Here is a 111535-nt window from a genome sequence, read left to right on the forward strand (position 1 = left end):
GCCCGCTTTTCCAGTTATCTGCCCCTGTATCTGATGCAGTCGCTGCCGGAGGCCGAGGTGTTGCGTTGGATGTCGGCGCTGATCAGCTGCAACGCGGTTGGCGTGGTTTTGCTGCAATATCCGCTGGGCCGGCGGATCGGGGGCTCCGGTTTGATGAAAGCCATCGGCGCCGGCTTCCTCCTGCTGGGGCTGGGGACTTTGGGCTTGGGCTGGGCGCCCGGCGGGCTGCTGGGCATGTGCGCTGCGATGCTGGTGTTCACCGTGGGGGAGATCGTGCTGGTGCCGGCCGAATACCTGTACATAGACGCGATCGCGCCGGAGGACTGCAAAGGCGTCTACTACGGCGCGCAGAATCTGGCCAGCCTGGGCGGGGCGTTGGGGCCGATGTTGGCCGGCTGGATGTTGGCCCGCGCGTCCGGCGGGGTGTTGTTCGCTGTGATGGCGAGCTTGTGCATGCTGGCCTGGTGGCTGGCGTTGCGCGGCGAGGCCTTGCGACAGGCCCGGAGCATCGGGTGCTGGCAGGCTGCGGCTTTGAAGATCTGAGAACCTGTTTACGATCTGCTGCGCGTCGGCGATACGGCGCTGAAAGCCCTTTCGAAATGCTCATGTTCCGTGTGTACGCTCCGCTTTCTCCGCCGTTTTCACCTTGGCTTGCGAGATGGAGTACCGGTTGTGACGCGTGGCGAGCTTTCTCTTTGACGACATTTTTGTCATGATCAAGCGCTTGTTTGAATCGTCGCGCAGACGACGAAGCAGACGCCGATACGAGGAGAACGCATGGAAAAGCGCCAGCAAGACCACTTTGTCGCGGTGGGCGACGAGCAACTGTATCTGAAACGCATTTATTGCCGGGAGGACGGCCCGCCGGTGTTGCTGCTGCACGGGGTGATGGCCAGCGGCCGCACTTTTTACAGCGAGTCCGGTCGAGGGCTGGCCCATTACTTGGCCGAGGCTGGCTGCGATGTATTTGTGGCCGACCTGCGCGGCCGCGGCCGCAGCCTGCCCAAGATCAGCCGGGCTTCGCGCCACGGGCAGACCGAGACCATTTGCGAGGATCTGCCGGCGCTGCATCGCCACATTCGCGAACTCAAGAACGGCGCGCCGTTGCATTGGATGGCGCATTCCTGGGGCGGGGTGCACATGTCCAGCTCACTGATCCGTTTTCCCGAGCTGGCGGAGCAAGTGGCCAGCCTGGTCTACTTCGGCAGCAAGCGCAGCGTGAGGGTGCGCAATCTGAACAAGCTGGTGGAGGTGGACTTCATGTGGAATATCGCCTCGCGTGTGTTGATACGCCTGTTCGGCTACCTGCCGGCGCGGCGCATCCGGCTGGGGGCGGACGATGAGAGCGACAAGAGTCATCTGCAAAGCAAGCTGTGGGCGCAGCCCAAGCCCTGGGTGGATAGCGACGACGGCTTCGACTACGGCGCCGCCGCCCAAAGCGCGCGCTTGCCGCCGGCCTTGTATTTCGCCGCCGGCAACGATCCCTGTCGCGGCCATCCTGAAGACGTGCGCCGTTTTCGCGATGAATCCGGTCCGCATCTGTCGCGGCTGCGTCTGCTGTCGCGGCGCGCCGGCCACCTGCACGACTACAACCATGTGTCATTATTGACTCATCCTGATGCCATCCGGGACCATTTCCCGCTGGTATTGGCATGGCTGCATGGGCGGTATGAGGAGGTCGTCGAAAATTACTGATAAATCACATTTTCCTGGACGCGCGGCTGTGGTAGAAATCGCGCCTGGGAGAATGAACCATGACACAAGACTTTGAAGTTTCGCCCTATTTGCTAGGGCCCGTTATCGACAACCTTGCCGAACAGGGCTGGGTCGTGGACCGCAGCCTGTTCACCGTTGAAGAAATCCGCCTGCTGCGCGAGGAGTGCCTGATCAACTGGCAGCAGGGAAAATTCCATGAGGCCGCCGTTGGGCGCGCCGCGCAGCAGAACCGCCGCAGTGAAATCCGTTCGGATTCGGTGCTGTGGCTGGAGCCGGAGCAAGCGGACTCCGCCGCCTCCTTGTATTTCTCCAAGCTGGATGCCGTCCGACAGGCGGTCAACCAGGCGTTTTACATGGGCCTGGAAGACTTGGAGTCCCACTTCGCCGTGTATCCGCAGGGCGCTTTCTATAAAAAACACCTGGACCGCTTTCGCGACGACGACGCGCGCGCGCTGACGGCGGTGCTTTATCTGAACGATGACTGGCCGGCCGAGGCCGGCGGCGAGATGCGCCTGTACCTGGACGAGGAGGGCGAGCGTCATGTCGATGTCCGGCCGGAAGCCGGCACCCTGGCGCTGTTTTTGTCCGACCGCTTCTGGCATGAAGTGTTGCCGGCCGGCCGGCAGCGTTTGTCCATCACCGGTTGGTTTCGCCGCCGCATGGCGACGGCGGCCGGCTGGTAGCCTGGCGGGTCGTGCTAGAATCTTCGCCAAGGATTCCGCATATAAAGGACAGTGAAGATGTCAGGCAATACCATGGGGTTGTTGTTCACGGTGACTTCCTTCGGCGAAAGCCACGGCCCGGCCATTGGCTGCGTGGTGGACGGCTGCCCGCCGGGGCTGGAGATCAACGAAGCCGACATCCAGGCGGAACTGGACCGGCGCAAGCCCGGCACCAGCCGTCACGTCACCCAGCGCCGCGAGCCGGACTCGGTGGAAATCCTGTCCGGCGTGTACGAGGGCAAGACCACCGGCACGCCGATCGCGCTGCTGATCCGCAATACTGATCAGCGCAGCAAGGACTACGGAAATATCGCCGACACCTTCCGTCCCGGTCATGCGGATTATTGCTATTGGCATAAGTACGGCATCCGCGACCCGCGCGGCGGCGGCCGTTCTTCCGCCCGCGAAACGGCGGTGCGGGTGGCCGCCGGCGCCATCGCCAAGAAATGGCTGCATGAACGCTACGGCATCGTTATCCGCGGCCATATGACTCAGATCGGGGAAGTGGCCATTCCCTTCAAAGCCTGGGAGCATGTGTCCGGCAATCCCTTCTTTGCAGCAGACCCCGAGGTGGTGCCGCAGCTGGAGAGCTATATGGACAGCGTGCGCAAGAGTCTGGACTCCATCGGCGCGCGGCTGCGGGTGGTGGCCGAGAACGTGCCGGTGGGCTGGGGCGAGCCGGTGTTCGACCGTCTTGACGCCGACATCGCCCACGCAATGATGAGCATTAACGCGGTCAAGGGCGTGGAAATCGGCGCCGGCTTTGGCTGCGTGACCCAGCGCGGCAGCGAGCACGGCGACGAACTGACGCCACAGGGCTTCGCCAGCAATCACGCCGGCGGCGTGCTTGGCGGGATCTCCACCGGCCAGGACATCGAGGTTTCCATCGCCATTAAGCCGACGTCTTCCATCGCCCAGCCGCGCCGCTCGATAGACAAGCAAGGCCAGCCGCTGACCATGGAAACCCACGGCCGCCACGATCCTTGCGTCGGCATCCGAGCCACCCCCATCGCAGAGGCGATGCTGGCGCTGGTGTTGATCGACCACGCTTTGCGTCATCGCGCGCAATGCGGCGATGTTTCGGTAGATACTCCCAGAATTGCCGGCCGAATCGGCTAGACTGTAAACCGTAAGCCGGGACGACGCCGGCATATCCGGTAGGATGGAACATGCTGAAAAATCTGATCAGCGGCCTGACCGGCCGTATGAAGAAATCTTCGGACTCCACGAGCGACGAACAGCCTGTGCCCGCGCCGTTCACCGAGCTGGCTCACGACTCGCCGGCCAGCCGGCAGTTGGAGAACGCGCCGCCGCTGGATTTGCCGCCCACTTTGGGCTTCGTTTCGCATCAGCCGGTGATGGACAGGCTGCAGCGGGTGGTGGCTTACGATTTCTTTGTGCGTCAGGGCAAGCGCAATATCGCAGCCGGCAAGCAGCAGGAGTTTGACAGGCTGATGCTCAGCACCCTGCAGAATATGGACATTTTCCGCTTGCTGGCCTTCCGCCGCGCCTTTGTCCATATCTCCATCGACACCCTGGACGAGCCGATGCTGTCGAATATGCCGGCCAGCAGCGTGATCTTCGTGCTGGAGCCGTCGCAGACCGGTTCGGTGTCCGAGGATATGATCAAGCGGCTGGACGCGCTTAAGCAAAAAGCGATGCGTTTCGCGCTGGAGCCGGCCGCCTATGATCCGGGCTGCTTGCCGGCCCATCTGCAGAACGATCTTTTCAGCCGCATGGACTTCATGATTCTGGATTTCGACGCGCCATCGGCCAAGGTGTTGGAGCCGATTCTGGATCAATTGCCCAAGCGTTACCCCACTGTGCGCTGGATGGCGCGCAATGTCGGCACCGCGGAGGATCTGGATGTCTGTCTGCGCGGGCCGGGACATAATCGCTTCGCCCTGTTCCACGGGCCTTTCATCGCCACCGTCCGCGCGCTGGAAGGCGGCAAGGTGGATGCCAGCCAGACCCGGGTGCTGCAAATCATGCGCATGTTGCGCGCCAATGCCGCGGCCGCCGAGATCGAAACCCAGTTCAAGCTGGACTCCGTGTTGCTGTTCAAATTGCTGCGTTTCATGAATTCGCCGGTGCACGGCCTGTCGCGCAAGGTGCAGACCATAGAGGAAACCTTGCTGCTGCTGGGCCGGGAAACCTTGTTCAAGTGGCTGTCCATGCTGCTGTTCACCTCGCGCAAGGACGACGGCACCGCGGTGTCGCTGCTGGAAAAATCACTGATCCGCGCCCGCTTGCTGGAGCGCATGGGCAGCTACCGCGGCAACCGTGTGGAGGCCGAGCATCTATTCCTCACCGGCATGTTTTCCATGCTGGACGTTTTGCTGGGCGCGCCTTTCCCCGATGTACTGGACCCGCTGGAGCTGGCCTCGCCTGTGCGCGAGGCGGTGGTGGAACAACGCGGCATGTTCGCGCCTTTCCTGTCGATGGCGCTGGCTTGCGAGCAGGGTGACACTGAACAGATCGAGGCGCTGGCCAAGGTGTTGGATTTCGACGTCGATTTGGTCAACCAGTACTATATGGATGCCGCGGTATGGGCGCAGGTAGTGTTGCGCGATAGCGAGGTTCATAACAATGTGGAGGCGGTCTGAGAGGGTGTTAGCTATCGCCTCCGGACCATAAACAAGGCCGCGCCCTTAGGCGCGGCCTTGTGCTATCCGCCGGCTTATTGCTGGCCCTTGTTCTGAGCGGCCGCGTCGTCGGCGCCTGGCGCCGCGCGACGATCTCCCGGAGGTTCGCCATGAGGCGCTCCGCCGGGAGGGGCTCCATGTTGCGGACCGCCGTCGGCATTGCCGGGAGCATGGCCGCCTTGCGGGCCTCCCTCGTGATTGCCGCCGGAGCCTGGGCCGCCACCTTCATGTCCACCTCCGCCGGAACCGCCGCCTCCGCCGTCATGTCCGCCTCCGCCGGAACCTCCGCCTCCGCCGTCATGCCCGCCGCCGCCGGAACCGCCCCCGCCACCGTCATGTCCTCCTCCGCCGGAACCGCCGCCTCCGCCGGAACCGCCGCCTCCGCCGTCATGTCCGCCTCCGCCGGAACCGCCCCCTCCGCCTTCATGTCCGCCGCCGCCGGAACCTCCTCCTCCGTCATGTCCACTGCCACCTGCCTGGCTGAACAGCGGGCCGTGTGGAGGAGAGAAGGGCAAGGCAGGCGTGGACAGCGAACCTAAGGCGCAAACCAGCGCGGTTAGCAAGGGCAGGCGTTTCATTGGGCAGTCTCCTTGAACGGTGGCCGGCAGCCGTGAAAGCGGTGCCGGCGCGGATGAAGTCCGAACGCTTCAGCATAGCCGCTAAACCGCGATGACGCCGTGGCGAGCAAGGAGAAATGCGTGTGGCGTCAGCCGCCCCTCAACCCTAGCGCGTAGCGTATCGCTTCGCGCTTCAGCGGGCCGGCGTGATTGGCCAGGCGCATCCCCAGCTTGCGCGCCAGCCGCAGCGGGGCAATGTCGTTGCCAAAACCATAGCAGAAGGCGTCCATCGCGGTTTGCATGGCCAGATTGGCCGGTTTGCGCGCGCGCTGGTAGCGCTGCATCGCGTCGACGGCGGCAAAATCCCGGCCTTGGGCCGCGGCTTCAAGGATCACCTCGGCCAGTTTGGCCGCGTCCTGGAAGCCCAGGTTCACGCCTTGGCCGGCCAGCGGGTGGATGGTGTGGGCGGCGTCGCCCACCAGAGCCACGCCGTCCTTGACATAGCGCTGCGCGTGGCGGCGGGTCAGCGCAAAGCTGCCCTTGGCCACGATGCGGCGGATATTGCCCAGCTTGCGCGGAAAGGCCGCGTGAAAGGCCGCGGCCAGTTCCGCCTCGTCCAGCGCCAGCAAACGCTGGACTTCCGGAGGGCGGTGATACCAGACCAAGGATCCGTATTGGCCGGTCAGCGGTAAAAAGGCTTGCGGACCAGTGGGGGTGAAGCGTTGCCAGGTGATGTCCTGCTGTGTTTGTTCCTGCTCGCAGCAGGCCACCAGCGCGTGCATTGGATAATCCCAGCTGGTGACGCCGATCCCGGCGGCATCGCGCACCGATGAGCGCGCGCCGTCGGCGGCGACCAGCAAGCGGGCGCTCAACTGACGGCCGTCCTCCAGTTCCACGCGCGAGGCGAAGGGCTGGTAGACGATGCGGCGGATGGCGGCCGGCGCCAGATAGTCGATGTCCGCTTTTCCCAGCAGGGCTTGGGTGGCGGCCAATTGCGCCACTCGGTTCTCCACGATGTGCCCGAGGGCCGCTTCGCCGGCCTCCTCGGCGGTGAACAGCGTGCCGTCGATTTCCTCGTCTTCCCACACCTGCATGCGCAGATAGGGGGCCGCGCGCATTTCCAGGACCGCGTCCCAGGCGCCGATGCCCGCCAGAAAACGCGCCGATGCGGGGCTGATCGCCGAAACCCGCAGATCCGGCGGCTGAGTCGCGTCGAACGGGGCGGGCGGCGTCTGCTCCAGCACCGCAATGCTCAGGCCGTGGCCGGACAGCGCGGCGGCAAGCGCCGAGCCCACCATGCCGCCGCCGACGATGAGAATATCGCTGTGTTGCATAAATCCCTTTCCAATCGTTTGCCCGCGCTTTCCCCGAGCGCCAGGTCGCGCGCCAGCATAGCCCAGAGGAGGCGCCGCGCGTCTTGGTCTGGATCAAGCCGTTTGCGGTTCCGCCGCCAGCAGCGCGCGCAGCCGCGGCACCACGTGTTGGATGAACACCTCGTTCTTGCGCGGCAACGGGTGCCGGTAAGGGTAGACCAGAAAAGCCGGCCAGCAGTCGTGGCTCCAGCCCGGCAGCACCGGCACCAACTGGCCGGTGGCGAGAAAGCTGTTGGCCACGTAGTGGGGCAGCAGCGCCAGGCCACAGCCGGCCACCGCGCCGGAAACCAGCGGAGAATACTGATTGCAACTGAGCACCGGCCGTACCGGCATGCGCACATAGACACCGTCTTTTTCCAGCGCCCATTCCACTGTTTCGCTGGGGGCCTTGCTGGAGTCGTACAGCACGCGGTGCAGGCACAAGTCCTCCGGGTGTTCCAGCCTGGGGGCTTGCGCAAGGTAGCCGGGCGAGGCGTAGACGGTTTCGCGCATGAAGCCCAGCGGTTTGGCCACCAGTCCGTCGTCGTAGACATTACGGGTGCGCACGCAAAAATCCAGTCCTTCGGCCACAGGGTCTTGCAGCCGGTTTTCCACTTGCAACTGCATCTCCAGCCCCGGGTACTGATTGGAGAGCTCCGACAAGATGGGCACCAGCAGGAACTGGGCGAAGGCCGAGGCGGAGCTGATCACCAGCGGCCCTTCCACGCAATCCTGAACATTGCCCACGTCGCCGCGCACCCGGTCCAGCATCTCGCGCAATTGGCGCGCGTGTATGGCCAGCCGTTGGCCGGCCTCGGTCAGCGCCACGCGCCGGGTATTGCGCAGCACCAGCACCGTGCCCAGCTCCAGCTCCAGTTGTTTGACCAATTGGCTGACGCGGCTTTTGGCGCATCCTAGCGCGTCGGCCGCCGCGGTGAAGCTGCCGTGGCGGGCCAGCGCGTCGAAAGCCAGCAGAGCATCTGGAGAGGGAGGGTGGTTTGTTTTCATTTCAGAACAGTGTGTGGGTATTTCACGGATTTTATTGTATGGGCATGTAGATTAGCATGCTTGCGTGATCAATAGCAGAACAATTGGAGCGCATCATGACATGGGGAGCCAAGGAGGGATGGAGCCGGTTTTGGAGGTGGCTGGGCCGCTTGTGGTGGCAGGGCATGCAGGCCCACGCACGGCGTGCGCTTCGCGACGAAACCGAGGAGCTGGAGCGCGTGAGGTATGCGGCGTCGAGCGGGGGGCGGCAGTGCGCCAATCCGGTCGATTGTGCCCGGAACCGACGGGTATTTCATTAACCGTGATGTTGAATCGAGGAGAAACGAAAATGCAGGATACCAGAGCGATAGTGACGGGGTTTTTGAACGAGGTGCGTTCCGGACGCAATCCGGATGCGGCGAGCGATTATCTGGCGGCTAAGGTATTGGCGCATCAACTGGTGGCGGAGTCGCCGTACACGCTGGAGCGCAGCCCGGCGGATTACGCGGCTCACGTGCGCGAGTTCCTGCGCGACTACGGCGCTTTCGAACTTCGGGTGGACGAACTGCTGGTGGACGGAGACAAGGCGTACGCGCGCTGGACTCAGATTGGGCGGAACCTGGCCGGGAGCGGCGAGCCGGTTCGGCAAATCGGCAGCGCCTGCTATCGGGTGGAGAAGGGGCGTATTGTTGAGTATTGGATACAAAGCAGCTGAGCTGTCGTCGCCGCTTGCATGCCGCGCATCTATTGATTAACTTTTTGTCATAATTATGTGTTAATTGCAGGTCAATTAATATCGTCTTTCAGTTTTATCAAACATGGCCGATATTGCATAAATATAATGACCGCCAAGATGACAATAAGGAGTTGTACATGGGGATGCTTGGACGCAAGCGCCAACTGGCGCTTTGTCTGCTGTTGTTGACGGCTCAGGCTTGGGCGGAAGAGGCCGCGCCGGCCGAAGGGTCTCAGCCCAAGACGGTGATCAAGTTGCCGCTGAAGTTGAAGGCGGCGGCGCCCGATGCCCACAAGGCGGAACCGGCCAAGCCGGCAGCGCCGGCGGCGGAACATAAGACCGAAGCCAAACCGGCCGCCAAGGCGGAGGTCAAGCCCGAAGCGAAACACGCGGAAGCCAAGCCGGCTGAAGCCAAACAGGCCGAATCCAAGCCGCCGGAAAAAATGGAGCCGGCGGTGAAGATGGCGCCGCCGCCGACGGCCAAGAATTTGAGCGAGCCCAGCCCGGAAGTGCATGCGCCGGTGAAAAAGCGCCGCGCGGCCAAGCCCAAGCGCAAGGCGGTGCCGGTCGAGCACGGCGACGCGCATCTGGCTTCCGAGGCCCAGCAGGTGCGCAGCGTGGTGAACGCCATCGTCGAAGCCAACGCCCGCTATATGAAGTCGCATGACAAGGCCTATTTCGAGCGCTTCGCCGAGCATCAGAGCCCGCGCGCCACTGTGGTGACCTGCTCGGACTCACGGGTGCAAACCAACTCCTTCCACGGCGATGCGGTCAACGACCTGTTCATGGTGCGCGACATCGGCAATCAATTGGCCACCGCCGAGGGCTCGGTCGAATACGGGGTGCGGCATTTGCATACCCCCTTGCTGATCATCATCGGCCATGCCGCTTGCGGCGCGATCAAAGCCGCCTCCGGCGACTACGGCGGGCTGGAACCGGCGATACGCAAAGAGTTGGCCACCATCGATATTCCCAAGGGCATTGACCCCACCAACGGCGCGTTATTGAACGTCAACAACCAGGTGGAAACCGCGATCATGACCTTCGCCGGGGAGGTGGAGGGGGGCAAGCTGGCGGTGCTGGGCGCGTTCTACGATTTCCGCAACGATCTGAAGCAAGGCTACGGCAAGCTGGTGATCACTAATCTGAACGGCGAGACAGATCCGGCCAAGATCCGCGAAATGACTCGCGCCGGCCAGTTCTTTAAGTACAGCTTTATGAAATAGCGGCGCGCCGCTTTTTCGCTTCGCCGTCATGGCCGCCGTCAGGCGGCCATTTTATTTGCACGGCGCGGGCGCGGTAGCGCCGTCATTACAGCCGGCGTGCGCTGATTTCCCTCCATGATTCCGACTGAGACATTTTTTCTCCGCTTAATCCGTATTTGTTTGGCAATGCGCAAAAACGAATATCGTTTTTTCGCTTAGCATGAGCTTATTGATGCCGCCGCTACGGTTTCGCGTTTGCGAGCGACAGGGTTTTTCCGCGCTGAAAGCGTATTGATGTAATGCGCTTGCTACAAAAAAGTTTTTAAGCGATGAGAATGAGCGGTGAATGGACAATAATATTGTCTAGATTGTATTTTCATAAATGAAAATAAATTGTCACCAATTAGTCATTCTCTCGCCGCAACAGGTTTAACTGTTTGGGAGACTTGAAATGACCGTTAGCAATGAACTGGAACTGGACGCGCTGGTGGCGCGGGTGAAAAAAGCACAAGCCGTGTTTGCGGGCTTCAGCCAGGAGCAGGTGGATCACATCTTCCGCTCGGCGGCGCTGGCCGCCGCGGACGCGCGGATACCGCTGGCCAAGATGGCGGTGGCGGAAACCGGCATGGGCGTGTTGGAGGACAAGGTGATCAAAAACCACTTCGCCTCCGAATACATCTACAACAAGTACAAGGACGATAAAACCTGCGGCGTGCTGGCCGAGGACGACACCTTCGGCACCATCACCATCGCCGAGCCGATCGGCCTGATCTGTGGCATCGTGCCCACCACCAACCCCACCTCCACCGCCATTTTCAAGGCCTTGATTTCCTTGAAGACGCGCAACGGCATCATTTTCTCGCCGCACCCGCGCGCCAAGCGCTCCACTTGCGAAGCGGCGCGCTTGGTGTTGCAGGCGGCGGTGGCGGCCGGCGCTCCGCCGGATATCATCGGCTGGATAGACGAGCCTTCGGTGGCCTTGTCCAATCAGCTGATGCACCACCCTGACCTCAACTTGATTCTGGCCACCGGCGGGCCGGGCATGGTGCGCGCCGCTTACTCCTCAGGCAAGCCGGCTATCGGCGTGGGCGCCGGCAATACTCCGGCGGTGATAGACGAAACCGCCGACATCAAGCGCGCCGTCGCCTCCATCCTGATGTCCAAGACCTTCGACAACGGCGTGGTGTGCGCGTCGGAGCAGTCCGTCATCATTGTCGACGAAATCTACGAGGCGGTGCGCGAGCGCTTTGCCAAGCACGGCGGCTACATTCTGTCCAAACGCGAAGCGGAGGCGGTGCGCAAAGTGATTCTGCAAGACGGCGGCCTCAACGCCGCCATCGTTGGCCAGAGCGCGGCCAAGATCGCCGCGATGGCCGGCATCGAAACGCCGCCGGCCACCAAGGTGCTGATCGGCGAAGTCAGCGATGTATCCGCCGCCGAAGCCTTTGCCCATGAAAAACTGTCGCCGACGTTGGCGATGTACCGCGCCAGCGACTTCATCGACGCTTGCGACAAGGCCGCGGCGCTGGTGGCGATGGGCGGCATCGGCCACACCTCGGCGCTGTATACCGATCAGGACTTGCAAGGGGAGCGCATCCGCTACTTTGGCGACAAGATGAAAACCGCGCGCATCCTGATCAACACGCCGTCGTCGCAAGGCGGCATCGGCGACCTTTACAACTTCAGCCTGGCGCCTTCGCTGACCCTGGGCTGCGGCTCCTGGGGCGGCAATTCGATCTCGGAAAACGTAGGCCCCAAACACTTGATCAACAAGAAGACCGTGGCCAAGAGGGCCGAAAACATGCTGTGGCATAAGCTGCCCAAGTCCATTTATTTCCGCCGCGGCTGCCTGCCGGTGGCGCTGGAAGACCTGTCCGGCAAACGCCGCTGCCTGATCGTCACCGGCCAGTATCTGTTCGACAATGGTTTCGTGGACGAGCCTATCCGCCTGCTGAAGAAAATGGGTTTGGAGGTGGAGGTGTTCTTCGAGGTGCCGGCCGATCCGACGCTGGCGGTGGTGCGCAAGGGCGCGGACCTGGCGCATGCTTTCAAGCCTGACGTGATCATGGCCTTGGGCGGCGGGTCGCCGATGGACGCGGCCAAGATCATGTGGGTGATGTATGAGCATCCGGAAGTGCATTTCGAAGACTTGGCGCTGCGCTTCATGGACATCCGCAAACGGATTTACCAGTTCCCTAAACTGGGGCGCAAAGCGGAGTTGGTGGCGGTGCCCACCACCTCCGGCACCGGTTCGGAAGTGACGCCGTTCGCCGTGGTCACCGATGAGAACACCGGGGTCAAATACCCGATCGCCGACTACGAACTGACGCCGAACATGGCCATCGTGGACGCCAACCTGGTGATGAACATGCCCAAGTCGCTGACCGCCTTCGGCGGCATCGACGCGGTGACTCATGCGCTGGAAGCCTACGTTTCGGTGATGGCCAACGAGTATTCGGACCCACAGGCTTTGCAGGCGCTGAAGCTGTTGAAGGATTACCTGCCGTCCGCCTATCGCAACGGCGCGGGCGATCCCAAGGCGCGCGAGCAGGTGCACAACGCCGCCACCATCGCCGGCATCGCCTTCGCCAACGCTTTCCTCGGCGTTTGCCATTCGATGGCGCACAAGATCGGCGCCGAATTTGGCCTGGCCCACGGCCTGGCCAACGCGCTCTTGATCAGCAATGTGATTCGCTACAACGCCGCCGATGTGCCCACCAAGCAGACCGCCTTCAGCCAGTACGACCGGCCCAAGAGTGTGGCGCGCTATGCTGAAATCGCCCGCCACCTGGGCCTGGAGGCCAGCCGCGACCACGAGCGGGTGGAGAAGCTGATCGAATGGGTGGACGCGCTCAAGCGCACGCTGGACATTCCGGCGTCCATTCAGGCCGCCGGTGTGGCCGAGGCGGACTTCCTGGCCAAGGTGGACTTGCTGGCGGAGGCCGCTTTCGATGACCAGTGCACTGGCGCCAACCCGCGCTACCCGCTGATCAGCGAACTGAAACAGCTGCTGTTGGATAGCTATTACGGCCGTGCCTACAAGGAGAGTTGGGAGCGAGAGGCGGGCGCGGAAGCCAAGCCCGAGGCGCGCCCGGCCAAGGGCAAGCTTAAGGCGGTGTGAGCCCCGCAGCCGTCCGTCAAGCCGCCGCGCGTCAGCCCGGCGGTTTTTTCTTTGCGCAACGGCCGGCTCAGTATTTGAAATAGCCTATGGTCTGCGCCAACTCCACCGCCTGCTCGCTCATGCCGCGCGCGGTGGCGGTCAGTTGTTCCGACGCCGCGGCGTTGGCTTGCATCGACCGGCTGATTTCGCTGACCCCCTGATTGATCTGTTCCACCTGCAGCGCTTGCTGGTTGGAGGATTGATTGATCTCCTGCACGAAGCTGGCGGTGCTTTGTATCGCCGGCAACATCTGGTTGAACAGTTCGCCCGCGTGTTCGGCGCGGCGCACGCTGCTTTGCGTCAGCTGGCTGATTTCCTTGGCCGCCTGCTGGCTGCGCGCCGCCAGTTTGCGCACTTCCCCAGCCACCACCGCGAAGCCGCGGCCATGCTCGCCGGCGCGGGCGGCCTCTATCGCCGCGTTCAGCGCCAGCAGATTGGTTTGATAGGCGATATCGTCGATGATCAGCACTTTGTTGGCGATGTCCCACATCGCGGCAATGGTTTCGTCCACCGCTTGGCCGCCGGCCAACGCGTGTCTGCTGCTGTCGCTGGCCATCTGGTCCGTGGTGCGGGCATCGTCCCGGTTCTTCCACACGAAGGCGGAGATCTGTTCGAGACTGGCGCTGTTCTTGTCGATGTTGTTGGCCTGCTCTGCCGCTTGCTGGCTCAGCGTGTCCACCGCCTGGCTGATCTGACGCGCGGCGTTGGCCAGGTCCGAGGAGAAGGCGTCGATATGCCCCAGAATGCCGGCCAGCTTAGCCACCAGCCTGCGCGTGGATTCTGCCAGGTCGCCCAGCTCGTCCTGGCTGGTGTAGCGCGGCGGCGCGGTCAGATCGCCATCGGCGATGGCGTGCAGGGCTTGGCTTACTTCGCGGATGGGCTGATGCAGCAGGCGGCGTACCAGCAGGGACAGCACCATGACGGTGACCAGATCCAGCAGCAGGATTTCCGCCGATACCCGCCACAGCACAGCGTGCAGTTTCTCGCGGATTTCTTCTGTAGACACTTGCAGGCTTAGTTTGCCGACAGTGCGCGCGGTCGCGCCGTCGTGAAAGACCACGATGCGTTCGCGGGTCATATCCGCATCAGAGGCCGGCTTTCCTACGCGAAGCAGCGAGCCGTCGGCCTCGCGGCGGTAGCCGGCGAACGGCGCGCCGTTGGCGTCGCGGACGAAAACGCCGCGGAGGGCGCGTTTTCCCATCTCCGCTTCCAGTACCCGCAAGCCTTGGGCACTGTCGAAATTCCACATTGGCCCGGCCAGGTTTGCCGCCAGCCGTGCGCCGATCGCGGCGATTTCGCTGTCCAGCGTCTGGTGCAACTCCTGTTGGGTGCGCCAGTAGTCCAGCGCGCCGAACGCCGCCAGCAGGGCGGACATGATGAGCATGAAGGCCAGGTTGAGCTTCAGGCTGATGCTGTGGTGCCGCATAGGTGCATGCTCCCGGCTCGATAAACCGATTCAACGCTTTATTGATAGCACCTGTTGGCCTTGGCCGGACTGTGGGATGCCGCCGATCTAGATCGGCGGAGGGAAGGGCGCTGGGGGCTGCTGGCACGGATGCGGGAGAGCCGGCATTAAGCGCCGTGTTTATGCCTTTTGCGCGTAGCTATATTCTGAAACATGACATGACAAAGGTCTTGAGGTAATCTCCTGCCCCATGTGTTATGGGCCACAACGACAATCCCAAGCCATAACATCGGCGGCGGCGCTGCCCTTGAACCTGTTTACGACCTGCTGGCTGTTGCGGAGCGTTACACCGTGAGTGCCTCTTCGAAATGCTCTCGCGAGATCGTGAACTGGCTCTAAAGAACGTGTTTACGATCTCGCGAGCAAGAGCAAGACAAGGCGAAAACGTCCAAAAAAGCGGAATGTACTCGTGGTACATGAGCATTTTGAGGGTGTTTTCAACGCGGTCTCGCCGAAGCGCCGCAGATCGTAACCGGGTTATAAGCGCCAAGGCCACAACCCTTACGCAATACAAAGACAGTTAAAGGAGCAACTATGCAACCTGCTCAGGACTCCCTGCACAGGGGACTGGAAGAGCGGCATATCAACCTCATGGCTCTTGGCGCCACCATTGGCGTCGGCCTGTTTCTGGGATCGGCCACCGCTATCAAAATGGCCGGCCCCGCCATCATGCTGGCTTACGCCCTAGGCGGCTTTGCCATCTTCCTGATCATGCGAGCGCTGGGTGAAATGGCCATCCATAATCCGGTGGCCGGGTCGTTCAGCCGTTACGCGCTGGATTACCTCGGCCCCTTGGCCGGCTACCTGACCGGCTGGAACTACTGGTTCCTGTGGCTGGTGACTTGCATGGCGGAAATCACTGCCGTCGGGGTCTACATGGGCATCTGGTTCCCGGACATTCCAGCCTGGTATTGGGCTCTGGCCGCGCTGGTGGCCATGGGCGGCGTTAACTTCATCGCGGTCAAGGCCTATGGCGAATTCGAGTTCTGGTTCGCGCTGATCAAGATCGTCACCATTGTGCTGATGATCATCGGCGGCCTGGGCATGATCGTGTTCGGTCTGGGCCATGGCGGAGTGGCCACCGGCATCTCCAATCTGTGGAGCCACGGCGGTTTCATGCCCAATGGCTTCAGTGGCGTGCTGATGTCGCTGCAAATGGTGATGTTCGCTTATTTGGGCGTGGAAATGCTGGGACTGACCGCCGGCGAAGCCAAGAACCCCAAGAAAGCGCTGGCACGCGCAGTGGATTCGGTGTTCTGGCGCATTCTGATCTTCTACATCGGCGCGCTGTTTGTCATTTTGGCCATTTACCCGTGGAATGAACTGGGTACCCGCGGCAGCCCCTTCGTGCTGACTTTCGAGCAGTTGGGCATCCCGGCTGCCGCCGGCATCATCAACTTCGTGGTGCTCACCGCCGCGCTGTCTTCGTGCAATAGCGGGATTTTCAGCACCGGCCGCATGTTGTACAACCTGGCTCAGCAACAGCAGGCGCTGCCTGTGTTCGCCAAGGTGTCGCGCCAAGGCGTGCCGGTATTCGCGTTGCTGATGTCGGTATTCGCGCTGCTGATGGGCGTGCTGCTCAACTACCTGGCGCCCAAGGAGGTTTTCACCTGGCTGACCGCGATTTCCACCTTTGGGGCGATCTGGACCTGGGTGATCATTCTGCTGGCCCAGCTGCGTTTCCGCCGCACTCTGAGCCGCGAGCAGTTGGCGGCGCTGGCCTACAAGATGCCGTTCTGGCCGTATGGTTCTTACATCGCCATGGGGTTCTTGATCCTGGTGGTGGGCTTGATGGCTTACTTCCCGGACACTCGCATCGCCTTGATTATTGGCCCGGGTTGGCTGGCCTTCCTTGTGGTGGCCTACTATCTGCTGGGCTACCACAAGCGCAGCGCCGAGGAAGTGGCGCGGCTGGCGCAAAACGCCCGTTGACGTTTGCCCGTTTCCAGCCGCAATGAAAAACCCGCTCGCAAGGAGCGGGTTTTTTGCGTCTCAACGCGGCAGCCAGCTGCCGCGCAGCGAGTAATCGCCCGGCTGCTGCCGGGTGGGGCCGCTGAGCGGATAAGCCGGCGGGGGCGCGTGTTGTTCGCAGTTGCTCTGGCCGAAGCAACGCGGCAGCGGGTTGAAGCCGACGCTGGGGCAGCCCGGAGGCGGGTTGATGCCGATGCAATGCTGCATCTGTTCTCTTTGCATCCGTTCCCGCAAGCTGGGTGTGTTCAGATCCGCTTTGACCGAAAAATCCGGGCCGGCGTCCAGGTCTTTCAACTGCACCGCGCTTTTGAACTTGAGTGGCTTGTTCTTTTTATCCGTCGGCTTCATTGACGGCTTGACGCGAGCGTCCCACGGATCTTTCAAGGCGAAGTCGTAAGAAGGCAGGGGAGCCGCCGTCAGGCTCGCGCTCAAGGCGGCCAGCGACAGGAATAGGGCGTGTCTACACTGCATGATGAATCTTTGTCCTGCGGTGGCAATGCCGCTGACGCTTGGCTGCTGCCAGGCAGACAAGGCGCGCGGAATGCTCTTGTTGGGGATATGGCTGACGCGGCGGTAGCCGCGGTGGCTGTGAGCCGCTCACCGAAAATTTAATGGGAGCGGTCGGATGCTTTTTATAACATCAAAGTTTTTCAGCTGGCAATAAGACGCAATGACATGCGAAGCTGAGCGGGGCTTAATCGCAGAACGCGGCTTCGGTTGTTCATACTCATGGAGATCCTCAATGGCGCACTATCTGGTAGAACTGTACAGTCCAAAGCCGGCTTGGCTGGCTTTGAGTTTTTTGCATCGCACCGACTTTCTGGACCAGATCAAAACCAATATGGAGGCGCTGCCCGGCCTGGGCATTCAATTGCTGACTTTAAGCCAGATCGCCGCCGACGCCGATCAGGCTGCGCCCTATCGTTTTCTGGGGGTGTGGAGCCTGCCGAATCAAGAGGCCTGTGAGGCGATGCTGGCTGGCATTCGCGCCAGCGGTTGGTACGACTATTTCGACCACGTCAACGCGGTGGGCGCGGCCGGCGGCGTGGACGTCCATCTGGCGGACCTGCTGCAAGTCAAGTAAGCGCTTTGGAAACCGTTGCGGACGACAGCTTAAGCTGCCGTCCGCAAAGAGACGTCAAAGGCGGCCGGCGGACAGCCGGCCGTTCCGCTTACAGTTCCCGCAGCACGCGCCATTCCACGAACTCGGCGGGATCGCCGGTTTCCTTGGTCTCGAAGACCGCTGGAATGTGGAAGGGCTTGCCGGTGGCGACATTGGTGCCGGCGATGGTGACGGTCATGCCTTCTTGCAGGTGGTTTGGCCGCTCCCCGCCTGCCACGGTCACCGACCACGTGCCGCCGGGCAGCAGGCCGGCAAAGGTGGCGATGCCCTTGCCGTTTTCAATCAGCGGAATCGATAGTGGCTCGTTGGGCGGGATGTAAGCGCTGACCGACACGTCGTTCAGGTGGATCTGGTAAGCGATATCCTCATGGAGATCGGCGTCGTCGCGCACCTGCGGCCGCGGGCGGCCATGGGTGATGGTGCGGCCGAATCTGGGCGTTTCTCCGCCCTGGAGGCAAGTCAGCCACATGGTGGTGAACTCGCTGCCTTCCGGATTGGTGCAGATGGCGTAGTAGCGGTTGCCCGAATGGACGCCGCTGTGCTGAGGCTCGCCCGAAGTCAGATCGAGGTTGTAAAACACATTCCTTCCCAGGGTGCCCACCGAGTAGGTGCCCGCGCCGCCGGTGAACACCGCGGGCACGACGATGAGCGAATTCGGGATATAGGGGTAAATGCGGACCTGACTGACTTTGGTAGGAAACGGCGCCATGATTTTCTCCTGGCTAATGAAACCGGTGATAGAGGATGCGAGGGCGCTTATTCGTATTGAATAGGTGGCGCCCGGCGCCCACTAAACCTAGACCAGGAAAATGTTTTGGCTCCTGTGCTAAAGAGCAGACGGCGGCCATGCGCGGCCGCGGGCTTATTCCTGTCGCCCCGGCAAGGAGCTATGTTCATGAAATACCTTCCACTGGCCCTGCTCGCGACGCAAGCCCATGCTGATGCGGTTGCTCAGCGACCTGAGCGTTTCCCCCGTCGGCGACAGGGCGGTATAGGTCAGCAGCGCGTGGCCTATGGCCAGTTCCGCGTTTTCACAGGACTCGATTGCCTGCGCGCTGACTTGAACCCTGTCCTCCCCCAGTGACTGAAACCACTGCTCGGCCATGCTGCGCCAGGCGGCGATGCCGCGCAGAGAATCCCGCTCCCATATATCGAACACATGCACATCGTCGCTGTATAGGGCGGCGAACGCCGCGGCATCCTTGGCGAACACCGCGGCGCCATAAGCCGCCAGCAGTTGTTCAAAAGCGCTGTGCGCTTGTTGCATGTCCGGGCTCCTTGATGGGGATGGGGTCCTTGCTCCGGCTAATCATAGAAACGCAGACGTCATTGCCGCAAGCGTCCGGTGGCAAGGGGGAGACAATGCAAGTGGCGTTGCCGTATGTGGCGGCTTGCCTTAGGGTGAGGTTCATCGCTCATTCGCTCCCGGTATCGCCATGTCCTTGCTTCACTCCGAATCACCGTCGCTGTTTCAAATCCGTTCCGCGCTGGCGGAGGATGCCGAAGGTTTGATCCGGCTACATTTCCGCGCGGTGCAGGCGATAGCGCCATCGTTCTACTCGTCGTCAGTGCGCGCAGCCTGGTCGCCGCCGCCCAGTCCCGCGCGCGCCGCGTGGATGCGGCAGACGATTGCCACTCCGGAACGTCGGGTGCTGCTGGCTGCGGCCGAGGGGCGCTTGGGCGGTTTTGCCATCTGCGCGCCGGAACAGGGTTTGTTGCAGGCGTTGTACGTGGACCCGGCCTGCACCGGCCTGGGCTTGGGCCAATGCTTGCTGGGCGCGGCGGAAGAGACGGTGAGGGAAACCGGCTGTGCCCGCGTCACGCTCAAGGCATCGCTGAACGCATTGGGCTTTTACCTGGCCATGGGGTATAGGCTGGGCGCGGCGGCGCGCCAGCCGCTGGCCGATGGTGTGGAAATGGACTGCCGGGAGATGGACAAGGCGCTCTAGCGAAGTTTCTGGCTAGCCAACATTTGGCCCCTGGGCGTGTCGGACCCGAGATGTTCTGCGCAGCGCTTCAAGGCACTGATAAACGATTGTGAACCGGTTCATGGGTGTTTCGCCGCGATATAGCTGCGGCAAAAGCGCGCGGTCATGCCGGCGATCAGCGTGCTGGCTTCGGTGATGTCGGTCATCACGCGCTTGGGCGGCGGGTTTTCCGAGGCGCCGTGCCGGGCGTAGATGCCGAGGATGCTGGTGTTGTTGCAGGCGGCGGTGAACAAGCTGAGCTGCTCCGGGTCGGCGAAGGTGTCAATGGCGGCGCCTATGGACTTGGCATGGTGTTTGACGCTGTCCAGTATCTTGTACAAGGTGCCCCAGGTCAGCACTTTTTCCAGCGTGGTGCAGGTGGATATCAGGCCCAGCAGGAATAGCAGGTCGCGTAGATCGGGATCGCGCTTGCATAGGTAGAGAAGGTAGGACGGGTAGCGTTGGCGCGGGTTTTCGTAACGGGTGTGGACCTGGTCGATTCTGGGGTTGCGGCTGAACGGGTCTTCTTCTATCTGCTGAGCGCTGATGGAGTGAAAGCCGCCGTCCTCGTAGGCGCTGAAACCCAGAAACTGGATCGGCATGCTGTTGATATCGCCAGTGGAGGCGCGCAGGGCGCCGTTGAGCAGCAGCTGCAGGCTGTAGAGACGTTGGGATACGTGCTCGGGATCGTCCAGGTCGTCGATATGGCGGGAATAGGCGTAGAACTGCATGCCGATGTGATCGTTTTCATAGCCCAGATCGATGTCGTTGCCGAAGAAGTTGTGGGCGAGATCGGGGTAATAGCCGCCGGCGGCGACGGTGATTTCCCATTTGTGTACTGGCGACATGAAGCTTCCCTGACGGCGGTAAGAGCCTGTTCAAAGTCAGCCGCGCTTCGGCGGGATGGATAAAAAGGGGCGTTGGTTTTCGCCTCGTCTTGCCCTAGCTCGCGAGACTTTAGAACAGGCTCAAGATGGATGGGCGGGACGCGTATGGGCGTTTTGCCGCGCCGGATGCTAGCACAGTTCAAGCTTGTTGGCGTAAATATGGCGGATATGAAAACCCAAAGTCATTATTCGTGGGTTTTTAGATGGGGAGGTGGGCGGTGGCGTTTGACTGGCTATGCCCGGCGCCGGCCTTGCCGGCACAGAGCCGCGACGGTTTGACCTTGCGGTCGGCCGCCATATCGGAGATGGAGGCGGTTTACCTGATGGGGAAGGATGCCTGGGGCGAGGGATGCTCCGAGGCCGACTACCTGCGTTTGTGTCGCGATTCGCGCAAATACCAGCGCGGCCGCTGGCATGTGTTGGCGGACGCGGGCGGCGGCTTGCTCTGTTCGGCGATTGCTTATCAGCTGCCGCGACTGGCGGGACGGGTGACATTGGGTTTGGGGTCGGTGGCCACGGGGCCTGAATGGCGTGGCCAGGGTTGTGCCAGCCTGGCCTTGAACGGCCTGCTCGCAGGATATCGGCGGCATTGCCGGGCAGAGGTGTTCTTGTTGTTCGCGGATATTGAATGGCGGTTTTATCAGCGTTTGGGTTTCATGCCCCTGCCACAGTCTTTGCAAGCGCATGGCAAGGCGGTGGGGATGGCGCGATGCGCGCCGGAACTGTGGGAAGACGTGCTGCTCGCCTTGGCTGAGCGGCCGCTGGGATATTTTTAAGCGGCACCGGCGCGGTCACGAATGGGGTCATTGCCCCATTCGCTTTTGGCCGCGTTGACGGCGCTAGGGCTTAGGGCCTGTGCAAAGTCTCGCTAGCAAGAGCGAGTCTTAGAACCTGTTCACGATCTGCTGCGCGTCGTGAAGCGTTGCACGGTGAGTACAAGCTCAAAATGCTCATGTACCACTCGTACATTCCGCTTTTTCGCTTGTTTTCGCCTTGTCTCGCTCTTGCTCGCCAGGCTCTTAGAGCCTGTTCAAAGTCTTTTGAGTAAGAGCCCCAAGAAGGCCAGATGGATGAACTGTAAGCTGGTATTGAGTTTCCGCTCGCAGTTCTTCCACAGCCTTCTGCTCTTTTCCAACCAAGCGAAGCTGCGCTCAACAACCCAGCGTTTGGGCATCACCTTGAAGGTATGCAGCTCGCTCCGTTTGGCAATCTGCACCGTCACGTCCGCCCCCAGAATCTCACTCACGCCTTGAGCAAAGGGGTTGCCAACATAGCCACTATCCGCCAGCAGGCTCTGAGCCCCAATCAATCTGGATTTACATTGCCGTAGCGCCTGTAGCGCCCCTTTGCGATCCGTTACCTCCGCTGTAGTCACGGCCACCGCATGTGGCAGGCCCTGCGTGTCCACAACAATATGGCGCTTGATACCTGAGACCTTCTTACCTGCGTCGTAGCCTTTTAACCCTGCTGTATCAGTGTTCTTCACGCTCTGCGCGTCCACGATCAAGAACCTGCTGCAAGCGTTCCGCCCCAGTTTCTCTCGGGCCGCGCCAACCTGATTTTTTAAGCGCCTGCTCCAGCAGGCTGCCCCCTTCTCGCGGCTCACTCCACATGGTGAAATACGAATGGACGGTACGCCATTTGGGAAACGCTTCAGGAAGCATTCGCCATTGGCAGCCGCTTCGGAGCAGGTACAGCACGGCACAAAACACTTCATACAAGTCCACTCGACGGGGGCTTGTTCTCTTACGCGCACTTTCCAGAAGTGGTCTGATCACTTCAAATTGTTCGCGACTGATATCACTTGGGTAGCTTTTTCTCACCTCTGGATTTTCTCACACTACGCTACACTCAGAGACTTTGAACAGGTTCTTAGAACAGGTTCTTAGAACAAGCTGGGCTGCGCGCCTTGCGGATGATCGATCAGCGCTTCGGTGCTGCCTTCGGCCAGGCGCAGGGAAACCCGCTCGCGGTTGCGCAGCTCTTCCGGGGATTTGACCGCGGTGCCGTCCTGTTTTTGCACGATGGCGTAGCCGCGGGCCAGCACCGCTTCAGGGTTGAGCGCCAGCAGGGTGGCGGCCAGGGTGTCCAGCTTCTGAGTTTGCCGGTTGAGCAGGTCCTGGCGCGCGCGTTGCAACCGGGTTTGCAAACGGTCCATGGCTTGGACTGCATGCGCCAGGTCGGGCCGACGGCGCTGCAACTTGCTGTCCGCCAGTTGCAGCGCCCAGCGCCGTTGTTCAAACAGACCGCTCAGCCGGCGTTGCAGCCGCTCTTGCTGACGCTGGAGCGCCTCGCGCTGGCGTTGCAGCTTTTCGCCCGGGTGAGCTAGCCGGCGCGCAAGGTAGTCCAGTTGCTGAGACTTGTCGGTGAGCAAGCGGCCGAGCGCGCGCTCCAGCCCGCGCTTGGCGGTTTCGAGCTGAGCACTCAGGTGCTCGCGGCTGGGGGAGACCAGCTCCGCTGCGGCGGTGGGCGTGGGCGCTCGCTTGTCGGCCACGAAGTCGCAGATGGTGAAGTCGGTTTCGTGGCCGACGCCGCTGACGGTGGGAATGGGGCTGGCGGCCACGGCGCGGGCGACGATTTCTTCGTTGAACGACCACAGGTCTTCGATGCTGCCGCCGCCGCGGCAAACGATGAGCACGTCCACTTCGCGCCGCTCGCCGGCGCGCCGGATAGCGTCGGCTACTTGCTGGGCGGAGCCTTCCCCCTGCACTTGGGCCGGGTAGAGAATGACCGGGATGCCGGGCATGCGGCGGCGCAGGGTGCTGACCACGTCGCGCAAGGCGGCAGCGGCCGGCGAGGTGACGATGCCGATGGCGGCGGGGTGCGGCGGCAGCGGGCGCTTGTGCGCGGGGTTGAACAAGCCTTCCGCCTGCAGCTTGGCCTTGAGCTTTTCAAAAGCCTCGTACAAACGGCCCAGGCCGGCGGAACGCATCTGATCGACGTTGATCTGGAAATCGCCGCGTGCCTCGTACAGGGTGACGGTGCCCTTGAGCTCCACCTGCATGCCTTCCGCCGGGCGGAAGGGCAGTTGCGACACTTTGCCGCGAAACATCACGCAACGCACTTGGGCGCGGCCGTCTTTCAAGGAGAAATAGGCGTGTCCGGACGCGGCCAGGGTGAGGTTGGAAATCTCTCCGCCTATCCACATCGGCGGCAGTCCGCTTTCCAGCAGATCGCGCGCCATGCGGTTGAGGGAGGAGACGCTGATGACGTCGTTCTGGGTGGTGGTAAAAAACATGGTTGTCAAGTGATCCACAGCGGGGGGTGGAAAATATTTTCAGCTAAAGCGAGTTGAGTCTTGGCTTGCGTAGCGTTTGATATCTCTAAAAAATTCAATAAAATCAATAACTTGATTGTTTTCTTATCCAGGGCGGACTAAGCCTAAAAACGGCCTGGCGCTTGGCTTGAGAGCATATTTGCACAGTTTTATCAACAAAGTTATCCACAGGGTTTTCCGTTTCAATCCTGTGACAATAGTTTTTCCTGTAAAAACAAGGGACAAGGCCTTTTCCCTCAGAGTCGCTGTCCTCGTTTGTCTTGATATTGCTCAAGTAAGCGCTTTCTTCTTTCATCCGAACCGGATGCCGGCGGGTTGGCTTTGTTGGCCGGTTATGCTTTTGGATTTCCCTGTCCGCGTTTAGGCAGAGCCCGGAATTTTCCTTTTTGGGGCTTGGTTCACGATCCGCCGCAACGCCGTATCGCCGACGCGTAGCAGATCGTAAACAGATGTTCAGGAGCTCAGCTCCTTCAGCAGTTCCTTGACCCTGACCACGCGCAGCGCCACGTCCTGGATATCGGCCTCCACGCGCAGCTTGTCCTGGCCCGCCAGCCGGTAATTGCGCTTGGTTTGCAGCAATTGGATGATCTTCATCGGGTCTATCGGCGGGTTCTTGACGAAATGAACCTGGATGGCCACCTCGCTGGCGTCCAGCTTTTGCACGCCCAGCGGCTTGGCCAGCAGGCGCAGGCGGTGGCTGTCTATCAGCGTCTTGACGGTTTGCGGCGGCAAGCCGAAGCGGTCGATCAGTTCTTCGTGGATGTCGTCGATTTCCTGCTCGCTCTCGCAGGTGGCCAGCCGCTTGTACAGGACCAGCCGCTCGTGCACGTCGGGGCAATAACCGTCCGGCAGCAGCGCCGGGCTGTGCATATTGATTTCAGTGGTGACGCCCAGTGGCGCGTCCAGGTCCGGAGTGCGTCCTTTTTTGAGGTCGCGCACCGCCTGTTTGAGCATTTCGGTGAACAGAGAGAAACCCACTTCCTGCATTTCGCCGGATTGGCCTTCGCCCAGCACCTCGCCGGCGCCGCGGATTTCCAGGTCGTGCATCGCCAGGTAGAAGCCTGCGCCCAGCTCCTCGGACATCTGGATGGCTTCCAACCGTTTCATCGCGTCCTTGGTGATGCCTTCCGGGGTCAGCAGATAGGCATAGGCCTGGTGATGGCTGCGGCCGACGCGGCCGCGCAGCTGGTGCAGTTGGGCCAGGCCGAACTTGTCGGCCCGATTGATCAGAATGGTGTTGGCGTTGGGGATGTCGATGCCGGTTTCAATGATGGTAGAGCACAGCAGCACATTGAAGCGCTGCTGCAGGAAGTCGCGCATCACTTGTTCCAGCTCGCGCTCGCGCAATTGGCCGTGGGCCACGCCAATGCGAGCTTCCGGCACCAGTTCCGCCAGCTTTTCCCGCATGTTTTCTATGGTGTCCACCTCATTGTGCAGGAAGAACACCTGGCCGCCGCGCTTGAGTTCGCGCAGTACCGCTTCGCGTATCACGCCGTTGGCCATCGGGCTGACGAAGGTTTTAACCGCCAGCCGGCGACTGGGGGCGGTGGCGATGACGGAGAAGTCGCGCATCCCTTCCAGCGCCATCGACAGAGTGCGCGGAATCGGCGTCGCGGTCAGCGTCAGTACGTCCACATTGGCGCGCAGCCGTTTGAGCTGTTCTTTCTGGCGCACGCCGAAACGGTGCTCCTCGTCGATGATGACCAGGCCCAGATTCTTGAACTGGATGTCCGGCTGCACCAGCTTGTGGGTGCCGATGACGATGTCGACGCTGCCATCGGCCAGGCCGGCCAGCGAAGCCTTGCTTTCCTTGGCGCTGCGGAAGCGAGAGAGTTCTGCGATTTTCACCGGCCAGTCGGCAAAGCGGTCGGAGAAATTCTGGAAATGCTGTTCCGCCAGCAGAGTGGTGGGCACCAGCACTGCCACCTGTTTGCCGCCAAGGACAGCGACGAAGGCGGCGCGCAGCGCTACTTCGGTCTTGCCGAAGCCGACGTCGCCGCAGACCAGCCGGTCCATCGGCTTGCCGGAGCACATGTCTTGAACCACGGCTTCGATGGCGCTGGCCTGGTCCGGGGTTTCTTCGAAGCCGAAACCGGCGGCGAAGGCGTCGTAGTCTTGATGGGACAGGCTGAAGCTGTGGCCTTCCCGCGCGGCGCGTTGCGCGTAGAGGTTGAGCAGTTCCGCGGCCGTGTCGCGGGCTTTTTCCGCGGCGCGTTTCTTGGCTTTTTCCCAGGCGGGATTGCCCAGCTTGTGCAGGTGGATCTGGTCCGCCACGCCGCCCGCGTAGCGGGAGATCAGGTGCAGTTGGCTGACGGGCACATAGAGGGTGGCGCTATCCGCGTACTCCAGTTGCATCAGTTCGGTTTCGCCTTCGCCCAGGTCCATGGACACCAGGCCCACGTAGCGGCCGATGCCGTGCTGCTCATGCACCACCGGATCCCCCGCCTTGACTTCGGCCAGGTCGCGCAGCATGGAGTCGGAACCGGCGCGCGCGCTTTTGCGGCGGGCGTGGCTGCGCGCCACATGCTGGTACAACTCGGATTCGGTGACTACGGCGATGCCGGCGCCGGGCAGGGCGAAACCGGTGTAGAGCGGTGCCACGCAGAGCGCCAGCGGCATGTCGCCGGCGATGAATTCGGCCCAGCCGTCCACCGGGCGCGGCTTAATGCCGTGCTCTTGCAGGAACTGGTGGACGGTTTCGCGGCGGCCCAGGCTTTCCACGGTAATCAGGATGCGCTGACGGCCGCTGCGGATGAAAGCGTCCAGCTTATGCAGAGGCTGCTCGGCACGGCGTTCCACCGCCAGCTCCGGCAGAGGAGCGCAGCCTTCCGCGAGTTCGCCGTCGCCGGCCAGTTCGATGCGGGCGTAGGGTTTGAGCCGCGCCATCAGTTCGTCCGGACGCAGGAAAATGTCGGCCGGCGGCAGTACCGGGCGTTCCAGATCGCCGCGCGCCATGTCGTAGCGGCTTTCCACGTCTTGCCAGAAGACGTTGGCGGCGTGTTGCACATCATGGTGCAACACAATCAGCGCGTCGTCGCCCAAGTAGTCGAACAGAGTGGCGGTGTCGTCGAAGAACAGCGGCAGGAAGTATTCGATGCCGGCCGGCCACAGGCCTTGAGAGACGTCTTTATAGATGCGGCTTTTGCTGGGGTCGCCTTCGATGCGTTCGCGGTAACGCTGGCGGAAGGCGGTGACGCCGCTTTCATCCGCCGGGTACTCGCGCGCCGGCAGCATCCGGATTTCCGGTACCGGGTACAGGGTACGCTGGTTGTCCGGATCGAAGGTGCGCAGGCTGTCGATTTCGTCGTCGAACAGATCGATGCGGTAAGGCAGCGCCGAACCCATTGGGAACAGATCGATCAAGCCGCCGCGGATGGAGAATTCTCCCGGGGCCATCACCTGAGTGACGTGGTGGTAGCCGGCGGTGACCATATTGGCGCGCAGCTGTTCCACATCCAGCCGCTGCTTGGCCTGCAGGAAAAAGGTGCGTCCCAGCAAATAGCTTATCGGCGCCAGCCGTGTCATCGCAGTGCCGACCGGGGCGATGATCACATCGCATTCACGCTGATGGATCTGCCACAAGGTAGCCAGCCGTTCGCTGACCAGTTCGCCGTGGGGGGAGAAGTGGTCGTAGGGCAGGGTTTCCCAGTCAGGCAGCAGCGCCACGCGCAGCGAGGGCGCAAAGAATGGGGCCTCGGCTTGCAGGCGTTGGGCGGATTGCGCGTCGGCGGCGAGGATGAGCAGCGGACGCCGCTGGGCAGCGAGGCGGGCGACGATGTTGGCGTCCAGCCCGGCGGGCAGGCGTCCGTGACGAGTTTTCTGACTGGCGGGAGGTATCCGCGGGAGATTATCCAACATGCTGCTTCACTAGTTTTGGCGGTTTCGGGCTTGGCGGTTTCGGGATTATAGCAGCCGTCCGCCGCGCGCCGTTCGCTGGGCTTGCGCAAGGTCGGCGCGGCTTGTGTTCGGCGGGGTGAATATTTTCATCGGCATTGTCTGGCTGCATCCGGCAATTGCATATATTGTATGTCAGTCGGGTGGTTTTGTTTTTCATTTGGCATATATGCATTTGATTTTTTAATGCAAAGTTAATTGCGGCGCGCGGCAGAGCGCCGGCGCGAACGGGGGCGGGGTGGTGTGACAGTCGGATCGGCTTGCCGGGACGCGGCGGTGTTTCTCGGGTTTTTGGCGTGCACGGCATTCTGGCCGCGCGAGCCGGTATTGGGGTTTTCGCTGGCGGCCTTTCTGGCTCACGGCGTATGGAGTTATCGTCTTTTGCGTCGCGGCTGGCGGCAGTCCTGGTGGTGGCCGGTGGCCGCCGCCGTCCTGGCCGCTCAATGGTCGTCACCGCAATGGGCCGCACTGCTGCTGATCAGCCTGTACGCGTTGGCGCCCGGTCTGTACGCGGCCGGCTTGCGCGGAGGGCTGGCGGTGCGTCAGCCGGCGGACTTGTTGCGGCTGCTGCTGCGCTTGGCCTGCTATCCGTCGGTGCTGCTGGCCGGTTTGGCCGCCGGCGCCGGATGGCGCTGGTTCGGCATGGAGGGTTTGTGGTCGTGGGCGGCGCAGGCTTGGGGCGTGTCCGGGCTGGCCCTGTCCTTGTGCGTGCCGCCGGCCTTGTATGCGTCCGGCGCAACGCCGACGCGGCGTCAGGTGTTGGAAACCGGCCTGATCCTGGCTTTGGCCAGCGTGGCGTGGCTTAGCCTGCTGGGCAGTAGCCTCGCTTATTCGCTGCCCTGCCAACTGGTGTTCTTTCCTCTTATGTTGTGGGCGGCATTCCGCGTGGGTTTCCGCGGCGCGGCGCTGGTTGGCGCCTGGGTGCTCGGCCTGCTGTCGCTGTACGTGCTGGCGCCGGAGTTGACCATGCACGCCAGCGTGCTCAACGGTGCCAGCGAGGTGGCGCTGACCTTGGCCTTGAGTTGCGCGACTCTGCTGGTATCGGTGTTGGCCGATGGCCATCGCCAGAACGAGAGCGCGCTGCGTGAATTTCGCGCCAGGGTGGAATCCCTGGTCAACAACAGCCCCAATATGATGTCGCTGAAGGGGCTGGACGGCAGCTTTCTGTTGGCCAACGCCGCTTATGCGCGTCGGGTGGGCCGCTCGCCGCAGGGCATGCAGGGCTTGACGGTGGAAGAGCTGTTCGACGCGGCGGACGCCGCGCAAATCCGCGCGCAGGACGCGGTGGTGCTGTCCTGCCTGGAGCCGCGCCAGTTTGAAGAGAGCTTCCTGTTCAATGGGGTGCTTAGCCATTTGCTGGTCACCAAGTTTCCCCTGTTCGACGCTCATGGCCGCCCGGCCGGGGTGGGCAGCGTGGACACCGACATCACTCAGACCCGCCAGGAACAAAAGGCCAAGCGGGAGGCGGAGGAGCGTTACCGCGCGCTGGTGGAGCAATCGCTGGTGGGCATTTACATCTTGCAGGACGAGAAGCTGATCTACGCCAACCCCAAGCTGGCGGCCATTGTCGGTTATCAGCCCAAGGAGCTGGAAGGCATGGCGATGGATCTGTTGCTGGTGCCGGGCGAGGCGGCGCGCATCCGCCAGCAAATCGTCAAGCGCTACCGCGAGAACATCGCGGTGCTGCAATACGGCACCCGCGCGGTGCGCAAGGACGGCGTGGTGGTGGATGTGGAGATTCACAGCCGCTTGTTCGATTACGAGGGCAAGAAAGCCATCATCGGCGTGGTGATGGATATTTCCGAACGGCTGGCGGCGGACGCCAATCTGCGGCTGGCTGCCAAGGTGTTTGAAAACTCGGCGGAAGGCATTCTGCTGATGGACGCCGAGGCGCGCATCATCGCGGTCAACCACGCTTTCAGTCGGATCACCGGTTACGCGGAGGCCGAGGCGCTGGGGAAGGTGTCGCGCATCTTTGGGGATCAGAAGCAGCTGGGCCGGCAGGCGATGCTGGAAGCGCTGGCGGGCGGCGGCCATTGGCAGGGCGAGATGCTGGACCGCCGCAAGAGCGGCGAGTGGTATCCGGCGGAGCTGGCGATTTCGGCGGTGCGCGACGCCGGCGGCGCGCTCAGCAATTATGTGGCGGTGTTTTCCGACATCACCTTGCGCAAGCAATCCGAGGAACGCTTGCAGTTCCTGGCCAATCACGATCCGCTGACGCAACTGCCCAACCGCAGCAGTCTGACCGCGCGGCTGGATGAAGCCATCATCAGCCTGGATTGCGTCAGCGGCTCGCTTGCGGTGATGTTCATTGATCTGGACCGTTTCAAGCTGATCAACGACTCCTTCGGCCATCAGGCCGGCGACGAATTGTTGCGCGAGACGGCATTGCGCTTGCAGCGGGCAGTGGGCGCGCGCGGCCTGCTGGCGCGGCTGGGCGGCGACGAGTTTACTCTGGTGATGACAGGGTTCAAGGACGCCGCCGCCTTGGTGGCCGCCGCGGAGGACACGCTGGCGGCGCTGGGCCAGCCGCTGCGGCTGGAAAATCACGAGGTCTACGTTACCGGCAGCATAGGCATCAGCGTCTACCCCAACGACGGCACCGACGCCCAGACCCTGCTCAAGAACGCGGACGTGGCGATGTACCGCGCCAAGGAGGCGGGCAAGAACACCTATCAGTTCTTTGCCGCTGAAATGAACACCCAGACCTTCGAACGCCTGCTGTTGGAGAACGGTTTGCGCCTGGCCTTGGAGCGGGGCGAACTGGAGCTGCACTACCAGCCGCAGGTGGATGCTGTCAGCCGCCAGGTGCTGGGCGCGGAGGCGCTGATCCGCTGGCGCCATCCCCAACTGGGTTTGGTGTCTCCGGGCCGCTTCATTCCGCTGGCCGAGGAAACCGGCCTGATCAAGCCCATCGGAGACTGGGTGCTGCAAGAGGCCTGCCGCCAATTGGCGGCTTGGGACCGCCAGGGCTTGTCGGTGCCCCGGCTGGCGGTAAACCTGTCCGCGCGCCAGTTTGAACAGCAGATGCTGCCGTTCAAGGTGGCGGACGCGCTGAGGGCCGCGGGCCTGTCCGCCGCGCGGCTGGAGCTGGAAATCACCGAAAGCATGATCATGCTCAACCCGGTGGAGGCGGTGCGCCAACTGGGCGAGTTGAAGGCCTTGGGCGTGGGCCTGTCCATCGATGATTTCGGCACGGGTTATTCCTCATTGTCCAATCTGAAGCGTTTCCCGCTGGACACCTTGAAGATTGACCAATCCTTCGTCGAAGGCCTGCCGGACGACGGCGACAACGCCGCCATCGCCGAGGCCATCCTGGCGATGGCGCGCAAGCTGCAATTCCAGGTGGTGGCGGAGGGGGTGGAGAGCGAGCGCCAGGCGCAATTCCTTACCAGCAAAGGGTGCGCCTTGCTGCAGGGCTATCATTTCGGCCGCCCGGTGCCGGCGGCGGAATTGCCTGCCTTGCTGGCCGGCATCGTCGCCGTGGGCGAGCAGCGGCAACTGGAGCTGATGTCCGGCGTGGACGTGCTGGGCAGCTGAAAGCAAGCCGGTTTTGCCCTGAACCGCCGCGCGCTCTAAAATGGCGGGATTGTCATTAGAGAATCGCCATGAGCAACAAACGCCTGATCCACGGCTTTCACGCCATCAATGCCCGTTTGTGGCAGAACCCCAAGAGCCTGCTGGAAATCTGGCTGGCCGGCGGCCGCCACGACGCCCGCGCCAAGGCGGTGATAGACAAGGCCGCCGAGGAAGGCATCAAGCTGCACATCGTCGATAAGGAGCGTTTGGACAGCATGACCGGCAACGCCCGCCACCAGGGCGTGGCGGCCACCATAGACGCCAGCCGCAATTTCGTGCATCTGGACGACGTGCTGGACAATCTGAGCGAGCCGGCCTTGCTGCTGATTCTGGACGGCGTGACTGATCCGCACAATCTGGGCGCCTGCCTGCGGGTGGCGGACGCGATGGGCGCGCACGCGGTGATCGCGCCCAAGGACCGTTCCGCCGGTCTCAACGCCACTGTGTCCAAAGTAGCGTGCGGCGCGGCGGAAGTGATTCCCTATATCACGGTCACCAATCTGGCGCGCACTTTGCGAGACCTGAAAGACGCCGGCATCTGGATTGCCGGCACCACCATGGAGGCGGACACCGACCTCTATCACTGCGACGCCGCCGGCCCGCTGGCCTGGGTGATGGGCTCGGAGGGCGAGGGCATGCGCAGGCTGACCCGCGAGCACTGCGACGTGCTGGTGTCCATTCCGATGTTCGGCACCGTGGAGAGCCTGAACGTGTCGGTATCCGCCGGCATGGTGCTGTCGGAAAGCCGTCGCCAGCGCACGCTGGCCCAGGCCAAGGCCGACTGATTCCGGTTGTCCCGAAAAACCAGGCCCCCGCAACGCGGGGGCTTTTCTTTGGGCGCTCGGTTTGACTGTGATCAGATGCCGTCCTAAAAAAGTAGACAGAATTTGGAACCGATCTGGCGCCGCCGCAGTCTTGTTGATACCTTACCTGGGTATCCTATTGAGAAAGGAATGCAGTGATGGATAGACGTGGATTCATCGGCGCCGGCGCGGCGTTGGCCTTGGTTCCGCTGCTGCGGCAGGCCTGGGCGGCGCAGCCGTCCGCCATCGATCATGCGGCGATGGGGCATGGCGCGATGGGAGCGGAGACGGCGCCGGCCGCGGCCGGCCTTGGCCTGCCGGCGGGCCTTGCCTTGCCGGTCCTGCCGCTGCTGCGCAATCAGAGCGGGGACCCCGGCGTGTTTCAAGCTGCTTTGAGCGCCGGCGCGCAAGCGCTGCCGCTACTGCCGGGCAAGCCCGCCACCGTGTTCTGGAGCTATAACGGCCAGGTGCCGGGACCAACGATAGAAGTGTTTGAAGGCGACGAGGTGCGGCTGCATTTCGAAAACCGCCTGTCCCAGCCCACCACCATTCATTGGCATGGCCTGCCGATTCCCGCGGATCAGGACGGCAACCCACAAGATCCGGTCCCGGCTGGGCAAAGCCGCGAATACCGTTTCATCTTGCCGCAAGGCTGCGCCGGCAGCTATTGGTATCACCCGCATCCGCACGGACATACCGCCGAGCAGGTGTATATGGGCCTGGCCGGCGTGTTTGTGGTCAAGAGCCGCAGCGATCCGCTGGCGCATCTGCCGGAGCAAAGGCTGGTGTTGTCGGACCTGAAGTTGGACGCCGAAGGCAAGATAGCGGCCAGTAGCGAAGCGGACCGCATGGATGGCCGCGAAGGACAGTTCGTGCTGGTCAACGGCGCTTGGAGGCCGCATTTGACGCTGGGCGCGGGCGAGCGCCAACGCTGGCGGATCTGGAATGCGACCAGCGCGCGCGTGCTCAAGCTGGCCCTGCCCGGCCACGAATTGGAACTGGTCGGCAGCGACGGCGGCCTGCTGCAGCGACCGCGCCGCATAGACAGCCTGTTGCTGCCGCCCGGTGGCCGCGCCGAATTAGTGGTGACCGGACGCTTCGCGTCTGGCCAGGGCGCCGGCCTGTTGGCCCTGCCGTATCGGCGCGGCAAGATGATGTCGGCCGAGCAGGAAGACACCTTGACGCTGCTGGAGCTGCGTCGCGGAGCCGCGACCGAAACCACTGCGCCGCTGCCGGCGAGACTGCGAGAGATCAAGCTCTTGGGCGAGCCCGCGGTGCGGCGTAAAGTGGTACTGTCCGAGGACATGGCCAATCCCGCCGCGATGTTCCTGATCAACGGCAAGACCTTCGATATGGGACGGGCTGACTTTGTGGGCAAGGTGGGGTTGGTGGAAGAGTGGGAGATCGTGAACCAAGCGGATATGGACCACCCCTTCCACATTCACGGCACCCAGTTCCAGGCGCTGGCGCGCCGCAAGGACGGCGTCTGGCGCGATGAACCGTTCCTGGCCTGGCGCGACGTGGCCAATGTCTCCGCCGGGGAGACGCTGCGACTGCGTTTCCGTCAGGACATGCCAGGCCTGCGCATGTTCCACTGCCACATCCTCGAACACGAGGACGCCGGGATGATGGGCATGCTGAAAGTAGAGGCCTAGGCGGCCGTGCGCAACTGCGTCACAATGATTGTTGCCCGGCCTGTTTTAAGCATGGCCGGGCTCGCTTTGAACCCGCTTGGATTAGGATGGACATGACGCAAGAAAAACCGCAGGACGGCTGTTGCGACGCAGCGGCCCCGCTTTCCGATAAAACCGTGGTGCAGCCGGGGAAGAGCGCGCTGATCAAGAGGCTGGCGCGCATCGAGGGCCAGGTGCGCGGCATCAGCGGCATGGTGGAGGCGGATCGCTACTGTGTGGATATCCTGACCCAAGTGGCGGCGGTGAAGTCGGCGTTGGACGCGGTGTCCATGCAACTGCTGGAAAATCACATGAAAGGCTGCGTGGCGCGCGCGCTGCATCAGGGCGACGCTACCGGCATGGTGACCGAACTGATAGATGTGGTCAAAAAAGTGCGCTGAACCGCGCCGTCGCAAAGGAGTACGTATGAAAACCCCGCTCGCTGTTTTGCTTTCTCTCGTTTCCGCGCTGGCCACGGCGGGGCCGATCCCGTTCGAGGTCTACATCAAGCTGCATAAGGGCATGTCCGAGGCCGAGCTGGTATCTCAGACCGGCGCCCCCGACTACAGCAGCAACGGTCCGACGGTCAAAACCAAGGACGTCAACGCGGTGGTGGAAACCAGCACCCGCACGCTGTCCTGGCTTGCCAACGACGAGGTTCCCTACACCACCACCGTGACCTTGAGCAATGGGGTGGTGATGGACATCTCGCGTGACAAAAAGCTCTGAGAGCTTGTTCAAAGTCTGCTGCGCTTCGTGGAGCATTGCACGGTGAGTACAAGCTCAAAATGCTCATGTACCCCTCGTACACTCGGCTTTTTCGCTCGTTTTCGCCTTGTCTCGCCCAGGCTCGCGAGCCTTTATAACAGGCTCTGAGAATCCGTTTGTCCACGCCCTCGGGACTCTTGCAGACACCAAGCCGCCGTTTTTGCCACATACGCATACCACGCGGCGCGGAAGGCACTGATTTTATTTGCTTGTCACCGCCTAAGCGCGTAGAATGCTGCGGTTTCAACCCCTTGCCTTTTGCAACTGCATGGCAAAAGGCTTCAATAGCCACAAGGAGTTAACATGCGTCATTACGAAATCGTGTTCATCGTCCACCCGGACCAGAGCGAACAGGTTCCGGCCATGATCGAGCGCTACAAGGGCATGGTTCTGGCCGCTGAGGGCAAGATCCATCGTCTGGAAGACTGGGGCCGCCGTCAACTGGCTTACCCGATCCAGAAGCTGCACAAAGCTCACTACGTTCTGATGAACGTAGAGTGCCAGTCCGAAACCCTGGCCGAGATCGAACACGCCTTCAAGTTCAACGACGCTGTTCTGCGTCACCTGACCATCAAGCTGGATCGCGCGGTTACCGAAGCGTCCCCGATGATGAAGGACGAAAAGGCCAAGAACCTGCTGGACGCCCAGCAGCCGGCAGCCGAGGCTGAAGCTTCCGCCTAATCGGCGAGGAGCGAGGTCTTGCAGAACCGTCTGGCTCTGACCGCCACGGTCGACCGCGAGGATGCGCTGAGATACACCCCCGCCGGCTTGCCGGTATTGGAAATGTGGCTCAAGCATCAGTCCAGACAGACAGCTCACGGTTTTGATCGGGATGTGGCCTGCGAAATACAGGCCGTGCTGATAGGCGAAGAAGCCCGGAAGTTTTCCGGGAAACTGGCGGGAAACACGGTGAACCTCACCGGCTTTCTGTCCCAGCGCAGCCTCAGGAATCCGCGGTTAGTGCTCAATATCGAATATGTTGAATTTGTAAAAGGTTAGTCAAAATGGCTCGTCAACTCTTCAAGCGCAAGAAGTTCTGCCGCTTCACGGCAGAAGGCATCAAGGAAATCGACTACAAATCCGTTGATCTCCTGAAAGACTTCATCGCCGAAAACGGCAAAATCATCCCGGCTCGCATCACCGGCACCAAGGCCCGCTACCAGCGTCAGCTGACCACTGCTATCAAGCGTGCTCGCCTCCTGGCCTTCCTGCCGTACACCGACCAGCACTAAGCCGGGAAAGGAACTTAAAAGATGCAAATCATTCTGCTCGAAAAAGTTGCCAACCTGGGTCAACTGGGTGATGTGGTTAAAGTCAAGGATGGTTACGGTCGTAACTTCCTGATTCCGCAAGGCAAAGCCAAGCGCGCTACCGAAGCCAACCTGAAAGAGTTCGACGCTCGCCGCGCCGAACTGGAAGCCAAGCAAGCCGAGATCCTGGCTGACGCCAAGGTCCGCGCCGAGAAGCTGAACGAAGCGGTTGTCACCATCGCTCAGAAAGCCGGCGTTGACGGTCGTCTGTTCGGTTCCGTGACCAACGTCGACGTTGCTGAAGCCGTGACCGCCTTCGGCGTGCCGGTTAAGCGTTTCGAAGTTCGCCTGCCGAACGGCCCGTTCAAGGCCATCGGCGAGTACGATATCGAGATCGCTCTGCATCACGACGTTGTTACCCCGATCAAGATCGTGGTTGTTGCCGAAGCTTAATTTCCGCTTTCGGGAATCGCTTTACGAAAAAGCCCGCTCATCCGAGCGGGCTTTTTGTTTGGGCGCGCGGGGCGTTTCAGTCGTCCTGATTCAGTACCAGGCGCGCGCGCAGGCCGGGGGCGTCGGCCTCGGCGATGGACAGCAGGCGGTCGATATTGGGGTGCTTGCCCGGATTGGCGCGGGCGTCCGGCGTATGTTCAGCGTAAAGCGCCAGCCCTTCGCGCGCGGCCTTGCGGTCAATGTGGCCGTGGTTCTTGATCAGGGCATGGTAGACGCGTACCGAACCGGCGGTGCCGGGCTGATTCTCCAAACGGCCGACCGGCTCGCCGCTGGCGTCCAGCAGCACGATGGCGCGGATATCGTCGACGGCGGGCAGGGTGTTGAGAATGTCCTTGAAAACGCTTGCTTGCATGATGTGCTTTCCTATTGTCGTTATCGTGGCGGGCTGCGGCGGCTGCCCGTTGAGTGGCGGGGTGTTGCAGGTGGCCTGTGGAGCAGATCTGGGCCGGATGCAAAACCGCCGAGTGTAGTCGGATATTAGGCGTAGGAGAGGTTGAGAAAGTTCAGACCGTCGCCGCGCATTGCACTTTTTTGGTGCGCCCTATTGGGGTTTTTGCCTTTATTTGGTGCAACTTGTGCCCGCAGGCATTCATTACACCATGCTTTGAGCGGTCTTGTGTTGCAAAGGTATTAATTAATCAATGGCTTGGCCAGTTACTGTTAACTTGGCACGGCAATTGCTAAATATAAAGCGATCTGGTGACGCCAGGGCATGGCCCGGCGTCTCGCGCCAGTCTCCAAAGGGGATAAGAGAGCGGCAAAGCCGCCTTGGATCGGGGTCGATCGGCGAAGCCGACGGCCCCGTTTCATTTTTGCGTTATGGCTGCTCGCCCACCAGGTAACGCTGGCTCATTCGCTTGAAGTGCTCTCCGCCGGCTTGGCGCAGGCATTCGAACAACACCATTTCCTTGCTGACGATGACGGCGCCGGCGTCTCGCATCCGCTGCAAACCCAGCTCAATGTCGGACACCTTGCGGCTGGATATCGCGTCCGCCACCACGAAGACCTGTTTATCCAGCTCCAGCAGCTCCAGCACGGTTTGCAGCACGCAAACGTGGGCCTCCATGCCGCAAACGATGGTTTGAGGCCGGACCAGGACTGTTTCCGGCAGACAGTTCGCCGCAACGCAGGAGAAGTGGGTTTTCTCTACCACTTGCGAGTCGGGCGCTTGGGCGAGCAGTTCCGGCAGGGTATGCCCCAGGCCGCGCGGGTATTGCTCGGAAAACACTACCGGCAGGCCGTGATCGGCGGCCACGCCTATCAGCCAGCGACAGCGCGCTGCCATGCCGGCCGCGTCCACTACCGCCGGCGCCAGCTTTTCCTGGATGTCCACCACTAGCAGGCTGGCCTGTTCCTTGTGCATCAGCATCCTATTCTCCTTTTGCTTATTGGTCTTGGTCGCGGTGTTCAGGATACCGCTTTTGGCCCGGACATGCGCCATCACGGCATCTGATTGTCATTGTTCTTGCCGTTGCAAGCTTCTCCCGGTCATGATGGTGATTTCTGAATTGCAATCTTCGGGGGAATGTTATGCACGATTTACTGATCAGGAAGGTTGAGCCGGAGGATGCGCCGGCCTTGGCGGCGATGATGGTGTCCGAGGAGGTGGTGGCCAATACCTTGCAGCTGCCTTACCAATCGGTTGAAGACTGGCGGCGCAAGCTGGCGCAAGCGCAACCACATGTGCATTCCCTGGTGGCCTGTAACAGCGATGGCCGGGTGATAGGCAATGCCGGTTTGATTTGTGGTGAACGCCCGCGCATCCGGCATACGGCCAGCCTGTTTATCGTGGTGCATCCGGAATGGCACGGTCGCGGCGTGGGATCGGCATTGCTGAGGGCGGTGCTTGGGCTAGCGGATAATTGGCTGGGGCTGCTGCGGGTGGAACTAGCCGTGGTGCACGACAATGAGCCGGCTATAGCGTTGTACCGCAAGTTCGGCTTCGAGCTGGAGGGACGTAGACGCAAGGAGCAATTGCGCGCCGGACGCTATGAGGACACGCTGATCATGGCGCGGCTGCGCGGGCTGGAATGACAAAGCGCCTGCGGTAGGCAGGCGCTGGCTGAGTGTCGCGCGGTTTACTTGCCTGCGGCGTCTTGCGCTTGCGGCGCTTGCTGCTGCTGTCCTTGCAATTGCGCGTCCATGCGCGCGCGCATTTCCCACATATTGGACAACCCTTCGCCCGCCATCGCGGCGCTGGACAGCAGGATAAGGGACAGAGTGGTCAGTACGGTTTTCTTCAGCATGATGTTTCCTTTCATGGCAAATCGACCGGTCGACCGGCTCGGCGCAGGGCGTCGACGGAGGTCGGCTAAGGGCCTGGCGAGGCTTGTCGCTGTGCTAGCGGCCTGCATCGCCATTGAATTCTAGTGAGTGCCGGGACTTTGTCCGGTCATGGCGGCGATCAATTTGCAAACGAGTGTGAATCGCGTTTCGCGGGGGGCTTGGCCTCCCGCCGCGGAGCGCGGGCGGGAGGGGCGGCTTGCCATCTTAGCTGGCGGACTGGTTGGTCTGAGCACCGGCTGTTGGGGGTTGCTGCGAAGCGGCGGCTTGCTTGGCTGCGATCTGGGCATCCATGCGCTCGCGCATTTCGCGGGCGTTATTGGCGCCTTCACCGCCGGCCATGGCTGCGCCGGACAAGATGATCAGGGATAGTGCGGTGAGTACGGTTTTCTTCATGGTGATTTCCTTTCATTGCGATCTTGCCGCGGCCGGATTGTTTGGGTCCGGCGACAGGGCTTGAGTCGACATTCTATGGCGGGCTTTGCCGCAGTGCGGTAAACGATTGTGATCGTGTGCTAATGAACTTTGATCGCGTTTACAAAGCTGGATTAGCGGCCTGCCTGGCTGGTCTGGGCCGGAGCTTGCTTGGCGGCGATCTGGGCTTGCATGCGTTCGCGCATTTCGCGGGCGTTGCTGGCGCCTTCGCCGCCGGCTGTGGCGGCGCCGGACAGAACGATCAGAGACAGGGCGGCGATAACGGTGTGTTTCAACATGGGGAATTCCTTGTAAAGTGTGGGATGCGCGCTTATTTGGCTTGCTGAGCCTGAACTTGGGCTTGAGCCTGCTTGGCGGCGATCTGGGTTTGCATGCGCTCGCGCATTTCACTGGCGTTGCTGGCGCCTTCGCTGCCGGCTGCGGCGGCGCCGGACAGAACGATCAGGGACAGGGCGGCGATAACGGTTTGCTTCAACATGGTCAAAATCCTTGTGTGATTAAGTGGCTTGGCGGCAGTCTGGATGTTCAAAATGCTAGAATCGATCCGGCGCTCCGCTAAGGAGTCAGGCTGCCCGCTCTGGCAGGCTGCGCGACTTAGTGACTGAATATTAAGGATGTTTTTTGGCCGCAGATAGCGGAATGATTTGCACTGAACCATCAGTAAATTTGAATATGAAACTATCACTCGATGCTTTGCTGGTGCTGGACGCCATCGACAACCACGGCAGCTTCGCCGCCGCAGCGGACGCTTTGTTCCGGGTGCCTTCCGCGGTGACTTACACCGTGCAGAAGCTGGAACAGAGTTTGGGCGTGCAGATATACGATCGCAGCGGACACCGCGCCCGGCTGACGCCGGCCGGCGAGCGTCTGCTCAAGGACGGCCGCCATCTGCTGGACGCGGCGCGTCAGCTGGAGCTGAGGGTTAGCAAGCAAGCCCAGGGCTGGGAGCATCAGTTGCGCATCGTGATCGGGGATCTGGTGGACTTTGGCCAGGTAATCCCGTTGATAGCGGAATTCGATCAACTGGCTTCGGCCACGCGACTGATTTTCCGCAGCGAGATTTTCGGCGGCACTTGGGACGCCTTGTACGACGACCGCGCCGATCTGGTGATAGGCGCGCCTAATATGCCGCCTCCCGGCGACTATTTCACCCGCACCATAGGCAGTTACGATTTTGTGCTGGTGGTGGCCGCCGGTCATCCGCTGGCGGCGGAGGATAAGCCGCTGCCGCCGCATGTGCTGCGTCAGCACCGTGCCGTGGCGATAGGCGACACTTCACGACGCTTGCAGCCGCGCACCGGAGGTTTGCTCGATGGTCAGGATGTGCTGACCGTGCACAGCAGCCTCGCCAAGCTGGATGTGATCCTGGCCGGCCTGGGCAGCGGCTATCTGCCGCGCTCCATGGTGGGGCCTTATCTGGCCAGCGGGGATCTGGTGGCCAAGGAAGTGGCCGAGGACAGTCCGGACCACCAGATGTGCTTTGCCTGGAAGCAGGCACAGCCTGGCAAGGCGTTGCAGTGGTTCATTCAGCGTTTGGAGCAGGCGGTGGAAGCGGGCGAACTCCGGCCGTGAAAAAGCCGGCGTCCGTGAGGAGGCCGGCTGGTCATGCGTGCCGCGGGCAGATTCTTAGAGCCAGTTCAAAATCTGGCGAGCCAGAGCGAGACAAGGCGAAAACCGCTGAGAAAGCGGAATGGTCAAGTGGTACATGAGCATTTCGAAGCGGTACTCACCGTGTCACGCCTCGCGAAGCGCAGCAGATTATGAACAGACATCTTAGATGTCCTGGCCCTCGACGATGCCGTCGTGACTGGTGGCCTGCTTGGGCAGCAACAAGTTCAGCACGATGGCCAGCAGCGAGCAAAGGCCAACGCCGGCCAGCTCGAAATCGCCCAGCTTCAGGCTAAGGCCGCCGATGCCGGAGGTGAGCACCACCGAGATGATCACCAGATTGCGCGGTTCCATCAGGTCCACCTTGGCCTCGATCAGGGTTTTCAGGCCGATGGAGGCGATGGTGCCGAACAAGAGCACCATGATGCCGCCCATCACCGGCAGCGGGATGGACTGCAATAGCGCGTTGAACTTGCCGAAGAAGGCCATGGCGATGGCGAACAGCGCGGCCCAGGTCATGGTGACCGGGTTGAAGTTGCGGGTGATCATCACCGCGCCGGTGACTTCGGCGTACGTGGTCACCGGAGGGCCGCCGATCAGGCCGGCTACGCAGACACCCAGGCCGTCGCCGGACAGGGTGCGGTGCAGGCCGGGCGATTGGGTGTAGTCCTTGCCTGTGACGCCGCCTATCGCCATCACGCCGCCGATATGTTCAATCGCCGGGGCGATAGCCACCGGAAGCATGAACAGCGCGGCCGCCCAGTTGACTTCCGGGCTGTGGAAGGCCGGCATCGCGAACCAGGGCGCGGCCGCCAGTTTGGCGAAGTCCACCACGCCAAACAGCGCGGCGGCGATATAGCCGACGATGACGCCGGCCAGAATGGGCACCAGTTTGAACAGGCCGCGCGCGAAGATGGACACGATGATGGTGGTGGTCAGGGAGATCGCCGCCAGCAGCATGGACACCGCGTAAGGCGTGACCTGCTTGCCGCCGGCGAGGCCCATCGCCATGCCGGAGGCCGCGGTGGCCACCGACAGGCCGATGATCATGATCACCGGGCCGATCACCACCGGGGGCAGCAGCCGGTTGACGAAGGCCATGCCGCGCCAGCGGACCACGGCGGAAAACAGGAAGTACATGAAGCCGGCACAGAACAGGCCGAACTGCGTCGCGCCCTGGCCCCAGGTGTGCATCGAATAGATGATGGGGCCGATGAAGGCGAAGGAGGAGCCGAGGAAGATCGGCACTTGGCGCCCGGTGTACAACTGGAACAGCAGGGTGCCGATGCCGGCCCCCAGCAGCGCCATCGCCGGATTGAGGCCGGTCAGCAGCGGCACCAGCACCAGCGCGCCAAAGGCGACGAACAGGATCTGGGCGCCGGACACGGCCAGCTTGATTTGTTGGAGCATGATTTTAGCCTCTGGGGTCGTCTCTGTCTGAATGGGGGGCATGGCCTAAAGCAGCCGTTTGCCGAGAATGCGCGCTTGCGGTTCCAGGCCTCGGCGCAAGTAGAAGTTCAACGCGGCTTGGTTGAAATCCTTCACCTCTAGCCGGATCTCGTCGGCCGAATGTCGCCGCGCCCAGTCTTCGGCTGCGTTCAGCAAGGCTGAGCCCTGGCCCTGCCCACGCCGCTCCGCCGTGACCACTAGCGTGGCGACGCGGCAAATGCGTCGAGGCAGCAGGAAGGGGAGGGTGAGGTCCAGCAGGGTCAAGGCGACGAAGGCGGTGACCTCGCCATCGGTCTCCGCTAGTAGCAGCGCGGCGTTGGGCGTGTTCAGCTGACCGGCCCAGAACGCGCTGTCGCGGTCTGCGGCGCCGTTGTCGGCGAAAGTGTGCGGCAACGCCAGATGGTGCTGCAGATTGATTTCGTCGGCAAGGCGGCAGATGGCGGGCAAGTCGCTGGCGGTCGCGGGGCGTATTGTCATGGCTGAGACCGGATGAGGCGCGCAAAAAAACGCCGCGTCCGGAACGGGGCAGCGGCGCTGGAATGGCTCATGATCAGGCTTGCTTGGTGCCGAAGATCTTGTCGCCGGCGTCGCCCAGGCCGGGAATGATGTAGCCATGCTCGTTCAGGTGGCTGTCGAGGGAAGCGGCGTAGATCTGCACGTCCGGATGGGCGTCGTTGACGATCTTCACGCCTTCGGGCGCGGCCACCATCACCACGGCCTTGATCTGTTTGCAGCCGTTGCGCTTGAGCAGGTCTATGGTGGCGACCAGCGAGCCGCCGGTGGCCAGCATCGGATCGATGATGATGGCGATGCGTTCGTCCAGATTGCCGACGAACTTCTCGAAATAAGACACCGGCTCCAGCGTTTCCTCGTTGCGGGCCAGTCCAACCACGCTGATCTTGGCGGAAGGCACCAGGTCGAGCACGCCGTCCAGCATGCCGATGCCGGCGCGCAGGATGGGCACCACGGTAACTTTCTTGCCCTTGATTTGCTGGACGTCGATCTTGCCGCACCAGCCGTCTATGGTGACGCTTTCCAGTTCGAAGTCGCGGGTGGCTTCATAGGCGAGCAGGCGCGCCAGCTCTTGGGTCAACTGGCGGAATTTCATGGTGCTGGTGTCGGCTTCGCGCAGCAGGCCGAGTTTGTGTTGCACCAGCGGATGCTGGACGACGGTGATGTTCATGAGACGTTCCCATACCTTGGCAAAAAGCTGCTTTCGGCGCGGGCGCGCCAAAAGCAGCTCTTGGTATTAATTATATGAAGCCGACAGCCTTGGAAGGTCTTGGGCTGCCGGTGCGGGGTATTTGGTATGGGGCCGTATTTTACCCCTTTTCCCATTCCGAAATCCACTGCAAGAATTCGGCGGCGGCCCGCGGCGGGCTGCAGATATAGCCCTGCACCGCGTCGCAGCCTAGTTCGGCCAGCGTGGCCAGGTCGGCGGTGTCCTCCACGCCGATGGCCACCGTGGTGAGCCCGGACGCTTTGGCCAAGCTTATGTCTTCGCGCAGGATCGCTTGCAGATGCTGGTTGGAGCTGACGCCTTGGACGAAGGCGCGATCCACTTTCAACAGACTGAAATGGCTGATCAGCAGTTTATCGGTCAGGGTGACGCCGATGCCGAATTCGTCGATGCCGATGCCGAAGCCGGCGGTGCGCAACTGGGCCAGCTGCGCGTCGGCTTTCTGCCAGTGCTGTCGCAACGTGGATTCGGAGAACTCCAGGGTCAGCTTGGCTGGCTCCAGGCCCAGAATGCGCACTTTCTGCAGCAGTTGCTCGCACAGGCTGTCGTCGTCCAGCGACATCGAGGTCAGGTTGATGGTGACCGGAATGTCATGGCCGCGTTCCTGCCAATCGCTGCAGGCGTACAGCGATTTTTCCAGGATCAGCTCGGTCAGTTCGCGGATCATGCCGCGCTCTTCCATCGCCGGCACGAAGCTGACCGGCGACAACACGCCAAGCGCCGGATGCTGCCAGCGCGCCAGCGCCTCGGCGGCGATCACCTTCCGGCTGGAGATTTCGACTATCGGTTGGAACCAGGGGATGAGCTGATCGTTGACCAGCGCGCGCCAGATCTCTTCGATGGGCATGGCGCTGGCGGGGCTGAGGACGGCTTTGGTTTCCTGATGTGTCGGCATGGGGCGGTTTGGATTGGGCAAGCGGATGTCACCCTGATTGTATGACATGGCGGGTGTTTTCGAAACGGTAAATTCCGCTGCAAAAACAAAGATCCCGGCCATGGCCGGGACCTGGGAGAGGTGCTTACAGGTCTTTCAGCAGCTCTTGCAATTCACCGTTCTGGAACATTTCATACATGATGTCGGAGCCGCCGATGAATTCGCCTTTGACATACAGTTGCGGAATGGTGGGCCAGTTGGAGAAATCCTTGATGCCCTGACGGATGTCGGCGTCCTGAAGCACGTCTACGGTCGCGAACTGTTCAAGGCCACAGGCTTTGAGAATTTGCACCGCGCGGGAGGAAAAGCCGCATTGCGGGAATTGGGCCGAGCCCTTCATGAACAGCACCACCGGGTTGTCGGTCACGGTTTGCTGGATGGTTTGTTGCGCGCTCATTCAGTGGTCCTTGCTTGGATCGTCAATGTGGCTGCGGGCGCCGCTTGCGCGGAGAAATACCCGAGCGTTTCAATAGGTTATTTTACTTTTCGGCCGCCCGCGGGTCAATTTGCTTCGCAGCGGACGCGGCCTGGCCCGCGTGCCATTGCCGCAGGAAGATGTGCACCTGTCCGTCGTACAGCGCGCGGCGGGTGATCAGCCGCGATACATTGGACGCCAGCAGGGCGGTGGCCATCAACGGGATGATCATGGCGGAGGAGTCCGTCATTTCCATCACGATGATGAAGCCGGTCATCGGCGCGCGGGTCATGCCGGCGAAGAAGCCCACCATGCCCAAGAGCACGATCAAGGTTTGCGGCAGGAAGGGCAGCAGATTGGCCATGTTCAAGCCAAAGCCGGCGCCTACCGCCAGCGATGGGGCGAACATGCCGCCGGGCACCGCGCTGATAAAGCTGATGAACATGCTGAGCAGCTTGAGCAGGCCGTAGCCCTGCATGCCGGCGCCGCTGCCCTCGATGATTTCGCGGGCGCGAAAATACCCGGTGCCGAAGGTGATGCCGTCGCTGGCGATGCCGATCACGGCCAAGGCCAGGCCGCAGCCGGCGGCGAACACCACCGGTTTTTTCAGACGCCAGTCGTGCAGCGGGCCGGGCAAGCGCAAGGTCAGCGCTAGCATGATGCGGCAGCAGACGCCGCCGAGCAGGCCGCCGATGATGCCGCAGACCGGGATGGCGAGCCAGGACTGCTCCAGCTCCATATTCACCGACACCATGCCGAAATAGCTGTAATTGCCGAGGATGGCGGTGGCGGTGAGACCGGACACGATCACCGAGAGCAAAATGGTGGAACTGGCGCGCAAGTCGAAGGTGCGGCCCATTTCCTCTATGGCGAACACGATGCCGGCCAGCGGCGCGTTGAAGGCGGCGGCCACGCCGGCGGCGCCGCCGGCCAGAATGAAGCTGCGCGCCGCGCCTTCATGACGCAGCGCCGCGTGGCGGTTCAGCGAATATTTGATGGCCGCGCCCACCTGCACGATGGGGCCTTCGTAGCCGAAAGTGGCGCCGGAGCTGATGCCGATCAGGGTCAGCAGCATTTTGCCGATCGCGGCGCGTATGGTCAGAATGCGTTCGCGCAACGCCTGCATGCCGCCTTCCAGCGCGGCGATGGATTGCGGGATGCCGCCGCCGGCGGAGCCGGGAAAGTAATGTCGCATCAGCCAGATGGCCAGCGCCAGGCCGGCCGGGGTGATCAGCAGGCTCCAGTAAGGCGAATTATCGTAGATGCGGGTGAAGATGGCGTGCGACAGATGGCTGCCGTTGGCGAAAACGCTGGCCATCAGGCCAATCAGAATGGCGGCGGTCCAGATCGGGATGTGGCGGCGCCACAGGACTGCGGACAAGTAGAGGTAGCGCAGACGGCGCTGGACGCGGCTGCGGACTTGTCTGGCAGTGGGGGAGTCTGGCATGGAGCCGGCCTTTGCGGATGAATATGTGAGTTTTTTCTAATATTCAATGGTAAGGCGTATTGAGTTGAAAGACAAACCCCGGGCGCATCAGCGGCCGGGGTTGAGGCATGCTCAGGCGTTTTTTTCCAGTACGGCGGCGAAGAAACCGTCGGTATTGTGCAACTGTGGTTTCAGTTCCAGGTAGTCGCCCATTTGTAGCGGGATCTTCTGTTCCGCCAACACCTCGTCCATTTTCACCAGTTTGAAATCGGGGTGGTCCGCCAGGAAGGCGGCGACGATGTCTTGGTTTTCTTGCGGCAGCAAGCTGCAGGTGGCGTAGACCAAGCGGCCGCCGGCGCGGACCAGGCGGGAGGCGGAAGCCAGGATGGAGGCCTGCTTGGCGTTCAGTTCGGCCACGCTGTCCGGGCTTTGGCGGAATTTCAGGTCCGGATTGCGGCGCAGGGTGCCCAGGCCGGAGCAAGGCGCGTCCACCAGCACGCGGTCGGCCTTGCCCGCCAGGCGTTTGACCTTGGTGTCGTTTTCCGAGGCCAGCAACTGCGGGTGGACATTGGACAGGCCGGAACGCGCTTGGCGCGGCTTGAGCTTAGCCAGCCGTTTTTCCGAAACGTCGAAGGCGTACAAGCGGCCGCTGGAGGCCATCTGCGCACCCAGCAGCAGGGTCTTGCCGCCGGCGCCGGCGCAGAAGTCGACAACCATTTCCCCGCGACGCGCGCCGGTGATCAGGCCCAGCAGCTGGCTGCCTTCATCCTGCACCTCGAACACGCCGGCTTTGAACAGCTCGTGCTTGGCCAGCGAAGGCTTGGTTTTCAGACGAATGCCCAGCGGCGAGTAGGGGGTGGCCTCGCATTCGAGGCCGTCCGCCTGCAAGCGGCCCAGCAATTCGTCGCGCTTCATCTTCATGGTGTTGACGCGCAGGTCCAGCGGCGCGCCTTCCGCCAGGCCCTTGCCCAGCGCGATCACCTGTTCCGGCGTTTGTTCTCCCAAGCGCTCAATCACCCATTGCGGCAGCTCGGCGTCCACTTCCAGGCTGGCCGGCAGGACTTTGCCCTTGATCTGGCCCAGCCATTCCTTTTCGCCGGCGCTGGCGGCCTCGCCCAGCTCCTTGACGTTGAGCTTGTGGATTTTCAGCAGGGCCACCAGAGCCAGCCGGCGCGGGGTGGCCTTGTCCGGCGCGATCAGCGCGCGCAATTGCAGCAGGCGGCGCAGCGCGCCGAAAGCGGTTTCCGCGATGATGTGGCGGTCGTTGGCGCCCAGCTTGCTGTGTTCGCGGAAATAAGCCGACAGCACCGCGTCGGCCGGCCGGTCGAAGCGGATCATCTGGCCGATGACGGTTTCGATATGTTTCAGTTGATGGTGATTAATAGTCATTCTTGTGTTTTCTCGTGGGTTGCGGCGGCAGCTTCCATTGCGGCGCGCCGTTCACGTCGATGCGGACGGCCCGGAGGTCGATCCGTTTATCCTTGTCGATGCGCTGGATGCGCACCGGCAGATTGGAGAATTCCGGCGCGAGCCAGAATTCGTTGATATCGCCGTCGCCCTGGGCGCGGAACACGATAACCCGGATCTTGCCGGCGCCGGTGTCGTAATCGGCCTCGCCGCTGGGGTGCATCGGGTATTCGTACACTTTCTTGCCGGTGGTGATCTGGATGGGTTCGGGCCCCAGTTCGCCGCCTTTCAGCCCCAACTGGAAAGCGAGGCTGAACACATCCTGCGCGCCGGGCTTCAGATCCAGCAGTTTGTCGCCTTGATCGCCGTAGCGCAGCTGACCCGCATTGTAGTCGAAATGCGCGGACTCTTTGACTTGACCACCGCGCCAGGCTTGAAGGCTGTCCGGCAGCAAGCCGGTCTTGCTCTTGAAACGGCCTTCGGAAAGATAGCGCAGCTTGGGTCCGATAAAGGGTGTGGCGTTGATATCCAGCCGGTAGCCGCCGTCTCCGCGGCTCCAGTCCAGCGTGCCGGTGCCCAGCATCGCCGAGCCGTAGAACACCTGGTAGCCCAGCGTGGCCTGACGCGGGAAGCCGCGCAGCTTGCTCTTGGGATGGAGATAGCCATCGTCGGCGGCGGCTTCGGCCATCGGCGCGCTGGCTTCGTCCTTTTCGTTCGCTGCCATATTATCGGCGACCGGCGCCGATGAGGCGATTTTGTTCTCCGCGCTGGGCATGGACGCGTCGGGTTTGGGCTCCGCCACCGGCGCGCTGCTGGCCTTCTTGCTTGGCAGGGCCTGAGCGACAACCGGTTCCGACGCCGCCTGCGGCGCCGAGGCTTCCGCCTTCTTGGCGGCGGGCTTGGCCGGCGCAGGTTTGGGCGCGGCCGGCCGCAATTGGGCCACAGCGCCTTGTTGTGCCGGCTTGGCTGCCGGTTCGTCGGCGTCCAGCGCCTGCATCTTGACGCTGATGTCGCGCAAATCCTGGTCCGGCGGCAGCTCCAGCCGCACCTCCGGCAGCAGGCCGGAGCCCAGCACGCCAAGGTGAATGGCGAGCGATAGGGCCAGGGCCAGCAGGATCAGACGACGGCTTTTCATGGACTCAGGGCGCGGGCGCCATCAGGCTGCCGGCAACGGAGGCGCGGCTGGAGGTCTTCCCGGCGACGATGTTCAGTTCGCCGGCGACGAAGCGGCGCACGGCGGCCGGGTAGAGTTGGTGTTCCAGTTTCAGCACGCGCTCGGCCAGTGTGTCGGCGTCGTCGCTGTCCAGCACTTCCACCACGCCCTGGGCGACGATGGGGCCGTGGTCCAGTTCGGCGGTGACAAAGTGCACGGTGCAGCCGGCTACCTTGCATCCCATTTCCAGCGCGCGCTGGTGGGTGTTTAGGCCGGTGAAGGCCGGCAACAAGGACGGGTGCACGTTCAGCATGCGGCCTTCGTAGCGGCGGGTGAAGCCGGCGCTGAGAATGCGCATGAAGCCGGCCAGCACCACGAGGTCCGGCTGGTGGCTGTCTATCAGCTGCGCCAGCGCGGCGTCGAAGTCCTCGCGGCTGGCGAAGGTTTTGTGGTCCAGCGCCGCGGTGGCGATGCCGCGCTCGGCCGCCCAGGCGAGGCCGGCGGCGTCCGGGCGATTGGAAATCACCGCGGCGATGCGCGCGCCCGCGATATTGGCGTCGACGATGGCCTGCATATTGGAGCCGCGGCCGGAAATCAGGATGACGATGTTCTTCATGTTGGAATCGACGGAGACGTTGCCAGATAGTGTTCCCAGTCGGCGGCATCGGTGATGCAGCGCAACTGCTGTTCGTGCCAGCTGCCGCCCTGGTCCAGGCAGCGGTCGAGATCGGCCAGGATGACGGCCTCGCGATAAATGACAAACGCCGCCAGCAGGGCCAGCGGCGCCAGTAGCATCCAACGCAGCGCTTTAGGCGATCTGGGTTTGATGCTCGTCACCATTGCGGGCGCGCACCGCGCCGATCCGGTACACGGTTTCGCCTTCGCCCTGCAGCAGCGCGGCGGCCTGGTCGGCGTGCTCCGCCGCCACTATCACCACCATGCCGATGCCGCAGTTGAAAGTGCGGTACATTTCCTGGCTATCCACCTTGCCCTCCTGCTGCAGCCACTGGAACAACTTGGGTTGCGGCCAGGCGGCGGCGTCGATCTGAGCGACGACATGCTCCGGCAGCACGCGCGGGGTGTTCTCCGTGATGCCGCCGCCGGTGATGTGGGCCATGCCCTTGACCGGCAGCGCCTGCATCAGCTTGAGCAAGGGCTTCACATAGATGCGGGTGGGGGCGATGATGGCATCGCGCAGGCTGCGTCCGTCCTCGAACGGCGCGTCCAGATCGGGTTGAGCGCGTTCGATGATCTTGCGCACCAGCGAGTAGCCGTTGGAGTGCACACCGTTGGATTTCAGACCCAGCACAACGTCGCCTGGGGCGATGTCGCGGCCGCTGATCACGGCGCTCTTCTCCACCACGCCGACGGCGAAGCCCGCCAGATCGTATTCGCCGGTTGGGTACATGCCGGGCATTTCGGCCGTCTCGCCGCCGATCAGCGCGCAGCCGGCCTGTTCGCAGCCGGCGGCGATGCCTTTGATCACGTCGGTGGCTTGGGGGACGTCCAGTTTGCCGCAGGCGAAGTAGTCGAGGAAGAACAGCGGTTCCGCCCCTTGCACCAGGATATCGTTGACGCTCATTGCCACCAGGTCGATGCCCACGGTATCGTGACGATTCCAGTCAAAGGCCAGTTTCAGCTTGGTGCCGACGCCGTCGGTGCCGGAAACCAGCACCGGCTCCTTGTATTTCTTGGAAATCTCCACCAGTGCGCCGAAACCGCCGATGCCGCCGATGACCTCCGGGCGCATGGTGCGCTTGGCATAAGGCTTAATGTTCTCGACCAGCGCGTCGCCGGCATCAATGTCGACGCCGGCATCACGGTAACTGAGGGAAGTGGTGTTCAAGGTAAACTCGCTTTCTGCAAACTTGAAGTATTTTTACATCAAGCTTTCGCCGACGCGAAAGCAGCACATTTTAACTGAAGTCGAGATGAAACGCTCCCAAAACCGTCTGATTCCCTGGGCCATCGGCGCAACAGCCTTTCTGTTCGCCGGCTGGCTGTTGCAGCAGTTGGCGGCCGCGCTGACGCCGTTCGCGGTAGCCGCGGTGCTGGCTTATGTGCTCAATCCGGCAATGCGCCGTCTGGCCGGAAAAGGCTTGCCGCGGCCCTTGGCCGCCGGCCTGTTGACGCTGGCAGGCATGGCCGCCACCATCGCCCTGTTGCTGGTGGTGGCGCCCATGCTGTTTAAGCAGACCCAGGGCTTGATAGACCGCTTGCCTGTCTTGGCGGATTTCGCCCAGGGGCGGGTGCTGCCCTGGCTGCGTACCGAGTTCGCCATCCATCTGGAACTGGACGCCGACGGCTGGAAGCGGGTTCTGGCCGCCAACGCCGGCGCTTTGAAGGGCGCGCTGTCGACGGTGGCGCTGAGGGCGACCCAGAGCGGCTTCATGCTGGCCGGCCTGTTGTTCAATCTGCTGTTGTTGCCGGTGCTGCTGTTTTATTTCCTGCAGGATGGGCCGCGGATGGCCGCGATGCTGGCCACGCTGGTGCCGCGGCGCTGGGCGGACGAAGTGGCGTCCCTGGCGGGGGAACTGGACCGGGTGTTGGGCGAATTCCTGCGCGGGCAACTGTCGGTGATGCTGATCATGGCGCTGATTTTCGCCTCCAGCCTGGCCTTGCTGGGGCTGGAGTCCGGCATCGCCATCGGCGTGGTGGCCGGTTTGTTGGTGTTTATCCCTTATCTGGGCACTTTTCTCGGCTTCGCTCTGGCCGGGCTGGCCGCCGCGCTGCAGTTTGATTCCGCCGGCGATGTGCTGCTGGTGCTGGGCGTGTTCGGCGCGGGCCAGTTGCTGGAAAGCTTTTTGATCACCCCTTGGCTGGTGGGCGAGCGCATCGGTCTGTCGCCGGTGGCGGTGATCTTTTCCTTGCTCGCGTTTGGCCAGTTGCTGGGCTTCGCCGGGCTGCTGCTGGCCTTGCCGATGGCGGCCGCCACCTTGGTGATATGCCGCTTTCTGGCGCGTGCGTATTTCAACACACGCTTTTATCAGCGTAAAATCCGAAATAGACATCAAAACCCAGTTTGATCGCCTTCACTTGGACCAGTTAATACTTGATTTGACGCCCACCCCCTTGCCGGCCTTCGATAATTTCCTGGCCGAACGCAACCGCGAGGTGATCACAGCGCTGACGGCCGAGGCCGGCGAGCGCTTCATCTATCTGTGGGGCGAGCCCGGTTGCGGCAAGACGCATTTGCTGCAGGCCTGGATCGCCCACGCCGAGCGGCTGGGGCGCGCCTCCATTTATCTGGACGGCAAGACCGAGCATCTGCCTGACTTTGCTCGCGAGGCCAGCTTCATTGCCGTCGACCACGTCGACGACCTGGCGCCGGACGACCAGATTACCCTGTTTTCTTTCTACAACTCGCTGAAAGAAAGCGGCGAGTCGCGGCTGTTGATGGCGGGCCGCCAGCCGCCGATGGCCCTGGCGGTGCGCGACGATTTGCGCACCAGGCTGGGCTGGGGCCTGGTGTTCGAGGTCAAGGCGCTGTCGGACGAGGACAAACTGGCCGCGCTGCGCAGCCACGCCGCCAGCCGTCAGTTGTCGATCCCGGACGATGTCTACCGCTACTTGCTGACGCATTGGCGGCGCGACCTGTCCAGCCTGATCGGCATGATTGACATATTGGACCGCTACTCTCTGGCCATGAGGCGGCCGATCACCGTGCCGCTGGTGAAAAACGTTTTGCAAACCGCAAGCCCGGAACCATGACCAATACCACCGCATTGCGCAACTTGGCGCTGTTCGACCTCGACCACACCCTGATCGCGGGCGATTCCGACTTCGAATGGCCGCGTTTTCTGATCCAGCGCGGCATTCTGGAGCAAGCGCATTACGACGAGCGCAACAATTATTTCTATCAGCAGTACCAGCAGGGCACGCTGGACATCCACGAGTATCTGGCTTTCGCGCTGGAGCCCTTGAAGCGCTTCAGCCGCGCAGAGCTGGACGCCTTGCACGCGGACTACCTGGAGCAGCACATCAAGCCCATCATTACCCGCAAAGCGCGCGATTTGCTGGCGGCGCACGCGGCTCAGGGCGACGAGATCATCATCATCACCGCCACCAACCGCTTTATCACCGGGCCGATCGCCCGCGAGCTGGGCGTGGAGCACCTGATCGCCATCGAGCTGGAAGAAGAGGAGGATGGACGCTTTACCGGCCGCGTTAGCGGCGTGCCCAGTTTCCAGGAGGGCAAGATCACCCGTTTGCAGCAGTGGCTGGATGAGCGCGGCTTGAGCATGAACAGCTACGGCCAGAGCTTTTTCTACAGCGATTCGCACAACGATCTGCCCTTGCTGAAGCTGGTCGACCACCCCGTGGCGGTGGATCCGGACGACACCTTGCGCGCTTACGCGGAGCAGCAGGGCTGGCGCGTGATTTCCTTGCGCGATTGAGGCGAGGCAATTATCCACAGCGGCGGCTGAATAACCTTGTGGATAACAGTGTGGATTGCTTGCCGGGGCTTGGCTTTTGCTGGCAAAGGTTAAAAAAGCGGCAGTGCCCAATCATGGTCGCGAAATTGATAGATTTGCTTGAAAGCCTTGCCTGGCGCGGCTTTCGTCAAGTTGAGTTTCGAGCGCCGCCGACGAAATAAGGCGAGTATTCGAAAGTCTTTATAAAAGATGGGTTTAGGCGGCTTTGTTGACAACTCTGCGCAGTTTTCGCCGCTAAGCGCCTGTTTGCGGTTGCGGCAATAGCCGCGCGCGGCGGCGCCGGTTGCTGAATCTGCATGGATGCCGCTAAAGTTCAGGGTCTGTCGCGCCGGGTTTCGCTAGAGTCGAGCCGGCGCGGCGGACCCTAGTGTTTGCAATCGTTTTTCGGAGAACCCCCTCGTGTGGTCAATCATTGAAGCGGCCGGCTGGCCGATCTGGACCATCATCGCCGCCTCGGTCGTGTCGCTGGCGATTATCTTTGAACGGTTGTTCAGCCTGAGAAAGGGCAGCGTGGCGCCTGAGGGCCTGCTGGGGCAGGCCTTGCAGGAATACCGCCGCGCCGGCGCCAGCGAGGAGCTGTTGCGCAAACTGCAGGCGCATTCGCCGCTGGGCCGGCTGTTCTGCGCCGGTTTGCGCAACGTAGGCGGCAATCGCGAAGTGATGAAGGAAGCCATCGAGGACGAGGGCCGCGTGGTGGCGCACCAGTTGGAGCGCTTGCTGACCACCTTGGGCACCATCGCCGCGATGGCGCCCCTGTTGGGCCTGTTGGGCACGGTGATAGGCATGATTGAGATCTTCGGTTCGCAGTCGCCGGCCGGCAACAACCCGCAGGCGCTGGCGCACGGCATTTCCATCGCGCTGTACAACACCGCTTTCGGCCTGATCGTGGCCATTCCCAGCATGATGTTCTATCGTCATTTCCGCTCCAAGGTGGATGGCTTGTTGGTGGAGATGGAGTCGCAGGCGGTGAAGCTGGTGGAAGTGCTGCACGGCGAGCGTAAAAACGGGGGTTGAGCATGAATTTCCGCCGAGGCCGCAGCCGCGAAGAGCCCGAGATCAACTTTATTCCGCTGATCGACGTGCTGCTGGTGATCCTGATCTTTCTGATGGTCACCACCACTTATTCCAAGTTCGCCGAACTCAAGATCAATCTGCCGGCCGCTCAGGGCGAGCAGGCCAAGACCAAGTCGTCGGAAATCACCGTGGCGGTAGCCGCCAACGGAGAGATGGCGGTGGGCGAAGCGAAACTCGCCGCCGGCGACAAGGCGGCTTTGTTGAATAAATTGAAGGACGACGCGGCGGGCAAGAGCGACGTCATCGTCATTGTCAACGCCGACGCCAAGGCCACGCACCAATCCGTGGTGACGGTAATGGAGGCGGCGCGCGAGGCCGGACTCAACCAGTTGACCTTCGCCACCCGTTCGCAATAGCCGCATGCATTGGATAGAACGGCAATGGTATCGGCCGCGTTGGTGGCTGACAGCCCTTCTGGCTCCGCTGGAAGGGCTGTTTGCCCTGTTGGCGGCGGCCAGGCGGTTTGCTTACCGCCGCGGCTGGCTGCGCGCCGAACGTTTGGACGCGCCGGTGGTGGTGGTGGGCAACATCAATGTCGGCGGCGTCGGCAAGACGCCGCTGACCTTGGCCTTGTTGCGCGATTTGCAACAAGGCGGCGTCAAGGCGGGCGTGATCAGCCGCGGTTACGGCGGCAGCCATCGCCAGCCCACGCTGGTGCGGCCGGATAGTTCGCCGGAGGAGGTGGGCGACGAGCCGCTCCTGCTGGCCGCCGCCGGTGCGCCGGTGGTGGTGGGGCGGGATCGCGTCGCCGCCGGCCGCCATCTGCTGGCGCTGAACCCTGATGTGCAGCTGATATTGACCGACGACGGCTTGCAGCATTATCGGCTAAGCCGCGATCTGGAGATTGTGGTGCTGGATGGCGCGCGCGGAGGGGGCAACGGCCGCTTGTTGCCGGCCGGGCCTTTGCGAGAACCGTGGTCGCGGCTGGGGTCGGTGGATGCGGTGGTGGTCAATGGCGGCGAAGCCGCCGGCCTGGCTCTGCCGGCCGGGCCGCGCTGTTTTGCCATGCGTCTGCGCCCGGCCCTCCTGCAGCGGCTGGATGCGCCCGACGAGACGCGAGCGGCGGCGGATTTCGCCGGCTTGCGCTTGGCGGCGATGGCAGGCATCGGCCACCCGCAGCGCTTTTTCGACACGCTGGCCGGCTTGGGCTTGCGGCCGGAGCTTTGTCTGGCCTGGCCAGATCATCATCAGTTCGAAGCCGCCGACCTGCCGGCCGGCATGGACGCGGTGATCGTCACCAGCAAGGACGCGGTCAAGCTGCGGCGGGTGATTCATGATGCAGCGCAGCGTGCTAGACTATGGGTTTTGCCGGTTCAGGCGGAGTTGGAGCCTGATCTGAGCGCTTGGATTCTGGATCGACTGAAGATAAAACATGGACGCTAAATTCCTGGATATTCTGGTATGCCCGCTGTGCAAGGGACCGCTGGTTTTCGACAAGGCCAAGCAGGAACTGATCTGCAAGGGCGACCGGCTGGCTTACCCGATCAAGGACGGCATTCCGATGATGCTGGAAGCCGAGGCCCGCGAGCTGGCGCCGGAAGAAGAGATAAAATGAGCCGCGGCTTTTGCGTGGTGATTCCCGCGCGTTTGGCGTCCAGCCGCTTGCCGGGCAAGCCGCTGGCCGACATCGCCGGCAAACCCATGGTGGCGAGGGTTGCCGAGCAGGCGGCCAAGAGCGGCGCAAGCCGGGTGATCGTGGCGACCGACCACGACGATGTGCTGTCCGCTTGCCGCGCTCACGGCATTGAAGCGCTGATGACGCGCGCCGACCACGCCAGCGGCACCGACCGGTTGGCCGAAGTGGCGCAGGCGCTGAACTTGGCCGACGATGAGATCGTGGTCAATGTCCAAGGCGACGAACCGCTGATCAACCCGGCACTGATCGACCAACTGGCGGCACTCTTGGCCGCCGGCGACGCGCCGGTGGCGACTTTGGCGCATCCGTTCCGCGAGGCCGCCGACATGTTCAATCCCAACGTGGTCAAGACGGTGCTGGACCACGCCGGCCGCGCGCTGTATTTCAGCCGCGCGCCGATTCCCTATGCCCGCGACGCCTTTGCACAAGATGTGAGCGCGTTGCCCGTGGACCTACCAGTGCTGCGGCATATCGGCATGTACGCCTATCAGGCGGGTTTTCTGAAGACCTATAACCGTTTGGAACCGGCGCCGCTGGAGCGGTTTGAAGCGCTGGAGCAGTTGCGGGTGTTGTGGCACGGCTTCGCCATCAAGGTGGCGGTGGTAGAGTCCGCGCCGCCAGCCGGCGTGGATACGCCGGAGGACCTGGAACGCGTGCGCCGCTTGCTGGGCGACGGACGGAACCCATAAGCCGGGCCGCCTCGGCGCGGCCCGGATTTCGATATCAAATCATCTTATTCAAATTGACGGAGCGATCTTCATGCGACTGATCCTGTTGGGGGCGCCTGGCGCCGGCAAAGGCACCCAGGCCAATTTCATCAAGGAAAAATTCGGCATCCCGCAAATCTCCACTGGCGACATGCTGCGCGCCGCGGTCAAGGCCGGCACGCCGCTGGGCCTGGAAGCCAAGGCGATCATGGACGCGGGCGGCCTGGTGCGCGACGACATCATCATCGGCCTGGTGAAGGAGCGCATTGCCGACGCGGATTGCGCGAATGGCTTCCTGTTTGATGGTTTTCCGCGCACGATCCCGCAAGCGGAGGCGATGATCGCCGCCGGCGTGGATATCGATTACGTCGTGGAGATCGATGTGCCGGACGCGGCCATCATCGAACGCATGGCCGGTCGTCGCGTGCATCTGCCCTCCGGCCGCACCTATCACATCCGCTTCAACCCGCCGAAAGTGGCGGGCAAGGACGATGTGACCGGCGAAGAGCTGGTTCAGCGCGACGACGACCGCGAGGACACCGTGAAAAAGCGTCTGGCGGTCTACCACGAACAGACCGCGGTGCTGGTGGGCTTCTACGGCGAGCGCGCCGCCAGCGGCGACGCCAAGGCGCCGAAATACGTCAAGATCGACGGCACCCGCGCGGTGGAAACCGTGCGCGATGAAGTGCTGAAGGCGCTGGGCGCCTGATAAGCCGCTTACGATCCATTGCGCGTCGTGAGACCTCGCGCGGCGAGTACGGATTCGAAATGATCATGTGCCACGAGCGCATTTCGCTTTCTCAGCTGTTTTCGCCTTGTCTCGTCTTGCTTCGCAAGATCGTAAACCGGCTTTGAGAACCTGTTCAGCGTTCTCCTTAAGGACAAGCGGGCCCTGCGGCCCGCTTTTCTTTTGAGCTTTGAGAAAGGGCTGGCGCGCCGGCGGCAACAGGCGGACAATTGAACCCGGAGCCCGCGAGCGGCTCCAAAAGTTTTTGTACGACAAGCCGGAGCGATGCCGGCGCAAGGATAATACCTATGTATCACGGGGAACGTTTCAACGGGATTTCCCATTTGATCGGCACCGTGCTGGCCATTGCCGGGCTGGTGGTGCTGGTGACCATGGCCGCGCGCGAGGGCGACCCCTGGAAAGTGGTCAGCTTCAGCCTGTACGGCGCCACTTTGGTGGCTCTGTATCTGATATCCACGCTGTATCACAGCTTTCGCGGACGGGCCAAGGCGGTGCTGCAGAAATGCGACCATTCTGCGATCTACCTGCTGATAGCGGGCAGTTACACGCCGTTTGCGCTGGTCACTCTGCGAGGCGCCTGGGGCTGGAGCCTGTTTGGCGTCAGCTGGGGCCTGGCCGTGTTCGGCATTATTCAGGAACTGACATTGGGGCGGCGCACCCGTTTGCTGTCGATGATTCTCTACGTGGTGATGGGCTGGCTGGTATTGGTGGCGTTGCCGCCTCTGATTGAATCGCTGCCCAGCGGCGGGCTGTTTTGGCTGGCCTTGGGCGGGATTCTGTACAGCGTGGGCATTTATTGGTTTCTCAACGACGAGAAAATACGCCATGGCCACGGCATCTGGCATTTGTTTGTGCTGGGCGGCAGCGTCTGCCAGTTTGTCAGCGTGTTGTTATACGTGGCCTGAGCCACGGTTTGAATTTCCCCGGCGGCGGGCCGGAAGAAGAAGGGCGAAACCAGCGCAAGCGCTGCTTTCGCCCTGTTTTATTCTGGTTTCCGGCCGCGTCCGGGGCGCGCTCACTCGTCCGGCAAATCCTGCAGCCGGCGCTCTTTGACCAGGGTTTCCAGCGCGCGCACCACTTCCGGGTCAAACTGGCTGCCGGCGCGGCCTGAGATGTAGTCCATGGTGTCGCGCAGCGTCCACGGTTCCTTGTAGGGGCGCTTGTTGAGCAGGGCGTCGAATACGTCGACCACCGCGACGATACGCGCCGACAGTGGGATTTCGTGGGCTTTTTGCTTTCTGGGGTAGCCGTTGCCGTCGAAGTGCTCGTGGTGGCCGCCGGCGATTTCCGAGCCCAGCGACAGATAGCTCATGCCTTCCACCATGCTGGCCGACCTGGCCAGTATCTGCGCGCCTATGGTGGCGTGCTGTTCCATGATCACCCGCTCGTCCGGGTCCAGTTTGCCCGGTTTGAACAGGATGTGGTCCGGGGTGCCCACCTTGCCCACATCGTGCAAGATGCTGGCCATGCCCACCATGTCCATGAATTCCTTGCTCATCAGTTCCGGATAGGCGCCGTTGTCGCGCATCTGCCCGGCGATGGCGTCGGTCAGCCTCTGCACGCGCAATACGTGGTTGCCGGTGTCGCTGTCGCGGAATTCCGCCAAGTCCGCCAGCGCCACCACCGTGGCTTCCTGCGCGCTGCGTAGCTGGCTGTAGAGATAGAGGTTGTCGTAGGCCGCGGAAATGCGCTGGCAGAATACGTCGAGCAGATCGCGCTCCACCTCTTCAAGCGGCCATTGCGGGGTGAAGTGGATGATGAATTCGCGGCCGTTGCGCGAGGTGATGTAGAGCACGTCGTAAGGGTGCTGGTAGATGCTGCGCTTTTCAGCGAAGGAGCGCAGGATCACCTGTTCCAGCTCTGGGAAAGGGCTGAGGTCGCCGCTTTGTCCCAACGATTCATAGTTGCCGGAGGCGGCCAGGATTTCCAGTTCCGGCCGCCCGTTGCTGTTGTCGTTGCGCACGCACAGGATGCCGTCGCTGCCGATGTCCAGCAGCGCGCTGATCTGCCGCAGCACGCCGGAGGCGAACTCGCGCAGCGAATACAACTGGTACAGGTCGGAGGCGCTTTCCAGTATCTTGGACAAGCCTTGGCGGTTTTTCTCCAGCGACAGCAGGTTTTCGTAGGCGCGCAGCGAGGAGATGATGGTGGTGAACAGCTTTTGCACCGTCAGCTCGGTCTTGGTTTTGTAGTCGTTGATGTCGTAGTTGAGGATGACTTCCTGTTCGGGCGCCTGCCCAGGCTGGCCGGTGCGCAGCACGATGCGCACCAGACCGTTTTTCAGGTCCTGGCGGATCTGGTGCACCAGCTTCAGCCCGGCGTCCTCGCTTTCCATCACCACGTCCAGCATGATCAGCGCGATGTCCGGATGCTGGCGCACCACTTCATAGGCTTCCTTGCCGGAGTGGGCGCTGAGCAGTTCCAGCGGGCGTTCTTTGTAGCGGATATTGCGCAGCGCGATGCGGGTGGCGGTGTGCACGTCCTTTTCATCGTCGACGATCAGGATTTTCCATGGATGACGGCCATCGCTCACGGCGGGCGCGGATTCGGCTGGAGCGTCATCGTCCAGCAGCCAGTCGTCTTCCTGGTTGGTGATGTCGCTCATGCTATGTTCTCCTTGCTCTGGTTGACCGGGGCGGAGCAGGGCATGGTGATGGTGAACGTGGTGCCTTTGTTCACTTCGCTGTGCACCTCGATCGACCCGCCCAGGCGTTGCCGTACGATGTTGTAGACGATGTTGAGCCCGAGGCCGCTGCCGCCGCTGCCGCGGCGGGTGGTGAAGAAGGGGTCGAATACACGGCTCAGGTTTTCCGGCGGGATGCCCTTGCCGTCATCGCTAAGCGTCAGCGTGATGTAATGAGGGTTGTCGCGCCGGGCCTCGATATTGATTTTGCCGCTGCTGCGGTTTTCGAAGCCGTGAACCAGCGAGTTGACCATCAAATTGGTGACCACCTGAGCGAAGGAGCCGGGGTAGCTGTCCAGCAGGATGTCTTCCTCGCATTGCACGTTGATTGTGGTATTGGCGTGCTTGAAGCGGGGTTTCAAGCTGGTGATCACTTCATTCAGGTAGTCTTGCAGTTGGAAGCTGCGCCGCGCTTCGCTTGTCTGATCCACCGCCACCTGTTTGAAGCTGTGTATCAGGTTGGCCGCGCGTTCGGCATTGGACAGAATCAGATCGCTGCATTCCTTGGCGGTGTCCAGATAGGCTTGGAAGTCGCTTTTCTTGACGGTGCCGCCGTCCACTTTTTCTATGATGTGGCTGGTGGCGGTGCCCAGGTGCGATGCCGTGGTCAGGGTGATGCCCACCGGGGTGTTGATCTCGTGGGCGACGCCAGCCACCAGGCTGCCCAGCGAGGCCATCTTCTCGGTTTCCACCAGGGTTTGCTGGGCTTCCATCAATTGGCGATAAGCCTCTTCGGCGCGGTCGCGTTCGGCGCGGGCCACGGCTTCGGCCTCGGTGCGTTTGGCCAGATCGCCGGCGGTGCGCGCCACGATGCGGTTGAAGCCGTTGACGATGCCGCCGATCTCGTCGTCGGCGACGTGGGTGACCTGGGCTCCGCTGGCGTCCGGCGCTCGAATCGCGGTATTCAAGGCCTGCTGCAGCCGCGCCAGCGGCTGGAACAAGAAACGTTGCAGGTTGAAGGACATGATCATGAAAATCATCACGTCCAGCAGCAGGATCTGGGCGGACAGTTCGATCAGTTGGTCGCGCTGATGCTTGGCGAGAGCCTGGCGGGACAGATAGACGGTGGCGTTGCCCAAGTGCTCCTTGCCCTGATAGATGATGGGGATGTTCAGCATATCGTCCGAACGCGGCTCTTCCGACGGCGGCATGTCGCGGATGCTGCCGTCGGTATCATGGCTGCGGCCCAGGCTGAGCCCGGATTCCCCCTTGACGCTGATGGCGATGATGGAGGGCCAGCTCAGCTCGCTGTCCAGCGTCAGCCTGACGTTCTCGTCGTCCAGCTGCCAGACGCTGTGCGGCAGCGACATCGCCAAGCGGGCTTTGACCGCGGCGCGTTGGGATTGGTAGTCGGCCTCATTGCGTTCTTGGTTGTGCAAATAGGAAAACAGGCCTGTCGTCCCCAGAATGGCGGTGATCCAGGCCATCAACCAGAACATCAATTTGGTTTTTATGCTTTTCATTATGTTCACAGTTCCAAGTGCCCACACTGAATCCTAGGCAGTTCTGGCGCGAATACCAAATCCGGATGAGTCCGGTCAGCCGCCGCTGTCGGCGCTCAGCACCGCGGGGGGCTTGGCGCGCGGGGCAAGCTTTTGCAGCGCCAGTCCGCTCAGGATCAGACCCAGTCCGACCAGAGTGGAGGGCAGGATGGCTTCGCCGATCAGGAAATGGATTAGCGCCAGCGACAGCAGTGGCGACAGGAAAATCAGGTTGGCGATGCGGGCGGTGCTTGGCGTCAGTTTCATCGCTGTCAGCCACAGGACGAAGGTGAAGCCCATTTCGAAGGCGCCGACGTAGGCGGCGCCGGCCAGGCCTTGCCAGGCTACCGGGCCTAGTTGCCCGGTATAAGCGCACCAAGCCAGGCTCAGCGGCAGCGAAAAGGCGAAATTGAGCGTCAAGCCGATGACTGGCTCGCGCGTGTCGCGGGCGTTGAAGATCCAGTAACCGGCCCACAGCAGGGTGGAGGCCAGCGCCAGCGCCACGCCGAGCGAATCGGAAAACCGCAGTTCCAGCACCTGGCCGCGGGTGCCTATCACCAGCACGCCCAGGTAGCAGACCAAGGCGGCGGCGATGTCGCGGCGCTGAAGTTTCTGCTTGAGCAGCGGCACCGCCAGCAGGCTCATGGTCAAGGCCCAAGTGTAGTTGATGGCCTGGGCTTCCTGCGCCGGCAGCAGCGCGTAGGCCTGGAACAGGATCAGATAGTACAGCGCCGGGTTGACCGCGCCGAAGATAAGAGAGGCGCGCCAATGGCGGCGCAAGGCCGGCGCCAGCTCCGGCAGCCGGCCCTGGACGGCCAGCAAGCCAAGCAGGCAGAGCAGGGAGGCTGCGCTGGCGTAGAGCACCAATTGAGCGGGGCTAAGATGGGCGAGGCTGATCTTGAAGGCGCTGGCCACCGTGGACCAGGCCAGGACGGCGGCGAGCCCGTAGGCGTAAGCTTTGGATTGTGACTGCAAGGTAATCCCCAGGGTGACGGATGAGGGGCCGCGGGACGGCCATGCCGCCGGCCCGCGCGCCGATGACCCATTCTAATGCAAATGGATTTTCACCGGGGAGCTCGCCTGGGTTTTAGCTTGCCTGTTCCTGCGCCCGTTCCTGGATCAGCCGGTTCAGCATCAGGCTGGCGCGCCAGGCGGTGTCGGAAGCGGACAGGCCGATGGGGCCGCCGGTTTCCATTTCAAAATCATCGCCGGCCAGGCCGTGAATGTGCACCGCCAGGCTGGCGGCTTCGAAAGGCTCCATGCGTTGGGCCAGCAGCGCGGCGATGATGCCGGTCAGGACATCGCCCTGGCCTGCCACCGCCAGCGCTGGGCCGCCACTGGTGTTCAAGTGATAGAAGCCGTCCGGGCCGACGATCAGGCTGCCGGCGCCCTTGAGCACGACCACGCAGTTGAAGTGATTAGCCAGCCGGCGAGCCGCCAGCAGCCTGTCCTTCTGCACCGTTTCGGTGCTTTGTCCCAGCAGGCGCGCGGCTTCCGCCGGGTGCGGGGTCAGGATGGTGCCGGCTTGGCGTTTGGCGATCAGCGCGGCAGCGGCGTGGTCGTTGGCCAGCAGGTTGAGCGCGTCGGCGTCCAGCACCAGCGCCTGTGGCTGCTGGATGACTTGGTCCAGCAGGCGGCTGGCCAGCTCTTGCAGGCCGAGGCCGGGGCCGACGGCGAGCACGTCCGCGTCGGGCAGATCGGCGACTTCGTCCAGCGCGGAGATCATCAGTTCCGGCACCACCGGATCCACCGGCAGCCGGTCGTCCAGCGGGCAGACATGGACCTTGCCGGCGCCGCAAGCCAGCGCGCTGCGGCCGGCCAGCAGCGCCGCGCCCAGCATGCCCGGCGCGCCGCCAATCACGCAGACGGTGCCGAACAGGCCCTTGTGACTGTTGCGCGGCCGTAGCAGCGCGCGGACGTCCGGCTGGTTAATGCTGCCGTCCGCCGCGGGAATCAGCCTGGGCGGGCAGTCCAGCAGGTCCAGCTCCACGTTGCCGGCCAGGTCGGCGCCCGAGGCGCTGAACAAGCCGGGTTTCTGGCATAGGAAGGTCAGGGTGTGGCTGGCCTGGATCGCGGTGTTGGCGGGCACGCCGGTATAGGCGTCCAGACCGCTGGGGCAGTCCAGCGCCAGGATGGGGCTGCCCAGTTGGTTGATGCGGTCGATCAGGGTGGTCCATTCCAGGTCGAAGTCCCGGCTCAGGCCCACGCCGAACAGACCATCGATGACCAGCTGCGGCGCGCGGTAGTCGCGCGGCAGGTCGAACAGCACATGGCCTTGCGCTTGTTCCAGCTCATGCAACGCTTCCGAGGTGGCGGGGCTGGTGGGCTGGGTAGGCACCAGCACGTCGACGCGGAAGCGGCGGCGCATCAGTTCCAGCGCCGCGTACAAAGCGTCGCCTCCGTTGTTGCCGGGGCCGGCGCAGATCAGCAGTCGGGACGTGCTGGGCAGGTGGTGGCTGACCCAGTCGGCGGTAGCCATCGCCGCGCGCTGCATCAGGTTGTAGCCGGCGTCGGTGGCTTGGCGCTCCAATTGGCGCAAGGCGTCCAGGCTGAGAATGCTTTGGTCTTGTGTCGGCATCCCGATGCTCCTCGTTGGCCGGGCCGCAAGCGGCGCGGCGGCTGGCTAGGGCGCCGCGGGGCTGTCCGAGGCGGGCTCGCCCCAGCGCGGCGTCAATTGATTGTCGATGCGGAGCTGATCCAGAATTCGCGCCACCACGAAGTCGATCATGTCGTCCACGGTCTTGGGATGAGTATAGAACCCCGGAGACGGCGGCAGGATGACAACGCCAAGACGGGCCAACTTGAGCATGTTTTCCAGGTGAATGGCGGAGAACGGCGCTTCGCGCGGCACCAGCACCAGTTTGCGCTGTTCCTTGATACTGACGTCGGCGGCGCGCTCGATCAGGTTGTCGCTGCTGCCCTGGGCGATGGCGGCCAGCGTGCCCATCGAGCAAGGGCAGACCACCATGGCGTCGGCTGGGTTGGAGCCGGACGCCACCGGCGCGAACCATTCTTCGCGGCCGAACACCGCCAGCTGGCCGTCGCGGGCGCCGCTGCGTTGCATCAGCCACTGTTGGGCTTCTGCCGAGCGCGAGGGCAGGGTCAAGTCCATTTCCTGTTTGGCCACCACCTGGGCGGCTTGCGAATACAGCACCCAGACGCGGACGCCGGCCGCGATCAGGCAATCGATCAGGCGCAGACCGTAAGGCAGGCCGGAGGCGCCGGTCAGGGCGACGGTGACGGTTTTGATCGGGCGCATGAAAGTCTCCTATAGGCGGGCGGCCCGAACGCGTTCAGTTCTGGCGGTAGAGCTGGCGATGACGCACCAGCACCTGTTCGGCGGCGAAAAGGCGGGCAAGTTGTTCCGTGATGTAGACCGAGCGGTGCTGGCCGCCGGTACAGCCGACGGCGACGGTCAGATAACTGCGGTTTTCCATGCTGAAACAGGGCAGCCACTTGCTGACCAGTTGCTGGATGTCGTCCACCATCTGCTGCACTTCCGGCGTTTGCTGGAAAAAGTCGATGATGGGTTGGTCGCGGCCGGTGAAGGGGCGCAGCTGCGGGTCGTAATAGGGGTTGGGCAGGCAGCGTACGTCGAAAACGAAGTCGGCGTCCCGCGGCAGGCCGTGCTTGAAGCCGAAGGATTCAAAGATCAGCGTCAACCGGCTGCTGTCGGCGTCCACCAGTTCGCGCACCCAACTGCGCAGCGCGTTGGCGGATAGCTCGCTGGTGTCGATGCGGGTGCCCAACTCCATAATCTCGGCCAGCATTTCCTGTTCCAGCAGAATGCTTTCCTCCACCGTGACGTCGGTGCCGGACAGCGGATGGCGGCGACGGGTTTCGGAGAAGCGCTTGACCAGGGTGGCGGGCGTGGCTTCCAGGAATAGCAGGCGCACGTCCACCTGCTGGGCTCGCAGTTTTTCCATTTCAGCCGGCAAGGCGCCCAGCGACGGGCCGGAGCGGGTGTCCACGCTGATGGCGATCTGCTCGTAGCCGTAGTCGGCGTACAGCGACATCGCCTCGTGCAGCATGGTGGCCGGGAGATTATCCACGCAGTAGAAGCCGGCGTCTTCCAGGGCGCGCAGCGCCACCGACTTGCCGGAACCGGACAGGCCGCTAATCAATATCAGGCGCATTTTCCTGGTCTCTGAGGAAGTTGGTGTGGCGTTCGATGAACTCGCGCGTGCTGTCGATGCCGCGCAGCTGCAGAATGTAGTTGCGCACCGCGGCCTCCACCAGCACCGCCAAGTTGCGACCGGCGGCCACCGGCAGCACGACCTTGCGGATGGTGACGCCGATGATGTCCTGGGTTTCCGACTGGATGTTGAGGCGGTCCAGCGCTTGCATCGCCTGATCATTGGCCTTGACCAGATGAATGATCAGCCGCAGAACCTTTTTGGGCCGCACCGCGGTTTCGCCGAAGATGGTGCGGATGTTGAGGATGCCCAGGCCGCGCACTTCCAGGAAGTCTCGCAGCAGGGGAGGGCATCGGCCTTCCAGCGTGTCCGGACCGATGCGGTACAGCTCCACCGCGTCGTCTGCCACCATGCCGTGGCCGCGGGAAATCAGTTCCAGCGCCAGCTCGCTCTTGCCCATGGCCGAATCGCCCATGATCAGCACGCCGATCTCGAACACGTCGAGGAAGACGCCGTGCAGCACGGTGGACACCGCCAGCGCCCGCGCCAGATAGATGCGCAGCACATCCATCAGATAGGGGCTTTCCAGCTTGGTGGTCATCAACGGGACGTTGTGGGTGTGGCAGTAGTCGCGCAGCAGCTTGGGCACGGGCTGATCGTTGGCCACCATCACCACCGACATGCTTTTGTGGAACAACTGATCCAGCGCGGTCTTGGCGGCGGATTGCTCCAGCCGGTTCAGATAGTCCACCTCGGCGAGGCCCAGCACCTGGACCCGGTTGGGGTGGATGAAGTTGAGGTGGCCGACCAGCGCCTGAGTCGGGCGCTGTTCGTCGTTGCCTATCATATTGTCGGCGCCGCCGGTGCCCGCAACCCAGGTGAGGTTGAGCTTCTGCTGGTTTTCCTGGTACAGCCGGCGGACACTGATGCTAGGCATTGGGCACCCAATTATTGAGCAGCTGGTAAAGCTCGTCGCGAATGGAGATGCCCAGCATCTGCTCGCGCATCTGGCGGCTGGAGAACAATTGCGCCAGCTCGGACAGCACTTGCAAGTGCAGGTCCGTGGCCTGTTCCGGCACCAAGAGCACAAACAGGCACTGCACCGGCTTGCCGTCGGGGGCGTCGAAAGGAATAGGCGTTTTCAGGCGGATGAACACGCCCATCGCTTCCTTCAGCCCGCGCGCGCGGCCATGGGGAATCGCCACTCCCTGGCCAAGGCCGGTGGAGCCGAGTTTTTCGCGGGCAAACAGGCAATCGAAGATTTCGCTGCGCGCGATGCCCCGGGTATTTTCAACCAAGAGGCCGACCTGCTCGAATACGCGCTTCTTGCTGGCGACGTCGAGATCCAGCAACACGTGTTCGGGGGTCAGGATTTTGCCGATGAGGTTCATATTGGGTTATGCATGCGGCTGAGAAAAACCCGGCAATTCTACGTTGCCTTGATAGTACTGAAAACGGGCAAGTGCAAAGAAAAGCGGGAACCCGCAGGCTCCCGCCTTCCAATTCAAGGGATTACAGGCTGACTTCAGGCGCCGGAGCACGGTGTTCAGACTGCTTTTCCTTGTGTTTCAGCACTTGGCGGTCCAGCTTGTCGATCAATAGATCGATGGCGGCGTACATATCGGATTCGGTGGCTTCCACGTGAATGTCCTTGCCGGACAGATGCACGTTGACTTCAGCCTTTTGCACCAGTTTATCAACAGACAGAGTAACGGAAATGTCGATCACATGGTCGACATGTCGAGTAACGCGCTCCATTTTGGTTTCAACGTATTCGCGCAGGGCGGGAGTTACTTCCAGATGCAGTCCAGTTACTTTGAGGTTCATACCCTAGCTCCTTCTGGTGTTGACAGTCCGGTCGGGTCGGCCGGATCGCTGTATTCCGCCGCCTGGCTCACAACGTCTTGCGTTGGTTGACCGGCGGTATCTGCATGGCTTCACGATACTTGGCTATCGTGCGTCTGGCAACTTGTATTCCCTGTTTGGACAGCGCTTCGACCAGAGCGCTGTCGGACAGCGGTTTGCTCGGCGATTCGGCGTCTATCAGGCTGCGGATATGCGCCTTGATCGCGGTGGCGGAGCACTCGCCGCCGCTGTCGGTTTCCAGCGCGCTGCCGAAGAAATACTTGAGCTCGAACAGGCCGCGCGGGCAGAGCAGGTATTTCTGGGTGGTTACTCTGGAAACCGTGGATTCATGCAAACCCAGCTCGTCCGCGATGTCGCGAAGGATTAACGGGCGCATGGCCACTTCGCCGTGTTCAAAGAACGATTGCTGCCGTTCAACGATAGCTTCCGCCACTTTCAGGATAGTGTCAAATCGCTGCTGGATGTTCTTCACCAGCCATTTCGCCTCTTGCAGACGCGAGGACATTTCGCCGTTGCCGCCGCGGTTTTCCGCCAGCAGCCGCGCGTACATCTGGTTGACGCGCAGCCTGGGCACGGCGCCGCCGTTCAGGGCGGCCACCCAGCGGCCCTTGCGCTTTCTGACCGAGACGTCGGGGATCACGTATTGGGTGTCGCTGGCGCCGAAACCGGCGGTGGGGCGGGGATTGAGGCGGGCAATCAGCGCCTGGGCGGCGCGCAGCGCGGCGTCGTCCACGCTCAGCTGCTTTTTCAGCCGGGTGTAGTCTCGGTTGCCCAGCAAGGTCAGGTGGTCGCGGACGATGGCCAGCGCCAGCTCGCGCTGGGGCTCGTCCGGATCCAGCCGCTGCAATTGCAGCGCCAGCGCTTCCGGCAGCGAGCGCGCGCCGACGCCGGGCGGGTCGAACTGTTGCAGCAGGCGCAGGCCTATCATCAGTTCGTCGGCTTCGATTTCCAGTTCCAGCGGCAGGTGGCTGGCGATGTCTTCCAGCGTTTGGCCCAGGTAGCCATCGTCGTCCAGTTCTTCGATCAGCAACTGAACGATGGCCTGGTCGCGCGTGGGCAGCGCCACTTCGCCCAGTTGCGCCAGCAGGTGCTCGCGCAGGCTGACAGGACAGGGTACGTTCAGCATCGGGTCCAGTTCGTCGTCGCCGTCGCCGCGGCGGCCGCCGCTGCCCCAGTCGCTCAGTTCGCCGGCCTCGGCGCCGCGCTCGCCGTCGTCGCCGGAGGCCTCGTCGCGGGTTTCCGCGGCGCCGTCCTGTCCCTGGCCGGCGGCGGCGTCAGCCGCTTCGCCCTGCGGCGCTTCGTCGCCGCGCTCAAGCAAGGGATTATCCAGCAAGAAGCGCTCGACTTCGGTCTGCAGGTCGAGAGTGGACATCTGCAGCAGCTTGATCGACTGCTGCAGCTGCGGCGTCAGGGTCAGCTGCTGCGATACCTTGAGCTGAAGGGTCTGTTTCATCGCTTACAGGTGGAAGTGTTCGCCAAGGTAGACTTCGCGCACCTTCTCGTTGTTGACCAGTTCTTCCGGTTCGCCGGAGGCGAGCACCGAGCCTTCGCTGATGATGTAGGCGCGGTCGCAGATGCGCAAGGTTTCGCGGACATTATGGTCGGTGATCAGCACGCCGATGCCGCGTTCCTTCAGGAAGGAGATGATTTTCTGGATGTCGATCACCGCGATCGGGTCGACGCCGGCGAAGGGTTCGTCCAGCAGGATGAAGCGCGGCCGGGTGGCCAGCACGCGGGCGATCTCGACGCGGCGGCGTTCGCCGCCGGACAGCGAGAGCGCGCTGCTGTCGCGCAGATGGCCGATATTGAGGTCGTCCAGCAGCAGGTCCAGCTCTTTTTCCAGTTCCTTGCCCTTGAGGCCGGACACTTCCAGGATGGCGCTGATGTTCTCTTCCACCGTCATGCGGCGGAAAATGGAGGCTTCCTGCGGCAAGTAGCCCAGGCCCAGGCGCGCGCGCTGGTGGATGGGATAGTGGGTGATCACCTGATCGTCCAGGCGGATTTCGCCGTCGTCGGCGCCGATCAGGCCGACGATCATGTAGAAGCTGGTGGTCTTGCCGGCGCCGTTGGGGCCGAGCAGGCCCACCACTTCGCCGCTGGCGATTTCCAGCGCCACGTCCTTGACCACGGTGCGTTTTTTGAAGCGCTTGCGCAGGCGCTCAACCTTGAGCACGCTTTGCGTCATTTGCTGGCTCCGCTGGCGGGTTTGGCCGCCGCCGGCTGCGAGGCGGTGTTTTTCGGCTGCAGGATCACGGTGACGCGGCCCTTGTTGGGGCCGGTGGCGGTGCCGCCGGTCACTTGGTAGGTTTCGTTCTGGGTGTTGTAGGTGATCACATTGCCCACCACCAGATCGCCTTCGCGCTTGACCCGGGCGTTGCCGGTCAGCACCGCGAGGTTGGCGGCGCTGCTGTAGTCCAGGCGGCTGGACTGGCCCTCCACCCATTCGTTCTTGCCGTCCATTTTTTGGCGGAAGGTGACGATGCGGCCGGTGGCCACCAGGGTCTGTTGGCCTTGCTTGTCCTGAGTGGCGACGACTTTGTCGGCGTTCAGGCGCAGCGTGCCCTGAATCACCACCACATTGCCTTCGCAGGTGGACACGCCTTTGATCTGGTCCATGGTGCAACCGTTGTCGCTGGTGATTTCCATCGGCTTGGTGCGGTCGGCCTGTTCGGCGTGGGCGACGGAAGCGGCGGCCAGCGCCAGGCCGGCCAGCAGGAGACGGAGCTTATTTTTCATAAATGATCTTGGTGTGAGACAGCAGGTTCAACAAACCTGTCTGTTGCTGATAGACGAAGCCCACGGAGTTGCCGTGCGATTTACCGTGATAGAACACGGTGGGCGCGGCGGAGCGGGCGATTTTCTTGGCGGTGTCGACGTGCATGGCGCTGGTGACGACCTTGGTTTCCGGCTTGTCCGCGGCGGCGGGCTGGATCATGGTCGCCTTCTTGTCGAAGTAGGCCTGCTGAGTCTTGTTGTTGTAACGGCCGACGTCGCCGATCAACTGGTATTGCAGCGCGCCTTGCTGGTACTGGTAAAGCTCGGGGTTCTCGAAGAAGGCGTCGTCCTTGCCCGGGTACTGCCACATGCGGGTGGCGATCAGCCGTTCATTGAGCTTGCCTTGGGCGTCGAAGCGGGTGGCGGTCAGGTGTTCCGCCACGTATTCGGGCTTGTCCGGGTCCAGTTCGCGTCGGTTGCTGTCCCAGCGGGAGACTTGGTCCAGCCACACGGTCAAGAGGCCGGTCAGGCCCACCAGCAGCAGCGGGAACAGGCGGTGGGAGCGCAGCAGGCGGATCATGCCAGATACCTTGCCAGGATCTGATCGAAGGAGCCTTGGGCCTGCATGATCAGTTCCGCCAGCTCGCGCACCGCGCCTTTGCCGCCGGAGCAGCCGGTGACGTAGTGCGCGCGCTGACGCACCAGGGCCGGCGCTTCCGGCACCGCGACGGCCAGGCCGACGCGGGTGATGATGGGCAGGTCGATCAGATCGTCGCCGATGAAGGCGCATTCTTCGGCGCTCAGGCCTGTGCAGGCCAGCAGTTCGGCCAGGGCCAGCTTCTTATCGTGCACGCCGCCATAGTAGTGGTCGATCTGCAGCGCCTGGGCGCGATGCTCTACGCAGCGGTCGGCGCGGCCGGAGATGATGGCCAGCTTGACGCCGGTGGATTGCAGCAGGCGCAGGCCCAGGCCGTCTTGTACGTTGAACGATTTGCTTTCTTCGCCGTGGGCGTTGTAGTAGATGCGGCCGTCGGTCATCACGCCGTCCACATCCATAATCAGCAGCTTGACCTTGCGGGCCTGCTCGAAAATGCTTTGCATGCTTGTCCTTGCTAATGCCGACGTTCAGATCACGCCGGCTTTGAATAGGTCGTGCAGATGCAGCGCGCCTATCAGCTTGTTGTCTTCATCTACGACCAGCAGGCTGGTGATCTTGTTCTGCTCCATCAGGAACACCGCCTCGGTGGCCAGTTTTTTCGGCCCTATGGTGCGCGGCGAGGGGCTCATCACCTGATCTATGGTCAGATCGTATAGATTGGCGGAACGTTCCAGCGTGCGGCGCAGGTCGCCATCGGTGTAGACGCCCAGCAGGGCGTTGTCTGCGGAACAGACGGCCAGCATGCCCAGCCGCTTGCGCGACAATTCCAGCAAGGCGTCTTTCAGCGGGGTGCCCGGCGCCACCCGCGGCAATTCGTCGCCGCTGTGCATGATGTCGGAAACGTGAACCAGCAGCTTGCGGCCCAGGCTGCCGCCCGGATGCGATAGTGCGAAGTCGCCTTGACCAAAGCCGCGCGCGTCCATCAGCGTGACCGCCAGCGCGTCGCCCAGCGCCATCTGCACCGTGGTGCTGGTGGTGGGCGCCAGCCCCAGCGGACAGGCTTCCTTTTCCACGCGGGCATCCAGATGGATGTCGGCCTCCTGCGCCATGGTGGAGCTTTCGCGTCCGGTCATGCAGATCAAGCGCACGCCCTTGCGCTTCAAGGCAGGCAGCAGCGCGATGATCTCGTCGCTTTCGCCGGAGTTGGACAAGGCCAGCACAATGTCTTGAGCGGTGATCATGCCCAGGTCGCCATGGGCGGCCTCGCCCGGGTGGACGAAAAAGGCCGGCGTGCCGGTGCTGGCCAGGGTGGCGGCGATCTTGCGCGCCACGTGGCCGGACTTGCCCATGCCGGTGACCGCCAGACGGCCGGTGCTGGACAGGATCAGGTCCACGGCGGCGAGAAAGTCGCCGTTCAGGCTGCGCGAGAGCGCACTGATGGCTTCCGACTCTATCTGCAGGACTTCCCGGGCCAACTGGAGCCGGGACGGAGCTTGTACTTTTTCCATAATTCGAAAGTATATCAAAGGTTATAATCGCTGAACGCAGGCTGGTGCATCTTTTGCTTGGCATGTGTTAAAAATTGCAGCCTTCCATCCCATCAGCCTCAGGAGTTCCGCCGCGCGATGCATTCGTCTCTTGCCCCTATCGTCTTGGTTTTGCTGGCCGCGGTGTTGTCGGTGACTTTGTGCCGCAGCCTGAAAGTGCCGGCCATGCTCGGTTATCTGGTGGTGGGTTTCCTGGCGGGCCCCGGCGTGATGAATTTGATCCCGCAAGGCGATGAAACCGCCTTTCTCGGCGAGATCGGCATTGTCTTCATGATGTTTTCCATCGGCCTGGAGTTTTCCCTGCCCAAGCTGCGCGCAATGCGGCAGCTGGTGTTCGGCGTTGGCTTTGGCCAGGTGGCGGCCACCATGCTGCTGGTGGGCTTGGCGGTGGGCTGGATCAGCGGTAGTCCGCTGACCGGCTTCGCCGTAGGCGGCGCGCTGGCGATGTCTTCCACCGCCATCGTCAGCAAGCTGCTCAACGAGCGGCTGGAGTTGAACCAGGCTCACGGCCAGTTGGCCATCGGCGTGCTGCTGTTCCAGGATATCGCGGTGGTGCCCTTGCTGATCCTGTTCCCGGCCTTTGCCGGCGGCAGCGACACCTTGTGGATGGACCTGGGTCTGGCGGCGTTGAAGGTAGTGGTGGTGCTGGCCCTGTTGTTGTTCTTCGGCCAGCGCCTGCTGCGGCCGTGGTTCCACCTGGTGGCGCGGCAGCGCTCGGGCGAGCTGTTCATGATCAACGTGTTGCTGGTGACCTTGGGCGTGGCTTGGCTCACCGAGCTGTCCGGCCTGTCGCTGGCCTTGGGCGCCTTCGTGGCCGGCATGTTGATTTCGGAAACCGAATACCGCTATCAGGTGGAGGAGGACATCCGGCCGTTCCGAGACATCCTGTTGGGTTTCTTCTTTGTCACCGTCGGCATGAAGCTCGAGCTGACGGTGTTGTTCGAGCGTTTTGGCGAAGTGCTGCTGATGTTGGCCCTGCTGCTGCCGATCAAGGTGGCGGTGGTGTTTGGCGTGGCGCGCGGTTTCCGCCACAAGTCCAATGAGTCCATGCGGGCGGCCCTGGCCCTGGCGCAAGGCGGCGAATTCGGCTTTGTACTGTTGGCGCTGGCCTTGAACCTGCATTTGGTGCCGGCCGGCACCGCCCAGGCGGCTATCGCCGCGATTCTGATTTCAATGCTGATTGCGCCTTTCCTGATTCTGTACGGCGACAAGATCACCCGCCGTCTGATCAAGCAGGACTGGATGTTCCAGGCGCTGGACTTGCACCATATGCTGGTGGAGAGCATGTCCAAGAACGACCATGTGGTGATCTGCGGCTACGGCCGCAGCGGTCAGGCGCTGGCGAGGCTGTTGGAAGCGGAGGACATTCCGTTCTTCGCGTTGGACATGGATCCGGAGCGAGTGCGCGAAGCCAGTGAGGCCGGCGATCCGGTGGTGTTCGGCGACGCCGGCAAGCACGAGGTTTTGGTGGCGGCCGGCCTGATGCGCGCCAAGGCGGTGGTGGTGACTTTTGCGGATACTCACGCGGCCTTGCGTATTTTGAGTTCGGTCGAACATGCGCGGCCGGGGCTGCCGGTGATTGTGCGCACCGTGGACGACAGCGATATGGATCAACTACGCCACGCCGGCGCCGACGAGGTGGTGGCCGAGATGATGGAGGGCAGCTTGATGCTGGCCTCGCAGGCCTTGCTGGTGGTGGGCGTGCCGCCGAGCCGGGTGGTGCGTCGCATCCGCGCGGTGCGCGAAGAGCGCTACGGTCTGTTCCGAGGCTTTTTCCGCGGCGCCAGCGACGAGGGCGAGGCCATGGACGAGGCGCTGGTGCCGCGCTTGCAGAGTGTTCAGGTCTGCACCGGGGCGGCGGCGGTGGGCCAGCCGCTGGCCAATCTGCATCTGCAGGATTTAGGCGTGGAATTGAAGGCGATTCGCCGTCAGCGGGTGCGGCGCACCGATTTCGACGACAGCTTCGAGGTGGAGCAGGGGGACGCGCTGGTGTTGCTGGGCACGCCGGAACAACTGGCGCTGGCAGAGTACCGGATTCTGCAGGGGGACTAAGGTCCGACGAGAGAAAGCCGAAACGGCCCCCGCGGCGTGAGTCGCGGGGGCCGTTCGTGTTAATGCGGGTTCTCAGAACGTGTTTACGATCTTGCGAGCTAGGGCGAGACAAGGCGAAAACGGTTGAAAAAGCGGAGTGTACACACGGTACATGAGCATTTCGAAGCGGGTTACAACGCCCTTTATCTATCCATCCCGCCGAAGCGCAGCAGACTTTAGAACAAGCTCTAAGGCAAGATGGTGGTGATCTGCTTTTGCAACTGCTGCTTCAGCGCCTGCTGTTTTTCCACCTCGGTTTTCTTGCCCTTGACCATGGCGTTGAAGTCCAGCGCGTACACCGGGGCGTTCAGCGGGCCGGTGATCTTCAACGGCACGTTGACGCCCTTGAGGCGGGCGAAGGCCAGCGGATTGGCCTGCACGTCCATGGTGTAGTCGACAATGCTCTGCTTCAGGTCTATCTTGCCGCCGCCGCCCACATTCATCAGCTGAGAAGCCAGTTTCAGGTCCTGGCTGCGCGCCACGCCCTTGTCCAGGCGGAAGCTGCTGGACAGTGTGGAGAAGGTGGTTTTCTGGTCGTTCTGCGCGGCGCTGTTCCATTCCTTCAGCTCGGCCGGCAGGTTTTTCAGCGCGGCCACCAAGTCGATCCCTGTCAGCGCGCCGTTGTTCAGGCTCATTTGTACATTGCCGCTCAGAGTGTTGCGCAGTTGGGCGAAGGATTTGCCGTCGGCGTTGATATCTATCTTGCCGTTGCCCTTGCCGTCCAGGCGGCTGAAGTTGAACAAGTCAACCAGCAGCGGGCGGATCTTCATGCCTTGCAGGGTCTGGTTCACTTTCAGCTGAGGCACGTCGCGGCGGCTGAGGCTGGCGTCGCCCTGCAAGCGGCCTTCGTAAATGTCGGCCGACATCTGGTCCAGCTCCAGTTCGCGTGGGTTGATGCGCACATTGCTGCTGATCTGCTTGATGCGGAAGCGCCCCACCGCCAGTTCGCCTATCGCCACCTTGCCGGTGAGGTCGAACAGGTCCAGCCAGTCCAGCGGGATGTCGCCAGTGTTTTGGAAGATGGCCACCGGGTCGCCCTTGCTTTCCGGCAGGTAGCGGTTGAGGTCCAGCCGGCCCACGGACACTGTTGCCTCATGGCGCGGTTTGATCAGCCCGTACTGGCTGACGGTGACCGCCAGGTCGGAACCGTCCATCTTGCCGGCGACGCGCAGATTGAAGCGCGGTTCGTCCAGGTCGCCGTCCAAAGCGCCGTCCATGGTGGAGACCAGCTTGCCGCGCGGCAGCAGCGGAGTGGTGATGGTGGAGGTCAGCGCCAGCGGCTGCATTCGCAATTGGTTCATGCCGGCCAGCGACAGCGGCGCGTTGAGTTTGACGTTGACCTTGGTGGAGCCGGCCTGCCAGTTGAAGTCGCCGTGCAGCTTGTCGGCGTACAGGCCTGCCTCGTTGAGCTTGAGGTTTTCCAGCGCGGCTTCCAGCTGGTACTGGCTGCGCGCGTAACTGAGCTTGGCGCTCAGCTGGCCGGAGGGCATGGTGAGCTCGTCGAAACTGGCGTTGATTTGAGGCAGCGCCAGGTGGACTTCGCTGCTGGGCCGCTCGCTGCTGAAGGCGAGCGCCACATTGCTGCCGGTGGCTTGCAAGGTGGCGAAGTTGAGCTTGTACTGGCCGCTGACGGTGAGCTTGCTTTCGCCCAGGCCGGGCACTTGGGTCATCGCCACCGCGTCCAGCGCTTCCAGGCTGACCTGATCGTCCTGGATGGACAGCGGGGTGTTGACCGCCAGCCGCACCGGGCGCGAGCCCTGTTCCAGGATGGCGCCGGCGCTGAGGCTGGCGCCGCCTCGCAGATCCTCGGCGTCCAGGCTGATGCTGGCGACGCGGCTGTCGGTATGGGTCATCTGGTCGGACAGCACCAGAGTGCCTTCGCGTATCTTCAGCGTGTCCAGCTTGATGGAGAAGCTGCTCTGGCTATGGCGTTGAAACAGATCGGCGATGGATAGGCGGCCGTCTTCGCCGCGGCTGATATTGGCGCTGGGGCCGTACAGCGCCACTGAGCTGACTTCGCGGTTGCCGAACAGCAGCGGCCACCAGGCCAGGCCGACGCGTAGTTCTTCCACTCGGGCGAAGGGCGTTTGCTGGCCCGGCTCGGAGACGGAGAGCTTTTCAATCTGGATGCCGGGGGCGGGAAACAATACGGGGGTGACACGGCCTTCGATGCTGATGACGCGGCCGGTATCTTGCAGGGCGTGGGACAGGGTGCCGCGCACTTGGGCTTCATCGAACTGCCAATAGATCAGCGATTGCACCAGCACGACGACCGCGACCAAGGCGGTGAGGCTGTAAACAGTGATGCGAAGCCACAGCCGGCCGGAGTTCAATTTCATTGGTGGATGCTCGGATGGGCCATGCCAGCGGTTTGATCTAGGTTACTGGTTGGGGAATCGGACTGGAGCGGGTGAAGGGAATCGAACCCTCGTCGTAAGCTTGGGAAGCTTCTGCTCTACCATTGAGCTACACCCGCGCATTTTCGGCTAGAGCGCCCGAATGTAGCGTTTTTTGTCTGTTTTGGCAAGGCGCGCGGCGGCCCCACAGGGGGCTGGCGACGGCGATTGGAGCTAAGCGATTGATAAAAAAAGAATACGCGCTCAATGCTCTGCGCGCAGTCCGGCCAGCAAGGCTTCCAATTGATCGGTGGCCTGGCCCCAGCCGCTGGCGAAGCCCATCGCCTCGTGTTCACGCAAGTCGGCCTCGGTCCAATGCAAAACGTCGGCGCGGTAATGGGTCTTGCCGTCGAGGGGCTCGAATTCCAAGGTCACGGTCATGAAGGGCTTGGCCGACGGCAGCCAGGCTTCGGTATAGGCGTCGGTGAAGACCAGGCGCCGTCCCGGCTTCACTTCCAGGTAGACGCCGCGATTGGGGAAGTCCTGTCCTTCCGGGCTGCGCATTACCACGAGGCTGGAGCCACCGGGCCGGACGTCCAGTTCGGCCGAGGCCACGGTCCACGGACGCGGGGTGAACCATTGGCATAGCAGTCGGGCTTCGGTCCAGGCGCGGTAAACCAGTTCCGGCGGGGCGTCGATCAGGCGTTCCAGCGTGAGCCGGTAAGGGCCATTGGCGTGGTTCATGGCGGATCTTTCAGGCGGGGGTATCGGCTCAGATTAGTTCTTCGTCATGGCGACTGCAATCCCGCCGCTGGAATTTGCCGGCGCAGCGCCTGAGCCAGGCGGGCGACGCCTTGGTCCAGTTGCGCCGGTTCCAGCGCGCCAAAGCCCAGACGCAGCGCGGGGATGTCGCGGCCGTCGCTGCCGAAGGCGCCGCCGGGCAGGAAACGCACGCCGGCGCTCCGCGCGTCCGCGCTCAGCCGCGGCATGTCCACCCAGGACGGCAGCCGCAGCCATAGCGCCAGCCCGCCTTCCGGCAGCGTGTATTCGGCCAGGCCGGCCAGGTGACGGTCTATCGCGTCGGCCAGCGCTTGGCGGCGCGCGCGGTAGATGCGCAGCGCGCGGCGGAGATGGCGCTTCAACTCGCCGCTATGCATCAGTTCCGTCACCGCCAGCTCGGTGACGGCGTTTCCCTGGCGGTCTATCAGCATGATGTCGGCGGCGAAACGCTGGATGAGGGCGGGGTCGGCCACCAAGTAGCCTACGCGCAGGCCAGGCGCCAGCACTTTGGACAGGGAGCCCACGTAGACGATGCGTTCGGCGGCGTCCAGGCTGGCCATGGGCAGCACCGGGCTGTGGCTGAAATGGAATTCGTGGTCGTAGTCGTCTTCGATGATGGCGAAACCGTAGCGCCGCGACAGGGCGAGCAGTTGCAGTCGGCGTTCTGCCGGCATCATCAGAGTGGTTGGGTACTGGTGGTGCGGGGTCAGGTAGATGGCCTTGACTGCTTGAGTCCGGCATAGCCGTTCCAGCGCGTCCGGCCGCATGCCGGCGGCGTCTTGCTCCACGTCCAGCGGTTGCGCGCCCAGAGAGCGAAAGGCTTCGCGCGCCGGCGGATAGCTGAGCGCGTCCAGCCCCACGGCGTCGCCGGGACGCAACAGCGCGCGGCCGGCCAGATAAATGCCCATTTGGCTGCCGCGCACCACGCAGATGCGCTCGGCGTCGGCGTTGAGGCCGCGCTCCATGTCCAGCATTTCCGCCAAGGCCTGGCGCAAGGGCAGTTCGCCGCGCGGGTCGCCGTAGGCCAGCCGCCCGGCGCGGGCCGCGGCGATCAGCGCGCGGCGGTAGGCGCGGCCCAGCACGTCGAAGGGAATCAGCCGCGAATCCGGCACCCCGTCGCCAAAGTCGATGTCGTCGTTTGCAGGGATGTTTGTAGGCGTCCGCGCGGCGGCCGGCGCGGCCCGCGGCGCCAGCAGCGGCAGGCTGGGCGCGACGAAGGTGCCTCGCCGGCCCTGTGTCAGCAGCCAACCCTGAGCCGTCAGTTCCTCATAGGCCAGCACCGCGGTCTTGCGGTTGACGCCTAGTTGCGCGGCCAACTCGCGGCTGCCCGGCAGCGGCGCGCCCGGCCGCAGCCGGCCGCGCTGGATGTCGGCGCTGATCTGCTGGGCGATTTGCAGATGCACCGGCAGTCCGCCGTCTCTATCCAGGCTGAGTTGCAAATCCCATTTGCGCAGCATGCGCGGCCTCCTTCCCTAATGTGTCCATTTTGGCACTGGACCATCAATATTATCAAAACTGGATGTTTTTGCTGGTCCAAAAGCGGCCTAAAGTCTAGCCGTTCATCTGCGCCGCCGACACGGCGCGCGAGAGATCAAGGAGCGGCAAATGAAGGAACAGGAAGACAGCGGCGCGCGCGGCTACCGGCTGGCGGCGATGGAGCGCTTGGGACGCGATGTCCGCCGATTGCGGTTGGAGTGCGTTGACGCGGCGCCGCTGCGTTTTCGCAGCGGGCAGTTCGTTTCGGTGACGGCTCCGGGCGGGCTGACGCGCAGTTATTCGATGGCGGCGGCTCCGCGAGCCGATGGCGATATCGAGCTGCATGTGAGGCTGCAGCCGGGCGGCGCTTTTTCCGAGTGGTTGCGCCGGCAAGCGCGGCCGGGAGACACGCTATGGCTGGAGGGGCCATACGGCGATTGCGTGTGGCGGGAGGACTCCGGCGCCGAGCGGTCGTTGATGTTGGCGACCGGCACCGGCATCGCGCCGCTGCGGGCGATGTTGCAGCAGGGGCTGGGAGTGCCCGGAACGCGACCGGTGACCTTGTATTGGGGCGTCCGCAACGCGGAAGACTTGTATTTGCTTGAGGAGATGCGGGAGTGGGAGCGCGAGCGTCCGGGCTTTCGTTTCGAGCCGGTGCTGTCCGAGGCCGGGCCGGGCTGGCATGGACGGCGCGGCTTCGTGCAACAGGCGGCGGCGGAGGATTACCCCTGTTTGCGCGCCGCCGAGGCCTACGCCTGCGGCGCGCCGGCAATGGTGGACGCGGCGCGTCAGTTGTTGTCTCGGGAGTGCGGCCTGCCGGAGGAGCGCTTCCTGGCGGACGCGTTTCAGCCGGCGGTTTCAGCCGCGCCAGCCTCGGAAGCCATGGCTTTAAGCGTGCGCGTCGCGGATGGCGGGGAGCAGCGGCTGGAGGTGGCCGTTTCCGGCAGCCTGATGCAGGCGCTGGCCGCCGCCGGGCTGATGCGCGGCGTTTGCGGCGGGCAGGCCGCCTGCGGCACTTGCCTGGTTCGCGTCGAGCGGGACTGGCTGCCGCGTTTGCCGGCGATGGAGCGTGCGGAGCGGCGGCTGTTGGCGGCGCTGGACGCCGGCGACGGCCACAGCCGGTTGGCCTGCCAGATCGCCTTGCATCCGCGTTTGCAGGGTCTGAGCGTTGTCATTCCAGGGTAGGCGGCCGCCTGCCCGTATTTAGCAAAGGAGCATGAAATGGAAGCAAATATTCAGCAATCGGCTTTGGAAGGCGTGGGGCCGGTTTTTGACCCGAGGCAATTGATGGCGGTGCGCGATAAAACCCGACAGGCGATTGCGCTGATCGCCGCGGCGATGCAACCCGGAATGCTGGAAGAGGACGCGGTGGAACTGGCCAAGGATATTCTGGCGGAGCGCGGCATGTTGCGGGGCTGGCACGATGTCTATGTGCGCTTTGGCCGCAACACGCTGAAGACTTTCGGCGCGGCGTCCGATCCCGGAGTGCGCCTGGGCGACGATGACATTTTCTTCATAGATATCGGCCCGGTGTGGAAGCAGTGGGAGGGCGACGGCGGCGACAGCTTCGTTACCGGCTCGGACCCGGAGATGGCGCGCTGCGCCGCCGACGCCCGCGCCATCTTCCATGAGGTGAGGCGCAAATGGGCGAGCGAGGGCTGTAGCGGGCGCGAGCTGTACCGGTTTGCCGAGGACTGCGCCGCCGGCCGCGGCTGGACGCTGAACCTGGACCTGTCCGGGCATCGGCTGGCGGACTTCCCGCATGCGGCCATTCACGAGGGGCCGCTGGCGGAGGTGGATTTCACCCCGGCGAGGATGTTATGGGTGTTGGAAATCCACATTCGCCACCCGTCGCGGCCTTTCGGCGCCTTCTTTGAGGACATGTTGCTGGAGGATGCCTGCTTCGCGGAGTAAGGGCTTGTTTACAAGCCCAGCTCGCTCAGGCCGGGATGATCGTCCGGCCTGCGTCCCAGCGGCCAGTGGAACAGGCGCTCGTCCTCGCGGATGGGCAGATCGTTGATGCAGGCGTAACGACGCCGCATCAGGCCGTCGGCGGCGAACTCCCAGTTTTCGTTGCCGTAGGAACGGAACCACTGGCCGGCCTCGTTCCGCCATTCGTAGGCGAAGCGCACCGCGATGCGCTCGCCGTCGTGGGCCCATAGTTCCTTGATCAGCCGGTATTCATGTTCGCGCCGCCATTTGCCGGCGAGGAAGTCGACGATCTGCGCGCGGCCGCGCGGGAATTCGGCGCGGTTGCGCCACTGGCTGTCTTCTGTATAGGCCTGAGCCACTTGTTCCGGGTTGCGGCTGTTCCAGCCGTCTTCGGCCAGGCGGACTTTGAGTACGGCGCCGGCGCGGTCGAAGGGAGGCAGCGGCGGACGAAGGACATCGGACGGGGACATTTTGTTCTCCATGGGGATGTGTGAAGGAGGGGCCAGTGTGCGCCGCCGCCGCAGCGGGCGGAATAGCCGCCGCGAGCAATGCACTATTGCGCATGGCGCAAGAGCGTCCGGGCCGGACTGGCGCGCCGCTCGCGCTTGAGGCAGACTGCCGGACTGGGGCGCTCCGCCAGATCTTGCCGAATCCACGCCGTGAACAAATACAGCCAAATCTTTTCCGACATCGTCGCCGACATCGACAACCAGCGTTATCAGCAGGGCGACCGCATTCCTTCCGAAACCGAGTTGATGCAGGGCTACGAGGCCAGCCGCGGCACCGTGCGCAAGGCGGTGGACATGCTGCAGGAGCGCGGCTATGTGCAGAAGATCCACGGCAAGGGCGTGTTTGTGCTGCGCTCCGGCAATATCGAGTTCCAGCTCAGCGGCATTGTCAGCTTCAAGGAGGCGCACCAGCATCTGGGCCGCCGCGTCAGCTCCTGGGTGGCTGAGATGGAGACGGTGCCGGCGGATGCGCAACTGGCCAGGCAGCTGGACGTGCGCGAGAAAACCCCGCTGCTCAAGATCAAGCGGGTGCGCAATATCGACAATGAAAACGTGATCCTGGACATCAACTATTTCGTCGCCAGCCTGGTGCCGGGGCTGGACCGTGAAGCCGCCGCCGGCTCCATCTACGAGTTCATCGAACAGCGGCTGGGCCTGAACATCAGCTACGCCCGCCGGGTGATAGAGGCGCAGGCCTGCAACGACGACGACCGCCGTTACCTGGACCTGAACGGCATGGACCACGTGATCGTGGTCAAGAACCACACCCATCTCTACGACGGCCGGCAGTTCGAATACACCGAATCCCGCCATCGGCTGGACAAATTCTTCTTCTCCGACGTCGCCCGCCGTAAATAGCGGCCCGGCGGCGCGCGCCGTCATTCCTTGATCTGAAGCGATTTATGGCGCCTGTTGCGTTAGCGCACCGGCGCGCTTGATTTTGCGCAAACTCGTCTATACGAGTATTGACACAACTCGTCTGTACCAGTTAGCGTGCCATCAGCATCGGCGGCGCTTGCCAATACCGCCGCCAGGTTTGATAACGGGCTAGACGGCGCAGACCGGCAGGCCGAGAGATACAGGGACCCTCAGATGAGCCACGATTACCAGAAGATCGCCGCGCGGATACTCGAAGCGGTGGGCGGCCGCGACAACCTGCAACAGGCCGCGCACTGTATTACCCGGCTGCGCTTGTCCTTGAAGGATGAAAGCCGGGTGGACCAGGAGGCGCTGCGCCAGGTGGAGTTGATCAAGGGTCAGTTCAGCCACGGCGGCGTGTTCCAGATAGTGATCGGTTCCGGCGACGTGGACCGGGTCTACCAGCCCTTGATCGAGCTGGCGGCGCTGCAACGCGCCACGGTGGCCGAGGTCAAGTCCAGCGGCGATCAGAAGCAGGGTCGTTTGCAGCAGTTGGTCAAAGTGTTCTCCGATGTGTTCATGCCCATCCTGCCCGCCATCATCGTGGCCGGCCTGCTGATGGGGCTGAACAATCTGCTGGGCGCCAAGGGCATGTTCATCGACGGCAAGAGCCTGCTGGACGCCTACCCGGGCCTGGACGGGGTGTGGGGGCTGATCAATATGATGGCCAACACCTCCTTTGTGTTCCTGCCGGCGCTGGTGGGCTGGTCCGCTGCCAAGCGCTTTGGCGGCAGCGAGGTGCTGGGCATCGTGCTGGGTCTGCTGCTGGTGCATCCGGATCTGCTCAACGCCTGGAACTACGGCAAGGCCGCCGCCGGGCTGGATGGCGCGGCGCTGCCGTATTTCGATGTGCTGGGCTGGTTCCGCATCGAGAAAGTGGGTTATCAGGGCCAGATTCTGCCCATCCTGGCCGCCACCTGGGTGATGTGTAGGGTGGAGCTGTGGCTGCGGCCGCGGGTGCCCAATTCCATCCAGTTGCTGGTGGTGCCCATCGTCACCATCGTGGTGAGCGGCGTGCTGGCGCTGGCTGTGATTGGTCCGGTGGCGCGCCACCTGGGCATCGCCATCACCGATGCGCTGGTTTATGTGTTCAACCTGGCGCCGCTGCTGGGCGCGATGTTGTTCGGCGCCTTGTACGCGCCGCTGGTGTTGACCGGCATGCACCATATGTTCATCGCGGTGGATCTGCAGCTGATCGCCAATCAGGGCGGCACCTTCATCTGGCCGATGATCGCCTTGTCCAATATCGCCCAAGGCAGCGCCGCGCTGGCGATGTTCTGGCTGGCGCGCGCCAGCAATGAGAAGAGCATGGCGTCCACTTCGGCGATTTCCGCCTTCTTCGGCATCACCGAGCCGGCGATGTTCGGCGTCAACCTGCGCTACAAGCTGCCGTTCTACGCGGCGCTTGTCGGCTCGGCGCTGGCGGCCGCCACCATCACCCTCAGCCACGTGCGTGCTTCGGCGATCGGCGTCGGCGGCTTGCCGGCCTTCATCTCCATCATCCCGCAGCAGATTCCGATGTTCATGGTGGGCATGGTGGTGGCCCTGGTGGCGCCGTTCGCTCTGACCTGGGTATTGGCGCGCCGCCAGTTGCCGCAGTCCTGATACGAAAGCCGTTCCGATGAAGAAGAATCTGAAATCCGCGGTGGTGTACCAGATCTACCCCAAGAGCTTTTACAGCCACCACGGGGCGGCCACCGGCGATTTGCTGGGCGTGGCGGACAAGCTGGACTACCTAGCCTGGCTGGGGGTGGATTATATATGGCTGACGCCGTTCTATCGTTCGCCGCAGCGCGACAACGGCTACGACGTCAGCGATTACTACGCGATCGATCCGGCTTACGGCAGCATGGCCGATTTCGAGCTATTGCTGGCCGAGGCCCGGCTGCGCGGCATCGGGGTGATGCTGGACATCGTGGTCAACCATACCTCCACCGATCACCCCTGGTTCCGTCAGGCGTTGCAGGGCAGGGACAATCCCTATCGAGACTTCTATATCTGGCGGGACAGGCCCAACAACTGGCGCTCCAAGTTCGGCGGTTCCGCCTGGGAGCGGGACGAGGCCAGCGGTCAGTATTATCTGCACCTGTTCGACAAAACGCAGGCGGACCTGAACTGGGACAACCCGGCGGTGCGGCGCGCGGTGTTCGACATGATGAATTTCTGGGCGGATAAGGGCGTGTCCGGCTTCCGGCTGGATGTGATCAATCTGATCTCCAAGGATCCGGCTTTCTCCGAGGACGACAGCGACGGCCGCCATTTCTACACCGATGGCCCGCGAGTGCATGAATACCTGCAGCAGATGCATCGCGAAGTGTTCGCCGGCCGGGATTTGATGACAGTGGGCGAGATGTCGTCCACCTCGCTGGAGCATTGCGTCGCCTATTCGCATCCCGAGCGGCGCGAACTGTCGATGACCTTCAATTTCCACCATCTGAAGGTGGATTATCCGGATGGCGAGAAGTGGCGGGCCGCGCCCTTCGACTTCATCGCGCTCAAGCGCATTCTGTCTGACTGGCAGCGCGGCATGCACGAGGGCGGCGGCTGGAACGCTCTGTTCTGGTGCAACCACGACCAGCCGCGAGTGGTGTCGCGCTTCGGCGACTCCGGCCGCTACCGCGTGGAGTCCGCCAAGATGCTGGCGTCCACGCTGCACGGCCTGCAAGGCACGCCCTACATCTATCAGGGCGAGGAAATCGGCATGGCCAACCCCGGTTTCTCCGACATCGAAGACTACCGAGATGTGGAAACCCACAATGCTTATCGCCAGTTGCTGGCTAGCGGCCTGGACCGCGAGCAGGCGATGGCGGCGATCCGGCAGAAGTCGCGCGACAACTCGCGCACGCCGATGCAATGGGACGACAGCCGTTTCGCCGGCTTTTCGCGGCGTGAGCCGTGGATAGGGCTGGCGCCGGACGCGGCGACGGTGAACGTCGCCGCCGCGCGTCGCGATCCGGAATCGGTGCTGCAGCACTACCGGCGCTTGATCGCGCTGCGCAAGCAATACCCGATCTTCAGCGACGGCGATTACCGCTGCCTGACGCCGGACGATCCGGCGCTGTGGGTCTACGCGCGGACCGGCGAGCGCGAGAAGCTGTTGGTGATCAGCAATTTCAGCGCCGAGGAGCGAGATTACTCGCCGCCGGCCGACTACCTGAGTCCGAACCATGCCTGGCAGTTGCTGTGCGCCAATTACGCCGACGCGGCGGCTAATCCCGCCCGGGCGCGGCTGCGGCCTTACGAATCGTTGATCTACCGCGCCGTTCTGAACTGAGCCTCAGAGTTTTCGAGGAGTTAATCCTCTGCGAGCTGCCGGCATTCCCGGCCGGCAGGCCGCGTTGTGCCCAAAACTAAGGGAAATGGAGAGAACAATGACTCAATTCACCCCCCGCGGCCTGGCCTTGCTGGCCTTGTCCGCCCCCCTGCTGCTGCCCGCCGCCGCGCAAGCGCTGGATTTTCACGGCTACGCCCGCCTGGGCGCCGGCGGTTCAGACAGCGGCGGCAAGCAGAGCTGCTTTCAGCTGGCCGGCGCCGAAACCAAGTACCGGCTGGGCAACGAATGCGAACAGTACGCCGAGCTGGAACTGGGCCAGCAGCTATTCCAGGCCGAGAACGGCAGCAAGCTCAGCGTGGTGGGCATGGCCAGCCTGTACAACCGCAACGGCCATTCGCTGACTTTTCAGGGCGACAACGGCAATGTCCGCTTGCCGCAGGCCTACGCCAAATGGAGCGATATCCCGGAACTGAACGGCGCCACGCTGTGGGCGGGCCGGCGCTATTACAAGCGGCACGACGTGCATATCGCCGACTTCTATTTCTGGAACCCCAGCGGCACCGGTTTCGGTCTGGAGGATTTCAAATTGGGCCAAGCGCTCAAGCTCAGCTATGCCTTCTCGCGCAACGACAATTGGTGGCAGGCGGATCAGGCTAATAAGCATGATCTGCAATTGGGCGGCATCGCCGTCAATCCCGGCGGCGAGTTGACTCTAGGCCTCAGCTACATCCAGCGCGCCGGCCAGGTGACGGGCGCGAACAGCGGCTGGTCGCTCAGCGCCTTGCACGAGCAAAAAGGCGTGTTGGGCGGACGCAATCTGTTTGCGCTGCAATACGGGGTGGGGCCGGGCACCGGCCTGGGCGGCACCGGCAGTCTCGTCAGCGACAGCGGCACGCGGCGAAGCCGGCTGGTGGAGGCGCTGGACTGGCAAGCCACGCGAGAGTTCGGCGGCCAGTTGATGCTGGCCTGGCAACGCGACGCGCGGCCGGACGGCGGGCAGACCTGGTGGTCGGCCGGCGCGCGGCCGGTCTACGCCTTTGGCGAGCGCTTCAAGCTGGCGGCCGAAGTGGGCTTCGACCGGGTCAAGGCCGCCGATGGCCAAGTCCGCACTCTGAGCAAGTTCACAATCGCGCCGACGCTGGCGCTGGACAAGGCGTTCTGGAGCCGGCCGGAACTCCGTTTCTTCTATACCTACGCGCGCTGGAACCGCGCCGCCCAGCAGGCGGCCGCGCCCGGCTCGACTTTGGCCGACGGCGGCGCCTTCGGCCATGCGCTGAGCGGCTCCACCTTCGGGGTGCAGCTGGAACACTGGTGGTGAGCAATGTTTGAGCGCAGCGGGCGAGGTCCATCAAATTTTTTGAATGTCTCGCCCGGATAATTGATCTGTCGATCCCGCCCGGCGGCTGTTAGATTGCCTGTCTGAAGCTAGACGGGAGGGACTATGCCGGACATCAACGCTCTATTTCGGGCCCGCATCGGCTGGGATGCGCAGCGGCCACTGGCCTTCGAAGACATTGACGCCTTGTTGCGCGAGACGGCATTGAGTCTGCCGTTTGAAAATCTGAGCCTGTTTCAGGGCGGTCCCGAACCGATCAGCGAGCGGGGCTTGCTTGAAAAAATCGCGCTACGCGACGAAGGGGGCCTGTGTTACGAGCTCAACCCCTTGCTCTATCTGTTCCTGCGCCGCAACGGCCTGGAAGCCAGCCTGATCCGCGCCACGATCTTCGACGAGAACAGCCAGGACTGGCTGCCGCTGGGCGGCACCCATGTCGCCATTCTGTTGTGGCACCAAGGTCAGGGCTATTTGCTCGATTGCGGCTACGGCCTGAAGCAACCGCTGCGCATGGTGCCGCTGTGCGGCGAAGTGGCGCGCTCCGCCAACGGCGACTACCGGGTGGTCTGGCCGGCCGGCGCCGGCTTCGCGCAACTGGAACGGCGGCCGCCGGGTGAGGGCGAGGGCTGGCGCATCGCCTACGGTTTTGACCTGGACGATGAGATTGCCGATTGCGGCGCGCTGAGCGAGATCCAGCGCCGCATCGCCGAAGACCCGCGCTCGCCGTTCAACAAGACCCGGCTAATGGCCTTGCTGACCGCCGAAGGCAGCCGGGTACTGACCGAGGAGACGCTGACCGAGACTCGCAACGGCAGGCAATGTCGGCTGGCGCTGGCCCCGGGCGAGTTTGAGACCTTCCGCCGTCTGTTCACCCGGCGTTTCAGCAAGTTGCCGGCTTAAGCGGCGAGGGCTTGCCGCCAGCGCCCGGACAGGTACACTGGGCGCTGGTCCATTCCTTCAAGGGGAGCTTAGCCGCTATGTCCGCCCTGTTACGCGCCGCCCGTCGTTTTGCCCCGACCCGCATGCTGCTGGCCCGTCCACGACTGGTGGGGGCCGCCGCCGTCGGCCTGCTGGCTTTGCAGACGCTGCCGTGGCTATTGCCGTTGCAGGACATCACCCGCTACATCGTGGCGTGGAACATCGGCGTGCTGCTCTACTTGGCGCTAGTGGCCTGGATGATGTTCAGCGAGGGTCGCCAGCATATTCGTCATTGGGCCAGGCTGGAGGACGAGGGGCAGACGTTGGTGATGACGCTGGCCGTGCTGGCGGCGATGGCCAGCCTGGCCGCCATCGTGCTGGAACTGGCGGTCGTCAAGGACCTGCACGGCTGGCCGCGCGCCGGCCACGTCGCGCTGGCCATCCTGACCATTTTTTCCTCCTGGGCCTTCATCCACGTGATGTTCGCGCTGCATTACGCGCGCGCTTATTACAACGCTCACGCGCGCGGCCTGGCTCCTGGCCTGGAGTTTCCCGGCAAGGAAGAGCCGGATTACGGCGACTTCCTCTATTTCGCCTGCATTATCGGCACATCCGGGCAGACCGCAGATGTTAGCTACACCACCAGCGCCATGCGCAAGGTGGGCACGCTGCATTGCGTGCTGTCCTTCTTTTTCAACGCCACGGTGTTGGCCTTGATGATTAATATCGCCGCCGGCCTGATCTGATGCCGGCGCGCAGCGAGACCCCATGTTGAACGCTTTGAAATTGTTGTTGTTGTTCGGCCTGACCGCCGTGGCGGAAATCGTCGGTTGTTACTTGCCCTGGCTGTGGCTGCGCAAAGAGGGGCCGTGGTGGTTGTTATTGCCGGCGGCGCTGGCCTTGATGCTGTTCGTCTGGCTGCTCAGCCTGCATCCGGCGGCGGCGGGCCGGGTTTATGCCGCCTACGGCGGCGTCTACGTGGCGGTGGCGCTGTTGTGGCTGTGGCTGGTGGACGGCATCCGGCCCAGCGCCTGGGACATGGCTGGCGCGGCGGTTGCCTTGTTCGGGATGGCCATCATCATGCTGGCGCCGCGGCCGGGCTGAGAACCAGTTTATGATCCGCTGCATTGCGCGGCGGCATGAAAAAACCGGGCTTGCGCCCGGTTTTTTTTGACGGCGGCGCGATTCAAACGGACGGCGGCGCGATTCAAACGGACGGAGGCAGCGTATCGGCGAAGGACGGCCGCGTCATCAGCCGCTCCAGCAGGCTGGCCAGATTGGGGTGGCTGTCGCGCCAGTCTATTTCCGGGAAGCGGAAGTCCAGATAGCCCAGGCAGGTGCCGACGGCGATGTCGGCCAGGCTGTAGCCCACGCCGTTGCACCACTGGCGGTCGGCCAGATCGGCGGCGAGCGCGGCCAGGCCGCGGTCTATCTTGCCGCGTTGGCGGGCGATAGCTTCCGGCATCTGCTTGTCGTCCGGGCGGCGTTTTTCCAGCACGATGGCCACCGCGGCGTCGACGATGCCGTCGGCCAGCGCTTCCCAGCGCCGAGTGGCGATCAGCAGGCGGTTTTCCTGGGGAAGAATGCGCGATACCGGCGAGATGTTATCCAGATACTCGGCGATGACGCGCGAGTCGTAGAGCGTCGAGCCGTCATCCAGTTCCAGAACCGGCACCTTGCCCAGAGGATTGTAGTCGCCAACGCGGGTGTCCGCGTTCCATGGCACGTCTTCCTCCAGCGGGCAGTCTATTTTCTTTTCGGCCAGCACGATGCGCACCTTGCGGGCGTAGGGGCTGGTCAACGAGGCGATCAGTTTCATGTTTCGGGTCGTTCTGGATGATGGCAGGCGAAGTGCTCGCCGGACGGATAAGGCCCGGCGAGCGACTACTTTAGCGCAATGCCGTGGCGGCTGGAAGGCTTACTTCAACTCCACCTTGCCGCTGACTTGCAGTTGCAGTTGAGATTGTCCTGGCTGCAGGTCCGGTTGCGCCACTTCCGCGTTGGCGGCCATGCCGGCGGCCTTCATCATCATAGGCGGACGAAAGATGGGCGACTGGCTTCCAATATCCAATTCCTTGATATTGCTGACATTTTTTCCGATAGCCTTGGCGGCGATCTTGGCTTGGGCTTCCAGATTGGCGATGGCTTCCGGCAGCATGCTCTGTTCCGCTTCCTTGCGCGCCTGGTCGGATACGCTGAACTGCAGCCCTTGCAGCAATAGGTTCTGTTGCAGTTTGGCCATCAGTTCGGCGGCCTGGGCGAAATCGCGGCTTTTCAGCTGGATTTCCACCCGGCCTTGCCAGCCCTGGATCTTGCCGTTTTTGTCGTAATTGGGCCAGGTGTTGTAGCCGCCGCTGGACAACTGCACTTTGGTATAGGTTCTGCCCAGAGCGATGCCCTGGGCGGCGGCCTTGTTCAGGCGGTCGGCCAACACCGCAGGCTGAGCGTTGCTCAACTGCTGGTAGAAGGTGGCGCTGATCTGGTCGTTGGGCACTTCACGCTGGGCGCTGGCGGACAGATTAAGCTGGGTGGCGTCGGCCTGGGCCGGGGCGGCGCTGACGGCGAGCAGGGTTCCTAAGCTGGCAAGCAAGAGAGTCTGTTTGTTCATGTGTCGATTCCCATGACATTGTTGTCTTGATCGGAAAAGTCCGATTCGCAGTGTGTAGGCCCATCATGCCCGAGAAAAGTTTCCGACGGCATACTGTCCTTCGGCCAGTTCTATCCGGTTGCGGCCGTTACGTTTGGCCCGATAGAGCTGGCTGTCCGCGGCGCGGAACAGGCTGGACAGGCCATCATAGGGCTGCTGGCTGGTGCTGGCCACGCCAATGCTGACGCTGATGCGCAAGGGCGGGGCGGCTGAGGCAGGTTGCGGCCGCAGATCGGCCACCGCTCGCATGAGGCGTTGGGCTGCCGCGTGAGCGTCTTGCAAGCCGGTGCGCGGCAGCAGCATCACGAATTCCTCGCCGCCGTAACGGCCCACTATGTCGCCGGCGCGCGCTTGGGCGCGCAGACAGGCGGCCAGTTGTTGCAGCACCAGATCGCCGCATTGGTGGCCGTGGCGGTCATTGATGCTTTTGAAGTGATCGACGTCCAAGAGCAGCAGGGCCAGCGGCTTGCGCTCGCGCCAGGCGCGGCGGCAGGCGGCCTCGGCCAGTTCGCGGAAGCCGCGCTGGTTGAGCAGATTGGTCAGGCCGTCGTGACTGGCCTGGTGCTGGGTCCGTTCCAGCGCGCGTTCGTAGCAGATGTACAGCGCGCACAAGATGAAGCTGAAACTAAGCCAGTGCATGCCTAGAGAGCTGAGCATGGAAAAGCTCATGGAGTCGGCGTTGTAAACGTTGCCGGCCCAGATGGCGTGCACGATGCGCGCCAGCGCCAGCAAGGCATAAAGCAGGCAGACCGCCAGCGCCATTTTGCGGCCGGCGCCGGCGATGCGGGAGTGTCCAGGCCACAGTTCGCGGGCGGCCAGCAGCCAGGCGACCAGATAGACTAGGCAGATCGCGATGGTGCGCTGTCCCATACCGGCCGGGCCGGCGTGAAGATAGGCGGCCATGCCGGCGGCAACCAGCAACAGGCTTTGCCAGATGCGCGGACTCTTGCCGTTCAGATGGCGGATACCGCAGAGCGCGAGGGGATGAAACAGCATCCACAGCAGATTGTTGAATACCAGCTGCGGCCATGGCGGCAGGCCGATGGGCAGCAGGCTGAACATGCCGCCCAGGCTGACGCTGGCGCCGGCCGCGCAGAAATACAGGAAGGCCCGCTCACCGCGGTTGCGCAGCCAGAACATCGTAATAATGGCGGTCAGCGCCAGGCCGTAGCCGGTGGTGCTGAGCACGGTGGCCTGGAAGTCGAGGATGCTTTGCATGTGGGGTCTGTTCAAAGTCTGCTGTGCGTCGTGAAACCTCGCGCGGCGGGCGCGGCGTCTTGTCTCGCGAGCGGTGGCCAGAGCTTGAACAGATGACTGGCGGGCGCGCTTTGCAAGGTGAATTATGACAAGCGGCCCATGATAGGGCCGTTGTCCATGAGCTTCAATCCGCAAAGCTACGCAGCCAGGCTGACAAATCCCGACATTCACGCCGTCGGGATCCATTTGTCCTGTCAGGCCAGGTATTCGTATCCAGGCAGCGTCAGGAACTCGACAAAATCGTCAGAGGTGGTCAGCAGGTAGAACATCGCGGCGGCATCGTCGTACTGGCGGGTCCAGCGCGCGCCGTACTCGGCCTTGAGCTTGGCCACTTCCGCCGCGTGCAACTGGTGGAACAACTCGGCTGTTACTTTGCGGCCGTCGTCCAGCACGCCCTTGGGGCTGCGTATCCATTGCCAGATCTGAGAGCGGGAGATCTCCGCGGTGGCGGCGTCTTCCATCAGGTTATGGATGGGAACGCAGCCGTTGCCGGAAATCCAGGCGCCCAGGTACTGGATGCCCACATTGATGTTCATCGCCAGTCCGGCTTCGGTGATCGGCGCTTCCGGGCGGAAGTCCAGCAGTTCGGCGGCGCCGACCTGAACGTCCGGCCGTTGTTTGGCGATCTGGTTGGGCGCGTTGCCCAGCACTTTGCCGAAGGCCTCGGCGGCGATGGGGACCAGGCCGGGGTGGGCCACCCATCCGCCGTCGTAACCGTCGGCGGCGTCGCGCTCCTTGTCCGCCCGGACGCCGGCCAGCGCCTTCTCATTGGCCGCCGGATCGTTCTTGATCGGGATCAGCGCCGCCATGCCGCCTATCGCCGGCGCCGCGCGGCGGTGGCAAGTCTTCAGCAGCAGCAGCGCGTAGGCGCGCATAAAGGGCACGGTCATGGTGATCTGTGCGCGGTTGGCCAGACAGAAGTCGCGATTCTGACGGAATTTCTTGATGCAACTGAAAATATAGTCCCAGCGGCCGGCGTTGAGGCCGGCGCTGTGCTCGCGCAGTTCGTACAGAATTTCGTCCATTTCGAAAGCGGCGAGTATGGTTTCGATCAGTACCGTGGCCTTGATCGTGCCCTGCGGGATGGACAGCTCCTGTTGGGCGAATACGAACACGTCGTTCCACAGCCGCGCTTCCAGATGGCTTTCCATCTTGGGCAGGTAGTAATAAGTGGAGCTGCCCAAGCTGCGTAAGAATACGATGTTGTGGAAGAAGGACAAGGCGAAGTCGAACAGCGCGCCGGAGACGATGTCGCCGTCCACCTTGACGTGTTTTTCCATCAGGTGCCAGCCGCGCGGACGCAGCAGCAGGGTGGCGGTATCGGCGTTGAGCCGGTACTGCTTGCCGTCGGGGTTGGAGAAGGAGATGGTCTTGCGGTAGGCGTCGCGGACATTGATCTGGCCGTTGATCTGGTTGTCCCAGCTGGGGCAGTTGGAGTCCTCGAAATCCGCCATGAAGCTCTTGGCGCCGGAATTGAGCGCGTTGATCATCATCTTGCGGTCTACCGGGCCGGTGATTTCCACGCGGCGATCCAGCAAATCGTCCGGCAGCGGCGCGATCTTCCAGTCGCCGGCGCGTACGGCGGCGGTTTCCGGCAGGAAGTCCGGCAGCTTGCCCGCGTCCAGCTCGGCTTGGCGCGCGGCGCGGGCGGCCATCAGTTCACGGCGGCGAGGTTCGAAGCGGCGGTGCAGCTTGGCGACGAAGGCCAGCGCGTCGTGGCTGAGGATGTCGGCGTAGGCCGGGGTGAGCGTTGCGAGGATTTCGATCCCCTGAGGAAGCGTGGCTGCCATGTTGGGACTCCTTTGCAGTGTTGGCCGGGGCGGGAGGCGCCCGCGTTCGGACCTGGGACAATGAAACGGGACCTGGCTAGTCTAGCTAGGCAAAGCATAAAAAAAAATGCATATATAGACATATCATCTTTTACTTTTTGTTAGCTAATCGTGGGGCGGCCTGAATGTTGAAACAAATGGAGACCTTCGTCGCCGTGGTGTCGCAGGGCAGCTTGTCGGCCGCCGCGCGCCAGGAGGGGGTGGTGCCGGCCATCATTGGCCGGCGCATCGACGCGCTGGAGAATCGGCTGGGCGTCAAGCTGCTGACCCGCAGCACGCGCAGCCTGGCCTTGACTCAGGAGGGGGCGGCCTTTTTCGAAGACTGTCAGCGCATCCTCGCCGATCTTGAAGACGCGGAGGCGGCGGTGGCTTCCGGCAGCGGCCGCGCGCGAGGCCATTTGCGGGTTTCGGCGCCGGCCGGTTTCGGCCGCAAGCACGTGGCGCCGCACATCGCGGGCTTTCAGCAACTTCACCCGGACGTGAAGGTGACGCTGGATCTGTCTGACCGCTTGGTGGACCTGCAGCGCGACCGCATCGACTGCGCGATCCGCATTTCAGACCTGGCGGATTCCTCGCTGGTGGCGATCCGGCTGGCGGAGAACCGTCGCGTGGTGGTGGCGGCCCCGGCCTATCTGGCGCGTCACGGTTTGCCGCTCCGGCTGGAAGACCTGGCCGAGCACAACTGTCTGTCGCTGGGGGAGAGTCAGAGCCGCGGCTGGGCGTTTCGTCGCGAGGGCGAGGCGGTGAACCTGCGCGTGTCCGGCCGGCTGGAGTGCAACGACGGCGCGGTGCTGCACGACTGGGCGTTGCAGGGTTTGGGTTTGGCCTGGCGTTCGCTGTGGGAAGTGAAGGACGATCTATCCGATGGCCGCTTGGTGACGGTGCTGGACGAGTTCTCCGCGCCGGACTATCCGGTATGCGCGGTGGTGCCGCAGCGGCGCTTGCTGCCGGCGCGTGTGCGGCACTTCGTCGACTATCTGCGGTCAGTGTATGCTGACGCGGCTTATTGGAATTGAGGCGATGAAGATGAAAACAGCGATGGTGGCGCTCCTGGCGGCGCTGGCCGCCGCTCCGGCCTGGGCCGGCGCGGGCACGGTGGGGCTTAGCTGCCTGCCGTCGGCCGGCGCCGGCGTGGACATGCGCGAATGGCTGCTGGATCGGCTGGCTTTGAAGGGCGCGGCAGTGGATGAGACGCGGCCTCAATGGAAGCTGTGTTTCAAGCAAAGCCAGCAGCGCCAGGTGTATTGGCCGGCGGACGGTTGGTATGCCGGAGGCTGGCGAGATTGGCGCTACGGCGGCGGCATGTACTGGTCGCCGGACTATCAGGTGAGAACAGTGCGCACGTTGGCGCTGGAAGTGGTCAACAGCGCGGACGGCGCGGTGTTGTGGCAGGGCCAGCAGGAGTTGGGCGATGGGGACAACGGGCGCCAGCAATTGGAGAACGCGGCGCGCAAATTGATAGATTTGATGCCATTGCCATGATTTGTTTTGCGCTATGATGACGTGCAGGGTTTGCCAATGGCGTGCTATATGGGGTTTCCCGTATTGCCGGCCTCAGGCCCTGCGGTACTATCGCATTCTTCCCCGGCATGAACTGCGTGGATCGGCGGCTAGTCAAGAACGGCGAACAAAATCAGCGTAGCGTCTGAGAACCGGTTCAATATCTGCTGTGCGTTGGCGATACAGCGTCGAAATCAGCTTAGAAATGCTTATGTACTTGTGTACATTCCGCGTTCTTAGCCATTTTCGCCTTGTCTCGCCCTTGCTCGCTGGATTTTGAACAGCTTCTTAAGGCAAGGCGCGTCGACGAAGACCGTACACAGAGTACGGCTAGTCGACGCAACGCCGCATCAGGATTTTGTCGTGCCGTTTTAAGCCGACGGCGGACAGGACAGCAGGGGAGAGGACACAACAGATCATACAGGCCCCATCCGAGTATGAAGCGCCCGCCGGGACAGCGGGCGCTTTGTCGTTGTACCGGACGGCCGTTACGGGACAGTGAAACAAATGAGTTTGATGCGCAAAAAGAGCGTCCAGGGAATGCTGGCTACCGCTCAGACCTCGCGTGGGCTTCGCAAGGAGCTTTCCGCTTTCGACCTTACCATGCTCGGCATCGGGGCCATCATCGGCACCGGCATCTTTGTGCTGACCGGCACCGGCGCCACTGTGGCCGGCCCCGGACTGGTGCTTTCCTTCGTGATCAGCGCTTTCGCCTGCGGCTTCGCCGCCTTGTGCTACGCCGAGTTCGCCTCCATGCTGCCGGTTTCCGGCTCCACTTACACCTACGCTTACGCGACGCTGGGCGAGATGATCGCCTGGATCATAGGCTGGGATTTGTTGTTGGAATACCTGCTGGCTTCGTCGGCGGTGTCGGTGGGCTGGTCCGGCTATTTCCAGAGCCTGCTGTCCGGCTTCGGCGTGACCTTGCCTGAATACTTGACCGCCGCCGCAGGCTCGCTGCCAGGCAAGCAGACGCTGTTCAATCTGCCGGCCTTTTGCGTGGCGATGGTGATCACCGCTTTGCTGGCCTTCGGCATCAAGGAGTCCAAGCGCGTCAACAATGTGGTGGTGCTGATCAAGGTGGGCGTGGTGTTGCTGTTCATCGGTATCGGCGTGTGGCACGTCAAACCGGTGAACTGGCAGCCGGCGCTGCCCTTCGGCTTTTCCGGCGTGTTCCACGGCGCCGCCATTGTATTCTTCAGCTTCATCGGCTTCGACGCGGTGACCTGCGCCGCCGAGGAAGTGAAGAACCCGGCCAAGGATATCCCGCGCGGGGTGATCTGGTCGTTGGGGGTGTGTTCCCTGCTCTACGTGGTGGTGGCGGCCATCATGACCGGCATCGTGCCTTATATGCAGTTCGCCGGCGTTGATCATCCCGTGTCCCTGGCCTTGCAAGTGGCCAAGTTGGACTGGTTCGCCGGCTTCGTCGATCTGGGCGCCATCCTCGGCATGATGACGGTGATCCTGGTGATGACCTATGGTCAGACTCGAATCCTGTTCGCCATGTCGCGCGACGGCCTGCTGCCCAAAATCTTTTCCGAAGTGAACCCCAAGTACGGCACGCCGTACAAGGCCACCTGGCTGATCGGCACCATCATCGCGCTGCTGGCGGGCTTCGTGCCGCTGCACACTCTGGCGGAACTGGTGAACATCGGCACCTTGGCTGCCTTTACCCTGATCGCCTTGTCCGTGATCGTGCTGCGCAAGCGCGAACCCAATCTGCCGCGCAAATTCGTTTGCCCGGGCGTGCCTTACATCCCGGCGCTGGCCATTCTGTGCTGCGGCTTTCTGATGACTCAGCTGTCGCTGCTGACCTGGCTGTGTTTCATGGCTTGGTTGTTGATAGGCTTGGTGGTGTATTTTGGGTATTCGCGGCGGAATTCGCTGTTGAACAATCCTGCCTGAGGCGGAGTGTGAAAAAGCCGGCAAAAGCCGGCTTTTTTTGCGCCCGCGGCCGACCGCGGGCGGATAATGGCGGCATGGACGGAGGAGGGGAAACGATGGAAGCGAAGACCGAATTGACGGCATGGCAGGGAGACATCACCACGCTGGCGCTGGACGCCATTGTCAATGCCGCCAACGCCAGCTTGTTGGGCGGCGGCGGGGTGGACGGGGCCATCCACCGCGCAGCTGGGCCGGAACTGCTGGCGGAATGCCGGACCTTGAACGGCTGCCGCGTCGGCGAGGCCAAGCTGACTGCCGGCTACCAGCTGCCGGCGCGGCATGTGATTCATACGGTGGGGCCGATCTGGCAGGGCGGCGCTCAAGGAGAGGCGGAGTTGCTGGCCGCCTGCTACCGCAACAGTCTGGCGCTGGCGGCGCGGCACGGGCTGGCCAGCATTGCCTTCCCTGCGATCAGTTGCGGCGTTTACGGCTACCCGGCAACGGAGGCCAGCGATATCGCGGTTGGCACCGTCCGTCAGTGGCTGGCGCAGGAGCCGCATACGCTGCGGCGCGTGCTGCTGGTGGCCTTTGACGACGCGATGGCCGATCGCTATCGGCGCTTGCTGGCCGGCTAGGCTAGCTGACCTCGCCCTTGGACGGGCGCGGCAACTGGCCGCCGCAGTGCTTGCAGAAGCGGGCGTCCCAGTCGTGGCCCTCGGTGAAGCAATGAGGGCACAGCCGAGTGCCGGACACGGCTTCCACGGTCTTGGCCTTGGCGCCGCTGCCGCGCGCGATTTCCGCGGTGACGATGCCGGTGGGCACCGCGATGATGCCGTAGCCGGTAATCATGACCACGCTGGCCAGCGCCTGGCCCAGCGGCGTCTTGGGCGTGATGTCGCCGAAGCCCACCGTGGTCAGGGTGACGATGGCCCAGTAAATGCTGACCGGGATGCTGGTGTAGCCGTGCTCCGGGCCTTCTATCACGAACATCATCGTGCCCAGAATCACCACCAGCAAGACCACGGTGACCAGAAACACCGTGATCTTGCGGCGGCTGGCCAGCATTGCCCGTTTCAGCTCGCTGGCCTCGCCGATGTAGCGGGTCAGCTTGAGAATGCGGAACATGCGAAGCAGGCGAAGGATGCGGATATCGGCCAGGAAGCGGCTTTCCGGGATGAGCAGCCCAAGATACAGCGGCAGCACCGAAAGCAGATCGATGACGCCGAAGAAGCTTTTCACATAGCGCATCGGCTTGTGGATGCAGATCAGCCGCAATGCGTATTCGATAGTGAACAGAATGGTGAAACACCAGTCTAGAATCTTGAGTTGGGGCCCCCAAGCGGCTTGTATGCTTTGCACGCTCTCCAAGATCACCGTCAGCACCGACAGCAGGATGGCGACGATCAGCGCCAGGTCGAAGATGCGGCCCGGCCGGGTGTCTGCCTCGTAAATGATGATGTAGAGCTTGCGGCGCCAGCCGGTGAGGGGGATCAGGGTTTCCTGTGTTGGCATAAGCGGGGAGTGGGCCTCGGTCTGCGGGTGGTGGGCAATGGTTTCAGTGTAGCTGCCGGACCGCGGCGCGCGCGGGGCCGGCTGAGACTGCCAAGTTTGTCGATTATAAGCAAACAATATTTTGGTTCGTTGCTCAGCTTGTTTATGATGCTGGGTAATATGGTTTTCTTCAAAACAGTTTGTGGAGAATAAAGATGCGAATTGCCAATGCTGTGACGGATTTGATCGGCAACACCCCGCTAGTGCGGCTTAACCGGGTGACCGAAGGCTGCGGCGCTACCGTGGTGGCCAAACTGGAGTTCTTCAACCCGGCTCACAGCGTCAAGGACCGCATCGCGGTGGCGATGATCGACGCTGCCGAGCAGGCCGGCAAGATCGGCCCGGACACTACCATCGTCGAACCCACCTCCGGCAATACCGGCATCGGCCTGGCCATGGTCTGCGCCGCGCGCGGCTATAAGTTGGTGATCACCATGCCGGAAACCATGAGTCGGGAACGTCGTCAACTGCTGCGCGCCTACGGCGCCGAGTTGATTCTGACCCCTGGACCCGACGGCATGGGCGGCGCCATCGCCAAGGCGCGCGAACTGGTGGAACAGAATCCGGACAGCTACTTCATGCCGCAGCAGTTTGAGAACCCGGCCAACCCGGCCATCCACCGCAACACCACTGCCGAAGAAGTATGGAAGGACACCGACGGCAAGGTCGACATCTTCGTCGCCGGCGTCGGCACCGGCGGCACCATCACCGGCGTGGGCGAAGTGCTGAAGGCGCGCAAGCCCGGCGTGCGCATCGTAGCGGTGGAGCCGGACGCGTCTCCGGTGCTGTCCGGCGGCCCCAAAGGCCCCCACCCGATCCAGGGCATCGGCGCCGGTTTTGTGCCGGCCATCCTCAACACCGGCATTTACGATGAAATCATCCGGGTGAAAAATGAGGATTCGATGGAAACTGCGCGCGCGGTGGCGGCGCGCGAGGGCCTGCTGGTGGGCATTTCCTCCGGCGCGGCGGTGTGGGCGGCGCTGGAACTGGCCAAGCGTCCGGAAAACGCCGGCAAGCTGATCGTGGTGGTGATTCCTTCTTTCGGCGAGCGCTATTTGTCCACGCCGCTGTTCCAGCATCTGGCGGATTAAGCGCCTGCGGCCGGCGTGGCCGCAACATCGACAGCCTGGCGGCTTTCTGCCAGGCTGTTTGTTTTTGTCGTTTCGCATCGAGGGGAAATCATGGAGCAGTTGCAAGCTTTGCTGACCCGCGCCGAAGCCATGCTGGCGCGTTTGGAGCCCTTGCTGCCGCCGGCGCGGCCGGAGCCGGACTGGGGCGCGCTGGCCTTCCGCTGGCAGCGCCAGGGTATGGCCGGCTGGCTGGAGGCGGTGGCGGAGCCGCACGCGCCGGAACTGGAGCGGCTGACCCATATCGACACCCAACGCGCGCAGCTGCTGCGCAACACTCGCCAGTTCGTCAAGGGTCGGCCGGCCAACAACGTGCTGCTCACCGGCGCGCGCGGCACCGGCAAATCCTCGCTGGTCAAGGCGCTGCTGCCTGAGTTCGCCGCCAAGGGCCTGCGCCTCATCGAAGTGGACAAGGCGCAACTGGGCGACTTGAACCGCATTGTTGACCTGGTGGCTGGACGCAAGGAGCGCTTCATTCTGTTTTGCGACGACCTGTCCTTCGAGCAGGGCGACGACGCTTACAAGGCGCTGAAGACCGCGCTGGACGGCGGCCTGGCGCGCCGCGTCGACAATGTGCTGGTGTACGCCACCTCCAACCGCCGCCATCTGATGCCGGAAAAGATGAGCGAAAACCGCGAAGGCTGGGTGCAGGACGGCGAAATCCATCCGGGGGAGGCGATTGAGGAGAAGGTGTCGTTGTCGGACCGCTTCGGCCTGTGGCTGTCTTTCTACCCGTTTGATCAGGACGCCTACCTGGCGGCGGCGACCGAGTGGCTGGCGCATTTCGGCCTGAAGCTGGACGCCGAGGCGGAAAAAGCGGCCTTGCACTGGAGCCACCTGCGCGGCAGTCGCTCCGGCCGCGTCGCCTGGCAGTTCGCCTGCGATTGGGCCGGGCGCAGTGCCAAGGAGCGCAAGGCCTTGCTATGACTTCAGATAGCGCAGGCCCACGCTCTTGACCTGACCGTCGGCCGCGGCGCGGATCACCATCTCCAGCCGGTCCAGCCGCAGCACGTCGCCGGCCACCAGCGGATAGCCGCAGGCGCGTTTGCAGTATTCGGCGATGCTGTCGGCGCGGTCGCGCTCGCTCAGCGTCAGGCCGTAGCTGTCGGCCAGATCGCCCAGCCGCGCCAGCCCGGACACGGTGAAGTAACCGTAATAAGGATCGTCCCCGGGCGGATGAAAGGCCTCGCCGGCCGTCTCCAGCGCCGGGCTGGGGCCGATCAGGCAGGCCCAATCGCCGGCGCGCAGCGTTTGGCTCGCTGCCGGCTCAAGCGCTTGTTCATCGCGATACAGCGCCGCCAGCCGCACGCCGCTGGGCAAGGCCAGTTCGCCGGCCAGTTGGCCTTCGGCCGGGCTGTCGGCGCGTACTAGGCAGGAGGCGGCCTCGTAGCGGGCCTCCTGGCCGCTGACCACGGGCACCCGGTGTTCGACGTCCGGCCGCGCCGGCAGCTTCAGCTTCAATTTCTCCGCCAGCGGCGCGATGGTCCAGCCCTGGAATAGCAGCGACATCATCACCACGAAGAAGGCCACGTTGAAGAACAGCTGGCTATTGGGCAAGCCCGCCATCAGCGGGAAAATGGCCAGAATCACCGGCACCGCGCCACGCAGGCCCACCCAACTCATGAACAGTTTTTCCGCCTTGGGCACCGGGAAGGGCAGCATGCACAGCCACACCGCCAGCGGCCGCGCCACCAGCATCAGCACGATGGAGATCGCCAGCGCGTAGGGCGCCACCGGCAGTAGATTGGACGGCGTCACCAATAGCCCCAATACCAGGAACATGGTTACCTGGGCCAGCCAGGCGTAGCCGTCGTGGATGTTCAATAGATTGGGCAGATCCGCCACTCGGGCGTTGCCCACCACGATGCCGGCCAGATAGATGGCGAGGAAGCCGCTGCCGCCGGCCGCGGTGGTCAGGCTGAACAGCGCGCCGGCGGTGCCCAGGCTGAACAGCGCCAGCATCGCGCCGCGCGGACCCAGCCGTTGGAACAGCCAAACCATGGCTTTGCCGCCGGCCCAGCCGGCCAGCGCGCCCAGGCCCATTTGCTTGACGAACAGCCACAACATGGAAGCGACGCCGGCATCCTGGCCCTGCTGGCCCAGCACCCCGATCAGCGCCGAGGTCAGAAACACCGCCATCGGGTCGTTGCTGCCGGACTCTATCTCCAGCGCGCTGCCGACGCGGCGGTTGATTTCCAGACCGCGCCCGGACAGGAGGGCGAACACCGCGGCGGCGTCGGTGGAACCGACGATGGCGCCGATCAGCAAGCCTTCCAGCCAGCTTAGGTTCAGCACCCAGGCGGCGAACAGGCCTGTCACGCCGGTGGTGATCAACACCCCCAGCGTGGCGAGCACCCCGGCTGGTTTGAGGCTGATGCGGAAGCTGTCCTGGCGCGTGCGCAGGCCGCCGTCGAACAGGATCACCACCAGGGCGATGGTGCCGACCACGTAACTGAGCTGGTAATTGCTGAACACGATCTTGCCGGGGCCGTCCTCGCCGGCCAACATGCCCAAGGCCAGGAATACCAGGAGCAGCGGCGCGCCGAAGCGGGAAGCGATGGAGGACACCACCAGGCTGGCCAGGAATACCAGCGAGCCGGCCAGGATGAGTGAATTTAAGGTGTCCAAGTGCATGCTCCTTCAGCGGGATGGGGGAGGTCATGACGAAATCGATCAAGCCCGTAGGCGGAGCGCGGATGGCTTGCCTTGTGTCGCCACGAGATGGAATGACAATCGGGATAAATATGCAGATTTCGCAGGTTTACAGTGCTAATGGTAACACTTTGAGACTTATCAGCCGCGCCTGAAACCAGCAATCGGCTCATTTTTTTGCGTTTTTAATGCTTATTATGTTTTTTCTGACTTGGCAATAATGCCGGCTATATGACGTGGTGTTTATTTTTTGTTCGATGCAATGTATATTTATTATGCATTTTATATTTGTAAATTAATGATAAATAAATATATTGAGGTGTGTATGACTTTTCGTAAAATCGCCTTGCTGGCTGTGGGGCTGAGCGTCTCCTGGATGGCTTTTGCTTCCATGGCTCCTTGGTACAGATGGGAAAGCAAGTTTGACGGCCAGCTGGTGTGCTCGCAATTCTCCTATGGCCCGGGGTGGGTTTTGTTCAATAACATTCCTTACAAAGACGCGGGCTGCCGCATTCCTGGCCGTCCGGGCTGATTAGGCTCGACGCTAGGCCTTGGCTGGGTTGCTCTAGGCGCGCGGTCCCGCTTGTTCAATGCGGTGCCATGTGTTGAGGCCGACGATTTCAGCCCAGGGCTAAGAACCTGTTTACGATCTGCTGCGCTGCGGCGATACGGCGTTAAAAACAAGCTCAAAATGCTCATGTACCACGCGTACATTCCGCTTTTTCGCTCGTTTTCGCCTTGTCTCGCCCTTGCTCGCGAGATCGTAAACATGTTCTAAGTGCGTAACTTTAGGGTTTGTGAAAATAAGGGCGCCGAGGCGCCCTTAATGCTGGGCGGCGCTTGGGGTAAAATGCGCTGCCGGCCGCTGAGAGCCGGGACGATTTTCACCGGGCAAGACCAAGCAATGAGCGACAGCAAGATCATCGAGGTAGTGGCCGGCGCGCTGATGCGGCCGGACGGCAGTTTCATGCTGGGCAGCCGGCCGGAGGGCAAACCCTACGCCGGTTATTGGGAGTTTCCCGGCGGCAAGGTGGAGCCGGGTGAGAGCGGCGAACAGGCGCTGGCCCGAGAGCTGTACGAGGAAATGGGCATTGAGATGGAAGCCGCCACGCCGTGGCTGACCAAGGTCCACCATTACGAACACGCTTCGGTGCGGTTGAGTTTCTTCCGGGTCTGGGCCTGGCGCGGCGAGCCGCAGTCGCGGGAAGGCCAGCGCTTCGCCTGGCAGACGCCGGGGGCGTGCACGGTGCAGCCCATGCTGCCGGCCAACGGGCCTATTCTCAAATCGCTTGAATTGCCGGCGGTTTATGCGATCAGCTGCGCGCACGAGATCGGCGTCGACGCCCAATTGCGGCGGCTGGAGCAGGGGCCTGCCTGGAGCGTGGTGCAGATCCGCGAGCCGGGGATGCCGCGCGAGGAGCTGGCCGATTTTGTCGCCAAAGCGGCGGCTATCGTTCATGGCCGCGGCGGCAAGCTGCTGGTCAATGCCGATCCGGCCTGGGCGATGGAATGGCCGGTGGACGGCGTGCATCTTAACGCGGCGCGGCTGGCTTCGCTGACGGAGCGCCCGGCGTTCGCCTGGGTGGGGGCGTCGGCGCATGATGCGGCGCAAGTGGCGCGGATCGGAGAGCTGGGCCTGGACTACGCCTTGCTCGGCCATGTGGCGGCTACCCCCAGTCATCCCGGCGCGGCGCCGTTGGGTTGGGACGGTTTCCGGCAGTGCCTGGCCGCCGGCGCGCCCGTGCCGGTCTACGCGCTGGGCGGCATGAGCCTGGACGATCTGGATGCCGCCCGTCGTCATGGCGCGCACGGCGTCGCCTTGATGCGGGGAGCTTGGCGATGAATGCCAAGCAGCGTAAATGGCTGGCTCTGGGCGGCGCCTTGCTGCTGTTGGCCAGCCTCAAGTTCAGCTTGATCTACCGCTGGTACGGCGAGCGGCAGCCGGCCAAGCCGACGCCGTTGGCCTGCGTTGCCGGCCGGCCATCCTGTGATCTGCCCGGCGGCGGTGTGTGGCGTTTCGCGTCGCCGCCGCAAAATGGCAAGCCGTTCGAGATTCGCTTGGAAGGCGTCGCGGCGCGGGAAGCGCCACAGGTGGAATTCAATATGGCTGATATGGACATGGGCTTCAATCGCTACACCTTTGTGCGCGACGGCGCCGATTGGACGGCGGTGGTCACTCTGCCGCTGTGCGTCAGCGGAAGCCGCGACTGGTTCGCTGTCTTTAGCCTGAACGGCAAGCGCTATCTGCTGCCGTTTTCCACGCATTGAACAGAGGGGCGGCGCGCCGCCTCATTTCTTCTTGCGTTTGATGTACAAGGTCTTGAATACCCTCGCCACCAGCTCGCCCTGCTGATCCAGAATATCCACTTGTAATTTCGGCAGGTATTTGTCTCCGGCGGCGGTGTGCAGTCTGATCTCCTCCAGCATGGCGGGCTCCAGCCGGAAATGCGCGCATACCGTGCCTCGGCCTGGTTTGACATAGTCTATGCTGCCGCTTTTGTCCCACACATAGTAGTCCCGTCCCAACTGGCGCATCAGCATCAGCATGAAGAAGGGGTCGGTCATCGCGTACAGGCTGCCGCCGAAATGGGTGCCGACGTAGTTGCGGTTGCTGAATCCCAGCTTCAACCGCACTTCGATATCGCTGAAGTCGACGGCGAGCCGCTTGACGCGGATGCCGGCGCCCAGGAAGGGCGGCCACAAATTGAGCAACAGTCTGAACAGCCAGGCGGGTGGGCGCATTGTATTAAAACACTTGTTTGAATTCTGCCATCGTCAATAAAAAAACCGGCCTTGTCAATCGCGCCGGTTTTTCTTTGTCGAAGATGGGTTTATTTGACCACGCCGCAGGCCATGCGCGCGCCGCCGCCGCCCAGCGGCTGCGGATGATCGCTGTGATTGTCGCCGCCGGCATGCACCATCAGCGCATGTCCGGAGAAGTCCGCAGCTTTCAAGCGCGGCGCCAGCACGGGATAGTTCGCCTTGCCGTCGGCGCCCACGTATAGCGCGGGCAGATCGCCCTTATGACCTTGCCCGTATGGGCCTGCGTGAACGCCGGTTTTGTCCGGATCCCAGTGGCCGCCGGCCGCGCCGGCCGGGGTGGCCGCGCCGTTGGCGCCGATGGACGGCGCGCAGGAAGGTTTCTCATGCACATGGAAACCGTGCAGGCCTGGCGGCAGTTTTTCCAGGTTGGGCGTTAGCAGCGCGCCGTAGGGCGTGTCCTCTATGACGATGTTGCCGGCGGGGCCGGCATTGCCCTTGGCATCGACGAAGGACAGTTCCACGCTTTGGGCCAGGGCCAGAACGGGTAGACAGTACAGTATGGCGGATAGGGTGCGTAACATGGGGCGGTTCTCCGTGTAGGGCGGGGAAGGATCAAGACTCCGATTGTGCCATTTCGGCTCCTGCTTGGAGCCTGGCTGTTAGAACCTGTTCACGACCTGCCGGGTTTTGCGGAGCGTGACACAGCGAGGGCTCTTTCAAAATGCGCATATGCCACGAGCACACTCGGCTTCATGCCGTCGTTTTCTCCCTTGTGTCTTTCTTGATTGCGAGACTTTGAACAGGCTCTCACGTTGGGGTGAAAGAGGGTCGGGCGGCCTGTCGTTTCGATGGTCCGGTGGCGGAAGTGCCAATGCGCATTGCAAGCTTGAATCGCTTCAGCCTGCAGAGCCGTCCGCGCACGGTGGCCGTGATGTAAATCCGTTTGGGGTTAAGGGGGGGGGCCTCCCTGCCGATTTTTAACTTGGGCGCGAGCCGGCTTGCCGCGGATCAACTGGCGTGTGGACCGCTCCAGGCATACTGGGGCTAGAACCTGTTCAAAGTCTGCTGCGCTTCGTGGAGCCTTGCACGGCGAGTAGCCCCTTCGAAATGCCCATGTACCCTATGTATATTCCGCTTTCCCGGCCGTTTTTGCCTTGCCTCCCTTGCTCTCGCGAGACTTTGGGCAGGCTCATATTTTTAGAGAGGACGGGAAATGATTGCAGTGATAGGAGCGGGAATGTCCGGCCTGGCCTGCGCCTGGCAGTTGCGCCGACACGGCGTGGATGCGGTGGTGTTCGAAGCGTCCGGCAGGGTGGGCGGCAAGGTGCTGAGCCTGGATTTGGCGCCGGGCCTGATGGAGGCGGGGCCCAACACCGTGTTGGCGGACGAAGCCTTGTGGCAATGGCTGCTGGAGCTTGGGCTGACGCCCTTGTCGCCGGCGCCGGGGCCGCAGCGGCGTTTCGTGTTGCGGCACGGTCACTACCGCGCTTTGCCCGACGGCCTGGCCGCTTTGCTGACCGGCTCCTACTTCAGCTGGGGCGCCAAATGGCGTTTATTGAGCGAGCCCTGGCGTTGTTCCGCGCCGGCGCAGGCGGAAACGGTGGCGGCCTTTTTCCGGCGCCGGCTGGGAGAGGAAGCGCTATCCACTCTGGTGGACCCGTTCATCGGCGGCGTATTCGCCGGCGATCCGGAAGAGTTGCTGATGGCGGAATGCTTGCCCGCATTGGCGGCTGCGGAGCGGGAGGCCGGTTCGCTGGCCTTGGGCATGTGGCGGCGCTGGCGGCGCGGGGAGGTGAGACGCAAACGGATGTTCACGCTGGGGGGCGGGCTGTCCAGCCTGGCCGAGCGGCTGGCGCGCGATCTGGACGTGAGGCTGGACTGTCCGGCGCTGGGGCTGGAGCGCGCAGACGAGGGCTGGCGGGTGTTGACGCCGAGGGGGCCGCAACTGGCCAGTGCCGTGGTGCTGGCCTTGCCTGCGCCGCAGGCGGCCTTGCTGTTGAGGGATTGCGAGCCGGATTGGGCGGGCGCCTGCGCGGCGCTGCCCTATGCGCCGCTGACCGTAGTCGCCACGGTAACGGAGGAGCAAGCGCTGCGCCGGCCGCTGAATGGGTTTGGCGGTTTGCACCCCGCCAGCGAGCAGGCTTTGGCCTTGGGACATTTGATGTCCAGCCGGATTTTTCCGCACACGGCGGCGCCCGGTTTGAAACTGGTGACCAGTTTTATCGGCGGCCGTCGCCAGGCGGAGTTGGCCGGATTGCCGGATCAGACCTTGTTGCGGCGTTTGAACCTGGAACTGGCGCGCCTGTTCGGCCTGGAGGGCGAGCCCTTGAGCCAGCGCATCGTGCGTTGGCCGCAGGCGCTGCCGCAGGGCACCTCGGCGATGGCGGCCTTGCGGCCGCTGGCGGCGGCCGCGAGCGAGCGCGGTCTGCATGTATGCGCCAACTGGCTGGATGGGGTGTCGCTGCCGGATTGCCTGGCCAAGGGCCGGGCGCTGGCCGACCGGCTGGCGGAGCGGGCTTTGCATTGTCGCGGATACGGCATATAACAAATCGTCGCGGACAGCCGGGCGAAAGGAGCGGGCGATGCGGGCGAGTCTATGGATGGCGGCTGTCGGAGCCGGTTTGCTGGCGGCGGGCGCGGCGGCGCAGGCCCCGATCAAACTATGCGGGGTGGAGTGGCAGCCGTTCACCTATGTGAAAAACGGCAAGGTGGACTCCGGCATCAGCCACGATGTATTGCAGGAGGCCTTCCGCCGGATGAATGTGCCGGTCACGATGGAGGCCGCGCCGTGGGAGCGTTGCCTGCGAGGTATCAAAACCGGCGATTACGACGCGGTGATCGACAATGAAGTCGCGGCGCAGACGCCGCGTTTCAAAAACGTTTACTCCAGCTATCCGGTGGCCTTGTGCGTCAAGCGAGGCTCGCCGGTCAAGTCCTTCGACTGGAAGCTGGTGCAGGGCCAGGCCGTGGGCATGGTGCGCGGCTACACTTATACACCGAAGATCCTGAACTACCCCAACTGGAAGCTGGAGCCGAGCAACGACGAAGATCAGCTTTACGCGATGCTGATCGGCGGCCACCGCCAGTTTGTATTGTGCGATGTCTGGGGCGCGTCCCTGCGGCCGAATGTGGATATCCTGCAGCCGGTGATAGACCGCACGGATTTATCGCCCAATTTCAGCGCTCGACAGACAGCGCTGGCCGCCCGGCTGGACGCGACGATTGGCGATTTGATCCGCGACGGCAGCGTGGAACGTATCTACGCCAAATACACCAAGCGCAAGTTTCGGGACATGGTGCCGGCGACGGGCAAATGACGGCGACGCGACGCGAGGAGGGCCGGCGGGACGAGATTTCGCCGGCCTTTTTGATTTGCCGCCAACGGCTTGGCTTTGCGCGGGGGGCGCTAGGCGGTAGAATCGGCCTTTGACTTTTCACTTTGCTTGCCACGTCTATGCTTACCTTCCAGGAAATCATCCTTACGCTCCAGCACTATTGGAACCGCCAGGGCTGCGCCTTGCTGCAGCCTTACGACACCGAGGTGGGCGCGGGGACTTCCCACACCGCCACCTTTCTGCGGGCGCTGGGGCCGGAGCCGTGGAACGCGGCCTATGTGCAGCCGTCCCGTCGTCCCAAGGACGGCCGCTACGGCGAAAACCCCAACCGCTTGTTCCAGCATCATCAATTCCAGGTGGTGCTGAAGCCGTCTCCGTCCAATATTCAGGAACTGTATCTGGGCTCCTTGAAGGAGCTGGGCCTGGACCCGACGATGCAAGATATCCGCTTTGTTGAGGACGACTGGGAAAACCCGACCCTGGGCGCCTGGGGGCTGGGCTGGGAAGTATGGCTGAATGGCATGGAAGTGACCCAATTCACCTACTTCCAGCAAGTGGGCGGCCTCGACTGCAAGCCGGTGTTGGGCGAGATCACCTACGGCCTGGAACGCCTGGCCATGTATTTGCAGGGCGTGGAGAACGTCTACGATCTGATCTGGACCCATTTGCCGGACGGCCAGCCGGTGACTTACGGCAATGTGTTCTTCCAGAACGAAGTGGAGCAATCCAAGTACGCGTTCGAACACAGCAATGTGGAGCTGTTGTTCCGCCAGTTCAACGATTACGAGGCCGAGGCCAAATCGCTGCTGGAGGCCAGCCTGCCGTTGCCGGCCTACGAAATGATCCTCAAGGCCGGCCACACGTTCAACCTGCTGGACGCGCGCGGCGCAATTTCCGTGACCGAGCGCGCCACCTACATCGGCCGCATCCGCACTCTGTCTCGCGGCGTGGCGCAGGCCTATTACGACGCCCGCGAAGCGCTGGGCTTCCCAATGTGCCGGCAGGCCTGAGCTTGGCTTGCCGCCCCGGCCGCTTCTCGAAAGAGGGAATGCGCATGAAAGCTATTTTCGCATGCATGTGCGCCGCGTTGGCCTTGCCGGCGCTGGCCGAACCCGCCGCCGACTGGGTGGTGTATCAGGACGGCAAGGCGCTGCAGCTGGCGATAGACGGCAATTCGCTATGGCTGGGGCAGGACGGACTGGTGCACTTTGTCAACCAGGAACGGTTCGACAAGGTCCAGGACGAGAAAAACTACAAGCTGAAATTCAATATCCGCCGCAGCGTAGGCTACGCCGACTGCGGCAAGTACCAGTACGTGTTTGTTAGTTCCGATTATTTCGATCGCAACAACAAGCACCTGTTCTCAACCCTGTTTCCAGTGCCGCGTCACGCCTGGAAATGGCAGCCCGTGTATGGGGGATCGGTCGCCGACGCCATGATGAAGGTGATCTGCGAAGCCGCCGGGGCCGCCAAGCGTTAAGTTTTCGAGTGAATATGAACCAGACATTGCTGATTGAGCTGCTCACCGAGGAGCTGCCGCCCAAAGCGCTGGAAAAGCTGGCCGCCAGCTTTGCCCAGACCATTGGCGACGAATTGAAGAAAATGCAGTTCGCGCCGGCCGACGCCGAGACGACGGTTTACGCCTCCCCGCGCCGCCTGGCGGTGCAACTGGCCAATGTGGCCGCCTTGCAGCCGGACCAGAAGATCACCCGCAAAGGCCCGGCCGTCACCGCTGGATTCAAGGACGGTCAACCCACGCCGGCGCTGGCCGGTTTCGCCCGTTCCTGCGGCGTGGAGGTGTCCGCGCTGTCCACGATGAGCGACGGCAAGCAGGATGTGTACGCCTATGAAAGCGTCAAGCAGGGCCAGCCGCTGGCCGCGGTGCTGGCCGACGTGGTGGCGCTGGCGCTGAAAAAGCTGCCGGTGCCCAAACTGATGCGTTGGGGCAGCCTGGACGTGCAGTTCGTGCGCCCGGTGCACGGCCTGATCATGTTGCACTGCGACGCGGTGGTGCCGGGCGAGGTGCTGGGCCTGCAAAGCGGGCAGAGCACCCGCGGCCATCGTTTCTTGTCCGAAGGCGAGGTGACGGTGGCCAACGCCGACGCCTACGCGCGCACCTTGCATGAATCCGGCAAGGTGGTGGCCAGCTTCGACGCGCGCCGCGAACTGATCCGCCACAAACTGACCGAGGCCGCCGCCCGCCTGAATGCCACCATCGCCGCGCCGGAGGCCTTGTTCGACGAGGTGACCGGCCTGGTGGAGTGGCCGGTGGTGCTGGAGGCCGGCTTCGAAGCCGAATTCCTGCGCGTGCCGCAGGAGTGCCTGATCCTGACCATGCAGCAGAACCAGAAGTATTTCCCGCTGCTGGACGCTTCCGGCAAGCTGATGAACCGTTTCCTGCTGGTGTCCAATCTGGAAACCGCCGATCCGTCCTTTATCGTCGGCGGCAACGAGCGCGTATTGCGCGCGCGTCTGTCCGACGCCAAGTTCTTCTTCGAGCAGGATCAGAAGGCGCGCTTGGACAGCCGGCTGCCGCGGTTGGCCAATGTGGTCTACCACAATAAGATCGGTTCGCAACTGGAGCGCGTGGAGCGTCTGCAGAGCATTGCCGGGGCCATCGCCCATGAATTGGGCGCCGACGCCGCGCTGGCCGCCCGCGCCGCCTATCTGGCCAAGGCCGATCTGGTGTCCGACATGGTGGGTGAATTCCCCGAACTGCAAGGCGTGATGGGCATGTACTACGCCCAGCACGACGGTGAGCACGCCGAAGTGGCCGCCGCCATCGAAGGCCATTACCACCCGCGTTTTGCGGGGGACACGCTGCCGGAAGGCAAGATCGCCACCGCGGTGGCGCTGGCGGACAAACTGGAAACCATCGTTGGCATCTGGGGTATCGGCCTGATCCCCACCGGCGACAAGGACCCGTTCGCATTGCGCCGCGCCGCTCTGGGCGTGGTGCGCATGGCGCTGGAAGCGGACCTGGATGTGAAGGCGCTGCTGAACATCGTCGCCGCCGCCTTCCCGGCAGGCAAGTTGTCCGCCAATGTGGCCGACGAGGTGTTCGGCTTCATGATGGACCGTCTGAAGAACTTCCTCGCAGCCGATTACAAGGGCGACGAGATCGACGCGGTGCTGGCGCAGGCGCCTAGCCGGCTGGCGGAAGTGCGCGCGGTGTTGTCCGCGGTGGCCGCCTTCA

Annotated in this window: 111 protein-coding genes and 1 tRNA gene (2 of these 112 cut by a window edge); 56 read left to right on the top strand and 56 right to left on the bottom strand. The window is 62.9% G+C overall.

Annotated elements, in window-relative coordinates:
- From BR71_RS02845 to BR71_RS02865, 5 genes are all read left to right on the top strand, one after another.
- Positions 1 to 543 carry the end of an MFS transporter gene (locus BR71_RS02845; protein WP_043632385.1) on the top strand. The gene continues 669 nt to the left of window position 1, outside the view, so 543 of the gene's 1212 nt are visible here — the last part of the coding sequence; its start codon lies beyond the left edge, outside the window; it ends in the stop codon at positions 541 to 543.
- 234 nt (positions 544 to 777) lie between these two features.
- Positions 778 to 1695: an alpha/beta fold hydrolase gene (locus tag BR71_RS02850; RefSeq protein WP_043632387.1), complete on the top strand. Its 918-nt coding sequence runs from the start codon at positions 778 to 780 to the stop codon at positions 1693 to 1695.
- A 59-nt stretch (positions 1696 to 1754) separates the two neighbouring features.
- Entirely contained in the window at positions 1755 to 2399 is a 645-nt protein-coding gene (locus tag BR71_RS02855) for a 2OG-Fe(II) oxygenase (protein WP_052052151.1), read from the top strand.
- A 57-nt stretch (positions 2400 to 2456) separates the two neighbouring features.
- Positions 2457 to 3557 carry a chorismate synthase gene (gene aroC / locus BR71_RS02860; RefSeq protein ID WP_039755621.1) on the top strand — a complete coding sequence of 367 codons (1101 nt, stop codon included), beginning with the start codon at positions 2457 to 2459 and terminating at the stop codon, positions 3555 to 3557.
- Between the two features lie 50 nt (positions 3558 to 3607).
- Positions 3608 to 5044, top strand: a complete 1437-nt coding sequence (locus BR71_RS02865; protein ID WP_043592691.1) for an EAL and HDOD domain-containing protein — start codon at positions 3608 to 3610, stop codon at positions 5042 to 5044.
- Positions 5045 to 5051: 7 nt separating this feature from the next.
- Here the strand turns inward: BR71_RS02865 and BR71_RS23975 are convergent, their stop codons facing one another.
- The 3 genes from BR71_RS23975 to BR71_RS02880 form a co-directional block, all read right to left on the bottom strand.
- A complete protein-coding gene (locus BR71_RS23975; protein WP_052370284.1) occupies positions 5052 to 5543 on the bottom strand; it encodes a hypothetical protein in 492 nt (163 codons plus the stop codon).
- A 246-nt stretch (positions 5544 to 5789) separates the two neighbouring features.
- The gene (locus BR71_RS02875; RefSeq protein ID WP_043632389.1) at positions 5790 to 6974 is read right to left on the bottom strand and encodes an FAD-dependent monooxygenase; all 1185 of its coding nucleotides are present in this window, start codon (positions 6972 to 6974) and stop codon (positions 5790 to 5792) included.
- Between the two features lie 93 nt (positions 6975 to 7067).
- Positions 7068 to 8000, bottom strand: a complete 933-nt coding sequence (locus BR71_RS02880; RefSeq protein ID WP_043592683.1) for a LysR family transcriptional regulator — start codon at positions 7998 to 8000, stop codon at positions 7068 to 7070.
- A gap of 328 nt (positions 8001 to 8328) precedes the next feature.
- Here BR71_RS02880 and BR71_RS02890 point away from each other — a divergent pair, with 328 nt between their 5' ends.
- From BR71_RS02890 to adhE, 3 genes are all read left to right on the top strand, one after another.
- Entirely contained in the window at positions 8329 to 8694 is a 366-nt protein-coding gene (locus BR71_RS02890; protein WP_019102666.1) for an ester cyclase, read from the top strand.
- 158 nt (positions 8695 to 8852) lie between these two features.
- A complete protein-coding gene (locus tag BR71_RS24935) occupies positions 8853 to 9941 on the top strand; it encodes a carbonic anhydrase (protein WP_279625723.1) in 1089 nt (362 codons plus the stop codon).
- A gap of 430 nt (positions 9942 to 10371) precedes the next feature.
- Entirely contained in the window at positions 10372 to 13041 is a 2670-nt protein-coding gene (gene adhE, locus BR71_RS02900) for a bifunctional acetaldehyde-CoA/alcohol dehydrogenase (RefSeq protein WP_019102664.1), read from the top strand.
- A gap of 67 nt (positions 13042 to 13108) precedes the next feature.
- On the opposite strand, the gene BR71_RS24940 is transcribed toward adhE, so the two are convergent.
- On the bottom strand, positions 13109 to 14506 hold the full coding sequence (locus BR71_RS24940) for a methyl-accepting chemotaxis protein (protein ID WP_052370285.1): 1398 nt from the start codon (positions 14504 to 14506) through the stop codon (positions 13109 to 13111).
- Positions 14507 to 15079: 573 nt separating this feature from the next.
- Here BR71_RS24940 and BR71_RS02910 point away from each other — a divergent pair.
- A complete protein-coding gene (locus BR71_RS02910; RefSeq protein WP_043592678.1) occupies positions 15080 to 16477 on the top strand; it encodes an amino acid permease in 1398 nt (465 codons plus the stop codon).
- 60 nt (positions 16478 to 16537) lie between these two features.
- Here BR71_RS02910 and BR71_RS02915 read toward each other — a convergent pair whose 3' ends face one another.
- The gene (locus BR71_RS02915) at positions 16538 to 16987 is read right to left on the bottom strand and encodes a hypothetical protein (RefSeq protein ID WP_143330138.1); all 450 of its coding nucleotides are present in this window, start codon (positions 16985 to 16987) and stop codon (positions 16538 to 16540) included.
- Between the two features lie 271 nt (positions 16988 to 17258).
- Between BR71_RS02915 and BR71_RS02920 the strand changes: the two genes are divergently transcribed.
- Complete coding sequence (locus BR71_RS02920) at positions 17259 to 17600, top strand: DUF6616 family protein (protein WP_043632398.1); 342 nt, start codon at positions 17259 to 17261, stop codon at positions 17598 to 17600.
- An 88-nt stretch (positions 17601 to 17688) separates the two neighbouring features.
- Here BR71_RS02920 and BR71_RS02925 read toward each other — a convergent pair whose 3' ends face one another.
- Together BR71_RS02925 and BR71_RS02930 are read right to left on the bottom strand one after the other, a co-directional pair.
- Positions 17689 to 18348 (bottom strand): hypothetical protein, encoded by a 660-nt coding sequence (locus BR71_RS02925; RefSeq protein WP_043632402.1) that lies wholly within the window; start codon positions 18346 to 18348, stop codon positions 17689 to 17691.
- A 153-nt stretch (positions 18349 to 18501) separates the two neighbouring features.
- Positions 18502 to 18906 carry a YybH family protein gene (locus BR71_RS02930; RefSeq protein ID WP_043632405.1) on the bottom strand — a complete coding sequence of 135 codons (405 nt, stop codon included), beginning with the start codon at positions 18904 to 18906 and terminating at the stop codon, positions 18502 to 18504.
- A 169-nt stretch (positions 18907 to 19075) separates the two neighbouring features.
- Here BR71_RS02930 and BR71_RS22695 point away from each other — a divergent pair, with 169 nt between their 5' ends.
- Entirely contained in the window at positions 19076 to 19588 is a 513-nt protein-coding gene (locus BR71_RS22695) for a GNAT family N-acetyltransferase (protein WP_052370286.1), read from the top strand.
- 98 nt (positions 19589 to 19686) lie between these two features.
- On the opposite strand, the gene BR71_RS02940 is transcribed toward BR71_RS22695, so the two are convergent.
- Complete coding sequence (locus BR71_RS02940; RefSeq protein ID WP_043632415.1) at positions 19687 to 20454, bottom strand: hypothetical protein; 768 nt, start codon at positions 20452 to 20454, stop codon at positions 19687 to 19689.
- A 242-nt stretch (positions 20455 to 20696) separates the two neighbouring features.
- Between BR71_RS02940 and BR71_RS22700 the strand changes: the two genes are divergently transcribed.
- On the top strand, positions 20697 to 21269 hold the full coding sequence (locus BR71_RS22700; protein WP_052370287.1) for a GNAT family N-acetyltransferase: 573 nt from the start codon (positions 20697 to 20699) through the stop codon (positions 21267 to 21269).
- A gap of 254 nt (positions 21270 to 21523) precedes the next feature.
- Here the strand turns inward: BR71_RS22700 and BR71_RS23265 are convergent.
- From BR71_RS23265 to mfd, 3 genes are all read right to left on the bottom strand, one after another.
- Positions 21524 to 22316, bottom strand: a protein-coding gene (locus BR71_RS23265; RefSeq protein ID WP_156038773.1) for an IS5 family transposase whose coding sequence is annotated in 2 segments (ribosomal slippage) — positions 21524 to 22058 and positions 22057 to 22316 — 795 coding nt in all. Because the reading frame shifts where the segments join, the coding sequence is not laid out codon by codon here.
- A 62-nt stretch (positions 22317 to 22378) separates the two neighbouring features.
- Positions 22379 to 23731 (bottom strand): exodeoxyribonuclease VII large subunit, encoded by a 1353-nt coding sequence (xseA, locus tag BR71_RS02955; RefSeq protein WP_043632419.1) that lies wholly within the window; start codon positions 23729 to 23731, stop codon positions 22379 to 22381.
- 492 nt (positions 23732 to 24223) lie between these two features.
- Positions 24224 to 27628 (bottom strand): transcription-repair coupling factor, encoded by a 3405-nt coding sequence (gene mfd, locus BR71_RS02960; RefSeq protein WP_043632422.1) that lies wholly within the window; start codon positions 27626 to 27628, stop codon positions 24224 to 24226.
- A 312-nt stretch (positions 27629 to 27940) separates the two neighbouring features.
- On the opposite strand from mfd, the gene BR71_RS02965 reads away from it, so the two are divergent.
- From BR71_RS02965 to rplI, 9 genes are all read left to right on the top strand, one after another.
- The gene (locus tag BR71_RS02965; protein WP_043632425.1) at positions 27941 to 31204 is read left to right on the top strand and encodes a sensor domain-containing protein; all 3264 of its coding nucleotides are present in this window, start codon (positions 27941 to 27943) and stop codon (positions 31202 to 31204) included.
- A gap of 68 nt (positions 31205 to 31272) precedes the next feature.
- Complete coding sequence (rlmB, locus tag BR71_RS02970; RefSeq protein WP_019103594.1) at positions 31273 to 32028, top strand: 23S rRNA (guanosine(2251)-2'-O)-methyltransferase RlmB; 756 nt, start codon at positions 31273 to 31275, stop codon at positions 32026 to 32028.
- A gap of 176 nt (positions 32029 to 32204) precedes the next feature.
- The gene (locus tag BR71_RS02975) at positions 32205 to 33701 is read left to right on the top strand and encodes a multicopper oxidase family protein (protein ID WP_043632428.1); all 1497 of its coding nucleotides are present in this window, start codon (positions 32205 to 32207) and stop codon (positions 33699 to 33701) included.
- A 92-nt stretch (positions 33702 to 33793) separates the two neighbouring features.
- Positions 33794 to 34120 (top strand): metal-sensitive transcriptional regulator, encoded by a 327-nt coding sequence (locus BR71_RS02980; RefSeq protein ID WP_043632821.1) that lies wholly within the window; start codon positions 33794 to 33796, stop codon positions 34118 to 34120.
- 25 nt (positions 34121 to 34145) lie between these two features.
- Entirely contained in the window at positions 34146 to 34448 is a 303-nt protein-coding gene (locus BR71_RS02985) for a hypothetical protein (protein ID WP_052370288.1), read from the top strand.
- A 342-nt stretch (positions 34449 to 34790) separates the two neighbouring features.
- Complete coding sequence (gene rpsF / locus BR71_RS02990) at positions 34791 to 35168, top strand: 30S ribosomal protein S6 (RefSeq protein ID WP_043592023.1); 378 nt, start codon at positions 34791 to 34793, stop codon at positions 35166 to 35168.
- 18 nt (positions 35169 to 35186) lie between these two features.
- Positions 35187 to 35486, top strand: a complete 300-nt coding sequence (gene priB, locus BR71_RS02995; protein WP_019103684.1) for a primosomal replication protein N — start codon at positions 35187 to 35189, stop codon at positions 35484 to 35486.
- Positions 35487 to 35491: 5 nt separating this feature from the next.
- Positions 35492 to 35719, top strand: a complete 228-nt coding sequence (gene rpsR, locus BR71_RS03000) for a 30S ribosomal protein S18 (RefSeq protein WP_043592020.1) — start codon at positions 35492 to 35494, stop codon at positions 35717 to 35719.
- Positions 35720 to 35740: 21 nt separating this feature from the next.
- Positions 35741 to 36190 (top strand): 50S ribosomal protein L9, encoded by a 450-nt coding sequence (gene rplI / locus BR71_RS03005; RefSeq protein ID WP_043592018.1) that lies wholly within the window; start codon positions 35741 to 35743, stop codon positions 36188 to 36190.
- 76 nt (positions 36191 to 36266) lie between these two features.
- Here the strand turns inward: rplI and BR71_RS03010 are convergent, their stop codons facing one another.
- Positions 36267 to 36602 carry a DUF2322 family protein gene (locus BR71_RS03010; RefSeq protein WP_043632431.1) on the bottom strand — a complete coding sequence of 112 codons (336 nt, stop codon included), beginning with the start codon at positions 36600 to 36602 and terminating at the stop codon, positions 36267 to 36269.
- Between the two features lie 465 nt (positions 36603 to 37067).
- Entirely contained in the window at positions 37068 to 37619 is a 552-nt protein-coding gene (locus BR71_RS03015; RefSeq protein ID WP_043632827.1) for a hydrolase, read from the bottom strand.
- A gap of 161 nt (positions 37620 to 37780) precedes the next feature.
- Here BR71_RS03015 and BR71_RS03020 point away from each other — a divergent pair, with 161 nt between their 5' ends.
- Positions 37781 to 38284, top strand: coding sequence for a GNAT family N-acetyltransferase (locus tag BR71_RS03020; protein ID WP_043632434.1), 504 nt, complete (start codon positions 37781 to 37783; stop codon positions 38282 to 38284).
- A 44-nt stretch (positions 38285 to 38328) separates the two neighbouring features.
- Here BR71_RS03020 and BR71_RS24550 read toward each other — a convergent pair whose 3' ends face one another.
- From BR71_RS24550 to BR71_RS24560, 4 genes are all read right to left on the bottom strand, one after another.
- On the bottom strand, positions 38329 to 38496 hold the full coding sequence (locus BR71_RS24550; protein WP_019100733.1) for a hypothetical protein: 168 nt from the start codon (positions 38494 to 38496) through the stop codon (positions 38329 to 38331).
- A gap of 244 nt (positions 38497 to 38740) precedes the next feature.
- Entirely contained in the window at positions 38741 to 38929 is a 189-nt protein-coding gene (locus BR71_RS03025) for a hypothetical protein (RefSeq protein WP_043632437.1), read from the bottom strand.
- A 152-nt stretch (positions 38930 to 39081) separates the two neighbouring features.
- Positions 39082 to 39246, bottom strand: coding sequence for a hypothetical protein (locus BR71_RS24555; RefSeq protein ID WP_167604368.1), 165 nt, complete (start codon positions 39244 to 39246; stop codon positions 39082 to 39084).
- A gap of 32 nt (positions 39247 to 39278) precedes the next feature.
- Complete coding sequence (locus tag BR71_RS24560; RefSeq protein ID WP_167604369.1) at positions 39279 to 39446, bottom strand: hypothetical protein; 168 nt, start codon at positions 39444 to 39446, stop codon at positions 39279 to 39281.
- Between the two features lie 194 nt (positions 39447 to 39640).
- Between BR71_RS24560 and BR71_RS03030 the strand changes: the two genes are divergently transcribed.
- The gene (locus tag BR71_RS03030) at positions 39641 to 40540 is read left to right on the top strand and encodes a LysR family transcriptional regulator (protein ID WP_039754100.1); all 900 of its coding nucleotides are present in this window, start codon (positions 39641 to 39643) and stop codon (positions 40538 to 40540) included.
- 201 nt (positions 40541 to 40741) lie between these two features.
- Here the strand turns inward: BR71_RS03030 and BR71_RS03035 are convergent, their stop codons facing one another.
- The 11 genes from BR71_RS03035 to purM all read right to left on the bottom strand — a co-directional run bounded on the left by BR71_RS03035 (position 40742) and on the right by purM (position 50446).
- A complete protein-coding gene (locus BR71_RS03035) occupies positions 40742 to 41986 on the bottom strand; it encodes a uracil-xanthine permease family protein (protein WP_043632440.1) in 1245 nt (414 codons plus the stop codon).
- 45 nt (positions 41987 to 42031) lie between these two features.
- A complete protein-coding gene (locus tag BR71_RS03040) occupies positions 42032 to 42502 on the bottom strand; it encodes a GNAT family N-acetyltransferase (protein ID WP_043632443.1) in 471 nt (156 codons plus the stop codon).
- A gap of 73 nt (positions 42503 to 42575) precedes the next feature.
- Complete coding sequence (gene upp / locus BR71_RS03045; RefSeq protein ID WP_019100726.1) at positions 42576 to 43208, bottom strand: uracil phosphoribosyltransferase; 633 nt, start codon at positions 43206 to 43208, stop codon at positions 42576 to 42578.
- Between the two features lie 139 nt (positions 43209 to 43347).
- Positions 43348 to 44208: an EAL domain-containing protein gene (locus BR71_RS03050; protein WP_240314924.1), complete on the bottom strand. Its 861-nt coding sequence runs from the start codon at positions 44206 to 44208 to the stop codon at positions 43348 to 43350.
- A gap of 76 nt (positions 44209 to 44284) precedes the next feature.
- Positions 44285 to 44596, bottom strand: a complete 312-nt coding sequence (gene grxD / locus BR71_RS03055) for a Grx4 family monothiol glutaredoxin (protein WP_043592002.1) — start codon at positions 44594 to 44596, stop codon at positions 44285 to 44287.
- 82 nt (positions 44597 to 44678) lie between these two features.
- Positions 44679 to 46061: a chloride channel protein gene (locus BR71_RS03060; RefSeq protein WP_052370291.1), complete on the bottom strand. Its 1383-nt coding sequence runs from the start codon at positions 46059 to 46061 to the stop codon at positions 44679 to 44681.
- A 111-nt stretch (positions 46062 to 46172) separates the two neighbouring features.
- The gene (locus BR71_RS03065) at positions 46173 to 47423 is read right to left on the bottom strand and encodes an RsmB/NOP family class I SAM-dependent RNA methyltransferase (RefSeq protein WP_043632836.1); all 1251 of its coding nucleotides are present in this window, start codon (positions 47421 to 47423) and stop codon (positions 46173 to 46175) included.
- The gene (locus tag BR71_RS03070; RefSeq protein ID WP_052370292.1) at positions 47419 to 48582 is read right to left on the bottom strand and encodes a DUF3108 domain-containing protein; all 1164 of its coding nucleotides are present in this window, start codon (positions 48580 to 48582) and stop codon (positions 47419 to 47421) included. Before BR71_RS03070 ends, BR71_RS03065 begins: the two co-directional genes overlap by 5 nt.
- Positions 48583 to 48586: 4 nt before the next feature.
- Complete coding sequence (purN, locus tag BR71_RS03075; protein ID WP_019100720.1) at positions 48587 to 49216, bottom strand: phosphoribosylglycinamide formyltransferase; 630 nt, start codon at positions 49214 to 49216, stop codon at positions 48587 to 48589.
- Positions 49213 to 49395: a hypothetical protein gene (locus tag BR71_RS03080; RefSeq protein ID WP_019100719.1), complete on the bottom strand. Its 183-nt coding sequence runs from the start codon at positions 49393 to 49395 to the stop codon at positions 49213 to 49215. Before BR71_RS03080 ends, purN begins: the two co-directional genes overlap by 4 nt.
- Positions 49396 to 49408: 13 nt before the next feature.
- Positions 49409 to 50446 (bottom strand): phosphoribosylformylglycinamidine cyclo-ligase, encoded by a 1038-nt coding sequence (gene purM / locus BR71_RS03085; protein ID WP_019100718.1) that lies wholly within the window; start codon positions 50444 to 50446, stop codon positions 49409 to 49411.
- A gap of 85 nt (positions 50447 to 50531) precedes the next feature.
- Between purM and BR71_RS03090 the strand changes: the two genes are divergently transcribed.
- From BR71_RS03090 to trhA, 10 genes are all read left to right on the top strand, one after another.
- Positions 50532 to 51626 (top strand): AI-2E family transporter, encoded by a 1095-nt coding sequence (locus tag BR71_RS03090; RefSeq protein ID WP_043632446.1) that lies wholly within the window; start codon positions 50532 to 50534, stop codon positions 51624 to 51626.
- 10 nt (positions 51627 to 51636) lie between these two features.
- Positions 51637 to 52311 carry a DnaA regulatory inactivator Hda gene (hda, locus tag BR71_RS03095; protein ID WP_043591991.1) on the top strand — a complete coding sequence of 225 codons (675 nt, stop codon included), beginning with the start codon at positions 51637 to 51639 and terminating at the stop codon, positions 52309 to 52311.
- Positions 52308 to 52997: a histidinol-phosphatase gene (locus tag BR71_RS03100; RefSeq protein ID WP_043632449.1), complete on the top strand. Its 690-nt coding sequence runs from the start codon at positions 52308 to 52310 to the stop codon at positions 52995 to 52997. The genes hda and BR71_RS03100 overlap by 4 nt, the downstream gene beginning before the upstream one ends.
- A 438-nt stretch (positions 52998 to 53435) precedes the next feature.
- Positions 53436 to 54050 carry a MotA/TolQ/ExbB proton channel family protein gene (locus tag BR71_RS03105; protein WP_043632452.1) on the top strand — a complete coding sequence of 205 codons (615 nt, stop codon included), beginning with the start codon at positions 53436 to 53438 and terminating at the stop codon, positions 54048 to 54050.
- 2 nt (positions 54051 to 54052) lie between these two features.
- The gene (locus BR71_RS03110; protein WP_043591986.1) at positions 54053 to 54466 is read left to right on the top strand and encodes an ExbD/TolR family protein; all 414 of its coding nucleotides are present in this window, start codon (positions 54053 to 54055) and stop codon (positions 54464 to 54466) included.
- A 4-nt stretch (positions 54467 to 54470) separates the two neighbouring features.
- Positions 54471 to 55493: a tetraacyldisaccharide 4'-kinase gene (lpxK, locus tag BR71_RS03115; RefSeq protein ID WP_043632455.1), complete on the top strand. Its 1023-nt coding sequence runs from the start codon at positions 54471 to 54473 to the stop codon at positions 55491 to 55493.
- The gene (locus BR71_RS03120) at positions 55483 to 55665 is read left to right on the top strand and encodes a Trm112 family protein (RefSeq protein WP_043591984.1); all 183 of its coding nucleotides are present in this window, start codon (positions 55483 to 55485) and stop codon (positions 55663 to 55665) included. The genes lpxK and BR71_RS03120 overlap by 11 nt, the downstream gene beginning before the upstream one ends.
- The gene (gene kdsB, locus BR71_RS03125; protein WP_043632458.1) at positions 55662 to 56435 is read left to right on the top strand and encodes a 3-deoxy-manno-octulosonate cytidylyltransferase; all 774 of its coding nucleotides are present in this window, start codon (positions 55662 to 55664) and stop codon (positions 56433 to 56435) included. The genes BR71_RS03120 and kdsB overlap by 4 nt, the downstream gene beginning before the upstream one ends.
- A gap of 70 nt (positions 56436 to 56505) precedes the next feature.
- The gene (gene adk, locus BR71_RS03130) at positions 56506 to 57162 is read left to right on the top strand and encodes an adenylate kinase (RefSeq protein WP_043632461.1); all 657 of its coding nucleotides are present in this window, start codon (positions 56506 to 56508) and stop codon (positions 57160 to 57162) included.
- Between the two features lie 326 nt (positions 57163 to 57488).
- Entirely contained in the window at positions 57489 to 58106 is a 618-nt protein-coding gene (trhA, locus tag BR71_RS03135) for a PAQR family membrane homeostasis protein TrhA (protein WP_043632465.1), read from the top strand.
- 110 nt (positions 58107 to 58216) lie between these two features.
- Here the strand turns inward: trhA and BR71_RS03140 are convergent, their stop codons facing one another.
- The 15 genes from BR71_RS03140 to BR71_RS03210 all read right to left on the bottom strand — a co-directional run bounded on the left by BR71_RS03140 (position 58217) and on the right by BR71_RS03210 (position 72188).
- On the bottom strand, positions 58217 to 59806 hold the full coding sequence (locus BR71_RS03140) for a DUF3369 domain-containing protein (RefSeq protein ID WP_043632468.1): 1590 nt from the start codon (positions 59804 to 59806) through the stop codon (positions 58217 to 58219).
- On the bottom strand, positions 59803 to 61347 hold the full coding sequence (locus BR71_RS03145; RefSeq protein WP_043632471.1) for a sensor histidine kinase: 1545 nt from the start codon (positions 61345 to 61347) through the stop codon (positions 59803 to 59805). The genes BR71_RS03140 and BR71_RS03145 overlap by 4 nt, the downstream gene beginning before the upstream one ends.
- A 75-nt stretch (positions 61348 to 61422) precedes the next feature.
- Entirely contained in the window at positions 61423 to 62340 is a 918-nt protein-coding gene (locus tag BR71_RS03150; protein WP_043632473.1) for a DMT family transporter, read from the bottom strand.
- Between the two features lie 112 nt (positions 62341 to 62452).
- Positions 62453 to 63943, bottom strand: a complete 1491-nt coding sequence (locus BR71_RS03155) for a bifunctional ADP-dependent NAD(P)H-hydrate dehydratase/NAD(P)H-hydrate epimerase (RefSeq protein WP_043591974.1) — start codon at positions 63941 to 63943, stop codon at positions 62453 to 62455.
- A 45-nt stretch (positions 63944 to 63988) separates the two neighbouring features.
- Entirely contained in the window at positions 63989 to 64624 is a 636-nt protein-coding gene (locus tag BR71_RS03160; RefSeq protein ID WP_043632476.1) for a flavin prenyltransferase UbiX, read from the bottom strand.
- Positions 64625 to 64658: 34 nt separating this feature from the next.
- Complete coding sequence (rapZ, locus tag BR71_RS03165; RefSeq protein WP_043632479.1) at positions 64659 to 65501, bottom strand: RNase adapter RapZ; 843 nt, start codon at positions 65499 to 65501, stop codon at positions 64659 to 64661.
- Positions 65482 to 66438 (bottom strand): HPr(Ser) kinase/phosphatase, encoded by a 957-nt coding sequence (hprK, locus tag BR71_RS03170; protein WP_019104261.1) that lies wholly within the window; start codon positions 66436 to 66438, stop codon positions 65482 to 65484. Before hprK ends, rapZ begins: the two co-directional genes overlap by 20 nt.
- Complete coding sequence (gene ptsN, locus BR71_RS03175) at positions 66431 to 66892, bottom strand: PTS IIA-like nitrogen regulatory protein PtsN (protein ID WP_043632481.1); 462 nt, start codon at positions 66890 to 66892, stop codon at positions 66431 to 66433. The genes hprK and ptsN overlap by 8 nt, the downstream gene beginning before the upstream one ends.
- Before the next feature lie 121 nt (positions 66893 to 67013).
- Positions 67014 to 67328, bottom strand: a complete 315-nt coding sequence (gene hpf / locus BR71_RS03180; protein ID WP_043632486.1) for a ribosome hibernation-promoting factor, HPF/YfiA family — start codon at positions 67326 to 67328, stop codon at positions 67014 to 67016.
- A 67-nt stretch (positions 67329 to 67395) separates the two neighbouring features.
- On the bottom strand, positions 67396 to 68820 hold the full coding sequence (locus BR71_RS03185; protein WP_043632489.1) for an RNA polymerase factor sigma-54: 1425 nt from the start codon (positions 68818 to 68820) through the stop codon (positions 67396 to 67398).
- A gap of 3 nt (positions 68821 to 68823) precedes the next feature.
- Positions 68824 to 69552 carry an LPS export ABC transporter ATP-binding protein gene (gene lptB / locus BR71_RS03190; RefSeq protein ID WP_019104257.1) on the bottom strand — a complete coding sequence of 243 codons (729 nt, stop codon included), beginning with the start codon at positions 69550 to 69552 and terminating at the stop codon, positions 68824 to 68826.
- Positions 69549 to 70103, bottom strand: coding sequence for a lipopolysaccharide transport periplasmic protein LptA (gene lptA / locus BR71_RS03195; RefSeq protein WP_043591966.1), 555 nt, complete (start codon positions 70101 to 70103; stop codon positions 69549 to 69551). Before lptA ends, lptB begins: the two co-directional genes overlap by 4 nt.
- Positions 70093 to 70662 carry an LPS export ABC transporter periplasmic protein LptC gene (gene lptC, locus BR71_RS03200; RefSeq protein WP_019104255.1) on the bottom strand — a complete coding sequence of 190 codons (570 nt, stop codon included), beginning with the start codon at positions 70660 to 70662 and terminating at the stop codon, positions 70093 to 70095. The genes lptA and lptC overlap by 11 nt, the downstream gene beginning before the upstream one ends.
- On the bottom strand, positions 70659 to 71183 hold the full coding sequence (locus tag BR71_RS03205) for a KdsC family phosphatase (protein WP_043632491.1): 525 nt from the start codon (positions 71181 to 71183) through the stop codon (positions 70659 to 70661). The genes lptC and BR71_RS03205 overlap by 4 nt, the downstream gene beginning before the upstream one ends.
- Before the next feature lie 24 nt (positions 71184 to 71207).
- Positions 71208 to 72188, bottom strand: coding sequence for a KpsF/GutQ family sugar-phosphate isomerase (locus BR71_RS03210; protein WP_043632493.1), 981 nt, complete (start codon positions 72186 to 72188; stop codon positions 71208 to 71210).
- 117 nt (positions 72189 to 72305) lie between these two features.
- On the opposite strand from BR71_RS03210, the gene BR71_RS03215 reads away from it, so the two are divergent.
- Positions 72306 to 74279: a monovalent cation:proton antiporter family protein gene (locus BR71_RS03215; protein ID WP_043632496.1), complete on the top strand. Its 1974-nt coding sequence runs from the start codon at positions 72306 to 72308 to the stop codon at positions 74277 to 74279.
- Positions 74280 to 74506: 227 nt separating this feature from the next.
- Here BR71_RS03215 and BR71_RS03220 read toward each other — a convergent pair whose 3' ends face one another.
- The 4 genes from BR71_RS03220 to pdxR all read right to left on the bottom strand — a co-directional run bounded on the left by BR71_RS03220 (position 74507) and on the right by pdxR (position 78891).
- Entirely contained in the window at positions 74507 to 76657 is a 2151-nt protein-coding gene (locus BR71_RS03220) for an AsmA family protein (RefSeq protein ID WP_043632500.1), read from the bottom strand.
- A gap of 63 nt (positions 76658 to 76720) precedes the next feature.
- Positions 76721 to 76794: transfer RNA gene (locus BR71_RS03225), tRNA-Gly, on the bottom strand.
- Between the two features lie 124 nt (positions 76795 to 76918).
- Positions 76919 to 77398 carry an SRPBCC family protein gene (locus BR71_RS03230; protein ID WP_019104250.1) on the bottom strand — a complete coding sequence of 160 codons (480 nt, stop codon included), beginning with the start codon at positions 77396 to 77398 and terminating at the stop codon, positions 76919 to 76921.
- A gap of 44 nt (positions 77399 to 77442) precedes the next feature.
- The gene (gene pdxR, locus BR71_RS03235) at positions 77443 to 78891 is read right to left on the bottom strand and encodes a MocR-like pyridoxine biosynthesis transcription factor PdxR (RefSeq protein WP_043632503.1); all 1449 of its coding nucleotides are present in this window, start codon (positions 78889 to 78891) and stop codon (positions 77443 to 77445) included.
- 148 nt (positions 78892 to 79039) lie between these two features.
- Between pdxR and BR71_RS22705 the strand changes: the two genes are divergently transcribed.
- Both BR71_RS22705 and BR71_RS03245 read left to right on the top strand, forming a co-directional pair.
- Positions 79040 to 80095: an FAD-binding oxidoreductase gene (locus BR71_RS22705; RefSeq protein ID WP_052370293.1), complete on the top strand. Its 1056-nt coding sequence runs from the start codon at positions 79040 to 79042 to the stop codon at positions 80093 to 80095.
- A gap of 36 nt (positions 80096 to 80131) precedes the next feature.
- Complete coding sequence (locus tag BR71_RS03245; RefSeq protein WP_043632506.1) at positions 80132 to 80824, top strand: M24 family metallopeptidase; 693 nt, start codon at positions 80132 to 80134, stop codon at positions 80822 to 80824.
- Positions 80825 to 80832: 8 nt separating this feature from the next.
- Here BR71_RS03245 and BR71_RS03250 read toward each other — a convergent pair whose 3' ends face one another.
- Positions 80833 to 81312 carry a nuclear transport factor 2 family protein gene (locus BR71_RS03250; RefSeq protein ID WP_043632509.1) on the bottom strand — a complete coding sequence of 160 codons (480 nt, stop codon included), beginning with the start codon at positions 81310 to 81312 and terminating at the stop codon, positions 80833 to 80835.
- A gap of 189 nt (positions 81313 to 81501) precedes the next feature.
- Here BR71_RS03250 and treR point away from each other — a divergent pair, with 189 nt between their 5' ends.
- The 7 genes from treR to BR71_RS03285 all read left to right on the top strand — a co-directional run bounded on the left by treR (position 81502) and on the right by BR71_RS03285 (position 88898).
- Positions 81502 to 82209 (top strand): trehalose operon repressor, encoded by a 708-nt coding sequence (gene treR, locus BR71_RS03255; RefSeq protein ID WP_043632511.1) that lies wholly within the window; start codon positions 81502 to 81504, stop codon positions 82207 to 82209.
- A gap of 234 nt (positions 82210 to 82443) precedes the next feature.
- Positions 82444 to 83874 carry a PTS system trehalose-specific EIIBC component gene (gene treP / locus BR71_RS03260; protein ID WP_043632514.1) on the top strand — a complete coding sequence of 477 codons (1431 nt, stop codon included), beginning with the start codon at positions 82444 to 82446 and terminating at the stop codon, positions 83872 to 83874.
- 16 nt (positions 83875 to 83890) lie between these two features.
- Positions 83891 to 85543 (top strand): alpha,alpha-phosphotrehalase, encoded by a 1653-nt coding sequence (gene treC, locus BR71_RS03265; protein ID WP_043632517.1) that lies wholly within the window; start codon positions 83891 to 83893, stop codon positions 85541 to 85543.
- Positions 85544 to 85640: 97 nt separating this feature from the next.
- A complete protein-coding gene (locus BR71_RS03270) occupies positions 85641 to 86861 on the top strand; it encodes a maltoporin (RefSeq protein WP_019104242.1) in 1221 nt (406 codons plus the stop codon).
- Between the two features lie 123 nt (positions 86862 to 86984).
- Positions 86985 to 87776 carry an arylamine N-acetyltransferase family protein gene (locus BR71_RS03275; protein ID WP_043632520.1) on the top strand — a complete coding sequence of 264 codons (792 nt, stop codon included), beginning with the start codon at positions 86985 to 86987 and terminating at the stop codon, positions 87774 to 87776.
- 77 nt (positions 87777 to 87853) lie between these two features.
- Entirely contained in the window at positions 87854 to 88540 is a 687-nt protein-coding gene (locus tag BR71_RS03280; RefSeq protein ID WP_043632523.1) for a DUF1345 domain-containing protein, read from the top strand.
- Positions 88541 to 88562: 22 nt separating this feature from the next.
- Complete coding sequence (locus BR71_RS03285; RefSeq protein ID WP_043632526.1) at positions 88563 to 88898, top strand: YnfA family protein; 336 nt, start codon at positions 88563 to 88565, stop codon at positions 88896 to 88898.
- A 103-nt stretch (positions 88899 to 89001) separates the two neighbouring features.
- Here the strand turns inward: BR71_RS03285 and BR71_RS03290 are convergent, their stop codons facing one another.
- The 4 genes from BR71_RS03290 to aceB all read right to left on the bottom strand — a co-directional run bounded on the left by BR71_RS03290 (position 89002) and on the right by aceB (position 93488).
- Complete coding sequence (locus BR71_RS03290; RefSeq protein ID WP_043632529.1) at positions 89002 to 89613, bottom strand: glutathione S-transferase; 612 nt, start codon at positions 89611 to 89613, stop codon at positions 89002 to 89004.
- Between the two features lie 99 nt (positions 89614 to 89712).
- Positions 89713 to 90402: an SIMPL domain-containing protein gene (locus BR71_RS03295; protein ID WP_043632532.1), complete on the bottom strand. Its 690-nt coding sequence runs from the start codon at positions 90400 to 90402 to the stop codon at positions 89713 to 89715.
- Positions 90403 to 90465: 63 nt separating this feature from the next.
- Positions 90466 to 91659, bottom strand: a complete 1194-nt coding sequence (locus tag BR71_RS22710; RefSeq protein ID WP_052370294.1) for a GGDEF domain-containing protein — start codon at positions 91657 to 91659, stop codon at positions 90466 to 90468.
- A 233-nt stretch (positions 91660 to 91892) separates the two neighbouring features.
- Positions 91893 to 93488, bottom strand: coding sequence for a malate synthase A (gene aceB / locus BR71_RS03305; RefSeq protein ID WP_043632535.1), 1596 nt, complete (start codon positions 93486 to 93488; stop codon positions 91893 to 91895).
- 164 nt (positions 93489 to 93652) lie between these two features.
- Here aceB and BR71_RS03310 point away from each other — a divergent pair, with 164 nt between their 5' ends.
- The 4 genes from BR71_RS03310 (at position 93653) to BR71_RS03325 (ending at position 97546) form a co-directional block, all read left to right on the top strand.
- Entirely contained in the window at positions 93653 to 94543 is an 891-nt protein-coding gene (locus BR71_RS03310) for a LysR family transcriptional regulator (RefSeq protein WP_043632538.1), read from the top strand.
- A gap of 4 nt (positions 94544 to 94547) precedes the next feature.
- Positions 94548 to 95009: a DUF4136 domain-containing protein gene (locus BR71_RS03315; protein ID WP_143330137.1), complete on the top strand. Its 462-nt coding sequence runs from the start codon at positions 94548 to 94550 to the stop codon at positions 95007 to 95009.
- 534 nt (positions 95010 to 95543) lie between these two features.
- On the top strand, positions 95544 to 96932 hold the full coding sequence (gene bcaP, locus BR71_RS03320; RefSeq protein ID WP_482764005.1) for a branched-chain amino acid transporter BcaP: 1389 nt from the start codon (positions 95544 to 95546) through the stop codon (positions 96930 to 96932).
- Between the two features lie 95 nt (positions 96933 to 97027).
- On the top strand, positions 97028 to 97546 hold the full coding sequence (locus tag BR71_RS03325) for an O-acetyl-ADP-ribose deacetylase (RefSeq protein WP_043632547.1): 519 nt from the start codon (positions 97028 to 97030) through the stop codon (positions 97544 to 97546).
- Position 97547: 1 nt separating this feature from the next.
- Here BR71_RS03325 and BR71_RS03330 read toward each other — a convergent pair whose 3' ends face one another.
- The gene (locus tag BR71_RS03330) at positions 97548 to 98423 is read right to left on the bottom strand and encodes an ion transporter (RefSeq protein WP_019104230.1); all 876 of its coding nucleotides are present in this window, start codon (positions 98421 to 98423) and stop codon (positions 97548 to 97550) included.
- 194 nt (positions 98424 to 98617) lie between these two features.
- Here BR71_RS03330 and cysK point away from each other — a divergent pair, with 194 nt between their 5' ends.
- Positions 98618 to 99553, top strand: a complete 936-nt coding sequence (gene cysK, locus BR71_RS03335; protein WP_043632551.1) for a cysteine synthase A — start codon at positions 98618 to 98620, stop codon at positions 99551 to 99553.
- A gap of 90 nt (positions 99554 to 99643) precedes the next feature.
- Entirely contained in the window at positions 99644 to 100516 is an 873-nt protein-coding gene (locus BR71_RS03340; protein WP_043632554.1) for an ATP-binding protein, read from the top strand.
- Here BR71_RS03340 and BR71_RS03345 read toward each other — a convergent pair.
- Positions 100511 to 102217, bottom strand: a complete 1707-nt coding sequence (locus tag BR71_RS03345; RefSeq protein WP_043632847.1) for a potassium/proton antiporter — start codon at positions 102215 to 102217, stop codon at positions 100511 to 100513. The genes BR71_RS03340 and BR71_RS03345 overlap by 6 nt on opposite strands.
- A 928-nt stretch (positions 102218 to 103145) precedes the next feature.
- Here BR71_RS03345 and BR71_RS03355 point away from each other — a divergent pair.
- On the top strand, positions 103146 to 104084 hold the full coding sequence (locus BR71_RS03355; protein ID WP_043632563.1) for a Nudix family hydrolase: 939 nt from the start codon (positions 103146 to 103148) through the stop codon (positions 104082 to 104084).
- Positions 104081 to 104509, top strand: a complete 429-nt coding sequence (locus BR71_RS03360; protein ID WP_043632566.1) for a hypothetical protein — start codon at positions 104081 to 104083, stop codon at positions 104507 to 104509. Before BR71_RS03355 ends, BR71_RS03360 begins: the two co-directional genes overlap by 4 nt.
- Positions 104510 to 104530: 21 nt before the next feature.
- On the opposite strand, the gene BR71_RS03365 is transcribed toward BR71_RS03360, so the two are convergent.
- A complete protein-coding gene (locus BR71_RS03365) occupies positions 104531 to 104983 on the bottom strand; it encodes a DUF4442 domain-containing protein (RefSeq protein ID WP_043632569.1) in 453 nt (150 codons plus the stop codon).
- 89 nt (positions 104984 to 105072) lie between these two features.
- Positions 105073 to 105585, bottom strand: a complete 513-nt coding sequence (sodC, locus tag BR71_RS03370; RefSeq protein ID WP_043632573.1) for a superoxide dismutase family protein — start codon at positions 105583 to 105585, stop codon at positions 105073 to 105075.
- Between the two features lie 632 nt (positions 105586 to 106217).
- Between sodC and hemG the strand changes: the two genes are divergently transcribed.
- The 5 genes from hemG to glyS all read left to right on the top strand — a co-directional run.
- On the top strand, positions 106218 to 107549 hold the full coding sequence (gene hemG, locus BR71_RS03375) for a protoporphyrinogen oxidase (protein ID WP_081862525.1): 1332 nt from the start codon (positions 106218 to 106220) through the stop codon (positions 107547 to 107549).
- Between the two features lie 37 nt (positions 107550 to 107586).
- Positions 107587 to 108321 (top strand): substrate-binding periplasmic protein, encoded by a 735-nt coding sequence (locus BR71_RS03380; RefSeq protein ID WP_162179186.1) that lies wholly within the window; start codon positions 107587 to 107589, stop codon positions 108319 to 108321.
- Between the two features lie 137 nt (positions 108322 to 108458).
- Positions 108459 to 109349, top strand: coding sequence for a glycine--tRNA ligase subunit alpha (gene glyQ / locus BR71_RS03385; protein WP_043632582.1), 891 nt, complete (start codon positions 108459 to 108461; stop codon positions 109347 to 109349).
- Between the two features lie 44 nt (positions 109350 to 109393).
- Positions 109394 to 109819 carry a surface-adhesin E family protein gene (locus BR71_RS03390; RefSeq protein ID WP_043632585.1) on the top strand — a complete coding sequence of 142 codons (426 nt, stop codon included), beginning with the start codon at positions 109394 to 109396 and terminating at the stop codon, positions 109817 to 109819.
- Positions 109820 to 109833: 14 nt separating this feature from the next.
- A protein-coding gene (gene glyS, locus BR71_RS03395) for a glycine--tRNA ligase subunit beta (RefSeq protein WP_043632588.1) crosses the window boundary here: on the top strand, positions 109834 to 111535 show its 5' portion. Its footprint extends 359 nt past the window's final position; the window shows 1702 of its 2061 coding nt (coding positions 1-1702); it begins with the start codon at positions 109834 to 109836; its stop codon lies beyond the right edge, outside the window.

Source organism: Chromobacterium haemolyticum DSM 19808 (assembly GCF_000711885.1).
GTDB lineage: Bacteria > Pseudomonadota > Gammaproteobacteria > Burkholderiales > Chromobacteriaceae > Chromobacterium > Chromobacterium haemolyticum.

Excerpts from the sequence above, each read along its gene's own strand:
- BR71_RS03295 (WP_043632532.1), bottom strand. The coding sequence starts at position 90,402 with ATGAACAAACAGACTCTCTTGCTTGCCAGCTTAGGAACCCTGCTCGCC.
- BR71_RS03245 (WP_043632506.1), top strand. The coding sequence starts at position 80,132 with ATGGAAGCAAATATTCAGCAATCGGCTTTGGAAGGCGTGGGGCCGGTT.
- BR71_RS03110 (WP_043591986.1), top strand. The coding sequence starts at position 54,053 with ATGAATTTCCGCCGAGGCCGCAGCCGCGAAGAGCCCGAGATCAACTTT.
- BR71_RS02855 (WP_052052151.1), top strand. The coding sequence starts at position 1,755 with ATGACACAAGACTTTGAAGTTTCGCCCTATTTGCTAGGGCCCGTTATC.
- BR71_RS03090 (WP_043632446.1), top strand. The coding sequence starts at position 50,532 with ATGAAACGCTCCCAAAACCGTCTGATTCCCTGGGCCATCGGCGCAACA.
- BR71_RS24550 (WP_019100733.1), bottom strand. The coding sequence starts at position 38,496 with ATGCTGAAGAAAACCGTACTGACCACTCTGTCCCTTATCCTGCTGTCC.
- BR71_RS03050 (WP_240314924.1), bottom strand. The coding sequence starts at position 44,208 with ATGTCATACAATCAGGGTGACATCCGCTTGCCCAATCCAAACCGCCCC.
- rpsF (WP_043592023.1), top strand. The coding sequence starts at position 34,791 with ATGCGTCATTACGAAATCGTGTTCATCGTCCACCCGGACCAGAGCGAA.
- BR71_RS03210 (WP_043632493.1), bottom strand. The coding sequence starts at position 72,188 with ATGGAAAAAGTACAAGCTCCGTCCCGGCTCCAGTTGGCCCGGGAAGTC.
- BR71_RS03390 (WP_043632585.1), top strand. The coding sequence starts at position 109,394 with ATGAAAGCTATTTTCGCATGCATGTGCGCCGCGTTGGCCTTGCCGGCG.
- BR71_RS03220 (WP_043632500.1), bottom strand. The coding sequence starts at position 76,657 with ATGAAATTGAACTCCGGCCGGCTGTGGCTTCGCATCACTGTTTACAGC.
- lptA (WP_043591966.1), bottom strand. The coding sequence starts at position 70,103 with ATGAAAAATAAGCTCCGTCTCCTGCTGGCCGGCCTGGCGCTGGCCGCC.
- BR71_RS03120 (WP_043591984.1), top strand. The coding sequence starts at position 55,483 with ATGGACGCTAAATTCCTGGATATTCTGGTATGCCCGCTGTGCAAGGGA.
- sodC (WP_043632573.1), bottom strand. The coding sequence starts at position 105,585 with ATGTTACGCACCCTATCCGCCATACTGTACTGTCTACCCGTTCTGGCC.
- BR71_RS03030 (WP_039754100.1), top strand. The coding sequence starts at position 39,641 with ATGAAACTATCACTCGATGCTTTGCTGGTGCTGGACGCCATCGACAAC.
- BR71_RS22700 (WP_052370287.1), top strand. The coding sequence starts at position 20,697 with ATGGGGAGGTGGGCGGTGGCGTTTGACTGGCTATGCCCGGCGCCGGCC.
- BR71_RS03355 (WP_043632563.1), top strand. The coding sequence starts at position 103,146 with ATGAGCGACAGCAAGATCATCGAGGTAGTGGCCGGCGCGCTGATGCGG.
- BR71_RS03380 (WP_162179186.1), top strand. The coding sequence starts at position 107,587 with ATGCGGGCGAGTCTATGGATGGCGGCTGTCGGAGCCGGTTTGCTGGCG.
- BR71_RS03215 (WP_043632496.1), top strand. The coding sequence starts at position 72,306 with ATGCATTCGTCTCTTGCCCCTATCGTCTTGGTTTTGCTGGCCGCGGTG.
- BR71_RS03340 (WP_043632554.1), top strand. The coding sequence starts at position 99,644 with ATGGAGCAGTTGCAAGCTTTGCTGACCCGCGCCGAAGCCATGCTGGCG.
- BR71_RS24940 (WP_052370285.1), bottom strand. The coding sequence starts at position 14,506 with ATGCGGCACCACAGCATCAGCCTGAAGCTCAACCTGGCCTTCATGCTC.
- BR71_RS24935 (WP_279625723.1), top strand. The coding sequence starts at position 8,853 with ATGGGGATGCTTGGACGCAAGCGCCAACTGGCGCTTTGTCTGCTGTTG.
- BR71_RS03145 (WP_043632471.1), bottom strand. The coding sequence starts at position 61,347 with ATGAAAAGCATAAAAACCAAATTGATGTTCTGGTTGATGGCCTGGATC.
- BR71_RS02865 (WP_043592691.1), top strand. The coding sequence starts at position 3,608 with ATGCTGAAAAATCTGATCAGCGGCCTGACCGGCCGTATGAAGAAATCT.
- BR71_RS02920 (WP_043632398.1), top strand. The coding sequence starts at position 17,259 with ATGGCGCACTATCTGGTAGAACTGTACAGTCCAAAGCCGGCTTGGCTG.
- treP (WP_043632514.1), top strand. The coding sequence starts at position 82,444 with ATGAGCCACGATTACCAGAAGATCGCCGCGCGGATACTCGAAGCGGTG.
- BR71_RS03155 (WP_043591974.1), bottom strand. The coding sequence starts at position 63,943 with ATGCCGACACAAGACCAAAGCATTCTCAGCCTGGACGCCTTGCGCCAA.
- rplI (WP_043592018.1), top strand. The coding sequence starts at position 35,741 with ATGCAAATCATTCTGCTCGAAAAAGTTGCCAACCTGGGTCAACTGGGT.
- BR71_RS22705 (WP_052370293.1), top strand. The coding sequence starts at position 79,040 with ATGAAGGAACAGGAAGACAGCGGCGCGCGCGGCTACCGGCTGGCGGCG.
- BR71_RS03275 (WP_043632520.1), top strand. The coding sequence starts at position 86,985 with ATGCCGGACATCAACGCTCTATTTCGGGCCCGCATCGGCTGGGATGCG.
- BR71_RS03010 (WP_043632431.1), bottom strand. The coding sequence starts at position 36,602 with ATGCAAGCAAGCGTTTTCAAGGACATTCTCAACACCCTGCCCGCCGTC.
- ptsN (WP_043632481.1), bottom strand. The coding sequence starts at position 66,892 with ATGAACCTCATCGGCAAAATCCTGACCCCCGAACACGTGTTGCTGGAT.
- BR71_RS03025 (WP_043632437.1), bottom strand. The coding sequence starts at position 38,929 with ATGAAGAAAACCGTACTCACCGCACTATCCCTGATCATCTTGTCCGGC.
- BR71_RS03270 (WP_019104242.1), top strand. The coding sequence starts at position 85,641 with ATGACTCAATTCACCCCCCGCGGCCTGGCCTTGCTGGCCTTGTCCGCC.
- BR71_RS02890 (WP_019102666.1), top strand. The coding sequence starts at position 8,329 with ATGCAGGATACCAGAGCGATAGTGACGGGGTTTTTGAACGAGGTGCGT.
- BR71_RS03280 (WP_043632523.1), top strand. The coding sequence starts at position 87,854 with ATGTCCGCCCTGTTACGCGCCGCCCGTCGTTTTGCCCCGACCCGCATG.
- pdxR (WP_043632503.1), bottom strand. The coding sequence starts at position 78,891 with ATGCTGCGCAAATGGGATTTGCAACTCAGCCTGGATAGAGACGGCGGA.
- BR71_RS24555 (WP_167604368.1), bottom strand. The coding sequence starts at position 39,246 with ATGTTGAAACACACCGTTATCGCCGCCCTGTCTCTGATCGTTCTGTCC.
- BR71_RS03230 (WP_019104250.1), bottom strand. The coding sequence starts at position 77,398 with ATGAACCACGCCAATGGCCCTTACCGGCTCACGCTGGAACGCCTGATC.
- BR71_RS03185 (WP_043632489.1), bottom strand. The coding sequence starts at position 68,820 with ATGAAACAGACCCTTCAGCTCAAGGTATCGCAGCAGCTGACCCTGACG.
- upp (WP_019100726.1), bottom strand. The coding sequence starts at position 43,208 with ATGAACATCACCGTCGTCCAGCATCCGCTGGTGCAACACAAACTCGGC.
- glyQ (WP_043632582.1), top strand. The coding sequence starts at position 108,459 with ATGCTTACCTTCCAGGAAATCATCCTTACGCTCCAGCACTATTGGAAC.
- adk (WP_043632461.1), top strand. The coding sequence starts at position 56,506 with ATGCGACTGATCCTGTTGGGGGCGCCTGGCGCCGGCAAAGGCACCCAG.
- aroC (WP_039755621.1), top strand. The coding sequence starts at position 2,457 with ATGTCAGGCAATACCATGGGGTTGTTGTTCACGGTGACTTCCTTCGGC.
- rapZ (WP_043632479.1), bottom strand. The coding sequence starts at position 65,501 with ATGCGCCTGATATTGATTAGCGGCCTGTCCGGTTCCGGCAAGTCGGTG.
- BR71_RS02925 (WP_043632402.1), bottom strand. The coding sequence starts at position 18,348 with ATGGCGCCGTTTCCTACCAAAGTCAGTCAGGTCCGCATTTACCCCTAT.
- hemG (WP_081862525.1), top strand. The coding sequence starts at position 106,218 with ATGATTGCAGTGATAGGAGCGGGAATGTCCGGCCTGGCCTGCGCCTGG.
- BR71_RS03015 (WP_043632827.1), bottom strand. The coding sequence starts at position 37,619 with ATGCTGATGCACAAGGAACAGGCCAGCCTGCTAGTGGTGGACATCCAG.
- hpf (WP_043632486.1), bottom strand. The coding sequence starts at position 67,328 with ATGAACCTCAAAGTAACTGGACTGCATCTGGAAGTAACTCCCGCCCTG.
- BR71_RS03290 (WP_043632529.1), bottom strand. The coding sequence starts at position 89,613 with ATGAAACTGATCGCCTCGTTGACCAGCCCCTACGCCCGCAAGGTGCGC.
- BR71_RS02850 (WP_043632387.1), top strand. The coding sequence starts at position 778 with ATGGAAAAGCGCCAGCAAGACCACTTTGTCGCGGTGGGCGACGAGCAA.
- trhA (WP_043632465.1), top strand. The coding sequence starts at position 57,489 with ATGTATCACGGGGAACGTTTCAACGGGATTTCCCATTTGATCGGCACC.
- treC (WP_043632517.1), top strand. The coding sequence starts at position 83,891 with ATGAAGAAGAATCTGAAATCCGCGGTGGTGTACCAGATCTACCCCAAG.
- mfd (WP_043632422.1), bottom strand. The coding sequence starts at position 27,628 with ATGTTGGATAATCTCCCGCGGATACCTCCCGCCAGTCAGAAAACTCGT.
- BR71_RS22710 (WP_052370294.1), bottom strand. The coding sequence starts at position 91,659 with ATGCAAAGCATCCTCGACTTCCAGGCCACCGTGCTCAGCACCACCGGC.
- BR71_RS03100 (WP_043632449.1), top strand. The coding sequence starts at position 52,308 with ATGACCAATACCACCGCATTGCGCAACTTGGCGCTGTTCGACCTCGAC.
- BR71_RS03160 (WP_043632476.1), bottom strand. The coding sequence starts at position 64,624 with ATGCGCCCGATCAAAACCGTCACCGTCGCCCTGACCGGCGCCTCCGGC.
- BR71_RS03140 (WP_043632468.1), bottom strand. The coding sequence starts at position 59,806 with ATGAGCGACATCACCAACCAGGAAGACGACTGGCTGCTGGACGATGAC.
- rpsR (WP_043592020.1), top strand. The coding sequence starts at position 35,492 with ATGGCTCGTCAACTCTTCAAGCGCAAGAAGTTCTGCCGCTTCACGGCA.
- BR71_RS03250 (WP_043632509.1), bottom strand. The coding sequence starts at position 81,312 with ATGTCCCCGTCCGATGTCCTTCGTCCGCCGCTGCCTCCCTTCGACCGC.
- bcaP (WP_482764005.1), top strand. The coding sequence starts at position 95,544 with ATGCGCAAAAAGAGCGTCCAGGGAATGCTGGCTACCGCTCAGACCTCG.
- lpxK (WP_043632455.1), top strand. The coding sequence starts at position 54,471 with ATGCATTGGATAGAACGGCAATGGTATCGGCCGCGTTGGTGGCTGACA.
- BR71_RS03330 (WP_019104230.1), bottom strand. The coding sequence starts at position 98,423 with ATGCCAACACAGGAAACCCTGATCCCCCTCACCGGCTGGCGCCGCAAG.
- rlmB (WP_019103594.1), top strand. The coding sequence starts at position 31,273 with ATGAGCAACAAACGCCTGATCCACGGCTTTCACGCCATCAATGCCCGT.
- BR71_RS02940 (WP_043632415.1), bottom strand. The coding sequence starts at position 20,454 with ATGTCGCCAGTACACAAATGGGAAATCACCGTCGCCGCCGGCGGCTAT.
- BR71_RS02930 (WP_043632405.1), bottom strand. The coding sequence starts at position 18,906 with ATGCAACAAGCGCACAGCGCTTTTGAACAACTGCTGGCGGCTTATGGC.
- BR71_RS02975 (WP_043632428.1), top strand. The coding sequence starts at position 32,205 with ATGGATAGACGTGGATTCATCGGCGCCGGCGCGGCGTTGGCCTTGGTT.
- BR71_RS02980 (WP_043632821.1), top strand. The coding sequence starts at position 33,794 with ATGACGCAAGAAAAACCGCAGGACGGCTGTTGCGACGCAGCGGCCCCG.
- BR71_RS03040 (WP_043632443.1), bottom strand. The coding sequence starts at position 42,502 with ATGACAATACGCCCCGCGACCGCCAGCGACTTGCCCGCCATCTGCCGC.
- cysK (WP_043632551.1), top strand. The coding sequence starts at position 98,618 with ATGCGAATTGCCAATGCTGTGACGGATTTGATCGGCAACACCCCGCTA.
- BR71_RS02985 (WP_052370288.1), top strand. The coding sequence starts at position 34,146 with ATGAAAACCCCGCTCGCTGTTTTGCTTTCTCTCGTTTCCGCGCTGGCC.
- BR71_RS03365 (WP_043632569.1), bottom strand. The coding sequence starts at position 104,983 with ATGCGCCCACCCGCCTGGCTGTTCAGACTGTTGCTCAATTTGTGGCCG.
- BR71_RS03020 (WP_043632434.1), top strand. The coding sequence starts at position 37,781 with ATGCACGATTTACTGATCAGGAAGGTTGAGCCGGAGGATGCGCCGGCC.
- BR71_RS03070 (WP_052370292.1), bottom strand. The coding sequence starts at position 48,582 with ATGAAAAGCCGTCGTCTGATCCTGCTGGCCCTGGCCCTATCGCTCGCC.
- lptB (WP_019104257.1), bottom strand. The coding sequence starts at position 69,552 with ATGACGCAAAGCGTGCTCAAGGTTGAGCGCCTGCGCAAGCGCTTCAAA.
- BR71_RS03060 (WP_052370291.1), bottom strand. The coding sequence starts at position 46,061 with ATGCCAGACTCCCCCACTGCCAGACAAGTCCGCAGCCGCGTCCAGCGC.
- BR71_RS02915 (WP_143330138.1), bottom strand. The coding sequence starts at position 16,987 with ATGCAGTGTAGACACGCCCTATTCCTGTCGCTGGCCGCCTTGAGCGCG.
- aceB (WP_043632535.1), bottom strand. The coding sequence starts at position 93,488 with ATGGCAGCCACGCTTCCTCAGGGGATCGAAATCCTCGCAACGCTCACC.
- BR71_RS03205 (WP_043632491.1), bottom strand. The coding sequence starts at position 71,183 with ATGCAAAGCATTTTCGAGCAGGCCCGCAAGGTCAAGCTGCTGATTATG.
- BR71_RS03035 (WP_043632440.1), bottom strand. The coding sequence starts at position 41,986 with ATGCTCCAACAAATCAAGCTGGCCGTGTCCGGCGCCCAGATCCTGTTC.
- BR71_RS03315 (WP_143330137.1), top strand. The coding sequence starts at position 94,548 with ATGAAGATGAAAACAGCGATGGTGGCGCTCCTGGCGGCGCTGGCCGCC.
- BR71_RS03285 (WP_043632526.1), top strand. The coding sequence starts at position 88,563 with ATGTTGAACGCTTTGAAATTGTTGTTGTTGTTCGGCCTGACCGCCGTG.
- BR71_RS03310 (WP_043632538.1), top strand. The coding sequence starts at position 93,653 with ATGTTGAAACAAATGGAGACCTTCGTCGCCGTGGTGTCGCAGGGCAGC.
- BR71_RS02910 (WP_043592678.1), top strand. The coding sequence starts at position 15,080 with ATGCAACCTGCTCAGGACTCCCTGCACAGGGGACTGGAAGAGCGGCAT.
- BR71_RS02875 (WP_043632389.1), bottom strand. The coding sequence starts at position 6,974 with ATGCAACACAGCGATATTCTCATCGTCGGCGGCGGCATGGTGGGCTCG.
- xseA (WP_043632419.1), bottom strand. The coding sequence starts at position 23,731 with ATGTTTTTTACCACCACCCAGAACGACGTCATCAGCGTCTCCTCCCTC.
- grxD (WP_043592002.1), bottom strand. The coding sequence starts at position 44,596 with ATGAGCGCGCAACAAACCATCCAGCAAACCGTGACCGACAACCCGGTG.
- purN (WP_019100720.1), bottom strand. The coding sequence starts at position 49,216 with ATGAAGAACATCGTCATCCTGATTTCCGGCCGCGGCTCCAATATGCAG.
- BR71_RS24560 (WP_167604369.1), bottom strand. The coding sequence starts at position 39,446 with ATGTTGAAGCAAACCGTTATCGCCGCCCTGTCCCTGATCGTTCTGTCC.
- BR71_RS03325 (WP_043632547.1), top strand. The coding sequence starts at position 97,028 with ATGGAAGCGAAGACCGAATTGACGGCATGGCAGGGAGACATCACCACG.
- lptC (WP_019104255.1), bottom strand. The coding sequence starts at position 70,662 with ATGATCCGCCTGCTGCGCTCCCACCGCCTGTTCCCGCTGCTGCTGGTG.
- adhE (WP_019102664.1), top strand. The coding sequence starts at position 10,372 with ATGACCGTTAGCAATGAACTGGAACTGGACGCGCTGGTGGCGCGGGTG.
- BR71_RS03360 (WP_043632566.1), top strand. The coding sequence starts at position 104,081 with ATGAATGCCAAGCAGCGTAAATGGCTGGCTCTGGGCGGCGCCTTGCTG.
- BR71_RS03080 (WP_019100719.1), bottom strand. The coding sequence starts at position 49,395 with ATGCTACTGGCGCCGCTGGCCCTGCTGGCGGCGTTTGTCATTTATCGC.
- kdsB (WP_043632458.1), top strand. The coding sequence starts at position 55,662 with ATGAGCCGCGGCTTTTGCGTGGTGATTCCCGCGCGTTTGGCGTCCAGC.
- hprK (WP_019104261.1), bottom strand. The coding sequence starts at position 66,438 with ATGCCTAGCATCAGTGTCCGCCGGCTGTACCAGGAAAACCAGCAGAAG.
- BR71_RS22695 (WP_052370286.1), top strand. The coding sequence starts at position 19,076 with ATGTCCTTGCTTCACTCCGAATCACCGTCGCTGTTTCAAATCCGTTCC.
- BR71_RS23975 (WP_052370284.1), bottom strand. The coding sequence starts at position 5,543 with ATGACGGAGGAGGAGGTTCCGGCGGCGGCGGACATGAAGGCGGAGGGG.
- BR71_RS02880 (WP_043592683.1), bottom strand. The coding sequence starts at position 8,000 with ATGAAAACAAACCACCCTCCCTCTCCAGATGCTCTGCTGGCTTTCGAC.